Origin of the sequence: Pseudomonas citronellolis (assembly GCF_900112375.1) — a bacterium.
Lineage (GTDB): Bacteria > Pseudomonadota > Gammaproteobacteria > Pseudomonadales > Pseudomonadaceae > Pseudomonas > Pseudomonas citronellolis.
Genome location: NZ_FOLS01000019.1, coordinates 41675 through 145670, shown reverse-complemented (window position 1 = coordinate 145670; position 103996 = coordinate 41675). Strand labels below are relative to the sequence as shown.

The 103996-nt window shown below is 68.2% G+C and carries 93 protein-coding genes; 54 read left to right on the top strand and 39 right to left on the bottom strand.

Annotated elements, in window-relative coordinates:
* The first annotated feature begins 107 nt into the window (after positions 1-107).
* Genes BM060_RS18830 through BM060_RS18810 form a run of 5 tightly spaced genes read left to right on the top strand, consistent with a single transcriptional unit; the run spans position 108 to position 4718 of the window.
* Positions 108-2297 carry a bacteriophage T4 gp5 trimerization domain-containing protein gene (locus tag BM060_RS18830; protein WP_074981840.1) on the top strand — a complete coding sequence of 730 codons (2190 nt, stop codon included), beginning with the start codon at positions 108-110 and terminating at the stop codon, positions 2295-2297.
* Positions 2294-2923 (top strand): DUF2931 family protein, encoded by a 630-nt coding sequence (locus BM060_RS18825; protein ID WP_074981837.1) that lies wholly within the window; start codon positions 2294-2296, stop codon positions 2921-2923. Before BM060_RS18830 ends, BM060_RS18825 begins: the two co-directional genes overlap by 4 nt.
* Positions 2924-2935: 12 nt before the next feature.
* The gene (locus BM060_RS18820) at positions 2936-3568 is read left to right on the top strand and encodes a DUF2931 family protein (RefSeq protein WP_074981835.1); all 633 of its coding nucleotides are present in this window, start codon (positions 2936-2938) and stop codon (positions 3566-3568) included.
* 26 nt (positions 3569-3594) lie between these two features.
* Positions 3595-3954: a hypothetical protein gene (locus tag BM060_RS18815; protein ID WP_074981833.1), complete on the top strand. Its 360-nt coding sequence runs from the start codon at positions 3595-3597 to the stop codon at positions 3952-3954.
* Positions 3955-3980: 26 nt separating this feature from the next.
* The gene (locus tag BM060_RS18810) at positions 3981-4718 is read left to right on the top strand and encodes a hypothetical protein (protein WP_074981831.1); all 738 of its coding nucleotides are present in this window, start codon (positions 3981-3983) and stop codon (positions 4716-4718) included.
* An 883-nt stretch (positions 4719-5601) separates the two neighbouring features.
* On the opposite strand, the gene flgN is transcribed toward BM060_RS18810, so the two are convergent.
* The 9 genes from flgN to BM060_RS18765 all read right to left on the bottom strand — a co-directional run bounded on the left by flgN (position 5602) and on the right by BM060_RS18765 (position 13303).
* Positions 5602-6042 carry a flagellar protein FlgN gene (gene flgN / locus BM060_RS18805; RefSeq protein ID WP_074981828.1) on the bottom strand — a complete coding sequence of 147 codons (441 nt, stop codon included), beginning with the start codon at positions 6040-6042 and terminating at the stop codon, positions 5602-5604.
* The gene (gene flgM / locus BM060_RS18800; RefSeq protein WP_074981825.1) at positions 6039-6320 is read right to left on the bottom strand and encodes a flagellar biosynthesis anti-sigma factor FlgM; all 282 of its coding nucleotides are present in this window, start codon (positions 6318-6320) and stop codon (positions 6039-6041) included. Before flgM ends, flgN begins: the two co-directional genes overlap by 4 nt.
* A 71-nt stretch (positions 6321-6391) precedes the next feature.
* The gene (locus tag BM060_RS18795; protein WP_009622775.1) at positions 6392-6817 is read right to left on the bottom strand and encodes a flagellar FliJ family protein; all 426 of its coding nucleotides are present in this window, start codon (positions 6815-6817) and stop codon (positions 6392-6394) included.
* The gene (gene fliI, locus BM060_RS18790) at positions 6814-8148 is read right to left on the bottom strand and encodes a flagellar protein export ATPase FliI (protein WP_043271849.1); all 1335 of its coding nucleotides are present in this window, start codon (positions 8146-8148) and stop codon (positions 6814-6816) included. Before fliI ends, BM060_RS18795 begins: the two co-directional genes overlap by 4 nt.
* A gap of 2 nt (positions 8149-8150) precedes the next feature.
* Positions 8151-8846 carry a flagellar assembly protein FliH gene (gene fliH, locus BM060_RS18785; protein WP_009622779.1) on the bottom strand — a complete coding sequence of 232 codons (696 nt, stop codon included), beginning with the start codon at positions 8844-8846 and terminating at the stop codon, positions 8151-8153.
* Positions 8847-8853: 7 nt separating this feature from the next.
* Positions 8854-9897 (bottom strand): FliG C-terminal domain-containing protein, encoded by a 1044-nt coding sequence (locus tag BM060_RS18780; RefSeq protein ID WP_009622780.1) that lies wholly within the window; start codon positions 9895-9897, stop codon positions 8854-8856.
* Entirely contained in the window at positions 9869-11551 is a 1683-nt protein-coding gene (gene fliF / locus BM060_RS18775; RefSeq protein WP_074981823.1) for a flagellar basal-body MS-ring/collar protein FliF, read from the bottom strand. The genes BM060_RS18780 and fliF overlap by 29 nt, the downstream gene beginning before the upstream one ends.
* 20 nt (positions 11552-11571) lie before the next feature.
* Positions 11572-11898, bottom strand: coding sequence for a flagellar hook-basal body complex protein FliE (gene fliE / locus BM060_RS18770; RefSeq protein ID WP_064582861.1), 327 nt, complete (start codon positions 11896-11898; stop codon positions 11572-11574).
* 13 nt (positions 11899-11911) lie between these two features.
* Complete coding sequence (locus BM060_RS18765; RefSeq protein ID WP_074981821.1) at positions 11912-13303, bottom strand: sigma-54 dependent transcriptional regulator; 1392 nt, start codon at positions 13301-13303, stop codon at positions 11912-11914.
* A 503-nt stretch (positions 13304-13806) separates the two neighbouring features.
* Between BM060_RS18765 and BM060_RS18760 the strand changes: the two genes are divergently transcribed.
* The 7 genes from BM060_RS18760 to BM060_RS18730 are packed head-to-tail and all read left to right on the top strand — an operon-like array spanning position 13807 to position 20065.
* Entirely contained in the window at positions 13807-14646 is an 840-nt protein-coding gene (locus tag BM060_RS18760; protein WP_074981819.1) for a FliM/FliN family flagellar motor switch protein, read from the top strand.
* Positions 14643-15002, top strand: coding sequence for a flagellar motor switch protein FliN (locus BM060_RS18755; RefSeq protein ID WP_074981817.1), 360 nt, complete (start codon positions 14643-14645; stop codon positions 15000-15002). The genes BM060_RS18760 and BM060_RS18755 overlap by 4 nt, the downstream gene beginning before the upstream one ends.
* Entirely contained in the window at positions 14999-15754 is a 756-nt protein-coding gene (fliP, locus tag BM060_RS18750; RefSeq protein WP_074981815.1) for a flagellar type III secretion system pore protein FliP, read from the top strand. Before BM060_RS18755 ends, fliP begins: the two co-directional genes overlap by 4 nt.
* 7 nt (positions 15755-15761) lie before the next feature.
* Positions 15762-16034, top strand: a complete 273-nt coding sequence (locus tag BM060_RS18745; protein WP_009622793.1) for a flagellar biosynthetic protein FliQ — start codon at positions 15762-15764, stop codon at positions 16032-16034.
* Between the two features lie 2 nt (positions 16035-16036).
* A complete protein-coding gene (fliR, locus tag BM060_RS18740) occupies positions 16037-16837 on the top strand; it encodes a flagellar biosynthetic protein FliR (RefSeq protein ID WP_074981812.1) in 801 nt (266 codons plus the stop codon).
* The gene (locus BM060_RS18735) at positions 16830-17972 is read left to right on the top strand and encodes an EscU/YscU/HrcU family type III secretion system export apparatus switch protein (RefSeq protein ID WP_074981810.1); all 1143 of its coding nucleotides are present in this window, start codon (positions 16830-16832) and stop codon (positions 17970-17972) included. Before fliR ends, BM060_RS18735 begins: the two co-directional genes overlap by 8 nt.
* Complete coding sequence (locus BM060_RS18730; RefSeq protein ID WP_074981808.1) at positions 17969-20065, top strand: flagellar biosynthesis protein FlhA; 2097 nt, start codon at positions 17969-17971, stop codon at positions 20063-20065. The genes BM060_RS18735 and BM060_RS18730 overlap by 4 nt, the downstream gene beginning before the upstream one ends.
* Here BM060_RS18730 and BM060_RS18725 read toward each other — a convergent pair whose 3' ends face one another.
* Positions 20066-20410 carry a PilZ domain-containing protein gene (locus BM060_RS18725; protein WP_074981806.1) on the bottom strand — a complete coding sequence of 115 codons (345 nt, stop codon included), beginning with the start codon at positions 20408-20410 and terminating at the stop codon, positions 20066-20068.
* Between the two features lie 342 nt (positions 20411-20752).
* Here BM060_RS18725 and BM060_RS18720 point away from each other — a divergent pair, with 342 nt between their 5' ends.
* The 3 genes from BM060_RS18720 (at position 20753) to BM060_RS18710 (ending at position 25455) form a co-directional block, all read left to right on the top strand.
* Positions 20753-22402 (top strand): VRR-NUC domain-containing protein, encoded by a 1650-nt coding sequence (locus tag BM060_RS18720; protein ID WP_074981803.1) that lies wholly within the window; start codon positions 20753-20755, stop codon positions 22400-22402.
* The gene (locus BM060_RS18715; protein WP_074981801.1) at positions 22399-24795 is read left to right on the top strand and encodes an ATP-dependent DNA helicase; all 2397 of its coding nucleotides are present in this window, start codon (positions 22399-22401) and stop codon (positions 24793-24795) included. Before BM060_RS18720 ends, BM060_RS18715 begins: the two co-directional genes overlap by 4 nt.
* Before the next feature lie 90 nt (positions 24796-24885).
* Entirely contained in the window at positions 24886-25455 is a 570-nt protein-coding gene (locus BM060_RS18710; protein WP_074981799.1) for a DUF4865 family protein, read from the top strand.
* Positions 25456-25817: 362 nt separating this feature from the next.
* On the opposite strand, the gene BM060_RS18705 is transcribed toward BM060_RS18710, so the two are convergent.
* Positions 25818-26681, bottom strand: coding sequence for a LysR substrate-binding domain-containing protein (locus BM060_RS18705; protein ID WP_245322953.1), 864 nt, complete (start codon positions 26679-26681; stop codon positions 25818-25820).
* Between the two features lie 274 nt (positions 26682-26955).
* Positions 26956-27195 carry a sulfurtransferase TusA gene (tusA, locus tag BM060_RS18700; RefSeq protein ID WP_009622807.1) on the bottom strand — a complete coding sequence of 80 codons (240 nt, stop codon included), beginning with the start codon at positions 27193-27195 and terminating at the stop codon, positions 26956-26958.
* Between the two features lie 157 nt (positions 27196-27352).
* Here tusA and BM060_RS18695 point away from each other — a divergent pair, with 157 nt between their 5' ends.
* Complete coding sequence (locus BM060_RS18695; RefSeq protein WP_074981797.1) at positions 27353-28912, top strand: alpha/beta fold hydrolase; 1560 nt, start codon at positions 27353-27355, stop codon at positions 28910-28912.
* Position 28913: 1 nt separating this feature from the next.
* Here BM060_RS18695 and BM060_RS18690 read toward each other — a convergent pair whose 3' ends face one another.
* The 3 genes from BM060_RS18690 to BM060_RS32530 all read right to left on the bottom strand — a co-directional run bounded on the left by BM060_RS18690 (position 28914) and on the right by BM060_RS32530 (position 31240).
* Complete coding sequence (locus tag BM060_RS18690; protein WP_074981795.1) at positions 28914-29792, bottom strand: MaoC family dehydratase; 879 nt, start codon at positions 29790-29792, stop codon at positions 28914-28916.
* A gap of 86 nt (positions 29793-29878) precedes the next feature.
* A complete protein-coding gene (gene rlmM / locus BM060_RS18685) occupies positions 29879-30931 on the bottom strand; it encodes a 23S rRNA (cytidine(2498)-2'-O)-methyltransferase RlmM (RefSeq protein ID WP_074981794.1) in 1053 nt (350 codons plus the stop codon).
* A 129-nt stretch (positions 30932-31060) separates the two neighbouring features.
* Positions 31061-31240: a hypothetical protein gene (locus tag BM060_RS32530; protein ID WP_135499842.1), complete on the bottom strand. Its 180-nt coding sequence runs from the start codon at positions 31238-31240 to the stop codon at positions 31061-31063.
* Positions 31241-31268: 28 nt separating this feature from the next.
* Between BM060_RS32530 and acnA the strand changes: the two genes are divergently transcribed.
* The gene (acnA, locus tag BM060_RS18680) at positions 31269-34001 is read left to right on the top strand and encodes an aconitate hydratase AcnA (RefSeq protein WP_074981792.1); all 2733 of its coding nucleotides are present in this window, start codon (positions 31269-31271) and stop codon (positions 33999-34001) included.
* A 462-nt stretch (positions 34002-34463) separates the two neighbouring features.
* Entirely contained in the window at positions 34464-36029 is a 1566-nt protein-coding gene (locus BM060_RS18675) for a methyl-accepting chemotaxis protein (protein WP_074981790.1), read from the top strand.
* A gap of 469 nt (positions 36030-36498) precedes the next feature.
* Here the strand turns inward: BM060_RS18675 and BM060_RS18670 are convergent, their stop codons facing one another.
* Positions 36499-37203 carry an alpha/beta family hydrolase gene (locus tag BM060_RS18670; RefSeq protein WP_342590299.1) on the bottom strand — a complete coding sequence of 235 codons (705 nt, stop codon included), beginning with the start codon at positions 37201-37203 and terminating at the stop codon, positions 36499-36501.
* 115 nt (positions 37204-37318) lie between these two features.
* Between BM060_RS18670 and ccoN (BM060_RS18665) the strand changes: the two genes are divergently transcribed.
* The 16 genes from ccoN (BM060_RS18665) (at position 37319) to BM060_RS18590 (ending at position 53080) form a co-directional block, all read left to right on the top strand.
* Positions 37319-38761, top strand: a complete 1443-nt coding sequence (ccoN, locus tag BM060_RS18665) for a cytochrome-c oxidase, cbb3-type subunit I (RefSeq protein ID WP_074981785.1) — start codon at positions 37319-37321, stop codon at positions 38759-38761.
* Positions 38761-39369, top strand: a complete 609-nt coding sequence (ccoO, locus tag BM060_RS18660; protein WP_069864510.1) for a cytochrome-c oxidase, cbb3-type subunit II — start codon at positions 38761-38763, stop codon at positions 39367-39369. The genes ccoN (BM060_RS18665) and ccoO (BM060_RS18660) overlap by 1 nt, the downstream gene beginning before the upstream one ends.
* A 5-nt stretch (positions 39370-39374) precedes the next feature.
* Positions 39375-39566 (top strand): CcoQ/FixQ family Cbb3-type cytochrome c oxidase assembly chaperone, encoded by a 192-nt coding sequence (locus tag BM060_RS18655; protein WP_024128706.1) that lies wholly within the window; start codon positions 39375-39377, stop codon positions 39564-39566.
* Positions 39563-40492: a cytochrome-c oxidase, cbb3-type subunit III gene (gene ccoP / locus BM060_RS18650; RefSeq protein ID WP_074981783.1), complete on the top strand. Its 930-nt coding sequence runs from the start codon at positions 39563-39565 to the stop codon at positions 40490-40492. Before BM060_RS18655 ends, ccoP (BM060_RS18650) begins: the two co-directional genes overlap by 4 nt.
* Positions 40493-40824: 332 nt before the next feature.
* Positions 40825-42267 (top strand): cytochrome-c oxidase, cbb3-type subunit I, encoded by a 1443-nt coding sequence (gene ccoN / locus BM060_RS18645; RefSeq protein WP_074981781.1) that lies wholly within the window; start codon positions 40825-40827, stop codon positions 42265-42267.
* Positions 42267-42875, top strand: coding sequence for a cytochrome-c oxidase, cbb3-type subunit II (gene ccoO / locus BM060_RS18640; protein ID WP_074981779.1), 609 nt, complete (start codon positions 42267-42269; stop codon positions 42873-42875). Before ccoN (BM060_RS18645) ends, ccoO (BM060_RS18640) begins: the two co-directional genes overlap by 1 nt.
* Positions 42876-42881: 6 nt before the next feature.
* On the top strand, positions 42882-43073 hold the full coding sequence (locus tag BM060_RS18635) for a CcoQ/FixQ family Cbb3-type cytochrome c oxidase assembly chaperone (protein ID WP_009622822.1): 192 nt from the start codon (positions 42882-42884) through the stop codon (positions 43071-43073).
* Complete coding sequence (ccoP, locus tag BM060_RS18630) at positions 43070-44041, top strand: cytochrome-c oxidase, cbb3-type subunit III (RefSeq protein WP_074981777.1); 972 nt, start codon at positions 43070-43072, stop codon at positions 44039-44041. The genes BM060_RS18635 and ccoP (BM060_RS18630) overlap by 4 nt, the downstream gene beginning before the upstream one ends.
* A gap of 216 nt (positions 44042-44257) precedes the next feature.
* Complete coding sequence (ccoG, locus tag BM060_RS18625) at positions 44258-45673, top strand: cytochrome c oxidase accessory protein CcoG (protein ID WP_074981774.1); 1416 nt, start codon at positions 44258-44260, stop codon at positions 45671-45673.
* Between the two features lie 143 nt (positions 45674-45816).
* On the top strand, positions 45817-46353 hold the full coding sequence (locus BM060_RS18620; protein WP_074981772.1) for a FixH family protein: 537 nt from the start codon (positions 45817-45819) through the stop codon (positions 46351-46353).
* The gene (locus BM060_RS18615) at positions 46350-48806 is read left to right on the top strand and encodes a heavy metal translocating P-type ATPase (RefSeq protein ID WP_074981770.1); all 2457 of its coding nucleotides are present in this window, start codon (positions 46350-46352) and stop codon (positions 48804-48806) included. Before BM060_RS18620 ends, BM060_RS18615 begins: the two co-directional genes overlap by 4 nt.
* Before the next feature lie 30 nt (positions 48807-48836).
* Positions 48837-49064, top strand: a complete 228-nt coding sequence (gene ccoS / locus BM060_RS18610; protein WP_074981768.1) for a cbb3-type cytochrome oxidase assembly protein CcoS — start codon at positions 48837-48839, stop codon at positions 49062-49064.
* Positions 49057-49749 (top strand): sulfite exporter TauE/SafE family protein, encoded by a 693-nt coding sequence (locus tag BM060_RS18605; protein ID WP_074981765.1) that lies wholly within the window; start codon positions 49057-49059, stop codon positions 49747-49749. Before ccoS ends, BM060_RS18605 begins: the two co-directional genes overlap by 8 nt.
* Before the next feature lie 408 nt (positions 49750-50157).
* Positions 50158-51540 carry an oxygen-independent coproporphyrinogen III oxidase gene (gene hemN / locus BM060_RS18600; RefSeq protein WP_074981762.1) on the top strand — a complete coding sequence of 461 codons (1383 nt, stop codon included), beginning with the start codon at positions 50158-50160 and terminating at the stop codon, positions 51538-51540.
* A 157-nt stretch (positions 51541-51697) separates the two neighbouring features.
* Positions 51698-52432 carry a transcriptional regulator Anr gene (anr, locus tag BM060_RS18595; RefSeq protein ID WP_009622830.1) on the top strand — a complete coding sequence of 245 codons (735 nt, stop codon included), beginning with the start codon at positions 51698-51700 and terminating at the stop codon, positions 52430-52432.
* A 99-nt stretch (positions 52433-52531) separates the two neighbouring features.
* Complete coding sequence (locus BM060_RS18590) at positions 52532-53080, top strand: adenine phosphoribosyltransferase (protein WP_074981760.1); 549 nt, start codon at positions 52532-52534, stop codon at positions 53078-53080.
* Between the two features lie 313 nt (positions 53081-53393).
* Here the strand turns inward: BM060_RS18590 and BM060_RS18585 are convergent, their stop codons facing one another.
* A complete protein-coding gene (locus tag BM060_RS18585; RefSeq protein ID WP_074981758.1) occupies positions 53394-53855 on the bottom strand; it encodes an Lrp/AsnC family transcriptional regulator in 462 nt (153 codons plus the stop codon).
* Between the two features lie 272 nt (positions 53856-54127).
* Here BM060_RS18585 and BM060_RS18580 point away from each other — a divergent pair, with 272 nt between their 5' ends.
* The 4 genes from BM060_RS18580 to lpdA are packed head-to-tail and all read left to right on the top strand — an operon-like array spanning position 54128 to position 59093.
* A complete protein-coding gene (locus BM060_RS18580) occupies positions 54128-55360 on the top strand; it encodes a 3-methyl-2-oxobutanoate dehydrogenase (2-methylpropanoyl-transferring) subunit alpha (RefSeq protein WP_074981755.1) in 1233 nt (410 codons plus the stop codon).
* Positions 55357-56409 (top strand): alpha-ketoacid dehydrogenase subunit beta, encoded by a 1053-nt coding sequence (locus BM060_RS18575; RefSeq protein ID WP_009622837.1) that lies wholly within the window; start codon positions 55357-55359, stop codon positions 56407-56409. The genes BM060_RS18580 and BM060_RS18575 overlap by 4 nt, the downstream gene beginning before the upstream one ends.
* The gene (locus tag BM060_RS18570; protein WP_074981751.1) at positions 56410-57681 is read left to right on the top strand and encodes a dihydrolipoamide acetyltransferase family protein; all 1272 of its coding nucleotides are present in this window, start codon (positions 56410-56412) and stop codon (positions 57679-57681) included.
* Positions 57682-57686: 5 nt separating this feature from the next.
* On the top strand, positions 57687-59093 hold the full coding sequence (gene lpdA, locus BM060_RS18565; protein WP_074981749.1) for a dihydrolipoyl dehydrogenase: 1407 nt from the start codon (positions 57687-57689) through the stop codon (positions 59091-59093).
* 113 nt (positions 59094-59206) lie between these two features.
* Here the strand turns inward: lpdA and BM060_RS18560 are convergent, their stop codons facing one another.
* Complete coding sequence (locus BM060_RS18560; protein ID WP_169720929.1) at positions 59207-59515, bottom strand: LasR-specific antiactivator QslA; 309 nt, start codon at positions 59513-59515, stop codon at positions 59207-59209.
* A gap of 770 nt (positions 59516-60285) precedes the next feature.
* Here BM060_RS18560 and BM060_RS18555 point away from each other — a divergent pair.
* The 4 genes from BM060_RS18555 (at position 60286) to BM060_RS18540 (ending at position 64351) form a co-directional block, all read left to right on the top strand.
* Positions 60286-62055 carry an FAD-dependent oxidoreductase gene (locus BM060_RS18555; RefSeq protein WP_074981746.1) on the top strand — a complete coding sequence of 590 codons (1770 nt, stop codon included), beginning with the start codon at positions 60286-60288 and terminating at the stop codon, positions 62053-62055.
* Positions 62022-62861, top strand: coding sequence for an aldo/keto reductase (locus tag BM060_RS18550; RefSeq protein ID WP_074981744.1), 840 nt, complete (start codon positions 62022-62024; stop codon positions 62859-62861). The genes BM060_RS18555 and BM060_RS18550 overlap by 34 nt, the downstream gene beginning before the upstream one ends.
* Positions 62862-63054: 193 nt before the next feature.
* A complete protein-coding gene (gene aroQ, locus BM060_RS18545; protein WP_009622845.1) occupies positions 63055-63495 on the top strand; it encodes a type II 3-dehydroquinate dehydratase in 441 nt (146 codons plus the stop codon).
* A gap of 4 nt (positions 63496-63499) precedes the next feature.
* Entirely contained in the window at positions 63500-64351 is an 852-nt protein-coding gene (locus tag BM060_RS18540; RefSeq protein WP_074981743.1) for a shikimate dehydrogenase, read from the top strand.
* A gap of 447 nt (positions 64352-64798) precedes the next feature.
* Here the strand turns inward: BM060_RS18540 and BM060_RS18535 are convergent, their stop codons facing one another.
* On the bottom strand, positions 64799-65542 hold the full coding sequence (locus tag BM060_RS18535; protein WP_074981741.1) for a sulfite exporter TauE/SafE family protein: 744 nt from the start codon (positions 65540-65542) through the stop codon (positions 64799-64801).
* Positions 65543-65625: 83 nt separating this feature from the next.
* A complete protein-coding gene (locus BM060_RS18530; protein ID WP_074981739.1) occupies positions 65626-66396 on the bottom strand; it encodes an IclR family transcriptional regulator domain-containing protein in 771 nt (256 codons plus the stop codon).
* 151 nt (positions 66397-66547) lie between these two features.
* Between BM060_RS18530 and BM060_RS18525 the strand changes: the two genes are divergently transcribed.
* The 4 genes from BM060_RS18525 to BM060_RS18510 all read left to right on the top strand — a co-directional run bounded on the left by BM060_RS18525 (position 66548) and on the right by BM060_RS18510 (position 71205).
* On the top strand, positions 66548-67363 hold the full coding sequence (locus tag BM060_RS18525; protein WP_074981737.1) for a shikimate dehydrogenase family protein: 816 nt from the start codon (positions 66548-66550) through the stop codon (positions 67361-67363).
* Positions 67360-69090: an FAD-dependent oxidoreductase gene (locus BM060_RS18520; RefSeq protein WP_074981735.1), complete on the top strand. Its 1731-nt coding sequence runs from the start codon at positions 67360-67362 to the stop codon at positions 69088-69090. Before BM060_RS18525 ends, BM060_RS18520 begins: the two co-directional genes overlap by 4 nt.
* 2 nt (positions 69091-69092) lie before the next feature.
* Complete coding sequence (locus BM060_RS18515) at positions 69093-69413, top strand: NIPSNAP family protein (protein WP_009622855.1); 321 nt, start codon at positions 69093-69095, stop codon at positions 69411-69413.
* A 64-nt stretch (positions 69414-69477) separates the two neighbouring features.
* Positions 69478-71205, top strand: coding sequence for an FAD-dependent oxidoreductase (locus BM060_RS18510; RefSeq protein ID WP_135499844.1), 1728 nt, complete (start codon positions 69478-69480; stop codon positions 71203-71205).
* On the opposite strand, the gene BM060_RS18505 is transcribed toward BM060_RS18510, so the two are convergent.
* The gene (locus tag BM060_RS18505) at positions 71147-71812 is read right to left on the bottom strand and encodes a TetR/AcrR family transcriptional regulator (protein WP_069864485.1); all 666 of its coding nucleotides are present in this window, start codon (positions 71810-71812) and stop codon (positions 71147-71149) included. The genes BM060_RS18510 and BM060_RS18505 overlap by 59 nt on opposite strands.
* Positions 71813-71905: 93 nt before the next feature.
* The gene (gene quiC / locus BM060_RS18500; RefSeq protein WP_074981731.1) at positions 71906-73816 is read right to left on the bottom strand and encodes a 3-dehydroshikimate dehydratase QuiC; all 1911 of its coding nucleotides are present in this window, start codon (positions 73814-73816) and stop codon (positions 71906-71908) included.
* Positions 73817-74345: 529 nt separating this feature from the next.
* Between quiC and BM060_RS18495 the strand changes: the two genes are divergently transcribed.
* On the top strand, positions 74346-75722 hold the full coding sequence (locus BM060_RS18495) for an MFS transporter (RefSeq protein ID WP_074981728.1): 1377 nt from the start codon (positions 74346-74348) through the stop codon (positions 75720-75722).
* A gap of 60 nt (positions 75723-75782) precedes the next feature.
* On the opposite strand, the gene BM060_RS18490 is transcribed toward BM060_RS18495, so the two are convergent.
* From BM060_RS18490 to BM060_RS18465, 6 genes are all read right to left on the bottom strand, one after another.
* On the bottom strand, positions 75783-76106 hold the full coding sequence (locus BM060_RS18490) for a helix-turn-helix domain-containing transcriptional regulator (RefSeq protein ID WP_009622874.1): 324 nt from the start codon (positions 76104-76106) through the stop codon (positions 75783-75785).
* 5 nt (positions 76107-76111) lie between these two features.
* Positions 76112-76450: a type II toxin-antitoxin system RelE/ParE family toxin gene (locus BM060_RS18485; RefSeq protein ID WP_074981726.1), complete on the bottom strand. Its 339-nt coding sequence runs from the start codon at positions 76448-76450 to the stop codon at positions 76112-76114.
* A 513-nt stretch (positions 76451-76963) separates the two neighbouring features.
* Positions 76964-77842, bottom strand: a complete 879-nt coding sequence (locus BM060_RS18480) for a DMT family transporter (RefSeq protein ID WP_058490047.1) — start codon at positions 77840-77842, stop codon at positions 76964-76966.
* 82 nt (positions 77843-77924) lie between these two features.
* Positions 77925-78740: a sugar phosphate isomerase/epimerase family protein gene (locus tag BM060_RS18475; protein WP_043271890.1), complete on the bottom strand. Its 816-nt coding sequence runs from the start codon at positions 78738-78740 to the stop codon at positions 77925-77927.
* Positions 78741-79119: 379 nt separating this feature from the next.
* Positions 79120-80172 (bottom strand): Gfo/Idh/MocA family protein, encoded by a 1053-nt coding sequence (locus tag BM060_RS18470; protein WP_074981724.1) that lies wholly within the window; start codon positions 80170-80172, stop codon positions 79120-79122.
* Positions 80173-80371: 199 nt separating this feature from the next.
* The gene (locus BM060_RS18465) at positions 80372-81148 is read right to left on the bottom strand and encodes an IclR family transcriptional regulator (RefSeq protein ID WP_074981722.1); all 777 of its coding nucleotides are present in this window, start codon (positions 81146-81148) and stop codon (positions 80372-80374) included.
* 382 nt (positions 81149-81530) lie between these two features.
* On the opposite strand from BM060_RS18465, the gene BM060_RS18460 reads away from it, so the two are divergent.
* A complete protein-coding gene (locus BM060_RS18460) occupies positions 81531-82787 on the top strand; it encodes an OprD family porin (RefSeq protein ID WP_074981719.1) in 1257 nt (418 codons plus the stop codon).
* 639 nt (positions 82788-83426) lie between these two features.
* On the opposite strand, the gene BM060_RS18455 is transcribed toward BM060_RS18460, so the two are convergent.
* Both BM060_RS18455 and BM060_RS18450 read right to left on the bottom strand, forming a co-directional pair.
* Positions 83427-84095: a response regulator gene (locus BM060_RS18455; RefSeq protein ID WP_074981716.1), complete on the bottom strand. Its 669-nt coding sequence runs from the start codon at positions 84093-84095 to the stop codon at positions 83427-83429.
* Positions 84092-85486 carry an ATP-binding protein gene (locus BM060_RS18450; protein WP_074981713.1) on the bottom strand — a complete coding sequence of 465 codons (1395 nt, stop codon included), beginning with the start codon at positions 85484-85486 and terminating at the stop codon, positions 84092-84094. The genes BM060_RS18455 and BM060_RS18450 overlap by 4 nt, the downstream gene beginning before the upstream one ends.
* A 152-nt stretch (positions 85487-85638) precedes the next feature.
* Here BM060_RS18450 and BM060_RS18445 point away from each other — a divergent pair, with 152 nt between their 5' ends.
* From BM060_RS18445 to BM060_RS18435, 3 genes are read left to right on the top strand one after another with little or no spacing between them, the layout of a single operon-like run.
* Positions 85639-86814 carry an efflux RND transporter periplasmic adaptor subunit gene (locus BM060_RS18445; RefSeq protein ID WP_074981711.1) on the top strand — a complete coding sequence of 392 codons (1176 nt, stop codon included), beginning with the start codon at positions 85639-85641 and terminating at the stop codon, positions 86812-86814.
* Between the two features lie 9 nt (positions 86815-86823).
* Positions 86824-89943: an efflux RND transporter permease subunit gene (locus tag BM060_RS18440; protein ID WP_074981709.1), complete on the top strand. Its 3120-nt coding sequence runs from the start codon at positions 86824-86826 to the stop codon at positions 89941-89943.
* A complete protein-coding gene (locus BM060_RS18435) occupies positions 89943-91322 on the top strand; it encodes an efflux transporter outer membrane subunit (RefSeq protein ID WP_074981706.1) in 1380 nt (459 codons plus the stop codon). The genes BM060_RS18440 and BM060_RS18435 overlap by 1 nt, the downstream gene beginning before the upstream one ends.
* 3 nt (positions 91323-91325) lie before the next feature.
* Here BM060_RS18435 and BM060_RS18430 read toward each other — a convergent pair whose 3' ends face one another.
* Positions 91326-92585: a HAMP domain-containing sensor histidine kinase gene (locus BM060_RS18430; RefSeq protein WP_074981704.1), complete on the bottom strand. Its 1260-nt coding sequence runs from the start codon at positions 92583-92585 to the stop codon at positions 91326-91328.
* The gene (locus tag BM060_RS18425) at positions 92582-93271 is read right to left on the bottom strand and encodes a response regulator transcription factor (RefSeq protein WP_074981846.1); all 690 of its coding nucleotides are present in this window, start codon (positions 93269-93271) and stop codon (positions 92582-92584) included. Before BM060_RS18425 ends, BM060_RS18430 begins: the two co-directional genes overlap by 4 nt.
* Before the next feature lie 225 nt (positions 93272-93496).
* On the opposite strand from BM060_RS18425, the gene bamA reads away from it, so the two are divergent.
* Together bamA and BM060_RS18415 are read left to right on the top strand one after the other, a co-directional pair.
* Positions 93497-95866 (top strand): outer membrane protein assembly factor BamA, encoded by a 2370-nt coding sequence (bamA, locus tag BM060_RS18420; protein WP_074981702.1) that lies wholly within the window; start codon positions 93497-93499, stop codon positions 95864-95866.
* A 124-nt stretch (positions 95867-95990) separates the two neighbouring features.
* Positions 95991-96395, top strand: coding sequence for a hypothetical protein (locus tag BM060_RS18415; RefSeq protein ID WP_058490058.1), 405 nt, complete (start codon positions 95991-95993; stop codon positions 96393-96395).
* 486 nt (positions 96396-96881) lie between these two features.
* Here BM060_RS18415 and BM060_RS18410 read toward each other — a convergent pair whose 3' ends face one another.
* From BM060_RS18410 to BM060_RS18380, 7 genes are all read right to left on the bottom strand, one after another.
* The gene (locus BM060_RS18410) at positions 96882-97325 is read right to left on the bottom strand and encodes a nuclear transport factor 2 family protein (RefSeq protein ID WP_074981700.1); all 444 of its coding nucleotides are present in this window, start codon (positions 97323-97325) and stop codon (positions 96882-96884) included.
* A complete protein-coding gene (locus tag BM060_RS18405) occupies positions 97322-97708 on the bottom strand; it encodes a steroid Delta-isomerase (protein ID WP_074981844.1) in 387 nt (128 codons plus the stop codon). The genes BM060_RS18410 and BM060_RS18405 overlap by 4 nt, the downstream gene beginning before the upstream one ends.
* Entirely contained in the window at positions 97705-98907 is a 1203-nt protein-coding gene (locus BM060_RS18400) for an acetyl-CoA C-acyltransferase (RefSeq protein WP_074981698.1), read from the bottom strand. Before BM060_RS18400 ends, BM060_RS18405 begins: the two co-directional genes overlap by 4 nt.
* 100 nt (positions 98908-99007) lie before the next feature.
* Positions 99008-99466, bottom strand: coding sequence for a MaoC family dehydratase (locus tag BM060_RS18395; protein WP_074981696.1), 459 nt, complete (start codon positions 99464-99466; stop codon positions 99008-99010).
* A gap of 1 nt (position 99467) precedes the next feature.
* Positions 99468-100250, bottom strand: coding sequence for an SDR family oxidoreductase (locus tag BM060_RS18390; RefSeq protein ID WP_074981694.1), 783 nt, complete (start codon positions 100248-100250; stop codon positions 99468-99470).
* Positions 100251-100255: 5 nt separating this feature from the next.
* On the bottom strand, positions 100256-101455 hold the full coding sequence (locus BM060_RS18385) for an acyl-CoA dehydrogenase family protein (protein ID WP_074981693.1): 1200 nt from the start codon (positions 101453-101455) through the stop codon (positions 100256-100258).
* Positions 101452-102615 (bottom strand): acyl-CoA dehydrogenase family protein, encoded by a 1164-nt coding sequence (locus BM060_RS18380; RefSeq protein ID WP_074981691.1) that lies wholly within the window; start codon positions 102613-102615, stop codon positions 101452-101454. Before BM060_RS18380 ends, BM060_RS18385 begins: the two co-directional genes overlap by 4 nt.
* A gap of 417 nt (positions 102616-103032) precedes the next feature.
* Here BM060_RS18380 and BM060_RS18375 point away from each other — a divergent pair, with 417 nt between their 5' ends.
* Positions 103033-103578, top strand: a complete 546-nt coding sequence (locus BM060_RS18375; protein WP_074981689.1) for an REP-associated tyrosine transposase — start codon at positions 103033-103035, stop codon at positions 103576-103578.
* Positions 103579-103996: the final 418 nt, after the last annotated feature.

Here is a 103996-nt window from a genome sequence, read left to right as displayed (position 1 = left end):
GCATAGACTAGGTGCTGTCGCAGGTAATGAGGGTGAAAGTCGAGACGATTTTTTAACGCTCATTCCTCTCGCTATCTTGAGTTATTGCCACAGAAACTACATTCGGCATGGAAGTGCTGGTGGACTTCCTCGAAGGCGACCCGGACCAGCCGCTGGTCAGCGGTTGCCTGTACCACGCCGAGCACCTGCCGCCCTACGAACTGCCGGCCCACAAGACCCGCACCCTGTTCAAGAGCAACAGCTCGCCGGGCGGCAGCGGCTACAACGAACTGCGCATCGAGGACCGCAAGGGCCAGGAACAGATCTTCATCCATGCCCAGCGCGACTGGGACGAAAACATCGAGCACGACCAGAAGGTCCGCGTCGGCCACGAACGCCACGACACCGTGGAAGCCAACGCCTACAGCGAGTTCAAGGCCGAGGAGCACCAGACCATCCACCTCGACCGCAAGGTGGAAGCCAAGCTCGACGACCACCTCGCGGTGGCCAACAACCAGCACATCCGCCTGGGCAACGCCCAACTGACCCGCGCCGGCCGGGAAATCCACCTCAAGGCCGGGCAGAAACTGGTGATCGAGGCCGGCCAGGAACTGACCCTCAAGGCCGGCGGCAGCTTCATCAAGCTCGACCCCAGCGGCGTCACCGTGTTCGGTCCGCTGGCGAAGATCAACGCCGGCGGCTCGCCGGGCAGCGGTTCGGGCCTGCGTCTTCGCGGCCCCTGGCTACCTGCCGCAGCGGCCAGCGCATTGGCAGGCCAACTGCTGGCCCGCGCCCAGCCATCCGCCCTGGCCCAGGCATTGGAAGAGGCGGAACTCCAGGAAGAGGAGGAAGAAGAGGAACTGGAGGAAGCCAAGGAGGAAACCGGCATCACCCTGCGGATCGGCGTGTTCTTCGATGGCACCGGCAACAACCAGGCGAACGCCGCGCTGACCGCCCAATGCCGCCGAGACGACCGCGAACTCTACAGCGACGAAACCCTGCAAAGCGTCGCCCAGCACTGCGCCCGATATGGCTTCAAGGACATGAACGAGGCAGGCGTATTCAGCACCACGCCCAATAACAGCTATGGCAATGCGCCGAGCAATGTGGCGTTGCTCTTCGATCTGTATACGGACAATGCAACCGACGCACTGACACCTGATGCACGACTGGGGTATGTGAAGACATATATGGAAGGAATAGGTACCAGCAGCGAAGGTGATGATTCATTGTTCAGCCAAGCCAGCGGCCAAGGCGACTCGGGGGTGATAAGTCGAGTAAGGCAAAGCCTGGACAAAATTCGGCGTCAAATTGATTTTTTCCTACAAGTCAATCCTGGCACCCTAGTACGTAAACTGGAGTTCGATATCTTTGGTTTCAGCCGAGGGGCGGCAGCAGCACGGCACTTCGCCAATGAAATACTCAAGCCCCAGGGCGGGGTTTTGGCAGAAGCATTGAAACCCGGGCAATTCGGTCTGCCTGATAGCTTCGACTGGGAAACCGATGTACAGACCAACTTCATAGGCCTGTTCGATACCGTCGCCGCCATAGTCGCGCCTTGGCGCGGCGATTTCAGCCCAGCCAACCATCTCAACCCTGGCGTCAACCTCTACCTGCCACCAGGTTGCGCCCGCAAGGTGCTGCAGCTCAGCGCCCGCGACGAACGCCGCTGGAACTTCGCCCTGAACAGCGTGGCGCCCCATCACCAGGAAATCGAACTGCCTGGCGCGCATTCCGATATCGGCGGCGGCTACCTCCCGCAGGTGGAGGAAAAGGCGCTGCTGAGCAAGCCACAGGTCTTAGTGCTGACACCCAATCGCCCCCTGGAGCGGACTTCGGCCTGGCAACGCCTGGAGGCGGAAGCCTACAAATGGGAGACAGGGCGAATTTCCACCAGCGTGCAGGTAGCCCCTATTTACTGGAAAATCCCGGAGTCGCCAGGCGACAGATACAGCCAGACCGAAAAGGTAATGGTCGCTCTGGCAATTCAGCGCAAGGTATACGGGGACCTATCCAAGGTAGCCTTGCGGGTAATGCATAAGTTGGCAACTCACCACCAGGTACCTTTCGACGAAATCAGCGAGAAAACTCCCCATTTCAAACTACCAACGGATCTACAGCCCATCTCGGAGAAGATTCTGGCCTATGCCCTGGGCGGAACGAATACCTTAACCCTGGAAGAGAACCAACTGCTTTGGAGTCGCTTCATCCACCTTTCTGCCCACTGGACGCCTAACTCAGGGTTGCTGCTGAGCAAACCAGCACCCAACAAACGGCTGATATTCAATAACAAACCGCAGGAGGACTACCCGGAATGAAACCTCTCTGGGTAGGTCTACTCATCCTGACGCTGACCGGCTGTGCGAACGGTTATGGCCGCCCCAAGCTACCCTACGATGCCTGGTACATAGGCATAGCCGCTCCCCGCTATATGGAAGTCTGGGTGGAAAGCGTAGATGTGGTGGATCAACGAGGGCTGGCATTTGAACGTGTGCATGCTGGAGTAGCCGGCTACACCCGAAAGCCGGAGGGCTGGCATAACGGCGGAGGTTCGATGAAATCCATCGGTAATGTTGACCTCCCGGAAATCATCTTCGTGCGCTGGCAGTCGTTGGTAGAACCCCAGACCTACAACGTGCGCATCAACATCCCGCAATGGGTTCGCGATGAGATGGTCAAGCCGCAGCAGGCCTACTGCATAGGACGCAAGGTCTGGGAAACAGGCTACCGCGACAGTATTTCCATCGGCATGGCTCCCGGCGGCATCGCCAAAATATGGGTCGGTGGCCCCTGCCTGGCGTTCAAGGAGATCGGGCGCTTCCAGGCCAAGATCGATAAGCGTGGCCCTAATGAAGGACTGTCCGATGGAGAGTACTACCGGCCACCTACCGAAGCCGCTCGCAAGTATATCCAAGAACATGGCATTCCCTATGGATCATGGTGAAGGGAATCCCGCATGAAGAACTTCTACTTCTGTTTTCTCGTCCTGCTCCTTAGCGGATGCACGTCTTCTCAAGGCCGCCCCAAACTGCCCTACGATGCCTGGTACATTGCCATAGCTGCACCCCGCTTCATGGAAGTCTGGGTAGAAAGCGTGGATGTGGTGGATCAGCGAGGACTAGCGTTTGAGCGCGTACATGCAGGCGTAGTCAGCTATACCAGCAAACCGGAAGGCTGGCACAAGGGCGGAGGAAAAATGAAGCCCATCGGCAATGTCGACCTGCCGGAAATCATCTTCGTACGCTGGCAGTCGTTGGTAGAACCCCAGACCTACAACGTACGCATCAATATCCCGCAATGGGTTCGCGATGAGATGGTCAAGCCGCAGCAAGCCTACTGCGTAGCGGCCCGAAAAGTGGAACCCGACTTCGCCAAGATAATTTCCATCGGCATGGCTCCTGGCGGCATCGCCAAAGTCTGGCTTGGCGGCCCCTGCCTGGCGTTCAAGGAGATCGGGCGCTTCCAGGCCAAGATCGACAAGCGCGGCCCTGATGAAGGCAAGTCTGGCGGACGTTACGCATGGCCGGAGTTGGAGCCTGAATCCCGCGCCTATGTCGATAAGCACGGCATCCCCTACGGCTCATGGTGAAGCCACAACTCCACGGAAAAGGAATCATGAAAAAGTCACTGCTATTCGCCCTGGCGCTCCCTCTTCTATCCGCGTGCACTACGGACAAGCCCGACCGGGAAACACAAGCGCTCGCCGGCCTGTATACGCTGCAAGGCGTGATGGAAATGGGCTCGCTGCTGCGGCTGCGCGCAGACGGCAGTTTCGAAGGCAATGTCGCCTATGGCGCCGCCGATGGATACGCCAAGGGCACTTGGCGGCGCGTCGGTGGCAAGGTGGTGCTGAAGCCCAAGGCAGTCATCGGCCTGGGTGAACTGTTCCGCGACCGCGCCCTGCGCGTGGACGGGCTCTGCCTGCGCATCGCTGCCGAGGAAGGTGGCGGCTGTTACCTCCGCTCCCCCCATTGAATCCCCACGATACAAGGAGTCACGAATTGACCGCCATGGAAAAGAACGAAGCCCGGGAACAGGCACAGAAACCGAAGCCGTCCGCCAGGATGCTGTCCTTGCTGGGCCCCCTCGTCACCGCGGCGAGCCTGCCGATCCTGTACCTCAACGGCAAGGCCTATCACGATGCCTACCTGGGCTATTTCAAGCTCGAGCCCTCGATGTTTCCCCAGGACACCGCCTCGACGCTGATAAGCGCAGTCATCGGCTGGTTCCATGCAATGCTCGCCGGCCTGAAAGGGGTCCTCGGGCTGCTGGAGCAGCACTACGGCCTGGTCCTGGGCATGGCTCTTGTGATCGTGCTCATCATGGCGCCGATGAGCGTGATGCTGACCCGGCTGGGCAAGAGGCTGGACAGCCGCCGCAGCGCGTCAAGGCAGAACCGGCTGCTCTCGGAGTACGTCAAGGAGGCCGGTCTCTACCTGTTCTGGCTATTCACCGTCAGCTACAGCGTATTCGCGCTGATGTTCATGATCGCCCTGCTGCTGTCGCTTTCCATCTCCCCTTTCTACGCCATTGGCAAGAAGGTCGCGGCGGAGGACCTGAAGGCCGGCTTCGTCAATGCCCCGAGGGTCGAGCTGAGCGACCCGAAAGGCCGAAGCGGAGACTTCAGGATCATCGAGTGCTCGTCGATGTTCTGTGCGCTCTATGCCTCCGGGCGCGCCGTGGCCGTACCGGTTTCGGCGATCGACTGGGCCGAGTCCGACCTGTCCGACCGTCAGTGATACGGCCGTCGGGGCGCTGGCCAGCCACCTTGCCGTAGGCAAGCGCTGGGGGAAAACCAGGCGCGGTGCCTCCCTGGTGGCCAGGTAAAAACCGTTTTCAACGACGGATGATCGAGAGTCCGCGTTGCAGGCGAGCATGGCTTCTCGTAGGAGCGAGCTTGCTCGCGAAGGGTGTTGTCCGGTGGCTTCAGAGCGCCCTCTCCCCAACCCTCTCCCTGAAGGGAGAGGGGGCTGTCCTCTGCGCGCTGCAGGTTCGGCGTGATCCTGTGACTGCAGTTTGCTCGCGAACCTTGCAGTCACTGGGTTATTCCCCTTCGAGCCAGCGCAAGCGCTGTTCGCGATGGAGCCGCGTCCCGCGTTCGCGGGAATGACGAGGTGAAAGGACGGTGCCAGACCTACAAACCGCTCAGGACAGCCCCCTCTCCCGCTTGCGGGAGAGGGTTGGGGTGAGGGCGCTCTTGGGCCCAACACTGAAGCCACCGGGCAACACCCTTCGCGAGCAAGCTCGCTCCTACGAGAAGCCGTGCCCACCCGCAACGTAAGCGGACTCTGTCCACGATTGGATCAGGATGACTCCGGACTCTCCGGCAACTCAGGACGGCCCCCTCTCCCTCTGGGAGAGGGGGCCGTTCGGAGCAAGTTGGAAGCCCGGCCCACTCCTGATACCTCGAGCCACTTCAGCTGCAATCACAGGATTACGCCGAACCCACAGCGCGCAGCGGACAGCCCCCTCTCCCGCTTGCGGGAGAGGGTTGGGGAGAGGGCGCTCTTGGGCCCAACACTGGAGCCACCGGGCAACACCCTTCGCGAGCAAGCTCGCTCCTACGAAAAGCCAAAGCCCAGGCAAAAAAACGGCGCCCGAAGGCGCCGCGAAAGGCAAGCCTCAATACTCCGGCGAATACACCCCGTGCCCACCCTGCCCCGCCAGCAGTTGGCCGATGATCTCGTTGTGCATCGCCAGCAGGCGGCCGTTGCGTTCGTTGAGCAGGCGGCACTCTTCCACCTGCTCAGCCAATGCCTGCCAGTCGCGCTGCAGGGGCTGGCGGCCGGCGCCGGGGAAGTGTTCGAGCAGGCGCTGCATGCCGGCGCGGCCGATGTCCAGGCCGAAGGCCTGGAGCACCTTGGCGCGGCGGTCGGCGCGTTGGCGCACGGCTTCCACCAGTTCGCCTATACGGGTGTTGCTGCGGGCGATGGCTTCGCTGTCGCGGGCCAGCAGTTGGTCGTGCAGGTCCAGCAGCGCGCTGCGCAGGTACAGGTAGTCCGCGCGGTCGAGGCGGATGTCGGCCTCGATCAGTTGCAGCAGGCGGGCGCGTCTTTCGCTCATGCACCGCCGCCGTGGAAGTCGAGCATGCTGCGCGACAGCGCCCCGGGGTCGAGGGAGACTTCGCCGCGGGCCAGGGCGTCGCGGATCGCGGCGACCTTGTCCAGGTCCACTTCCGGCAGCGCGCCCAGGGCTTCCTGGACCTGCTCCAGCGGCAGCGCGCCGCTGCCGGCCGGCGCCTGGGCGGCGGGGCGGGCCGCTTCCTCGCGCTGGCTGCGCTGGGGTGCGGCGCTCTGCGCGGGGGCGCCGATGACGGGCTTGAGTTGCCGGGTGATTTCCATGTTCGCGTCCAGAAAAAAGGGGTTCTACCGACCGACAGGCGACCGGCTCGGCGAAGAACTTAAATGCTGCCTCATGCGCCCTGGCTCCGCCACCAGCTCTGCGCCGCCAGGCCGTCCTGGATCTTCTGCTCCTGGCGCGCCAGTTGCGTCTGCCATTGCTCCAGGCGCGATTCGATGACCTGCTCCAGCACCTTCTCGCCGCGCATGGCCTGCAGCAGCTCGCCCTGGATGCGCTCCAGCGTCTGCTCGGCCACTTCCAGCTCGCGCTTCTGCAGGGCCAGCATCCTGAACAGCGTGGCCTTGTACTGCTGCTGGTTGCCGCGCTGCAGCTCGGTGCTGGTGGGCACCACGAAGCCGCACAGGCGCGTCAGGCCGGTGATGTTGTTGCGGTAGCGCTGGCACAGGCCGCGCTGGTAGTTCACCCGGCCGAGCATCTCGCGCACGCGGTTGCTCCGCACGCTGGCCAAGCGGCGCAGGGTGTCGATCTGTTCCTTCATAGCCGCAGGGCCTGTTGCAGGTGTTCGAGGCTGGCGGCCAGGTCGGCGCCTTCGTTGACTTCCTGGCGCAGGAAGCGCTCCAGCGCCGGGGCCAGTTGCACGGCGCGGTCAGTGCGGGCGTCCAGGCCGGCGGTGTAGCCGCCCAGGGGAATGAGTTCGCGGATTTTCTCGTAGCTGCCATGCAGTTCCTTGAACTGCCGCGCCGCGCGCAGGTGCGCCGGCTCGCCGACCTGGGCCATGCAGCGGCTGACCGAGGCGCCGATGTCGATCGCCGGGTAGTGGCCGACGTCGGCCAGCCGGCGCGACAGCACGATGTGGCCGTCGAGGATGGCGCGGGCGCTGTCGGCGATCGGGTCCTGCTGGTCGTCGCCCTCGGCCAGCACCGTGTACAGCGCGCTCAGGCTGCCGCTGCCGGCCACGCCGTTGCCGGCGCTTTCCACCAGTTCGGGGAGCATGCCGAACACCGACGGCGGGTAGCCCTTGGTGGCCGGCGGCTCGCCCAGGGCCAGGGCGATCTCGCGCTGGGCCATGGCGTAGCGCGTCAGCGAATCCACCAGCAGCAGCACGTCGCGGCCCTGGTCGCGGAAGTAGGCGGCGATGCTGTGGCACAGCTCGGTGGCCTTCAGGCGCATCAGCGGCGACTCGTTGGCCGGCGCCACCACCACCACGGCCTTGCGTCGGCCCTCCTCGCCAAGGGAGTGCTGGATGAACTCCTGCACCTCGCGGCCGCGCTCGCCGATCAGCCCGACCACCACCACTTCGGCCTTGGTCTGCCGGGTGATCATGCCCAGCAGCACGCTCTTGCCCACCCCGCTGCCGGCGAACAGGCCGACGCGCTGGCCCTTGCCGAGGGTCAGCAGGGCGTTGATGGCGCGCACGCCGACGTCCAGCGCCTCGGTCACCGGGCGGCGCTTGAGCGGGTTGACCGTGGGCAGCTGCGCCGAGAGCGCGTCGCGCCCGCCCAGGCGGCCGCGTTCGTCCAGGGGTTCGCCGAGGCCGTTGACCACCCGCCCCAGCCAGGATTCGTCGATGCGCAGCGCGGCCTGTTCCTCGGCCGGGAACACCCGCGAGCCGGCGGCCAGGCCCACCGGCTTCTTGAACGGCATCAGGTAGGTGGTGTCGCGGTTGAAGCCGACCACCTGGGCGTCCAGCAGGCTGCCGTCGGCCTGTTCCACCAGGCAGCGCTGGCCGGTGGCGCGGCGGCAGCCGAGGCTTTCCAGCAGCAGCCCGGAGACGCGCACCAGGCGCCCGCTGACCTTGGCCAGCTGCACCGAGTCCAGCGAGCGCAGGGCCTGGTCGACGTCGAGGCTGAAGCTTTCGCCCAGGGCCATCGTCAGTCGTCGCCCAGCAGGTGTTCGCCGAGCACCTGCATGCAACTGTCCAGGCGTTGCTGGCAGCCGATGTCGGTTTCTTCCTCGGCGGTGAGCAGGCGGCATTCGCCCAGGGCCAGGCGCTCGTCGGGCACCAGGCGCCAGGCGGCGGCGCGTTCCGGCGCCAGCTCGCGGATGCGCGCGCATTCCTCGGGGTTGAGCAGCAGCTGCACGCTGTCCGGCTGTTCCGGCATGGCCGCCAGGGCCTCGTCGGCCAGGCTCAGCAGTTGCGTGGGGTGCAGCGTCAGCTCGCAGCGGATGACCTGCCGCGCCACCTTCTGCACCAGTTCCAGCAGTTGCTCGCGGCGCTGCGCCTCGAAGGCCTCGGCGAAGCGGCGGAATTCCTCGCACAGCCGGTCCAGCGGCTGGGCGGCGGTCTCGAAGACGCGGCGGCCCTCTTCGCGGCCTTCCTCGCGCCCCTGGCGCAGGCCTTCCTGGCGGCCCAGGCGCAAGCCTTCTTCATGGCCGGCCTCGCGGCCCTGCTCCAGGCCTTCGCGGTAGCCCTTGTCGCTGCCCTGCTGGTAGCCGTCGGCCACCGCCTTCTGCAGCTCGGCCGGGTCGCCGCCCTGCCATTGTTCCTGCAACGCCCCGCTGCAGCGCGGCGGGAAGCGGTACGGCCGCCAGTCGCGGGCGCCGCCGCGGATCACCTTGACCGTCATGGGCGCCTCACTCCACCGTCTGTTCGCGGAACAGCTGCAGCTGGATCTCGCCTTCGGCGGCCAGCTCGCGGACCATCGCCATGATGTCGCGGCGCACCTGCTCGACGCGGCTCAGCGGCACCGGGCCCTGGCGGCGCTTGATGGCGTCCATCTGTTGCGCCTGGCGCTTGGGCATGGCGCCCTGGATGGCCTTGACCAGCGCCGGCTCCGCGCCCTTGAGCGCCACCACCCACTCTTCCAGGGGAATGGCTTCGAGCAGCGCCTGCAGGGTGTCCTGGCTCTGCCGGGAGAGGATGAAGAAGTCGTACATCTCTTCCTCGATACGCTCCACCAGGCCGGAATCATGGCTGCGCAGCAGCTCGAACATCTGGTTCCGGTCGCCCTTGAAGCGGTTCATGATGTCCGCCGCCTGCTTGATGCCGCGCACCTGCGAGCCCTGGGTGGAGAGCACCGCCAGGCTGCGGTCGATCAGTTGCTCCAGCTCGGCGATGACCTCGCCGCTGACCTCGCTGAGGTTGGCGATGCGGTACAGCAGCTCGTCCTGGCGCTCGGCCGGCAGGCATTCGAGCACCTGGCTGGCCATCGACGGCGGCAGGAAGGCGAGGAACACCGCCTGCATCTGCGCGTGCTCGTTGGCGATGAGGGCGGCGAACTGCTTGGGGTCCAGCCATTCCAGGCGGGCCATGCGGGCGCGGATTTCCTCGCCGTAGATGCTGTCCAGCAGGCTGCGGGTGATGTCGCTGCCCAGGGCCTTGCCGAGCATGCCGGCGAGGTAGCCGCGGGAGGCGCCCTTGATGCTGCTCTGCTCCTTGTAGTCCTCGAAGAAGCGGCCGATCACGTCCGACACCATGGGCAGCTTGACGTTGTTCAGCCGCGCCATGGCCTGGCTGATGCTGATGATTTCCTCGCGGGAGAAGTGCCGCAGCACCCCGGCCGAGGTCTCGTCGCCCATGCTCAGCATGAGGATCGCCGCCTGCTCCATGGAGCTCATGGCGCGCCGGCGCACCGGCACGCGCGCTTCGTCAGCCGACGGGGTTGAGGTCTCGCTCATTGCGCCCTATCCATTGCTTGATCACTTCGGAGACCCGCTCGGGATCGTTCTTGGCGAGCATCTGCAGGTGCTCGATCTGGTGTTCCAGGCCCGAGCCCGGCGCCGGCAGGCGGATTTCCGAGAGCGGGTTGAGTTCGCTGAACACGCCCAGGGCGCGCGGCGCATCACCCACCCGCGCCAGCAGGCGTTCGCCGTGCTCGTTGCCCAGCAGCGTGCCCATGCCCTCCTCGCCCGCGGCCGGCGCCGGCTTGCGCTGGGTCAGGCTGCGCACCGCGGGGCGCACCACCAGCAGCAGCAACAACAGGCTGACCAGGCCGAACACGCCCAGGCGCACCCAGCCCTGCAGCTGGGCGTCGTCCCACCAGCGCACAGGTTCGTCCAGCGGCGCGGCGGCGACGAAGGGCAGCACCGAGAGCGACAGGCTGTCGCCGCGCGCGGCGTTGAAGCCCACGGCGTTCTTCACCGCCAGCTCCAGCTGCTTGCGGGTTTCCTCGCTCCAGCCACCCTCGGGGGCCGCGGCGGCGTTGATCATCACCGCCACGCTCTGCTGGCGCAGGTTGAAGGGCGCGTGCTTGACGTGGGTGATGTTCTGGTCGTAGTCGAGCTGACGGTTGGATTCCTTGCGCTGCGAGGTGGCCGCCTTGTCCTGGGTGTTGCTGGCCTGGGCGGCGCCGGCCTGGGCGTTGCCCTGGCCCTGCTGCGGCTCCGGCGGCTTGACCGGCGCGCGGTTGCTCAGCGAGCCGGGCACGCCCAGGGCCAGTTCGTCCAGGGTGCTGTCGTCGCGCAGGGTCTCGCGGCGCAGGCGCGGCGTGTCGCCGTAGCTCTGCAGCGTCTCTTCCTTCTGGCTGAAGTCGATGTCGGCGGCCACGCTGACGCGGTAGTTGCCCGGCCCGACGATGGGTGCCAGCACCTGCTCGACGTTGGCCACCGCCTTCTGCTGGAAGTCGTCCACCAGCTGGCCGTTCTGCTGCACCCCGCCCCAGGCGGCTAGCCCGCGGGAGAGCAGCACGCCGTGCTGGTCGACCACGCTGACGTTCTCCGGCTGCAGCTGCGGCACGCTGTTGGCCACCAGGTTGACCACCGCCGCCACCTGCTCCGGCTTGGGCCGGAAGCCCGGGGCCAGCTGCAGCATCACCGAGGCCTTGGCCGGCTCGCGCTGGCTGACCACGAAGGAGCTCTGCTGGTCGATGGCCAGGTGCACGCGGGCCTGCTGCACCCCTTCCATGGCCATCACGGTGCGCGCCAGCTCGCCCTCCAGGCTGCGCTTCAGGCGCACGTCCTGGACGAACTGGCTGGTGCCCAGCGGCTCGTCCTTGTCGAACAGTTCGTAGCCGGCCGGCACCGCGACCTTCACGCCCTTGGCCGCCAGCAACATGCGCGCCCGCGCCAGCTGGTCGTCGCGCACCAGCACCTGGCCGCTCTGCGGGTGCAGGCGGTAGGCGATGCTGTCGGCGTCCAGCACCTGCATCACCTCGGCCGCCGGGTAGGCTTCGCCGGCGCCGTACAGCGGGTGGAAGGCGCCCTGGTCGCGCCACAGGTACCAGGTGCTGCCCAGGGCCAGCAGCGCGGCGCCGCCGGCCAGGCCCAGCAGGCTCAGGCGCGGGTCCAGGCGCAGCTTGTCCAGGGGCAGGCGGTCTTTGATCTTCTGCAGCACGGTTCAGCCCTTGTGCGCCGTCACAGCGGCATGTTCATGACTTGGTCGAAGGCGGTGGTGAGCTTGTTGCGCACCTGCAGCAAGGCGCTGAAGGACACGCTGGCCTGCTGGCCCTGGACCATGGCGCCGGCGAGGTCGTCGCTGCGCCCGGCGTCCACCGCGGCCATGGCCTCGCTGGCCTGGTGCTGCTGGGCGTCGACGGCGCGCAGGGCGTCCTCGAAGGCGTTGCCGAAGCCCGGCTCGGCGCCGGGGGCCTCGCTGGCCGGGCGGATGGGCGCCGCCGACAGCGCGCGCAATTGCTGCATCTGCCCGAGCATCTCGCTGCGGGCCTGCTCGATGGGGTTCATGGCGACTCTCGTTTCAGAAGGACAGGTTCACGCCCTGCTCGCGCATGGCGTTGAGGCGGTAGCGCAGGGCCCGCGGCGTCATGCCGAGGCTTTCCGCGGCCTTGGTCTTGTGCCCGCCGAAGCGGCGGATGGTATCGATCACGTGCTGGTACTCGGCCCACTTGCCGCTGGCGCGCAGGGCCGCCTTGCCGCCCTCGCCCGGCAGCGGCACCGCCGCGGCCACGCTGGCCAGCTGCTCGGCCGGCGGCGCGAGCCCCAGGTCGCGCGGCTGGATGAACAGCCCGGCGCGCAGCACCAGGGCGCGCTGGATGACGTTCTCCAGCTCGCGCACGTTGCCCGGCCAGTCGTGGGCCAGCAGGGCCTGCCGCGCCGCTTCGGTGAGCAGCTCGGCGTGGCGCTCCTGGGGCGCGTACTGCTGGATGAAGCGCTGCGCCAGGGGCAGGATGTCGTCCTTGCGCTCGCGCAGCGGGCTGATGTGCAGCGGCAGCACGTCGAGGCGGAACATCAGGTCGGCGCGGAAGCGCCCGGCGCTGACTTCTTCCTGCAGGTCGCGGTTGGTGGCGGCGATGACGCGCACGTTCAGGCGGATTTCGCGCTGCCCGCCCAGGCGCTCCACGCGCTGCTCCTGCAGCACGCGCAGCAGCTTGGCCTGCAGGCCCAGGGGCAGTTCGCCGATCTCGTCCAGCAGCAGGGTGCCGCCGTTGGCCTGCTCGAACTTGCCCGGCTGGGCGCTGACCGCGCCGGTGAAGGCGCCGCGCTCGTGGCCGAAGAGGATGGATTCGAGCATCTGCTCAGGGATGGCGGCGCAGTTCACCGCCACGAAGGGCGCCTGCGGCTCGGCGGAGAAGCGGTGGATGTAGCGCGCCATCAGCTCCTTGCCGGTGCCGGTCTCGCCAGTGATCAGGATCGGCGCGCGGGTCTGCGCCACGCGCTGGGCCAGCGCCAGCAGGCGGCGCCCGGCGCGCGACTGCGAGACGAAGCCCTCGCCGGCCACCGCCGCCTGTTCCTGGCGGTGCAGCAGCGCGGCCAACTGGCTCTCGCTGAAGGGCGCCAGCAGGTAGTCGATGCAGCCCATCTCCAGCAGCTGGGCGGCCATTTCCTGGTCGGCGTATTCCACCACCGGCACCAGGCTCAGCTGCGGCACGCGCTGCAGCAGTTCGCCGATCTGCGGGAAGCTGCGCTGCGGGCGGCGCTCGGCGAAGACGAAGACCGGGCCACAGGCTGCGAGGTCGACGGCGTCCAGCCCGGCCGCGCTCTTCACCCGCAGCACGCGCCGGCCCAGGCGCGCCAAGCCGTCATTGAGCAGGTCCAGGCCGATCTCGCCGGCGCCGCCGACGATCACCACCTGTTGCGCCGCCAGGCTGGCTTCTTCATTGCAACTGGCCAATTGACTGAACTGTTTCAATGCAACTTTCCTGCGTCTGGACCGCCCTCGGGACGGCACTCGGTTATTCCATCGAAGCCATGGCGGCGATGAACTTTCATTTGCCGGCAGGCAGTGGCCGAATGAACTTCCGGCCGCTATAGGAAGGAATTACCGAACGCCTTCCCTTTTATTACGAAGGGGGCCTTAAGGAATGACTTTTTCCTGTCGCCCTTCAACTGTGCGAGGGAACTTTTCCAGCAGAACCTCGTCACAGGCGCAACGTTAACCAGCGCACACGGCGACCGCCGAGTCAGTTGTCGTCAAATCCGCTCAGGCGCGCGGGAATGACGATCAAAAACCTCATTTGATATCTATTGATTTAACCGCCAGGGCCCGCCTGCCTAGACTTCCGCCCCATCCGCAGGCTCTGCCGCGCGCCGAACCGGTGCCCGCGGCGAGCACCCAAGGTTCGCCCCGCGCAGCCCCCGGCCACGCACCGGCGAACACCTGCGCAGCCCCACTTCCGGAAGTCGACCCAACCCATGACTGGCCAATCCAAAGTCCACCACGGCGTGCCCTCGGAAAGACTCGTGCGCCTGCAGCCGCACAAGTTGGGCCGGCATTACCACAAGGTTCCGCAATATATTCGCGAGATCGCCCACAAGCATCCGCGCATCATCAGCGATTATTTCCTGCGTAGTTACCGCATCAACCTGGAACTGCAGAAAGTCGACGTCCAGGAAAGTGCGCCGCGGCCGGCCGAATGCATCTTCCGCTGCCCTTCCGGCAAGGTCGGTTTCGCCATCGACCGCCCGCTGCTGACCGAAGCCCTGGAGTGCTACTACGGCGGCACCTCGCTGCCCAGCCACGACACCCCGCCGATCAGCACCTCCGAGCAGCGCATGCGCAAGCGCCTGGGGGTGGACGTGACCCAGCTGTTCGCCCGCTCGCTGCTGCTGGGCGACACCTTCGGCGAGCTGACACCCCACGACAACGACTACGAGCTGGCGAGCTGGGAGTACGTGGCCGAGTTCCACTTCCTCAGCCACATCACCGGCAGCCAGGCCTCGCTGTTCATCTACCTGGACGCCGAGCTGGCCGACGCGCTCACCACCCGCCTGGCCGGCCCGCCGCCGGCGCGCCTGGGCGGCAGCCCGGCGCAGCACCTGCTGCACCTGCCGGTGCGCCTGGACTGCGTCATCGCCGCGCTGCAGATGCCGCTGGCCCAGGCCCTGCAGCTGCGCCCCGGGGACATCCTGCCGGTGCGCCTGCTGGAGCGCTGCGAGGTGCAGGTGAACCAGCAGAAACTCTTCCGCGGCACCCTCTTCGAAGAAGACGGCGGCCTCTTCCTGACCTCCCTTGAGAGCGTGAAAAGCCCATGAGCCAAGTCACCGACAGCGAACTGGACAACCTCCTCAACGACGCCGGCCTGGCCCTGGACGAGGCGCCGGCGGCCAGCCCCGAGGCGCTGGCCGCGCCGCGCCAGGACCTGAGCTTCTTCGGCAAGATCCCGGTGAACCTCACCCTGGAGGTGGCCTCCACCGAGATTTCCCTGAAGGAGCTGATGGAAGTCGACGCCTCCAGCGTCATCGTCCTCGACAAGCTGGCCGGCGAGCCGCTGGACCTGAAGGTCAACGGCGCGCTGTTCGCCAAGGCCGAGGTGGTGGTGATGAACGGCAACTACGGCCTGCGCGTGCTGGAACTGTGCGGCGCCGGCCTGGACGACCTGGCCCGATGAAGCGCGCGCGGCACTGGCTGGCCCTGGGCCTGGCGCTGGCCGGCATGCTGCCCGGCGTGGTGCTGGCCGCCGGCGGCGAGATTTCCCTGCTGAGCCTGAACGACACCGGCCACGGCCAGGAACTGAGCGTGAAGCTGCAGATCCTGGTGGTGATGACGCTGCTCGGGCTGCTGCCGGCCATGCTGCTGATGATGACCAGCTTCACCCGCTTCATCATCGTGCTGGCCATCCTGCGCCAGGCCATGGGCCTGCAGCAGAGCCCGCCGAACAACGTGCTGGTGGGCATCGCCCTGTGCATGACGCTGCTGGTCATGCGCCCGGTGTGGAAGGAGGTGTACACCGAGGCCTACGAGCCCTTCCAGGCCGATGCCATCACCCTGGAGGAAGGCCTGGGCAAGGCCAAGGCCAGCCTCAGCCGCTTCATGCTCGCGCAGACCGGCAAGACCTCGCTGGATACCCTGCTGGCCCTGGCCGGTGAGAAGATGCCGGCGGACAAGGCCGACCTGGACTTCTCCCTGCTGCTGCCGGCCTACGTGCTCAGCGAGCTGAAGACCGCCTTCCAGCTCGGCTTCATGATCTTCGTGCCCTTCCTGGTCATCGACCTGGTGGTGGCCAGCGTGCTCATGGCCATGGGCATGATGATGCTCTCGCCGATGATGATCTCGCTGCCGTTCAAGCTCATGGTGTTCGTCCTGGTCGACGGCTGGGCGCTGCTGATGGGCACCCTCACCTCCAGCATCCAGCCGTTCTGAGGCCGCCATGCTCACCCCGGAATACGCCGTCGAGATCATCGCCAACGCCGTGCACATCACCGCCATCGTGGTCTGCGTGCTGGTCCTGCCGAGCCTGCTCGGCGGCCTGCTGGTGAGCATCTTCCAGGCCGCCACGCAGATCAACGAGCAGATGCTCAGCTTCCTCCCGCGGCTGCTGATCACCCTGGGCATGCTGGTGTTCGCCGGGCACTGGATACTGCGCACCCTCAGCGACCTGTTCATCGAGACCTTCAAGCAGGCCGGGCACCTGGTCGGCTAGCCATGCACGCCAACGAGTCGCTGCTGCAGGCCAGCCAGTACCTGCAGGAACTGCAGCGCTACTGGTGGCCGTTCTGCCGGATCATGGCCATGCTCGCCATGGCGCCGCTGCTCAACCACCGCTCGCTGCCGCGCCAGGTGCGTATCCTCCTGGCCATCGGCCTGACCCTCGCGCTGGCCGGCGCCCTGCCCCGCCCGCCGGCCATCGAGGCGCTGTCGGCCGAAGGCCTGCTGGCGGCGCTGGAGCAGATCGCCGTGGGCGCCGTACTGGGCCTTGCGCTGCAGCTGGTGTTCGTGATCTTCAGCCTGGTCGGCGAGGTGGTGTCCACCCAGATGGGCATGGCCATGGCGCGTTACAACGACCCGGTGAACGGCGTGTCCTCGTCCTCGGTGGTCGGCCAGCTGTACTTCCTGCTGCTGGCCCTGCTGTTCCTCGCCAGCGACGGCCACCTGCTGGTGGTCAGCGTGCTCTACCAGAGCTTCCACTACTGGCCGGTGGGCGGCGGCCTGGCCTACGCCGGCTTCGCCACCCTGGCCTACGCCCTGGCCTGGGTGTTCTCCGCGGCCACCCTGATCAGCCTGCCGCTGGCGTTCTGCATGTTCCTCGTGCAGTTCTGCTTCGGCCTGCTCAACCGCATCTCGGCGGCGATGAACCTGTTCTCCCTGGGCTTCCCCATGGCCATCCTCACCGGTCTCGCGTGCATCCGCCTGACCCTGCCGGGCCTGCCCGACACCTACCTGCAGCTCACCCGCACGCTGCTCGACAACCTCGGCCAGCTGCTGCGAGGCACCGGCCATGGCTGAACAGGGCGGCTCCCAGGAAAAGACCGAAGAGGCCAGCGAGCACAAGCTGCGCCAGAGCCGGCAGAAGGGCCAGGTGCCGCGTTCCAAGGACCTGGCCGGCACCGTGGCGCTGCTCTGCACCCTGCTGGTGCTCAAGGCCTGCGTCGGGCGCTTCTTCGACGGCCTGGCCGACAGCTTCCGCTTCGCCTACCTGGACCTGAACCGCAGCGAGGTGGGCCTGGACGACCTGGCGCTGATCCTCGGCCAGCACATCTGGCTGATGGTCCAGCTGCTGCTGCCGCTGCTGCTCACCCCGCTGCTGGTGGTGGCCTTCGGCATGGTCCCCGGCGGCTGGATATTCGCCTCGGCCAACCTGGCGTTCAAGGCCAGCAAGCTCAACCCCATCACGGGCCTGGCGCGGATGTTCTCGCTGCAGAACCTCACCGAGCTGCTCAAGTCGCTGCTGAAGATGGCGGTGCTGCTGGGCGTGGCCTGGTACCTGCTGCTAGATGCCCTGCCGCAGCTCATCGCCCTGCAGCGCAGCGACATCCGCAGCGCCATCGGCGGCGCCCTGGGCCTGCTGTTCGACACCCTGATCGGCCTGCTGGCGGTGTTCGTGTTCTTCGCCCTGCTGGACATCCCGCTGCAGCGCTTCCTGTTCCGCAAGCGCATGCGCATGACCAAGCAAGAGCGCCGCGAGGAGCACAAGACCCAGGAAGGCCGCCCGGAAGTGAAGGCGCGCATCCGCCAGGTGCAGCGCCAGCTGCTGCAACGCCAGATCAACCGCGTGCTGCCCAAGGCCGACGTGGTGCTGACCAACCCGACGCACTTCGCCGTGGCCCTCAAGTACGACCCGCAGAAGGCCCAAGCGCCCTACGTGCTGGCCCGCGGCATGGACGACATGGCCCTGTACATCCGCCAGATGGCCGCCAAGCACAATCTTGAAGTGCTGGAGGTGCCGCCGCTGACCCGCGCCATCTACTTCAGCACCCAGGTCAACCAGCAGATTCCGGCCGGGCTGTACACCGCCGTGGCCCACGTCCTCACCTACATCCTGCAGCTGCGCGCCTACCGCCAGGGGCGAAGACAGCGCAAGCCGGAACTGGCCAAGAACCTCCCCATCCCCGACAGCCTGGCAAGCAGAGGCCAACCATGAACTTCCTCGAGCAGCTCCTGCCGACATTGCGCAGCGGGCGGATCGGCATCCCGCTGGTCATCCTCTCCATCCTCGCGATGATCATCCTGCCGCTGCCGCCGCTGCTGCTGGACGTGCTCTTCACCTTCAACATCGGCATCGCCCTGCTGGTGCTGATGGTCAGCGTGTCCTCGCGCAGCCCGCTGGACTTCTCGCTGCTGCCCACGGTGGTGCTGGTCACCACCCTGCTGCGGCTGTCGCTGAACGTGGCCTCCTCGCGGGTGGTGCTGCTCGACGGGCACACCGGCTCGGCGGCCGCCGGCAAGGTGATCGAGGCCTTCGGCCACGTGGTCATCGGCGGCAACTTCATTGTCGGCCTGATCGTCTTCGTGATCCTCACCATCATCAACTTCATGGTCATCACCAAGGGCGGCGAGCGCATCTCCGAAGTCACCGCGCGCTTCACCCTGGACGCCCTGCCGGGCAAGCAGATGTCCATCGACGCCGACCTCAACGCCGGCCTGATCGACCAGGCCGAGGCCAAGAAGCGCCGCGCCGAGGTGTCCAAGGAAGCCGACTTCTACGGGGCCATGGACGGCGCCAGCAAGTTCGTCCGCGGCGACGCCATCGCCGGCATCCTGATCCTGCTGATCAACCTGTTCGGCGGCGTGGCCATCGGCGTGTTCGTCTACGCCATGGCCGGCGCCGACGCCTTCCGCCAGTACGCCCTGCTGACCATCGGCGACGGCCTGGCGGCGCAGATCCCGGCGCTGCTGCTGTCCACCGCGGCGGCGATCATCATCACGCGGGTCAACGAGTCGGCGGAGATCACCGCGCTGGTGCGCCGGCAGATGCTCGCCTCGCCCTCGCTTCTGTACACGGTGGCGGGCATCGTCACGGTGCTGGCGATAGTCCCCGGCATGCCGCACCTGGCGTTCTTCGGCTTCGCCGCGCTGATCGCCTTCGTCGCCTGGCGCGTGTCCCTGGCCGAGCCGCCGGGCGAGGCGCAGAGCCTGGAGCAGGTCGAGGCCATCGGCAAGGCCATGGACCAGGAGCGCGCCCAGCAGCTGGGCTGGGAAGACATCCCGCTGGTGGAGCGGCTGTCCATCTCCCTGGGCTACAAGCTGGTCGGGCTGGTCAACGAGGCCGGCGGCGCGCCCCTGGTGCAGCGCGTGCGCGGGGTGCGCCAGACGCTGTCGGAGAGCCTGGGCTTCCTGCTGCCGGAAATCCACATCCGCGACAGCCTGCGGCTGAAGGCCTCGCAGTACGCCATCCACATCAGCGGCGAGCGCATCGACGGCGCCGAGCTGCACGCCGACCGCCTGATGGCCATTCCCTCGGCGGAAACCTACGGCGAGGTCGACGGCATCCTCGGCCACGACCCGGCCTACCTGATGCCGGTGGTGTGGATCCGCCCGGAGGACAAGCCGCGCGCGCTCAACCTCGGCTACCAGGTGATCGACTGCGCCAGCGTCATCGCCACCCACCTGAACAAGGTGATCCGCGAGCACCTGCCGGACATCTTCAAGCACGACGACGTCGAGCACCTGATGCAGCGCCTGGCGGCCCAGGCGCCGAAGCTCGCCGAGCACCTGCGCGCGCAGCTGAGCTTCAGTCTGCAGCACCGGGTGTACCGCCAGCTGCTGCAGGAACAGGTGCCGCTGCGCGACCTGGTGAGCATCGCCACCACCCTGGTGGAAGCCGCCGAGACCACCAAGGACCCGGTGCTGCTGGCTTCCGACGTGCGCTACGCGCTGCGCCGCAGCATCGTCTCGGGCATCGCCGGGGAGCGCGGCGAGCTGTCGGTGTTCATCCTCGACAACAACCTGGAGAACACCCTGCTCAGCGCCCTGGCCATCGCCCAGCAGGCCGGCCCGGTGAGCCTGGACAACATTCCGGTGGAGCCGAACCTGCTCAACCAGTTGCAGAACACCATGCCGGTGGTGAAGGAGAAGCTGCGCAAGGAAGGCCACCCGCCGATCCTCACCGTGATGCCACAGCTGCGCCCGCTGCTGGCGCGTTATGCAAGAGTCTTCAGCCCGGGGCTGCACGTGCTGTCGCAGAACGAGATACCCGAGCGGGTGGCGGTGAACGTCCTCGGCACCCTCGGCTGATCAGTTGGGCGTCGGGCTGCGACGCCCGGCGCGCAGCTCGGTCATCAGCTCGTTGAAGGAAACCGAAGGCTGCTCCAGCGCAAGGCCGGCCTCGTACTGGCCGGTCTGGGCGTTCTCCCCCGACCACACGCAGCGCACCTTCACCTGCGCCTCGCGCATGCGCTCCTCGCGGTCACGCATGCGCAGGCGCAGCTCCAGCTGGCTGTCCGGCGCCAGCAGCACGTCGCAGCGGATCTTCAGGCCGCTTTCGGAAAGGTCGGCGACATAGCCGAGCAGCTCGCCGCCGGCGTCGAGCACGCGGATGCGGAACATGGAGCGAAATACGATACGGTTGTGCTGGCGCATACCCGACCTCGTCGTGCGGGGGATTTGAAATGCAGGGCGACCGGGGGCGGGAGAATTTAAGCCGCGTTTTGCGATACCGGGCGAAACCGGCGCGGGGCTGGGCCCATCGCGGACGGAGTCCGCTCCTACGGCCGTGCTTCCCTGCGGACCGCACCGAGGCGCTCTTCGTAGGATGGGTATCGCTTCGCTCAACACCACCCTACGAAAAGCCATGCTCGCTCATGGAGTAGGAGCGGACTCCGTCCGCGATCCGCCTTGGCGCCGCCCCCGCCCATCCCCCACCGATTGCCAATCCCCATCCCACCTGATATCTGTATAAAGATACAGCCCCTGCCCTCGCCCATGCCCTTCCAGACCGACCCGCGCTTCTACTACCTGGCCAACTTCCACCGCGCCCTCGCCTGGCTGGAAGAACGCTACGACGACCTCTTCGACACCGCCGAGCGCGCCTTCCTCCGCGACTTCCAGGCCATGCCGCTGGAGGCCCGCGCCCTGCTGGTGCGGCTGATCATGCGCAAGGGCCCGCACTTTCGCGCCAGCAAGCTGGACTACGCCGAGATCGGCTGCCCGCGCCGGGCCGCCGCGCCGCTGCTGGAGGCCGGCTGGCTGGATGGCGCCGCCGCGCTGGGCCTGGAGGAGCTCTTCGGCCTGCTGCGCAAGGACGAAATCCTCGACTGCTTCGGCGCCCAGCTGTCCAGCCGCCAGCTGCGCAAGCCGGAGCTGCTGGCCGAACTGGCCGAGGCCGAACCCGCACCGCGGACCTTCGCTGACTGGTGCCCGCAGCTGGACGAGGCGGTCTACAGCCTGGCCATCGCGCCCCAGGTGGAGCGCCTGCGCCTGATGTTCTTCGGCAACCTGTACCAGGACTGGACCGAATTCGTCCTCACCGACCTGGGCATCCTGCGCTACGAGACGGTGCCGCTGACCCGCGAGTCCCGCGGCTTCGCCAGCCGCGAGGAAATCGACGCGCACCTGTTCCTGCAACGCTGCCGCGAAGCCTTCGACCTGGGCGCCGCCGCCCAGGAACTGCTGCCGCTGATCGCCAGCGTCGACTGCGGCACCGCCCAGTTGCAGCGCCGCCGCGGACGCGTGCTGTTCCACATTGGCCAGCAACTGGAGCGCGAGGCCGACTGGGAAGGCGCCTTGCAGGTCTATGCCGCCAGCGAGCACGCCAGCGCCCGCCAGCGTCAGGTGCGGGTGCTGGAGCGCCTGGAGCGCCATGCCGAAGCCTACGACCTGGCCCTGCAGGCCGCGGCCCAACCCCAGGACGCCGCCGAGGCGCAGCTGATCGAGCGCGCCCTGGTGCGCCTGCGCCGCCAGCTCGGCCACGCCCAGCCGGCGAAGGCCAAGGCCGCGCCGCCGCCACGCATCGACCTGGAACTGGAGCCGCAGCCCGGCCTGAGCGTCGAGCAGTGCGTGCAACTGCACCTGGCCCGCCCCGAAGCGCCGGTGCACTACGTGGAGAACACCCTGGTCCTCGGCCTGTTCGGCCTGCTCTGCTGGGAAGCCGTCTTCGCCCCGCTGCCCGGCGCCTTCTTCCACCCCTTCCACGCCGGCCCCGCGGACCTCTACGACAGCCGGTTCCGCGCCCGCCGCGCCGAGCTGTTCGCAGCACGCCTGGCACTGCTCGACAGCGGCGCCTACGCCGACGAAATGCGCCGCATCCACCGCGAGAAGCAGGGCCTGCAATCGCCCTTCGTGTTCTGGGAGCTACTGGACGAGAACCTGCTGGAACAGGCCCTGGCCTGCCTGCCGGCGGCGCACCTGAAGGCCTGGTTCGGCCGCCTGCTGCAGGACCTGCAGGCCAACCGCGCCGGCATGCCCGACCTGATCCAGTTCTACCCCGCCGAGCGTGGCTACCGGATGATCGAGGTGAAGGGCCCCGGCGACCGCCTGCAGGACAACCAGAAGCGCTGGCTGGCCTTCTGCGCCGAGCACGGCATGCCGGTGGAGGTCTGCTACGTGACCTGGGCCGGGGAGCCGGCGGAATGAACTACCAGGTTGCGGTGCGCGCCCTCTGCGAGTTCACCGCCAAGGTCGGCGACCTCGACCTGCGCTTCACCCCCTCGCCCAGCGCCCAGGAAGGCATGGCCGGCCACGCCACCGTGGTCGGCCGCCGCGGCCCCGGCTACCTCGCCGAGCTGCCGCTGGCCGGCGCCTACCGCAACCTGCTGGTGCGCGGCCGCGCCGACGGCTACGACCCGGCGCGCAACTGCCTGGAAGAGATCAAGACGCACCGCGGCGACATCTCGCGCATCCCCGACAACCACCGCCAGCTGCACTGGGCCCAGGCCAAGGTCTACGGCTGGCTGCTCTGCGCCCTGCAGGACCTGGAGGAAATCGACCTGGCGGTCGTCTACTTCAACGTCATGACGCAGAAGGAAACGGTGTTCCAGGAAAGCTTCAGCGCCGACGAACTGCACGCCTTCTTCGAGGAGCACTGCCAGCGCTTCGTGGTCTGGGCCGAACGCGAGATGGCCCACCGCGCGGCCCGCGATACAGCCCTGGAAGGTCTGCGCTTCCCCTGGCCGCAGTTCCGCCACGGCCAGCGCCAGCTCGCCGAGGCGGTGTACCGCGCCGCCCGCGACGGCCGCCACCTGATGGCCCAGGCCACCACCGGCATCGGCAAGACCCTCGGCACCCTGTTCCCGCAGCTCAAGGCCATGCCCGGCCAGGGCCTGGACCGGTTGTTCTTCCTCAGCGCCAAGACCCCCGGCCGGCGCCTGGCCCTGGAAGCCCTGGCCAGCCTGCGCCAGGACGAGCCCGAGCTGCCGCTGCGGGTGCTGGAGCACGTGGCCCGCGACAAGGCCTGCGAACACCCGGACAAGGCCTGCCACGGCGACTCCTGCCCGCTGGCCAAGGGTTTCTACGACCGCCTGCCGGCCGCGCGCCTGGCCGCCCTTGACGGCGCCTGGCTGGACCAGGCGCGGGTCCGCGAGGTGGCCCGCGAGCACGCCATCTGCCCCTACTACCTGAGCCAGGAACTGAGCCGCTGGGCCGACGTGGTGGTGTGCGACTACAACTACTACTTCGACATGAGCGCCCTGCTCTACGCCCTCACCGCGCTCAACGAATGGAAGGTGGCGCTGCTGGTGGACGAGGCCCACAACCTGGTGGAGCGCGGGCGCAAGATGTACACCGGCGAGCTGGACCAGGCCGACTTCCAGGACCTGCGCCGCGTCGCCCCGGCCAAGCTCAAGGGCGCGCTGGAACGCGTCGGCCGCCACTGGAACCAGCTGCACCGCGACCAGGAGCTGGAATACCAGGTCTACCCGCTGGCCCCGGAGCTGTTCATCCTCGCGCTGCAGAAGGCGGTGACCGCCATCACCGACCACCTCAGCGAGCAGCCCGACGGCAACAGCCTGGAGCTGCTGAGCTTCTACCTCGACGCCATGGCCTTCTGCCGCCTGGCCGAGGCCTTCGGCGAGCACTCGCTGTTCGACATCACCCGCCGCCAGAGCGAAAGCGGCCGCGTCTACTCCACGCTGTGCCTGCGCAACGTCATCCCTGCGCCCTTCCTCGCCCCGCGCTTCGAGGAGGCGCACAGCTGCACGCTGTTCTCCGCCACCCTGACGCCGGCGCACTACTACCGCGACCTGCTGGGCCTGCCCGAGGACACCGCCTGGATCGACGTGGAGTCGCCGTTCCGCGCCGAGCAGCTGGAGGTGCAGGTGGTGCGCAACCTGTCCACCCGCTACCAGCACCGCGCCCAGTCGGTGCGGCCGATCTGCGAGCTGATGGCGCGCCAGTACCACGAACGGCCGGGCAACTACCTGGCCTTCTTCAGCAGCTACGCCTACCTGGAGCAGGTGCGCGAACGCTTCGTCCGCGACGAGCCGGGCGTGCCGGTCTGGGTGCAGGCGCGCAACATGGACGAGACCGCGCGCGAGGGCTTCCTCGAACAGTTCCGCAACGGCGGCCGCGGCATCGGCTTCGCGGTGCTCGGCGGCGCCTTCGGCGAGGGCATCGACCTGCCCGGCGACCGCCTGATCGGCGCCTTCGTCGCCACCCTGGGGCTACCCCAGGTGAACACGGTGAACGAGGAAATCCGCCAGCGCATGCATAACCAGTTCGGCGACGGCTACGACTACACCTACCTCTACCCCGGCCTGCAGAAGGTGGTGCAGGCGGCCGGCCGGGTGATCCGCACCCAGCAGGACGAAGGCGTGGTCTGGCTGATCGACGACCGCTTCGGCCGCAGCGAAGTGCGCCAGCTGCTGCCGCGCTGGTGGACGGTGCGCAGCTGCCGCCTGGCCCTGCCGCCGCCGGAGCCGGAGGCGGAAAACAGCGCGCCACGCAAGACGCCCTTGCCACCGGCCCGCCAGCGCCCGGCGCGGCCGAAGCCGGAGCAGGCCCAGGGCGAGCTGGGCTTCAATGATTTCTAGATCGAATCACTGAAACAACCACTCATATCTGTTTCGCATGATTCAGACCGAGCAGACTCCTTCCAGCCCACGCTGATAAAGGAGCCCGCCATGTTCGCCATGCAATACAGCCACCGCCTGCCGGCGCAGCACGATCTCGACGCCATCCGCCAACGCGCCGCCGCCAAGGGCCCGCAGTGGGACGCCTGGCCGGGCCTGGCGTGCAAGGCCTTCGTCCTCCAGGAAAAGGGCCGCCACGGCGCCGAAGGCCACCTCTACGCCTCGGTCTACCTCTGGCACGAACCGGCCGCCGCCGCGGCCTTCCTGGCCGGCGAAGCCTTCCAGGGGGTGATCGACGCCTTCGGCAGGCCGGCGGTGGAAACCTGGCTGCCCCTGGACGCCCGCCGCGGCCCGGCCTTCGATCGCCCGGCCCGCGCGCTGTACCGCGAAGAACTACCCTTGCCAGATAGAGGCGCCGCCGCCCTGCGCGACGGCGCCCTGGCCGCCGGCGAGGCGCTGCTGGGCCGGGAGGATGTGCTGGCGGTCTGGGTAGTGGCCGACCTGCAACGCTGGAAGCTGCTGCGCTTCAGCGTGAGCGCCGGGGCGCTGGAGCTGCGTGCGGACAGCGTCGGCTACGAAATCCTGTACCTGGCACGGCCAGGGCTGGAGCGACTGCCATGAACGACAGGCAGAAACGGGAACTGGCGGCACAGCTGGCAGGGCTGGCCTTCGGCGCCTTCATGGTGCTGGGCATGGCCTGGGGCGTGGCGCGGGTGGCGCGGGTGCTGGTGGGGTGAGGGAGGACTCTACAACCCTGACAATCCGGTGCGATCGATGAGCCCATCGCGGACGGAGTCCGCTCCTACACCCGTGCTTCCCTGGAGGTGGAGGAGCACCTGTCTTGCGCCGAGGTGCTTTTCGTAGGATGGGTTGAGCCTTGGCGAAACCCATGCGGTCGTGGTGATGGGTATCGCTTCGCTCAACCCATCCTACGGGGTGTCATATTTGCTGGAAGGTGCAGGAGTCCGTCCATGATCGGCTCCCTACCCCACCGTACTCCGCACCGCCGCCGCCAACGTCCGCAACATCCCCCGCGCCTGCGCATCCCGCGGATGGGAAAACAGCAACACATCCCGCCCCGGCAACGCCGGCAGCCCCAGCCGCGCCCCCACGTCCTCGCAGCCCGCCGGCGCCACCCGGCGGCCCAGGGCCGCCACGGCTATCCCGGCGCTGACTGCCGCGCCAATGGTCATCAACCCACCACCGACGAACACCTCGCGCCAGGCCACCCCGGCCTGGTCCAGAGCCTCCACCGCCATGCGCCGCACGCTGCAAGGCTCGGCCTGGGTGGCCAGGGGCAGCGGTTGGCCGGGCAACGGCTGGAAGTCGGCGGCGCCCATCCAGGCGAAGGGTTCCTGCAGCACCACCTCCGCATCCTGGCGCGGCGGGCCCTGTTGCAGCACCAGGGCCACGTCCAGTTCGCCGCGGTCGAAGCGCTCCAGGGTTTCCCGCGAGCTGTCCACCCGCAGTTCCAGCAGCAGGCCCGGCTCGGCGCGGGTGAGCTGGCGCAGCAGGCCCGGCAGTTCGGCGCCGACGATATGGTGGCTGATGCCGACCACCAGCCGCCTGGGTTGGCCGCCGGCGAACGCGCCCAGCGCCTGGCGGTGCGCCGCCACCAGGCCGCGGGCCGCCTCCAGGAACACCCCGCCGTCGGCGGACAGGCGCACCAGGCGCGGCGTGCGCTCCAGCAGGCGGCGGCCGAGGTGGTCTTCCAGGCGCTTGATCTTCAGGCTCACCGCCGACTGGGTGCTGGCCAGGGCCTCGGCGGCGCGGGTGAAGCTCTTCAGCTCGGCGACCAGCACGAAGGCCTGCACGGCCTCGATGTCCAGGGCTTTCATGGCGGGCATGTCCATTTCCAATGATGGAGAACGGACAGCATTCGTTTTCGCCATGGAAAGGTCAAGCGCGCGAAGTGTTTCGTGGTGGCCGACGTAGGGCGGATAACCGTTCGCGGTTATCCGCCGTTACACCTGCCTTGCCGGCCACTCCATGGCTGAACCCGGCGCGGCTTCGAGGGCGGCTCCGTGCCCGGCAACGAGCGGAGTGTGGCCAAGGCCAAACGGCGGATAACGCGGAGCGTTATTCGCCCTACGCCCAGGAAACATAGTCGGCGATGACAGCTCAATCGAGCTTCTTGCGGATCCAGTACAGGTAGGTGCCCGCCTCTTCCTGCTGCTCCACCAGTTCGTGGCCGAGGAAGATGCAGAACTTGGGGATGTCGCGGCGGGTGGAGGGGTCGGTGGCGATGACCTTGAGCAGGCCGCCGGCCGGCAGGTCGCGCACCTTGTTGTGCAGCATCATGACCGGTTCGGGGCAGTTCAGGCCGGTGGCGTCGAGAATGGCGTCGACAGGTTGGGACATGGAAAGGCTCCGCAAAACGAATGGCGCATTGTCGCCCAAAGCGCGGGCAGGGTCACGCCTGGCGGGCGAACGGCGGCGGGCCAATCTTTCGTCGGGCCCGTGGCCTGGCCCGCTGGGCTAAGCTCGGCGCCTTCCCCGACAGCGGATGTCCCCGCCCATGCGCCTGCCCGCCCTGCTCTGCCTCGCCTTGCTGCTCGCCGGCTGCGCCGCCCGCGACAACCTCCCCGACTATTCCGCCAGCGCCGGCCAGGACCTGCCCGCCACCTGGTACGACGCGGTGATCAGCGCCCGCGACGGCACGCGGCTGTCCGCCACCGTGTTCCAGCCAGCGCTCAAGGCCGGCGAGACGGCGCCGCTGATCGTCCACACCCACGGCTGGGGCGGCTGGCGGGTGACCGGGCCGGAGGGTTTCTACGGCAAGAACATGATGTCCGGCCGCGCCGCGCTCAAGGCCTGGAAGGCCGGCTACTGGGTGCTCAGCTACGACCAGCGCGGCTGGGGCGGCAGCGACGGGCGCATCGAGATGATGGACCCGCGCTTCGAGGTGAGCGACGCCAGCGCGGTGATCGACTGGGCCGCCGCGCACCTGCCGCGGCTGCGCATGGACGGCCCGGGCGACCCGCGCGTGGGCATGCTCGGCGAGAGCTACGGCGGCGCCGTGCAACTACTGGCGGCCAGCGAGGACCCGCGCATCGACGCCATAGTGCCCATCGCCACCTGGTACGACCTGAGCGACGCCCTGGCCCCGGGCGGCCAGTTGAAGATGGGCTGGGGCGGCGTGCTGCTGGGCCTGGGCATCGCCACCGGCTACGACCTGGGCAAGTTCGCCCAGGCCGACTACCTGCACAGCGCCAGCGGGCGCATGGCCGAACCGGTGCGCGCCGAACTGGCCGCCCACAGCCTGGCGCGCTACTGCGCCGAGGGCCGCCGGCCCCACGCCGACGCCCTGCTGATCCAGGGCCTGCGCGATACCCTGTTCCCCCTCGACCAGGGCCTGCAGATCCGCCAGTGCCTGCGCCAGGGCAGCGCCGACGTGCGCCTGCTGGGCATGCAGGGCGGGCACATCCTGCCGCCGCCGCTGCAGGCCTGGAGCGGCCTGCCGCCATTCAACAACGAGCCGGTGATCCACTGCGGCGGGCGCGCCATCGACCTCTACCAGGGCATCCTCGCCTGGTACGAGGAGAAGCTGCGCCAACGCCCCGGCGCCGCCGACAGCGTGCCGTCGCTATGCGTCAGCCTGGACCTGGACCAGGGCCTGGCGCTGGACGAGCTGCCCGCCCCCGGCCCCGTCGTGGCCTTGCCGCCAACGCCGGTGAGGCCGGTCAGCAGCGGGCTGTTGCAGCCCCGCACCTTCATCCCGCTGCAGCAGGTCGCCGAACCCAGCGCCCTGCTCGGCAGCGCGGAGATTCGCCTGGCCCGGCCGCTCGGCCCGGGCGACCAGGCGCTGCTGTTCGCCTCGCTGGCGATCCGTGGCGCGGACGGCCGCACGCGGGTGTTGGACGAGCAGGTCAAGCCGCTGCTCAACCAGGGCGCCACGCGGCTCAACGCGGTCAGCGCCAGCCTGGCGGCGGGGGACGAGATCGGCCTGCTGGTCAGCGGTTTCAGCGGCCAGTACCTGTTCAACGGTTCCTGGAAGTTCGCCGCGGTGGACCTGCAGGGCGAAGTGCAGCTGCCCGCCCTGCTGCCGCTGCAGCCGCGCCTGGCGGCCGGCCGCTGAATCAGCGCAACGGCCCGGCGGGCGCCTCGTCCAGCTGGGCCAGCAGCATCGGCTCGTCGCCGCCGTCCACCGGCAGCAGCGCCCACTGTTCCTTGTGGCCCAGGCGGCGGTGGCTCTGGCGCACCTGGCTGCCCAGCGGCAGCGGCGCCTTGAAGTGCACGTCCAGGCGCACCTGCTCGGTCAGGCGCCGGCCGGTGAGGCTGCGCGCCAGGCTCCACATGCCGTGGGCGAAGGGTTTGCCGAAGCCGTAGCGCGAGGCCATCAGGCGCGACAGGTGCAGCGGGTTGAAGTCGCCGCTCAGGCCGGCATAGCGCCAGCCGGCGATCTTCGGCACGCGCCACTGCACGCCGGGGTGCGCGGGCACGTCGAGGGTGTGCCACTGGGCGCGCTCGGGCAGCACGTCGGGCTCGGCGTGGTCGTCGAGGAAGTCGCCGCGGCGCAGGTAGGTGGTGATCGACTGCCAGTAGAGCATGTCGTGGTGCCAGACCTCGGTCGCCACGTCCACCTCCAGCCCCAGCGGGCTGCGCCGGCTGGTGAGGATGCGGCAGTCCAGCTGCAGTTGGGCGTGCTCGTCGAGCATGCGGTAGCGCTGGATGTGGCTGCGCAGGTGGATCAGCCCGAGGATCGACAACGGCATGCGCGAACGGCTGAGCAGGCGCAGGTGCAGCGGCAGGCTGATCACCTGCGGGTAGAGCAGCGGCACGCCCAGCGCCGGGTCCAGGCCGAAGTGCTGGCGGTAGGCGCGCAGGTGGCGGGCGTCGAAGCGCAGGCTGCGGCTGTCCATGGCCAGGTTCGGCAGGCGCTCGCCGCGGCCCAGGCCACGGCGCGGCAACAACATGCGGCTGTAACTGCCCAGCAGCGAGGGCAACTTTCGCTTCACGAGCGGCTCCGGGAGGGGGTGCGCCGCACAGCATGGTCGCTGCGCGGCGCAACGGCAAGTCGCCGAAGGTCGCGGGTCGCAGGCGCCTACAGGCGTCGCAGGTGCACCGTGACTTCCTCGCGGTCGTGGTACAGCTGCTTGCAGCCGATGGCCACGCGCAGGCCGCGCTCGCGGAAACTCTCGCGCAGGCGTTCGAGGATCTTGCGCACCTCGGCGTAGCGCTGCTTCATCGGCAACTTCAGGTTGACCACCGCCTCGCGGCACAGGCCCTCGCCGATCCAGGTGTCGATCAGCCAGCCGGTGCGCGCCGGCTTCTCGACGATGTCGCAGACCATCCAGTCCACCGTCTGCCGCGGGCGGAACACATAGCCGTCGGCGCGCTGGTGGTCCACCAGGCCGGAGTAGATCAGGTTCTCGGCCATGGGCCCGTTGTCCACGGCGATCACCCGCATCTCGCGGTTGACCAGTTGCCAGGTCCAGCCGCCGGGCGCCGCGCCCAGGTCGACGGCGAGCATGCCCGGCGCCAGGCGCTTGTCCCATTCGCCGCGGGGGATGAAGTGATGCCAGGCCTCTTCCAGCTTGAGGGTGGAGCGGCTGGGCGCCTCGCGGGGGAACCTCAGGCGCGGGATGCCCATCGGCCACATGGCGCTGTTGCGCGGCTCGGCGAGGCCGGCGAAGACCTCGCGGCCGGAGCGGAAGGTCAGCAGCAGGCGCGGCAGGCTCGGGTCCTCGCGCAGCTTGCCGGCCTTGACCAGAGCGGCGCGCAGGGGCTTCTCGAACTTGCGGCAGAAGGTCGACAGTTCCTTGCCTTCGTTGCTGTCGAAGACTTCCAGCCACAGGCTGCCGCACAGCGGGTACGGGCCCAGCTCCTCCAGCAGCGCGCCGATGCGGTCCTGCTCGGGCAATTGGACGAAGCCGGTGCCGCGGGCCCACTGGCGCGGGAAGATCAGCTCGGCGAAGCGCAGGTGGCGCATCAGCCGGTCGGCGCCGTCGGCCTCCTGGCAGACGAACTCGGCATAGGCGGTGGCGGGCTTGGCGCGGGCGTAACCGGCCACGTCGAGGCCGGCGGCCAGGTCGGAAATCTCCGCGCAGACCTCGTTCTCGAAGCCCGGGCGGCAATGCAGTAGCAGGGTGTTCATCGGGGTGTCTCCTTGGCCGCGCACTATAGTCGCTGCGCGGCCGGCTTTCACCCGGATTCGCCGCATGCCAGGGGAACCCCCGGCTGCGGCAAAAGGTCCAGAACCCATGGCAGGACCGCGCGCAGCGGTCTAGTTTGAGAGTTCCGAAGTCGCGATCCAGGGCTTGCCGTGCCCCGGGGAGCGCTTGCCGGAAATCGCCAGGATGCCGCCCGATATGCAGAAGATGACTGCCAATCCGCATTCCTTTTGCGCCAAGCCAGGAAGTCCGCCCGGACTTTCCGCCAGTATCGCAGCGGTGCCGTCGATCACCGGCAGAATCCAGCCTGAGGAGAACGTCATGCCCGCAGTGGACAGCCTGAACAGCCTGCGCACCCTGGAGGTGGGCGGCAAGACCTACCACTATTACAGCCTTCCGGAAGCCGCGAAGCAGCTCGGCGACCTGGACAAGCTGCCGAAGTCGCTCAAGGTGCTTCTGGAAAACCTCCTGCGCTGGGAGGACAACCATACGGTCAACACCGACGACCTGCGGGCCCTGGCCGGCTGGCTGAAGGAGCGCCGTTCCGACCGCGAGATCCAGTACCGCCCGGCGCGGGTGCTGATGCAGGACTTCACCGGGGTGCCGGCGGTGGTCGACCTGGCCGCCATGCGCGACGCCATGGCCAAGGCCGGCGGCGATCCGCAGAAGATCAACCCGTTGTCGCCGGTGGACCTGGTCATCGACCACTCGGTGATGGTCGACCGCTACGCCAGCCACGCCGCCTTCGCCGAGAACGTCGAGATCGAGATGCAGCGCAACGGCGAACGCTACGCCTTCCTGCGCTGGGGCCAGAACGCCTTCGACAACTTCCGCGTGGTGCCGCCGGGCACCGGCATCTGCCACCAGGTCAACCTGGAATACCTGGGCCGCACCGTATGGACCAAGGACGAGGACGGGCGCACCTACGCCTTCCCCGACACCCTGGTCGGCACCGACTCGCACACCACCATGATCAACGGCCTGGGCGTGCTCGGCTGGGGCGTCGGCGGCATTGAGGCCGAGGCGGCGATGCTCGGCCAGCCGGTGTCGATGCTGATTCCCGAGGTGATCGGCTTCAAGCTCACCGGCAAGCTCAGGGAAGGCATCACCGCCACCGACCTGGTGCTCACCGTCACCCAGATGCTGCGGCAGAAGGGCGTGGTGGGGAAATTCGTCGAGTTCTACGGCGACGGCCTGGCCGACCTGCCCCTGGCCGACCGCGCCACCATCGCCAACATGGCTCCGGAATACGGCGCCACCTGCGGCTTCTTCCCGGTGGACGAGATCACCCTGGGCTACCTGCGCCTGTCCGGCCGCCCGGAAGAGACGGTCAAGCTGGTGGAGGCCTACTGCAAGGCCCAGGGCCTGTGGCGCGAAAAGGGCCACGAGCCGGTGTTCACCGACGCCCTGCAACTGGACATGGGCGAGGTCGAGGCCAGCCTGGCCGGGCCCAAGCGCCCGCAGGACCGCGTGCCGCTGGGCCAGGTGGGCAAGGCCTTCGCCGACTTCCTCGCACTGCAGCCCAAGGCCGCGCGCAGCCCGGAGGTCTCACGCCTGCTCAATGAAGGCGGTGGCGGCGCCGCGGTGGGCAGCGCCGAGAGCCAGGGCGTCGAGTACCAGCACGAAGGCAAGAGCTACCACCTGCAGGACGGCGCGGTGGTCATCGCCGCCATCACCTCCTGCACCAACACCTCCAACCCCAGCGTGATGATGGCCGCCGGGCTGCTGGCGAAGAAGGCGCTGGAGAAAGGCCTGCAGCGCAAGCCCTGGGTGAAGAGTTCGCTGGCCCCCGGCTCCAAGGTGGTCACCGACTACTTCAAGGCCGCCGGCCTGACGAAGTACCTGGACGAGCTGGGCTTCGACCTGGTGGGCTACGGCTGCACCACCTGCATCGGCAACTCCGGGCCACTGCTGGAGCCCATCGAGAAGGCCATCCAGCAGGCCGACCTGACGGTGGCCTCGGTGCTCTCCGGCAACCGCAACTTCGAAGGCCGCGTGCACCCGCTGGTGAAGACCAACTGGCTGGCCTCGCCGCCCCTGGTGGTGGCCTACGCCCTGGCCGGCAGCGTGCGCCTGGACCTGTCGAAGGACGCCCTCGGCACCGGCAAGGACGGCCAGCCGGTGTACCTGAAGGACATCTGGCCGAGCCAGCAGGAAATCGCCGAGGCCATCCAGAAGGTGGACACGGCGATGTTCCACAAGGAGTACGCCGAAGTGTTCCAGGGCGACGAGAAGTGGCGCGCCATCCAGGTACCGCAGGCACAGACCTACACCTGGCAGGCCGACTCCACCTACATTCAGCACCCGCCGTTCTTCGAGCACATCGCCGACGCCCCGCCGAAGGTGGCCGACATCGAGAAGGCCCGGGTGCTGGCGGTGCTGGGCGACTCGGTGACCACCGACCACATCTCCCCCGCCGGCAACATCAAGAAGGACAGCCCCGCCGGGCGCTACCTCAGCGAGCACGGCGTGGCCTACGCCGACTTCAACTCCTACGGCTCGCGGCGCGGCAACCACGAGGTGATGATGCGCGGCACCTTCGCCAACATCCGCATCAAGAACGAGATGCTCGGCGGCGAGGAAGGCGGCAACACCCTGCACGTGCCCAGCGGCGAGAAGCTGGCGATCTACGACGCGGCCATGCGCTACCAGGCCGAGGGCACGCCGCTGCTGATCATCGCCGGCAAGGAGTACGGCACCGGCTCGTCCCGCGATTGGGCGGCCAAGGGCACCAACCTGCTGGGGGTGAAGGCGGTGATCGCCGAGAGTTTCGAGCGCATCCACCGCTCCAATCTGGTGGGCATGGGCGTGCTGCCGCTGCAGTTCACCGGCGGCCAGGAGCGCAAGGCGCTGAACCTCACCGGCAAGGAAGTGCTGAACATCCGCGGCCTGGACGGCGAGCTGAAGCCGCACATGACGCTGAAGGTGGAAGTCACCCGCGAGGACGGCAAGCAGGACAGCTTCGAGGTGCTGTGCCGCATCGACACCCTCAACGAGGTGGAGTACTTCAAGGCCGGGGGGATCCTGCACTACGTGCTGCGCAGCTTGATCTGAGGACTGCGCGAGGACGCTTTCGTAGGATGGGTTGAGCTTGCGAAACCCATGCGGTTGCAGTGATGGGTATCGCTTCGCTCAACCCATCCTACGGAGCGCGGTGTTTGTAGGAGCGCGCCCTGCGCGCGATTCGCGGGCAGGGCCCGCTCCTACGGTTTCCCCTTTCGCACGATACCCCCCTGTAGGAGCGAGCTTGCTCGCGAATGAGCCCCGCAGAGGAGTTTGTTCGCGAGCAAGCTCGCTCCTACGAGAAGCCGTGCCCGCGCCTTTCATTCGGGCCAGGTCCGACGGACAAAACCTATGAGCTCATAGGAAAATCTCTTACGACTATGTGACAAGTAGCATTTTGATATCGTCCACTGCCAATATTCCCACGCCAAATATCGAACAAGGCTTCAACTTCCGTTGATTCCGGCCGATAACAAAACCGTCACATTGCCTTCTTCGTGGACCTTGCCCTGAATGCGCAACAACCAGCCCATCACCCAGCGTGAACGCACCTACCCGGCGGAACAACGCCTGATCTCCACCACCAACAGCCGTGGCGTGATCACCTATGCCAACGATGCCTTCATCGACATCAGCGGCTTCGCGCGGGACGAGCTGGTGGGCTCGCCGCACAACCTGGTGCGCCATCCGGACGTGCCGCCCGCGGTGTTCGCCCACATGTGGGCCACGCTGAAGAACGGCAAGCCGTGGATGGGCATCGTCAAGAACCGCTGCAAGAACGGCGACCACTACTGGGTCAGCGCCTACGTCACGCCCATCTTCGAGCGCGACGAGATCGTCGGCTACGAGTCGGTGCGCGTGCGCCCCACCGCCGAGCAGGTGGAGCGCGCCCAGGCCCTGTACCAGCGGATCAACACCGGCAAGCCGGCGATCCCGCGCCGCGACCTGTGGCTGCCGGTGCTGCTGGACTGGCTGCCGTTCATCCTGATCAGCCAGGTGGCCTTCCTCATCGGCGTCTGGCTCGACTCGCACTGGGGCTTCGCCCTCGCCGCCCTGCTCGCCGTCCCCCTCGGCCTGGCCGGCCTGGGCTGGCAGCAGCGCGGCCTCAAGCGCCTGCTGCGCCTGGCCGAGCAGACCACCTCGGACCCGCTGATCGCCCAGATGTACACCGACAGCCGCGGCGCCCAGGCGCGCCTGGAAATGTCCATCCTCAGCCAGGAAGCGCGCCTGAAGACCTGCCTGACGCGCCTGCAGGACACCGCCGAGCAGCTCACCGCCCAGGCCCGCCAGGCCGATACCCTGGCCCACCACAGCTCCTCCGGCCTGGAACGCCAGCGCGTGGAGACCGAGCAGGTGGCCACCGCGGTCAACCAGATGGCCGCCACCACCCAGGAAGTGGCGAACAACGTGCAGCGCACCGCCGACGCCACGCGCCAGGCCAACGAGCTGACGCGCCGCGGCCGCAGCGTGGCCAGCGAGACCCGCGAGGCCATCCAGCGCCTGTCCGCCTCGGTGGGCGAGACGGGCCTGGCGGTGAGCCAACTGGCCCAGGACAGCAACGAGATCGGCGGCGTGGTCGACGTGATCAAGGGCATCGCCGACCAGACCAACCTGCTGGCGCTCAACGCCGCCATCGAAGCGGCCCGCGCCGGCGAGATGGGCCGCGGCTTCGCCGTGGTGGCCGACGAGGTGCGCTCGCTGGCCCAGCGCACCGCCGAATCCACCGAGCAGATCCACGGCCTGATCGCCAAGCTGCAGCAAACCGCCGAGGGCGCGGTGAGCGCCATGGAAGTCGGCCGCCGCCAGGCCGACGAAGGCGTGGAGCGGGTGCTGCTGGCCGACCAGGCGCTGTCGGGCATCAGCGACTCGGTAGCCAACATCGCCGACATGGCCAACCAGATCGCCGCGGCGGCCGAGGAACAGAGCGCGGTGGCCGAGGAGATCAACCGCAACATCGCCACCATCGCTCAACTGGCCGACCAGACCTCCGACGAGGCCCAGCGCACCGCGCTGCTGAGCGAGGAGCTGACGGGGACGGCGCAGAGCCAGTATTCGCTGGTGGAGCGGTTCAACCGCTGAGTGTTGGCGTAGGGCGTACAACCGTTCGCGGTTGTACGCCGATACACCCCTCATCTATCCGGCTCCGTGGCCGGGAGCGGAGCGCCCTCAAGCAGGTGCTTCGGGTTCAAGTCCGCAGTGTTTGGATGCCAAGGTCAGGCGGCGGATAACCGCGAACGGTTATTCGCCCTACGCTCCATGGAAGGAGCGAGCTTGCTCGCGAACAGAGCGTCGCCTGGTTCAGCTTCGGAGCTACGCTGAAGTCCGTAACCCTCTCCCCAGCCCTCTCCCTGAAGGGAGAGGGGGCTTGTCCGTGCCGAGAGGAGGAATGGTTTCAGCCGGTAATTTCTGTGCTAGCCGGCTAACGCCGAAACATCAGCATCTGCCCAACGGTCCCCTCTCCCTTCAGGGAGAGGGTTAGGGAGAGGGCGCGCGGTCAAGCCGGGTACCGAAACCACCGGCAGAACGCCATTCGCAAGCAAGCTCGCCCCTACGAAAGCCCCTCCAGAAACCCCGCCACCACCTCCGCCGCGCTCTCCAGATGCTGCTCATGAGTCAGCCCTGACGCCTTCAACGGCTTCAGATCATGGTCCGCCGCCGCCAGCCACTCGACACGGATCGCCGGCGACAACACGTACTCCGCCACATCCGCCCGGTCGCCCAGGGCATCGCGTTCGCCCTGGACGATCAGCGTCGGCGTGCGCAGTTCGGCCAGGTGGGCCACCCGCGGCTTCTCCGGCTTGCCTACGGCGTAGAAGGGGTAGCCCAGGCACACCAGGGCGTCGGCGCCCAGTTCGTCGGCCAGCAGGCTGGCCATGCGCCCGCCCATGGACTTGCCGCCGATGGCCAGCGGGCCCTGCACCTGCCCGCGCACCTGCTCGAACACCTGGCGCCAGCACTCCAGCAGTTGCTTCTGCGGGTTCGGCGGGCGCCGGCGGCCATCCTCGCGGCGGGCGGCCATGTAGGGGAACTCGAAACGCGCCACCGCCACGCCGCGGGCGGCCAGGCGCCGGGCCATTTCGTCCATGAACGGGCTGTCCATGGGCGCGCCGGCGCCGTGGGCCAGGACGAGGGTTGCCGACAACGCACCGACCGGCCGGTTCCACAGCAGCGACAAAGCGCCACACTCCCCCGCCGGGCCGGCCGCCGGCGGCGATTGATCAAAATCAATATTCGGTTTCCGGGGTTTATCCATTCTTCGCTCCGCTAGTTGCGTAATTAGTACCTGTCCCTGGGGGAGGGGCGGCGTTCGCCGTAAGGAACCCGCCGGGATGGGCTAGCCCATAACCGTGGATGGAAGCCCATATACCATGAGCACAACCAATCAGACCGCTTATAACTACAAGGTGGTCCGCCAGTTCGCCGTGATGACGGTGATCTGGGGAATCGTCGGCATGCTGGTCGGCGTCGTCATCGCCGCCCAGCTGGTGTGGCCGGAACTCAACCTCGGCTTGCCGTGGACGAGCTTCGGACGCCTGCGCCCGCTGCACACCAATGCCGTGATCTTCGCCTTCGGTGGCTGCGCGCTGTTCGCCACCAGCTACTACGCGGTGCAGCGTACCTGCCAGGTACGCCTGTTCTCCGACACCCTGGCCTCCTTCACCTTCTGGGGCTGGCAGTTGGTGATCCTGCTGGCCGCCATCAGCCTGCCGCTGGGCTACACCTCCTCCAAGGAGTACGCCGAGCTGGAATGGCCGATCGACATCCTCATCACCATCGTCTGGGTCGCTTACGCCGTGGTGTTCTTCGGCACCCTGGTGAAGCGCAAGACCAAGCACATCTATGTGGGCAACTGGTTCTTCGGCGGCTTCATCCTGACCGTGGCGCTGCTGCACGTGGTCAACAACCTGGAGCTGCCGGTCGGCTTCATGAAGTCGTACTCCATCTACTCCGGCGCCACCGACGCCATGGTGCAGTGGTGGTACGGCCACAACGCCGTGGGCTTCTTCCTCACCGCCGGCTTCCTGGGGATGATGTACTACTTCGTGCCCAAGCAGGCCGAGCGTCCGGTCTACTCCTATCGCCTGTCGATCGTGCACTTCTGGGCACTGATCGCCGTGTACATCTGGGCCGGCCCGCACCACCTGCACTACACCGCCCTGCCGGACTGGGCGCAGTCCCTCGGCATGGTGATGTCGCTGATCCTCCTGGCCCCCTCCTGGGGCGGCATGATCAACGGCATGATGACCCTCTCCGGGGCCTGGCATAAGCTGCGCAGCGACCCCATCCTGCGCTTCCTGGTGGTATCCCTGGCCTTCTACGGCATGTCCACCTTCGAAGGCCCGATGATGGCCATCAAGACCGTCAACGCCCTCTCCCACTACACCGACTGGACCATCGGCCACGTGCATGCCGGCGCCCTTGGCTGGGTCGCCATGGTCTCCATCGGCTCGCTGTACCACATGATCCCGAAAGTGTTCGGCCGCGAGCAGATGCACAGCGTGGGCCTGATCAACACGCACTTCTGGCTGGCCACCATCGGTACCGTGCTCTACATCGCCTCGATGTGGGTCAACGGCATCACCCAGGGCCTGATGTGGCGTGCAGTCAACGCCGACGGCACCCTCACCTACTCCTTCGTCGAAGCGCTCGCCGCCGGCCACCCCGGCTACGTGGTGCGCATGATCGGCGGCGCCGTGTTCCTCAGCGGCATGCTGATCATGGCCTACAACACCTGGCGCACCATCGCCTCCTCCAAAGCCGAGGAAGCTGAAGCGGCCGCCCGGATTCCCGCCGTCGTAGGAGCCCACTGATGAAACACGAAGTACTCGAGAAGAACGTCGGCCTGCTGGCCCTGTGCATGGCCGTGGCCGTGAGCATCGGCGGCCTGACGCAGATCGTCCCGCTGTTCTTCCAGGACGTGACCAACACCCCGGTGGAAGGCATGAAGCCCTACACCGCCCTGCAACTGGAAGGCCGTGACATCTACATCCGCGAGGGCTGCGTCGGCTGCCACTCGCAGATGATCCGTCCGTTCCGCGCCGAGACCGAGCGCTACGGCCACTACTCCGTGGCCGGCGAGAGCGTCTGGGACCACCCCTTCCTGTGGGGCTCCAAGCGTACCGGTCCGGACCTGGCCCGCGTCGGCGGCCGCTACTCCGACGACTGGCACCGCGCGCACCTGTACAACCCGCGCAACGTGGTGCCCGAGTCGAAGATGCCGGCCTACCCCTGGCTGGTCGAGAACAAGCTCGACGGCAAGGACATCGAAGGCAAGCTCAAGGCCATGCGCACCCTCGGCGTGCCCTACACCGACGAGGACATCGCCGGCGCCCGCGAGAGCATCCAGGGCAAGACCGAGATGGACGCCGTGGTGGCCTACCTGCAAGGCCTGGGCACAGCGATCAAGAACAAGCGGTGATGGCCATGGACATCGGAACCATCCGCGGCCTCGGCACCGTCGTGGTGATGCTCGCCTTCATCGGCGTCACCCTCTGGGCCTACAGCGGCAAGCGCAAGCAACGCTTCGACGCCGACGCCCTGCTGCCCTTCGCCGACGATCCGCAGGCTCTGCGCCACGCCGAGCATGAACAAGCTTCTGGGAGCAACAAAGCATGACTACCTTCTGGAGTCTGTACATCACCGTACTGACCGTCGGATCGCTGATCGCCCTGCTATGGCTGGTCTTCGCCACCCGCAGCGGCGAGACCAAGGGCGCCACCGACCAGACCATGGGGCACTCCTTCGACGGTATCGAGGAATACGACAACCCGCTGCCGCGCTGGTGGTTCCTGCTGTTCGTGGGCACCATCGTCTTCGCCGTCGGCTACCTGGCCCTGTACCCGGGCCTGGGCAACTGGAAAGGCGTGCTGCCCGGCTACGACGGCGGCTGGACCCAGGTCAAGCAGCTGGAACGCGAGCAGGCCCTGGCCGACGAGAAATACGCGCCGATCTTCGCCAAGTACTCGGCCATGTCCGTCGAAGACGTGGCCAAGGACGCGCAGGCCATGAAGACCGGCGAACGCCTGTTCGCCACCTACTGCTCGATCTGCCACGGCTCCGACGCCAAGGGCGCCATGGGCTTCCCCAACCTGACCGACCAGGACTGGCGCTGGGGCGGCGACGCGCAAACCATCCAGACCACCATCCTCGGCGGCCGCCACGCGGTGATGCCGGCCTGGGGCGAGGTGCTGGGCGACCAGGGCGTGCATGACGTGGCCGCGTTCGTCACCACCAAGCTGGACGGCCGCAAGCTGCCCGAAGGCGTGACCGATGCCCAGGTGGCCAATGGCGAGAAACTCTTCGCCACCACCTGCGTCGCCTGCCACGGCCCGGAAGGCAAGGGCACCGCCGCCCTGGGCGCGCCGGACCTGACCCATCCGGGTGCGTTCATCTACGGCTCGGGCTTCGCCCAGCTGCAGCAGACCATCCGCCATGGCCGCCAGGGCCAGATGCCGGCGCAGGAAGCCTACCTGGGCAAGGACAAGGTCCACGTCCTGGCCGCCTACATCTACAACATTTCCCGTCCGGAAAACGCCAACTGATCCACCCTCCGCTCGCGCCCGCCCGGGCGCGAGCAACTTCCGCGCAGTTACGCGACCAAGTGTCGCACCTCGCGCGCGCCATTCCTTCACACTGCTCTAGATCAAGACTAAGCTCATTCCATCCGTGAGTCGGCAGTAATTGGGGGAATCCCTACGCTTATCAGGGTTTCCACGCCGATAGAAAGCCAGAAAAACATTGGCAGAAATGCCTTCAAAGCAGCATGCGCAGCGGCTCCGGGGCTTATTCCGGCGCGTTGCATTGCCTACTGGCTTTCTACATACTTGCCGCCGTTTTTTGTCCCTAAATAGCAAAAAAACCGTGGAACCTTAGAATGAGCACAGCAATCAGTCCGACTGCTTATAACTATAAGGTAATCCGCCAGTTCGCCATCATGACGGTGGTCTGGGGGATACTAGGAATGGGGATGGGGGTTTTCATCGCCTCACAGTTGGTATGGCCCGAGTTGAACTTCGGCCTGCCGTGGACGAGTTTCGGGCGACTTCGCCCGTTGCACACCAACCTGGTGATCTTCGCCTTCGGCGGCTGTGCTCTGTTCGCAACCTCCTACTACGTGGTGCAACGCACCTGCCAGACCCGCCTGATCTCCGATAGCCTCGCCGCCTTCACCTTCTGGGGCTGGCAGGCAGTGATCGTGCTGGCCGGCATCACCCTGCCGCTGGGCTACACCTCCTCCAAGGAGTACGCCGAGCTGGAATGGCCGATCGACATCCTGATCGCCATCGTCTGGGTCACCTACGCCGTGGTGTTCTTCGGCACCATCGTCAAGCGCCAGACCAAGCACATCTACGTGGGCAACTGGTTCTACGGCGGCTTCATCCTGGTGACCGCGATGCTGCACATCGTCAACAACCTGGAGATCCCGGTCGGCTGGTTCAAGTCCTACTCCATCTACGCCGGCGCCACCGACGCCATGGTCCAGTGGTGGTACGGCCACAACGCCGTGGGCTTCTTCCTGACCACCGGCTTCCTCGGCATGATGTACTACTTCGTGCCCAAGCAGGCCGAGCGCCCGGTCTACTCCTACCGCCTGTCCATCGTCCACTTCTGGGCGCTGATCACCCTGTACATCTGGGCCGGTCCGCACCACCTGCACTACACCGCGCTGCCGGACTGGGCGCAGTCCCTGGGCATGGTGATGTCGCTGATCCTCCTGGCCCCGAGCTGGGGCGGCATGATCAACGGCATGATGACCCTCTCCGGCGCCTGGCATAAGCTGCGCACCGACCCCATCCTGCGCTTCCTGGTGGTGTCCCTGGCCTTCTACGGCATGTCCACCTTCGAAGGCCCGATGATGGCCATCAAGACGGTGAACTCGCTGTCCCACTACACCGACTGGACCATCGGCCACGTGCACGCCGGCGCCCTCGGCTGGGTGGCGATGATCTCCATCGGCTCGCTGTACCACATGATCCCGAAAGTGTTCGGCCGCGAGCAGATGCACAGCACCGGCCTGATCAACGCGCACTTCTGGCTCGCCACCATCGGCACCGTGCTCTACATCGCCTCGATGTGGGTCAACGGCATCACCCAGGGCCTGATGTGGCGCGCGGTGAACACCGACGGCACCCTCACCTACTCCTTCGTGGAAGCGCTGCAGGCCAGCCACCCGGGCTTCATGGTCCGTGCGCTGGGCGGCTTCTTCTTCGCCTTCGGCATGCTGCTGATGGCCTACAACACCTTCCGTACCGTGCGTGGCTACAACGCTGCTGAAGTCGATGCCGCTGCCCGCATTCCCGCCGTAGGAGCTCATTGATGAAGCACGAAGCAGTCGAGAAGAACATCGGCCTGCTGGCCTTCTTCATGGTCATCGCCGTGAGCATCGGCGGCCTGACGCAGATCGTCCCGCTGTTCTTCCAGGACGTGACCAACAAGCCGGTGGAAGGCATGAAGCCTCGCACCGCGCTGGAGCTCGAAGGCCGTGACATCTATATCCGCGAAGGCTGCGTCGGCTGCCACTCGCAGATGATCCGCCCGTTCCGCGCCGAGACCGAGCGCTACGGCCACTACTCCGTCGCCGGCGAGAGCGTCTGGGATCACCCCTTCCTGTGGGGCTCCAAGCGTACCGGCCCGGACCTGGCCCGCGTCGGCGGCCGCTACTCCGACGACTGGCACCGCGCGCACCTGTACAACCCGCGCAACGTGGTGCCGGAGTCGAAAATGCCGGCCTACCCCTGGCTGGTCGAGAACAAGCTCGACGGCAAGGACATCGAAGGCAAGCTGCAGGCCATGCGCACCCTCGGCGTGCCCTACACCGACGAAGACATCGCCGGTGCTCGCGATGCCGTGAAAGGCAAGACCGAGATGGACGCCCTGGTGGCCTACCTGCAGGGCCTGGGCACCATCATCAAGAGCAAACGGTGACAGCAGATGGATATCGGGACGATTCGCGGCCTCGGCACCGTCGTAGTGATGGTCGCCTTCATCGGCGTACTGCTCTGGGCCTACAGCGGCAAGCGCAAGCAGCGCTTCGACGACGACGCCCTGCTGCCCTTCGCGGACGACCCGGCAGCCATGAAGCACGTCGAGAAAGAACAAGCTTCTAGGAGCAACAAAGAATGACAACCTTCTGGAGTCTGTACGTCACCGTACTTACCCTGGGCACCATCTTCGCCCTGGCCTGGCTGCTGTTCGCCACCCGCCGCGGCCAGCGCAGCGAAGCCACCGACGAAACCGTCGGCCACTCCTTCGACGGCATCGAGGAGTACGACAACCCGCTGCCGAAGTGGTGGTTCATGCTGTTCGTCGCCACCTTCATCTTCGCCCTGGGCTACCTGGTCCTGTACCCGGGCCTGGGCAACTGGAAAGGCCTGCTGCCGGGCTACCAGGAAGTCAGCGACGGCAAGCCCTTCGCCAATGGTCAGCCGGGTTGGACCGGCGTGCACCAGTGGGAGAAGGAAATGGCCAAGGCCGACGAGAAATATGGGCCGATCTTCGCCAAATTCGCCGCCATGCCCATCGAAGATGTGGCCAAGGACCCGCTGGCGCTGAAGATGGGCGGCCGCCTGTTCGCCTCCAACTGCTCGGTCTGCCACGGCTCCGACGCCAAGGGCGCCTACGGCTTCCCCAACCTGACCGACCAGGACTGGCGCTGGGGCGGTGCCACCGCGGACATCGAGACCACCATCAAGGGTGGCCGTCACGCCGCCATGCCGGCCTGGGGCGAAGTCCTGGGCGACCAGGGCGTGCATGACGTGGCCGCCTTCGTCACCAGCAAGCTGGACGGCCGCAAGCTGCCCGAAGGCGTGACCGACGAGCAGGTCGCCAACGGCGGCAATATCTTCGCCACCACCTGCGTCGCCTGCCACGGTCCGGAAGGCAAGGGCACCGCCGCCATGGGCGCGCCCAACCTGACGCACCCGGCCGCCTTCATCTACGGCTCGAGCTTCTCCCAGCTGCAGCAGACCATCCGCTACGGCCGCCAGGGCCAGATGCCGGCCCAGCTGGAGCGCCTCGGCGGCGACCAGGTGCACCTGCTGGCCGCCTACGTGTACAGCCTGTCCCAGGGTGATGCGCAGAAGAGCGAATAAGCGCTTCCGCCCTCCCCTCGCAACACCCAGCGGCGCCGGTTCCTACCGGCGCCGCTCTATTTCGGGGGACGAAAAATCTTCCGAATATTCTGACGCGACCAACGGTCGCACCGTTGCACACCGGGCCAAGTCGTATCATGTTTAGGCGTGCAGCCATATCCTGACCCTTTCGGCATGTATCGACAGGGCGCCCTCCCACTGCCGTGGTACGCACTGATGAGCAAACAGATTCCCGTGCAAGACGTCACACCGCCCGCGAAGAAGGGTGGAGAGAACGTCGACTTATATGCCTCCCGCGAGAAGATCTACACCCGGGCCTTCACCGGGTTCTTCCGCAACCTGCGCCGTGTCGGCGGCGCTTTCCTGTTCCTTCTCTACTTCGGCACCGTGTGGCTGACCTGGAACGGTCGGCAGGCGGTGTGGTGGGACCTGCCCGAGCGCAAGTTCTACATCTTCGGCGCCACCTTCTGGCCGCAGGACTTCATCCTCCTCTCCGGGTTGCTGATCATCAGCGCCTTCGGGCTGTTCTTCATCACGGTGTTCGCCGGCCGCGTCTGGTGCGGCTACACCTGCCCGCAGAGCGTGTGGACCTGGATCTTCATGTGGTGCGAGAAGGTCACCGAAGGCGACCGCAACCAGCGCATGAAGCTGGACAGGGCGCCGATGAGCGGCAACAAGCTGCTGCGCAAGACCGCCAAGCACACGCTGTGGCTGCTGATCGGCCTGGTCACCGGCCTGACCTTCGTCGGCTACTTCGCCCCCATCCGCGAACTGCTGATGGACCTGGTCACCGGCGAGGCCGACGGCTGGGCCTACTTCTGGGTCGGCTTCTTCACCCTGGCCACCTACGGCAACGCCGGCTGGCTGCGCGAGCAGGTGTGCATCTACATGTGCCCCTACGCGCGCTTCCAGAGCGTGATGTTCGACAAGGACACCCTGATCGTCTCCTACGACCCGCGCCGCGGCGAGAAGCGCGGCCCGCGCAAGAAAACCCTGGACTACAAGGCCCAGGGCCTGGGCGACTGCATCGACTGCACCATGTGCGTACAGGTCTGCCCCACCGGCATCGACATCCGCGACGGCCTGCAGATCGAATGCATCGGCTGCGCCGCGTGCATCGACGCCTGCGACAGCATCATGGACAAGATGGGCTACCCGCGCGGGCTGATCAGCTACACCACCGAGCACAACCTGTCCGGGCAGAAGACGCACCTGGTGCGCCCGCGCCTGATCGGCTACGCCATCGCCCTGTGCGTGATGATGAGCCTGCTGGCCACCGCCATCGTGATCCGCCCGCTGGTGGGCTTCGACGTCAGCAAGGACCGCGTGCTCTACCGCGAGAACGCCGAAGGCCGGATCGAGAACGTCTACAGCCTGAAGATCATGAACAAGGACCAGCGCGACCACACCTACGTGCTCGGCGCCAAGGGCCTGGAAGGCCTGACCCTGGAAGGCCGCAAGGAAGTCCAGGTGGCCGCCGGCGACATCCTCGCCATGCCGGTGGAACTGGCGGTGGACCCGGACAAGCTGCCGTCCAGCACCAACAAGATCACCTTCACCATCCAGTCGGTGGACGAGCCGTCCATCAGCAAGGAAGCCGACAGCCGCTTCATCGGCCCGGTCGTACGCTGAACCCCGGCTGAACCGCAACGCATCCCGCCCCCGCGGCGGGATGCCAGCGGCACGCGGAGCACGTAGAATCCGCCCCACCCAGGCGCGCCGCCCACCCCTCGGGCAGGCCGCTTCCGCCCCGCGGACCACGAGAGAGAAAACCCATGCAGTCGGCGCCCGCCCAACAACCCTGGTACAAGCACCTCTGGCCCTGGATCCTCATCGGCATGCTCGCCACATCGGTGTTCCTCAGCCTGACGATGGTGCGTATCGCCGTGGAGAACCAGGACACCCTGGTCAACGACAACTACTACGAGGCCGGCAAGGGCATCAACCGCTCGCTGGACCGCGAGCACCTGGCCCAGCAACTGCACATGCAGGCCCAGGTGCGCCTGGACAAGCTCACCGGCGAGGTCGAGGTACGCCTGAAGGGCGACAGCCAGCCGGCGCAGCTGACCCTCAACCTGATCTCCCCCACCCTGGAATCCCAGGACCGCCACGTCGCCCTGCTGCCGGCCAACGAACCGGGCCGCTACACCGGCCGCCTGGACAGCGCCGTCGAAGGGCGCCGCTTCGTCGAACTGCTCGGCGAACAGGACGGCAAGGCCTGGCGCCTGTTCGAAGAAGAGAAGCTCATCGCCGACGGCGAGATCCTCCTCGGCGACGAACCCCTCAAGGGGGATGAAGTCCAGCGCCCATGAGCGCCCCCCTGCCCTGCTACCACTGCGCGCTGCCGGTCCCGTCCGGCAGCCGCTTCACCGCCCGGGTCCTCGGCGAGACCCGCGAATTCTGCTGCCCCGGCTGCCAGGCCGTGGCCGAGGCCATAGTCGCCGGCGGCCTGGAAGGCTATTACCGGCACCGCACCGAGACAGCCGCCAACCCCGAGGCGCTGCCGGCGCAACTGGGTGACGAACTGGCCCTGCTCGACCGCCCCGACGTGCAGCAGCCCTTCGTCCAGCACCAGGGCGAACTGGCCGAGACCACCCTGATCCTCGAAGGCATCAGCTGCGCCGCCTGCGGCTGGCTGATCGAAAAACACCTGCGCCGGCTGCCGGCGGTGGTCGAGGCCGGGCTCAACCTGTCCAACCACCGCCTGCACGTGCGCTGGGCCGACGGCCAGCTGCCACTCAGCGGCCTGCTCGCCGAGCTGCGCAGGATCGGCTACGCCGCCCACCCCTACCAGCCGGACAAGGCCGCCGAGCAGCTCGCCGAAGAGAACCGCCGCTCCCTGCGCCAGCTGGGCGTGGCCGGCATGCTGTGGTTCCAGGCGATGATGGCGACCATGGCCACCTGGCCGGAATTCAACATCGACCTCAGCGCCGAGATGCACGAAATCCTGCGCTGGGTAGCGATGTTCCTCACCACGCCGATCGTCTTCTACTCCTGCCAGCCGTTCTTCCGCGGCGCCCTGCGCGACCTGCGCACGCGCCACCTGACCATGGACGTCTCGGTGTCCCTGGCCATCGGCGGCGCCTACCTGGCCGGCATCTGGACCGCCATCACCGGCAAGGGCGACCTGTACTTCGACGCGGTGGGCATGTTCGCCCTGTTCCTGCTCGCCGGCCGCTATCTCGAACGCCGCGCCCGCGAGCGCACGGCGGCGGCCACCGCGCAACTGGTCAACCTGCTGCCGGCCTCCTGCCTGCGCCTGGACGAGGCCGGCAACAGCCAGCGCATCCTGCTCAGCGAACTGCGCATCGGCGACCGCGTGCTGGTGCCGCCAGGCGCTGTGCTGCCGGCCGACGGCCTGATCCTCGCCGGGCAGTCCAGCGTCGACGAATCCCTGCTCACCGGCGAATACCTGCCACAGCCGCGCCAGGCCGGCGACAGCGTCACCGGCGGCACCCTCAACGTCGAGGGCCCGCTGACCCTGCAGGTGCAGGCCCTGGGCGACGACAGCCGGCTGTCGGCCATCGTCCGCCTGCTGGAGCGCGCCCAGGCTGACAAGCCGCGCCTGGCGCAGCTCGCCGACAGCGCCGCGCAATGGTTCCTGCTGGTGCTGCTGGCGCTGGCCGCGGTGGTCGGCCTGTTCTGGTGGCAGCACGACGCCTCGCGGGCCTTCTGGGTGGTCCTGTCGATGCTGGTCGCCACCTGCCCCTGCGCCCTTTCCCTGGCCACGCCCACCGCCCTCACCGCGGCCACCGGCAGCCTGCACAAGCTCGGCCTGCTGCTCACCCGAGGCCACGTGCTGGAAGGCCTGAAACGCATCGACACGGTGATCTTCGACAAGACCGGCACCCTCACCGAGGGCCGCCTGACCCTGCGCGCCGTACAGCCCCTGGGCGAACTCGGCGGCGAACGCTGCCTGGCCCTGGCTGCGGCCCTGGAGAACCGTTCCGAACACCCCATCGCCCGTGCCTTCGGCCGCGCCCCGCAACCCGCCGAGGCGGTGGAAAGCCACCCCGGCCTGGGCCTGGAAGGCGTGGTCGACGGCCAGCGCCTGCGCATCGGCCAGGCCGCCTTCGTCTGCGCCCTGAGCGGCCAGCCCGCGCCGACCATGCCCAATGAGCACGGCCAGTGGCTACTGCTGGGCGATGCGCGCGGCCCGCTGGCCTGGCTGGTGCTCGACGACCGCCTGCGCGACGACGCCCCGGCCCTGCTGCAGGCCTGCCGCGAGCGCGGCTGGCGCACCCTGCTGCTGTCCGGCGACAGCTCGCCGATGGTGCAGAGCGTGGCCGCCGAACTGGGCATCGACGAAGTCCACGGCGGCCTGCGCCCGGACGACAAGCTGGCGATTCTCAAGCAGTTGCACGGCGAAGGCCGCCACGTGCTGATGCTCGGCGACGGCGTCAACGACGTGCCGGTGCTGGCCGCCGCCGACATCAGCGTGGCCATGGGCAGCGCCACCGACCTGGCCAAGACCAGCGCCGACGCGGTGCTGCTGTCCAACCGCCTGGACAGCCTGGTGCAGGCCTTCGTCCTGGCCCGCCGCACCCGCCGGGTGATCGTCGAGAATCTGGTCTGGGCAGGGTTGTACAATGGCCTGATGCTGCCGTTCGCCGCCCTCGGCTGGATCACCCCCGCCTGGGCCGCCATCGGCATGTCGGTCAGCTCGCTGACCGTGGTGCTCAACGCCCTGCGCCTGACCCGCGTGCGCGCCCTGCCGGCGGCCCCCGAAGCCGCGCCGCTGGCCATCCCGCTCGCCGCCCACTGAAGGCGCGCAGGCCTTTTCAACGGAGTCGATATGCCCGCTCTCTACGTAATGATCCCGGTGGCGCTGATCATCGTCGCCATCGCCGTCTGGATCTTTTTCTGGGCGGTGAACAGCGGCCAGTACGACGACATGGACGGCCCGGCCCACAGCATCCTGTTCGACGACGAGGACCCCAAGCACCAGGCCGGCATCGACGAGGCCGAAGGCGCCAGGGACACGCAGGCCGAAGCCCGGGACAAGGACTCGCGCGATGCTTGAGCTGGCGCCCATGCTGGCGTCCGCGCTGATCCTCGGCCTGCTCGGCGGCGGCCACTGCCTGGGCATGTGCGGCGGCCTGATGGGCGCGCTGACCCTGGCCATTCCAGCGGAACAGCGCGGGCGCCGCCTGCAGCTGCTGCTGGCCTACAACCTCGGGCGCATCCTCAGCTACGCCGCCGCCGGCCTGCTGCTGGGCCTGGCCGGCTGGGCCATCGCCAGCACCCCTTTCGCCTCGGTGCTGCGCGTGGTCGCCGGGTTGCTGCTGGTCGCCATGGGCTTGTACCTGGCCGGCTGGTGGAGCGGCCTGACGCGCATCGAGGCCCTCGGCCGCGGCCTGTGGAAATACATCCAGCCCTTCGCCAGCCGCCTGCTGCCGGTGGCCAGCGTGCCGCGCGCGCTGCTGCTCGGCGCGCTCTGGGGCTGGCTGCCCTGCGGCCTGGTCTACAGCACCCTGCTGTGGACCAGCAGCCAGGGCTCGGCGCTGGAAAGCGCGCTGCTGATGCTGGCCTTCGGCCTGGGCACCTGGCCGGTGCTGCTGGCCACCGGGCTGGCCGCCGAACGCATCACGGCGCTGCTGCGCAAGCGCAGCGTGCGCATGGCCGGCGGCCTGCTGGTGATCCTCTTCGGCCTGTGGACCCTGCCCGGCCCGCACCAGGCGTGGCTGATGGGCCACGCGATGCACTGAAGCCCCGCGCTTTTCGTAGGAGCGAGCTTGCTCGCGAACGGGCTTCACCTTGGTGCCTCGCCCGAAGAGCGCCCTCTCCCTAACCCTCTCCCTGAAGGGAGAGGGGACCGTTGGGCAGGGTTTGATGTTATGGCGTTAGCCGGCTAGCGCAGTGGCTGCCGGTGGAAACCATCACCTTTCTCGGCACGGACAAGCCCCCCTCTCCCTTCAGGGCGGGGCGCGCAGCCGAGGGCTGGGGAGAGGGTCACGGACTCCACCCCAACTCCAGAACCAACCCCGACACCACCTCCCACCAGCAAGCCCCCTCCAACGAGGTACCCCCTGCGACCGCTTGATGCAGGTCAAGAGGCTTTTCCCACAGTCTCCCTAGACTGCGCCGAAAAGCTCGCCTGATTCGGGGACTGCGGCATGCTCGACAATATCCGCTGGGACACAGATCTGATCCGTCGCTACGATCTGTCCGGCCCGCGCTATACCTCCTATCCCACCGCCGTGCAGTTCCACGAAGGCGTGGGCCCCTTCGACATGCTGCATGCCCTGCGCAACAGCCAGAAGGCCGATCGGCCGCTGTCGCTCTACGTGCACATCCCGTTCTGCGCCAACATCTGCTACTACTGCGCCTGCAACAAGGTCATCACCAAGGACCGCGGGCGCAGCGCGCCCTACCTCGCCCGGCTGATCCACGAAATCGAGATCGTCAGCCGCCACCTGGGCAAGGACCAGTGCGTGGAACAGCTGCACTTCGGCGGCGGCACCCCCACCTTCCTCAGCCCCGGCCAGCTGCGCGAACTCATGGGCCAGCTGCGCGCCAACCTGAACCTGATGGAGGACGACTCCGGCGACTACGGCATCGAGATCGACCCGCGCGAGGCCGACTGGTCGACCATGGGCCTGCTCCGCGAGCTGGGCTTCAACCGCGTCAGCGTCGGCGTGCAGGACTTCGACCTGGAAGTGCAGCAGGCGGTGAACCGCCTGCAGAGCTTCGACGAGACCCGCGCCATCATGGACGCGGCGCGCACCCTGCAGTACCGCTCGATCAACATCGACCTGATCTACGGCCTACCCAAGCAGAACCCCGACAGCTTCGCCCGCACCGTCGAGCAGGTCATCGGCCTGCAGCCCAACCGCCTCTCGGTGTTCAACTACGCGCACCTGCCCGAGCGCTTCATGCCGCAGCGGCGCATCAACGTCCAGGACCTGCCCTCCCCCGCGCAGAAACTGGAAATGCTCCAGCGCACCATCGAGCAACTGAGCGCCGCCGGCTACCGCTACATCGGCATGGACCACTTCGCCCTGCCCGACGACGAACTGGCCAGCGCCCAGGAAGACGGCACCCTGCAACGCAACTTCCAGGGCTACACCACCCACGGCCATTGCGACCTGGTGGGCCTGGGCGTCTCGGCGATCAGCCAGATCGGCGACCTCTACTGCCAGAACAGCGCCGACATCAACGACTACCAGAACAGCCTGGACAACGGCCAGTTGGCCACCCGCCGCGGCCTCTACTGCAATGCCGACGACCGCGTGCGCCGCGCGGTGATCCAGCAGCTGATCTGCCACTTCCAGCTGGACTTCGAAAGCATCGAGGAACGCTTCAACATCGAATTCCACGGCTACTTCGCCGACATCTGGGACGAGCTGGAGCGCTTCGCCAAGGACGGCCTGATCGAGCTGAGCCCGCGCGGCATCGACGTCACCGCCGCCGGCCGGCTGCTGGTGCGCAGCCTGTGCATGCTCTTCGACCATTACCTGCCGCACCAGAACCTGCAGCGGTTCTCGCGGGTTATCTGAAGGAATATGCTTAGAGATTAAGTGCGAATCTGGACTTTTTACATAAGGTTTCGGAATAAACGCCGGAATGTTCTGAAATCCATCCGGCAAGCTGGCAGCCGAACCCTTGGGTGCGTTACCCTTGCGTTTCTTGTGCCTTTCCACCCAAGGATCAACCATGGCCGAAACCATCAAGGTGCGCGCCCTGCCGCAAGCGCATTGCAAGGATTGCAGCCTGGCGCCGCTGTGCCTGCCCCTGTCGCTGAACAACGACGACATGGACGCCCTCGACGAAATCGTCAAGCGCGGCCGGCCACTGAAGAAGGGCGAGTTCCTGTTCCGCCAGGGCGACGCCTTCGGTTCCGTGTTCGCGGTGCGTTCCGGCGCGCTGAAGACCTTCAGCATCACCGACGGCGGTGAAGAGCAGATCACCGGCTTCCACCTGCCCAGCGAGCTGGTTGGCCTGTCCGGCATGGACACCGAGGCCTACCCGGTGTCGGCCCAGGCCCTGGAGACCACCTCGGTCTGCGAGATTCCCTTCGAGCGCCTGGACGAGCTGTCCGAGCAACTGCCGCAGCTGCGCCGCCAGCTGATGCGGGTGATGAGCCGCGAGATCCGCGACGACCAGCAGATGATGATGCTGCTGTCGAAGAAGACCGCCGACGAGCGCATCGCCACCTTCCTGGTCAACCTCTCGGCGCGCTTCCGCGCCCGCGGCTTCTCCGCCCAGCAGTTCCGCCTGGCGATGTCGCGCAACGAGATCGGCAACTACCTGGGCCTGGCGGTGGAAACCGTGTCGCGGGTGTTCACCCGCTTCCAGCAGAACGGCCTGATCGCCGCCGAAGGCAAGGAAGTGCGCATCCTCGACTCCATCGAGCTGTGCGCCCTGGCCGGCGGCCAGATGGAAAGCTGAAGGCGCGACCTTCCGGTCATCGCGCAAAACGGGCTCGCCTTGTGGCGGGCCCGTTATACTTTGGGGCTTCGCAAAGCAGTCACCAGGTACCTTGCCAGCATGATCCTCAACCAGCTCGACCTGAAATCCGTGATCCGCGCGGTCCCCGACTTCCCCAAGGCCGGCGTGGTGTTCCGTGACATCACCCCGCTGTTCCAGTCGCCGCGCGCGCTGCGCTTCGTCGCCGACAGCTTCATCCAGCGCTACGTCGAGGCGGATTTCAGCCACATCGGCGCCATGGACGCGCGCGGCTTCCTGATCGGCTCGATCATCGCCTACGAACTGAACAAGCCGCTGGTGCTGTTCCGCAAGCAGGGCAAGCTGCCCGCCGACGTGCTGGCCCAGGCCTACCAGACCGAATACGGCGAAGCCCTGCTGGAAGTGCACGCCGACAGCCTGTGCGAAGGCGACAGCGTGCTGATCTTCGACGACCTGATCGCCACCGGCGGCACCCTGCTGGCCGCCGCGCAACTGGTACGGCGCATGGGCGCCAAGGTCCTGGAAGCCGCCGCCATCATCGACCTGCCGGAACTCGGCGGCTCGGCCAAACTGGCCGACGCCGGCATCCCCACCTACAGCCTCACCGCCTTCGCCCTCGACGAGCAGTGAGGAGCATGTAGGAGCGCGCCCTGCGCGCGAATCGCGGGCAGGGCCCGCTCCTACAGGTTGCCGGGAAGCACGGCGCTTTCCCGTAGGATGGGTTGAGCGAAGCGATACCCATCACCACGACCGCAAAGGCTGTCTCGAAGACGGGCATGACGCGTAGGAGCGGACTCCGTCCGCGATGGCATATGCGCCGGCCCTGCCGGCGCAATCGCGGATAAATCCGCTCCTACAGGCAAGCACGGCTTTTCGTGGGAGCGAGCTTGCTCGCGAACAGACTCCGCCGCGGGCATTCGCGAGCAAGCTCGCTCCTACATCCTCAAATCGGCGGCGCCGAGCGCTTGAGCACCGACTTCAAGGCGAACGCCGACTTGATCCCGGCCACCCCGGGAATCTGCGTCAGGGTGGTGGTGAGGAAGGCCTGGTAGGCCGCCAGGTCCTTGACCACCACGCGCAGCATGTAGTCCGCGTCGCCGGTCATCTGGAAGCAGCTCATCACCTGCGGCGCCTGGACGATGCTTTCCTCGAACCGCGCCAGGTAGTCGCCGGTCTGTTTTTCCAGGGTGACCGAAACGAACACGCTCATGGCCCCGGACAGGCGCTCCTCGTCGAGCTGGGCGAAATAGCCCTGGATGTACCGCTCTTCCTCCAGGCGCCGCACCCGGCGCAGCGTCGGCGTCAGCGACAGGCCGATCTTCTGCGCCAGGTCGCGCCAGCTCAGGCGGCCGTCGTCGGCCAGGGCGCGGAGGATCTTGAGGTCGGTGCGGTCGATGTCGGCCATGGCGCTCACTTCTACGGAAGAGGGTTTTTGTAGTTCAAATACACTAAATCTTCTGTCCAAAGCTAGTCAAATTGGAGCAAAAAACCAGCCGGTCACACCTATACTGAAATCACAAGAACAACGAACGAGGACCTCACCATGAGTGATGTCAGCACCCGCCGCGCTACCGCGCGCGGCACCCGCACCGTCGCCCAACCAGGCCAGTCGCACCCGCCCGGTCCGGCGTCTTCCGTCTGCTGATCCCCACCCCCGATCACAACTGGAGACCCACCATGACCGACTACGCTCCCCTCCGCCTGCACGTCCCCGAACCCACCGGGCGCCCGGGCTGCAAGACCGACTTCTCCTACCTGCACCTGTCCCCCGCCGGGGAAGTGCGCAAGCCCGACGTCGACGTCGAGCCGGCGCAGACCGCCGACCTCGCCTACAGCCTCGTGCGCGTGCTCGACGACCAGGGCAACGCCCTCGGCCCCTGGGACCCGCAGCTCAGCCACGAACAGCTGCTGCGCGGCCTGCGCCTGATGCTCAAGACGCGCATCTTCGACGCCCGCATGCTCACCGCGCAGCGTCAGAAGAAAATGTCCTTCTACATGCAGTGCCTGGGCGAGGAAGCCATCGCCACCGCCCACACCATGGCCCTGCGCGACGGCGACATGTGCTTCCCCACCTATCGCCAGCAGGGCATCCTGATCACCCGCGACTACCCGCTCAAGGACATGATCTGCCAGTTGCTCTCCAACGAGCAGGACCCGCTCAAGGGCCGCCAGCTGCCGATCATGTACTCCAGCCGCGAGAAGGGCTTCTTCTCCATCTCCGGCAACCTCGCCACCCAGTTCATCCAGGCGGTTGGCTGGGGCATGGCCTCGGCGATCAAGGGCGATACCAAGATCGCCTCGGCCTGGATCGGCGACGGCGCCACCGCCGAGTCGGACTTCCACACCGCCCTGACCTTCGCCCACGTCTACCGCGCCCCGGTGATCCTCAACGTGGTCAATAACCAGTGGGCGATCTCCACCTTCCAGGCCATCGCCGGCGGTGAAGGCACCACCTTCGCCAACCGCGGCGTAGGTTGCGGCATCGCCTCGCTGCGGGTGGACGGCAACGACTTCCTCGCCGTGTACGCCGCCTCGCAGTGGGCCGCCGAGCGCGCCCGCCGTGGCCATGGGCCGAGCCTTATCGAGTGGGTCACCTACCGCGCCGGCCCGCACTCCACCTCGGACGATCCGTCCAAGTACCGCCCGGCCGACGACTGGACCAGCTTCCCCCTCGGCGACCCCATCGCCCGCCTGAAGCAGCACCTGCTGGCCCTGGGCATCTGGAGCGAGGAACAGCACGAGGCGCTGCACAAGGAACTGGAAGCCGAAGTGATGGCCGCGCAGAAAGAGGCCGAACGCCACGGCTCGCTGGTGGACGGCCACGTCTTCAGCGCCGCCAGCCTGTTCGACGACGTCTACAAGGACCTGCCGGAACACCTGCGCCGGCAGCGCCAGGAGCTCGGGGTATGAACGCCATGAATCCGCAACACGAGAACGCCCAGGCGCTCACCAGCATGAGCATGATCCAGGCGCTGCGCTCGGCGATGGACGTGATGCTCGAACGCGACGACGACGTGGTGGTGTTCGGCCAGGACGTGGGCTACTTCGGCGGCGTGTTCCGCTGCACCGAAGGCCTGCAGAAGAAGTACGGCACCTCGCGGGTGTTCGACGCGCCCATCTCCGAGAGCGGCATCGTCGGCGCCGCGGTGGGCATGTGCGCCTACGGCCTGCGCCCGGTGGTGGAAATCCAGTTCGCCGACTACGTCTACCCGGCCACCGACCAGTTGGTGTCCGAGGCGGCGCGCATCCGCTACCGCTCGGTGGGCGACTTCGTCGTGCCCATGGTGGTGCGCATGCCCTGCGGCGGCGGCATCTACGGCGGACAGACGCACAGCCAGAGCCCGGAGGCGATGTTCACCCAGGTCTGCGGCCTGCGCACGGTGATGCCGTCCAACCCCTACGACGCCAAGGGCCTGCTGATCGCCTGCATCGAGAACGACGACCCGGTGATCTTCCTCGAGCCCAAGCGCCTGTACAACGGCCCCTTCGACGGCCACCACGATCGCCCGGTGACGCCCTGGTCCAAGCACCCGCAGAGCCAGGTGCCCGAAGGCTACTACCGGGTGCCGCTGGACAAGGCGGCCATCGCCCGCCCGGGCAGCGAGCTGACCGTGCTCACCTACGGCACCACCGTCTACGTGGCGCAGACCGCCGCCGAGGAAACCGGCATCGACGCCGAGATCATCGACCTGCGCAGCCTCTGGCCGCTGGACCTGGACACCATAGTCGAATCGGTGAAGAAGACCGGCCGCTGCGTCATCGTCCACGAGGCCACCCGCACCTGCGGCTACGGCGCCGAACTGATGTCGCTGGTGCAGGAAAACTGCTTCCACCACCTGGAAGCCCCCATCGCCCGCGTGACCGGCTGGGACACCCCCTACCCGCACGCCCAGGAATGGGACTACTTCCCCGGCCCGGCCCGCGTCGGCGCCGCCTTCAAGCGTGCCATGGAGGTCTGAATGGGCATTCACGTGATCAAGATGCCGGACATCGGGGAAGGCATCGCCGAAGTGGAACTGGTGGAATGGCACATCAAGGTCGGCGACGAGGTCCATGAGGACCAGGTGCTGGCCGAAGTGATGACCGACAAGGCCACCGTGGAAATCCCCTCGCCGGTCTCCGGCAGGATTCTCGCCCTGGGCGGCGAGCCCGGCCAGGTGATGGCCGTGGGCGGCGAACTGGTGCGCCTGGAAGTGGAAGGCGCCGGCAACCACCGCGAAGCCGCGGCCAGGCCCCATGAAAGCGCGCCCGCCGCGGAAGCCGAAGCGAAAGCCCAGCCGCTCAGGGAAGCCCCGCGCGCCGAAGCGAAACCGGCCCCCGCGCCGCGCCCGGCAGCCGCCGCGCCGGCCCCGCGCCGCGCCCCCGGCGAGAAGCCGCTGGCCTCCCCGGCGGTGCGCCAGCGCGCCCGCGACCTGGGCGTGGAACTGCAATTCGTGCAGGGCTCCGGCCCCGCCGGGCGCATCCTCCACGACGACCTCGACCAGTACCTGGCCCACGGCGGCGCGGTGGTCGCCTCCGGCTACGCCGCGCGCCACGACGAGCAGCAGATCCAGGTCATCGGCCTGCGCCGCAAGATCGCCCAGAAGATGGCCGAGGCCAAGCGGCGCATCCCGCACTTCAGCTACGTCGAGGAAATCGACGTCACCGACCTGGAGGACCTGCGCCAGCACCTCAACGCCAAGTACGGCGCCAGCCGCGGCAAGCTCACCCTGCTGCCCTTCATCGCCCGCGCGATGGTGGTGGCCCTGCGCGAGTTCCCGCAGCTCAACGCCCGCTATGACGACGAAGCCGAAGTCATCACCCGCTACGGCGCGGTGCACCTGGGCGTGGCCACCCAGAGCGACAGCGGCCTGATGGTGCCGGTGCTGCGCAACGCCGAATCCCGCGACCTGTGGGGCAACGCCGCGGAAGTGGCGCGCCTGGCCGAGGCCGCGCGCCACGGCAAGGCCAGCCGCGAGGAACTCTCCGGCTCGACCATCACCCTCAGCAGCCTGGGTGCACTGGGCGGCATCGTCAGCACGCCGGTGATCAACCACCCGGAAGTGGCCATCGTCGGCGTCAACCGCATGGTCGAGCGGCCCATGGTGCTCAACGGCCAGATCGTGGTGCGCAAGATGATGAACCTGTCCTCGTCCTTCGATCACCGGGTGGTCGACGGCATGGACGCGGCGGCCTTCATCCAGGCCGTGCGCGCCCTGCTCGAACACCCCGCCACCCTGTTCCTGGAGTGACCGCCGTGAAGCAGAACCAGACACTGGAAACCACCCTGCTGATCATCGGCGGCGGCCCCGGCGGCTACGTCGCCGCCATCCGCGCCGGGCAGCTGGGCATCCGCACCCTGCTGGTGGAAGGCGCGGCCCTGGGCGGCACCTGCCTGAACATCGGCTGCATCCCCTCCAAGGCGCTGATCCACGCCGCCGAGGAATACCTCAAGGCCCGCGAGTACGCCGGCAAGTCCGCACTGGGCATCAGCGTGCAGGCGCCGAGCATCGACATCCAGCGCACCGTGGAATGGAAGGACGGCATCGTCGACCGCCTGACCACCGGCGTCGCCGCGCTGCTGAAAAAGCACGGCGTGGGCGTGGTGCACGGCTGGGCGCAGGTCGTCGACGGCAAGACCGTCGAAGTCGCCCTGGCCGACGGCGGCACCCAGCGCATCCACACCGAGCACCTGCTGCTGGCGGCCGGTTCGCGCTCGGTGGAACTGCCCTTCCTGCCAGTGGGCGGCAAGGTCATCTCCTCCACCGAAGCCCTGGCGCCCAAGGCCCTGCCCAAGCGCCTGGCGGTGATCGGCGGCGGCTACATCGGCCTGGAACTGGGCACCGCCTACCGCAAGCTGGGGGTGGAAGTAACTGTGGTGGAAGCCCAGCCGCACATCCTGCCGAGCTACGACGAAGAACTGACCAAGCCGGTGACGGCGGCCCTGCGCAAGCTCGGCGTGGAACTCTACCTGGGCCACAGCGTGGTCGGCCTGGAGCCCGACGGCAAGGGCCTGCGCCTGCGCGACGGCCAGGGCCAGCAACGGGTGATCGAGACCGACCAGGTGCTGGTCGCCGTCGGCCGCCGACCCAACACCGAAGGCTGGAACCTGGAGAGCCTGCACCTGGACCTGGACGGCCGCGCGGTGAAGATCGACGAGCAGTGCCGTACCTCGATGCGCAACGTCTGGGCCATCGGCGACATCGCCGGCGAACCTATGCTGGCGCACCGCGCCATGGCCCAGGGCGAGATGGTCGCCGAACTCATCGCCGGCAAACGCCGCGCCTTCACCCCCGCGGCCATCCCGGCGGTGTGCTTCACCGACCCGGAAGTGGTGGTGGTCGGCCTCACCCCGGACCAGGCCCGCGCCAGCGGGCATGAAGTGCTGACAGCGAACTTCCCCTTCGCCGCCAACGGCCGCGCCATGACCCTGGAAGCCCACGACGGCTTCGTCCGCGTGGTGGCCCGCGCCGACAACCACCTCATCCTCGGCTGGCAGGCGGTGGGCAAGGCGGTGTCGGAACTCTCCACGGCCTTCGTCCAGTCCATCGAAATGGGCGCACGCCTGGAAGATATAGCCGGCACCATCCACGCCCACCCGACCCTCGGCGAAGCGGTACAGGAAACCGCCCTGCGCGCCCTGGGGCACGCGTTGCATATCTGAGCCCCCTGCGATACCCGCCGATGGGTATCGCTGCGCTCAACCCATCCTACGTCGCACACACCTGGCACCCGTAGGATGGGTTGAGCCTGCGAAACCCATCGACACCCACGCCGCTAGCTGGCCGCCTCCTGCGCCAACAAACGCTGCTGCAAGCGCGCCAGGAAAGCTACCTCGTACGCCGTGCGTTGCCCCTCCGGAACCTGCCCTTCGCGGCCAACCAGCAGGACCGCCCAGAGGCTGGCCGGCTCCTTTTCCATCAACCAGCGCTCGGCGCGTCGCTGCCCGGCATCGATGGCGGCCTGGCAGTCCTGCAGCCAGAACAGCTCCAGCGCCGGCTGGCCGTCAGCGGCGGGGATGTGGGTGGTGAAGAGTTTTTCAGTCGGGTGGTGCGCGCGGGTAAAAGCTGGGCGGTGCATATCCATCACTCCTGCATAGATAGGTTCGGAAGCCACCACCCAAACTTTCCACAGTTGGGGTGGCAGGCCGTGCAAGGGTGGAAATACCGGCTATGCAGGACCCGGCCGGGCCGAAGCCCGCCTTGCACGGCCCGCCATAGAACGACGTACAGCGGGCACAAAAAAGCGCCAGCTGAACAGCTATGGCGCTACCGCGCCTGCATAGTTGGTCCGGGTTTCCACACCCGGTCACGACAATCGCCGTGACGGACGAACCCTAGCGAGCCCCACTCAGGCGCAACAAGGCGAAGTATCGCAGGCTTGTGCGTGAGCTTTCCCAATTTTCAGGGAGGACCGGAAATATCTGTAGGAGCGAGCTTGCTCGCGAACAATGGCGTCAGGTTTGACTCTGGAGCTGGGTTGGCGTCCGTACCCCTCTCCCCAGCCCTCTCCCTGAAGGGAGAGGGGGCTTGTCCGTGCCGGCTGAAAGCATGGCTTCAGCCGGACGCCGTAATATCCGGCTAACTCCAAAATACCCGAGCACACCGAACGGTCCCCTCTCCCTTCAGGGAGAGGGTTAGGGAGAGGGGCGAGGCCCAGCCCACCACCAAGCCTTGCATGGAAATGATCAGCCCAGCGCCCCGATGAATGATGGGTATCGCTTCGCTCAACCCATCCTACGTCCACCCTCCGACCGATTATCGACCAGTAGTTGTGCCCGGCAGCTTGCCTTCTCTCCGCCCCAAACAAGATTATGGAACCAAGTTCCAAAAACAATCCCGCGGAGTCCCCTGCCCATGTCCCCTGCCCCGAACCTGCCGCCCACCGACTGCGACCTGCTGGTGGTCGGCTCCGGCGCCGCCGGCCTGGCCGCTGCCGTCACTGCCGCCTGGCACGGCCAGAAGGTCATCCTGGTGGAGAAGGAAGCGGTGTTCGGCGGCGCCACCGCCTGGTCCGGCGGCTGGGCCTGGGTGCCGCGCAACCCGCTGGCGCGCCGTGCCGGCATCGAGGAGGACATCGAGCAGCCGCGCACCTACCTGCGCAACGAGCTGGGCGACTACTACGACGCCGCACGGGTGGACGCCTTCCTCGAAGCCGCGCCGCACATGGTGGCCTTCTTCGAGCAGCACACCTGCCTGCAGTTCGCCGACGGCAACGGCATCCCCGACATGCATGGCGACACCCCCGGCGCCGCCAGCGGCGGCCATCAGGTGATAGCCGCGCCCTACGATGCCCGCGAGGTCGGCGACCTGCTGCCGCGCCTGCGCAGGACCATGCGCGAAACCTCCTTCCTCGGCATGCCGATCATGGCCGGCGCCGACCTGGCCGCCTTCCTCAACATGACCCGCTCGCCACGCGCGTTCGTCCACGTGGCCAAGCGCGTACTAACCCACTTCTACCACCTCGCTCGCTACGGCCGCGCCATGCACCTGGTCAACGGCGTGGCGCTGGTGGCGCGCCTGGCCAAGTCGGCGCAAGACCTGGGCGTGCGCCTGATGGAGTCCTGCCCGGCGCAGCGCCTGCTGCTGGAGGATGGCACCGTGCGCGGTGCCGTGGTGAAGACGCCGCGCGGCGAACTGGAAATCCGCGCCAAGGCCGTGGTCCTCGCAGCCGGCGGCTTCCCCAACGACCCCGAGCGCCGCCGCCAGCTGTTCCCCCGCGACGCCAGCGGCCACGACAATCTCGCCCTGCCGCCGGAGTCCTGCTCCGGCGATGGCCTGCGCCTGGGCGAAGCCGCCGGCGGCAGCGTCGAGACGAACCTGCGCTCGCCCGTGGCCTGGGCCCCGGTGTCGAAGGTGGCGCACCGCGACGGCAGCGTCGGCCACTTCCCGCACATCATCGAGCGCGGCAAGCCCGGCATCATCGGCGTGCTGGCCAACGGCGAGCGCTTCGTCAACGAGGCCCACGGCTATTACGACTACGTCAGCGCGATGCTCGCCGCCCTGCCCGAGGACCAGGAGCCCTGCTCCTGGCTGGTCTGCGACCACCGCTTCCTGCGCCGCTACGGCCTGGGCTACGTGCGCCCGGCACCGCTGCCCATCGGCGCGCACCTGCGCAGCGGCTACCTCAAGCGCGGCGCCAGCATCGAGCAACTGGCGCAGCTCTGCGGCATCGACCCGCAGGGCCTGGCGCGGACCGTCGCCGACTTCAACCGCCACGCCCGCAACGGCGAGGACCCGGCCTTCGGCCGCGGCAGCACCGCCTTCAACCGCAAGCAGGGCGATGCGGCCAACCCCGGCCCCAACCCGTGCGTCGCGCCCATCGAGCACGGCCCGTTCTATGCGGTCAAAGTGCAGCCGGGCTGCTTCGGCACCTTCGCCGGGCTGAAGAGCGACGGCCAGGCCCGCGTGCTCGGCGCCGACGGCCAGCCGATCCCCGGCCTGTACGCCGCCGGCACCGACATGGCCAGCGTGTTCGGCGGCCACTACCCCTCCGGCGGCATCAACCTCGGCCCGGCGCTGACCTTCGGCTACGTCGCCGGCCGCCACGCCGCCGGCGCCCACGACTACGAACCCCAAGCAGGAGCCACCCCATGCAAGCACGCATCCGCAACCGCCACGGCCTGAACATGCCCAAGCTCGGCCTGGGCACCTGGCCGCTGACCGGCGCCGAGTGCAGCGCCGCCGTGCGCCAGGCCCTGGAGCTGGGCTACCGGCACATCGACACCGCCGCCGGCTACCACAACGAGGACGCCGTGGGCCAGGCGCTGGCCGACGGCCCGGTGCCCCGCGAAGACGTCCACGTCACCAGCAAGGTCTGGTGGGATCGCCTGGCCCCGGCCGACCTCGCCCAGTCCCTGGACGACAGCCTGCGCGCGCTGCGCAGCGACTATCTGGACCTGTTCATGATCCACTGGCCGGGCCAGAACGGCAGCCTGGTCGGCGACGACCTCAAGCGCAGCGTCGAGGCCCTGGTGGCCGCCCGCGACAGCGGCAAGGCACGCGCCATCGGCGTGGCCAACTTCCCCCTGGCGCTGCTGCGCGAGACCATGGAAACCCTGGGCGCACCCCTGGCGGCCGTCCAGGTCGAATACCACCTGATGCTGAACCAGCAACCGCTGCTGGACTACGCCCGCGCCCACGACATGGCCCTCACCGCCTACACCCCGCTGGGCCGCGGGCGCATGCTGGAGGAACCGGCGATCCAGGCCATCGCCCGGCGCCACGGCGTGCTGCCTAGCCAGGTGGCCCTGGCCTGGCTGCTGGAGCAGGACGGCGTGGCCGCCATTCCCAAGGCCGCCAGCCTGGCCAACCAGCGCTCCAACCTCGCCGCCCTCGACCTGCGCCTGGACGACGAGGACCGCGCGCAGATCGCCGCCCTGCCGAAGAACGTCCGCCTGGTCAGCCCGGAATTCGCCCCGAAGTGGGACTGACCGTCCGCTGATCGCACACTTCCGCGTTTCCCTCCTTCCACCCGGCCCGGCCAGAAACCGCGCCGGGCCTTGCCACGCCTGGCTTGCAGCGCTTTCTCCCAGAGTCCGGCGAGCCAATTGACGAAAGTAACCATTTAGTACATTTTCTGATGACCGCACTCCAGCGGCGACAAGACCTACAAGAGACACCCGCATGCCCCTCCCGATCCTGATCCTCAACGGCCCCAACCTGAACCTGCTCGGCACCCGCGAACCGGCCACCTACGGCCATGAGACGCTGGCCGACGTCGAAGCCCTCTGCCAGGCGCGCGCCGACGAACTGGGCCTGCAGGTGGCGTTCAAGCAGACCAACCACGAGGGCCAGTTGATCGACTGGATCCACGAAGCGCGCGGCCGTTGCGCCGGCATCGTGATCAACCCGGCGGCCTGGACGCACACCTCGGTGGCCATCCGCGACGCCCTGGCGGCGGTGGAGCTGCCGGTGATCGAGGTGCACCTGTCCAACGTGCACAAGCGCGAGGAGTTCCGTCACCACTCCTTCGTCTCGGGCATCGCCGTGGGCGTGCTGGCCGGCTTCGGCAGCAACGGCTACCGCCTGGCCCTCGACCACTTCGCCCACCTGCTGCGGGGCTGATGCCATGAGCCAGAAGACTTCCATCCTCGCCGGCCTGATCGGCGCCGGCATCCAGGCCTCGCGCACCCCCGCCCTGCACGAGCACGAAGGCGACGCCCAGGGCCTGCGCTACCTGTACCGGCTGATCGACCTGGACCAGCTGAAGCTGAACCTCGACGCCCTGCCCGAACTGCTCGACGGCGCCCAGCGCCTGGGCTTCACCGGGCTGAACATCACCTTCCCGTGCAAGCAGGCGATCATCCCGCTGCTGGACGAACTCTCCGAGGAAGCGCGCGGCATAGGCGCGGTGAACACCGTGGTGCTGAAGGACGGCAAGCGCGTCGGCCACAACACCGACTGCCTGGGCTTCGCCGAAGGCTTCCGCCGCGGCCTGGCCGACGTGAAGCGCAACCGCGTGGTGCAACTGGGCGCCGGCGGCGCGGGCGCGGCGGTGGCCCACGCGCTGCTCAGCGAAGGCGTGGAGCAACTGAGCGTCTACGAAGTGGACCCGGCCCGCGCCGAGGCCCTGGTGAACAACCTCAACCAGCATTTCGGCCATGGCCGGGCGCTGCTCTGCACCGACCTGCCGGCCGCCATGGCGGTGGCCGACGGCCTGGTCAACACCACCCCGGTGGGCATGGCCAAGCTGCCCGGCACGCCGCTGCCGGTGGAGCTGCTGCGCGCCGAGCAGTGGGTGGCGGAGATCATCTACTTCCCGCTGGAAACCGAACTGCTGCGCCACGCCCGCAGCCTCGGCTGCCGCACGCTGGACGGCGGCACCATGGCGGTGTTCCAGGCGGTGAAGGCTTTTGAGCTGTTCAGCGGCCGGCCGGCTGATGCGCAGCGGATGCAAGCCCACTTCCGCAGCTTGGATTGAGCGTAGGGCGTATAACCGTTCACGGTTATACGCCGATACACCTGGCCCCCTGCCCGGCCGCGAGGTTCTGCTGGACGCCTCATCGGCCACCAAAGCGGAGCCCCGTTCTACAACCAGCGGGCGCTCGACCACGGTCAGGCGGCGGATAACGCGGAGCGTTATTCGCCCTACGCTCCTTGGGTCCATGGTGTTTGCGTTGAAGAGCGCCCTCTCCCTAACCCTCTCCCTGAAGGGAGAGGGGACCGTTCGGTGTGCGTTGGTGTTTCGGCGTTAGCCGGCTAGTACGGAGATTGCCGGTTGAAACCAGGCCTTCTCTCGGCACGAACTAGCCCCCTCTCCCTTCAGGGAGAGGGCTGGGGAGAGGGTTGCGGACTCCACCCCAGCTCCGAAGTCAAACCTGACGCCATTGTTCGCGAGCAAGCTCGCTCCTACGAAAAGCCCTGCGCCCTATCCCCGACAATTCTCCCAAACCAACTGCACCCCGGTCGCCAGCAACCCCAGCCGCGCAATGCGGTAGAACCACACATGGTTGACCTTGTCCTGCAACCAGATCCCCAGCCACACCCCCAGCACTACGATGGGCGCCAGCAGCAGGCTGGTCCCCAGGTTGCTCCAGGTGAACTGGCCGAGCAGCGCGTAGGGCACCAGCTTGATGGCATTGGTCAGCAGGAAGAAGCAGTTCACCGTGGCGATGTAGCGCACCTTCTCCAGTTGCTGCGGCAGCAGGTACATCATCACCGGCGGGCCGCCGGCGTGGGCGACGAAGCTGGTGAAGCCGGCGATGCCCGAGAGCACCACGCCCTTGCCCACCGCCGCCGGTTTCGGCTGGGCGGCGGCGCGGGCCACCAGGGTGTTGAGCAGCACGAAGGCGATGGCGATGCCGCCGATCAGCAGGGCGATGAAGCGCTCGCTGAGCAGGCCGAAGCTCAGCGCGCCCGCCGCCACGCCGAGCAGCGCGCCGGGCAGCATGATCTTCAGGTTGCGCAGGTCCCACTTGCCGTAGAAGCGCCGCAGGCCGGTGAAATCGGCCATGCAGAGGATCGGCAGCATCAGCGCGGCGGCCTGGGTCGGCGGCATGGCCAGGGCCATCAGCGGCACGGCGATACCGCCCAGGGCGCCGCCGAAGCCGCCCTTGGAGACGCCGGTGAGCAGCACGGCGGGGATCGCCACCAGGAGGAATTCGAGGGTCATCACGCAACTCGTCGGCACACGGAGCCGCCGATTATGCCGCGTCGACGCGTCTGCGCCAGGCCCCGCGGGCGATCAGCGCCCGCTCAGTCCACCACCGGGCGCAACAGTGCCTGGGCCTCGTACAGCGCCGGCAGGTAGCGCAGGCGCATCTCGTCCAGGCCCAGGCGCGAGGCGTGGGTGGTGATGGCCAGGCTCGCGCGCATGCGCCCGCTGCGGTCCAGCAGCGGCACGCCGATCACGCGCATGCCGATCTCGTATTCCTGGTCCACCACGCAGTAGCCCTGCCGAGCGACCTTGGCGATCTCGGCGTGCAAGGCGTCCATGTCCGTCAGCGTGTAGGGCGTCAGCGGCCGTGGCGGATTGCGTTCGAAATAGGCCGCCAGCTCAGCCTCGCCCAGCGCCGCCAGCCACAGGCGGCCGCTGGCGGTGCAGTACATGGGCACCCGCGAGCCGGGGCGGATCGACAGCGAGGTGATGTGGCTGTAGCGGCTGCGCACCACGTGGACGATCTCGTCGCCGTCGCGGGTGCCCACCGAGACGTGCTCCTGGGTCTGCCGCGCCACCTGCTCGACGATAGGCCGCAGCATGCGCGGCAACTGCGCCGAATCCACGTAGGCCTGGCCGATGCGCAGCGCCTTGGGCGTCAGCCAGTAGTGGCGACTGTCGGTCTCGGCGAAGCCTTCGTGCACCAGGGTCAGCAGGAAGCGCCGCGCGGCGCTGGGGGTGAGGCCGGACAGCCGCGCCGCCTCGGGCACGCTCAGGCGCGGGCGCTCGGCGCTGAACAGCTGCATCAGCGCCAGGCCCTTCTGCAGGCCGGCGATCAGGTCGCGGGGATGGATGCTGGGGGTTTCCAAGGCACGGGCTCCGGGTAATTCGGCCGAATACTGCGATTATCGCAGCATCAATGCGAATAACGCACTAAAGCGCCGTCAATCGCATTGAGCGCAACAGCCCGCCGCCGCACCCTGGCCAGCAGAACAACGCCAAGAACCCCTGGAGGTCAGCATGATTCGCGGTTCCACCGAACTGGTCGCCATCGTCGGCACACCCATCGCGCAGGTGAAGTCGCCGGAGAACTTCAACACCTGGTTCGCCCACAACGGCCACGACCTGGCGATGATCGCCATCGACCTGGGCGCCGACGCCCTCGATGCCTTCGTCGCCACCCTGCGCGGCTGGCACAACCTGCGCGGCTGCGTGGTCACCGTGCCCTACAAGCAGGCCCTGGCGCCGCGCCTGGACGGCCTGAGCGCCCGCGCCGAGGCGCTGGGCTCGGTCAACGTGATCCGCCGCGAGGCCGACGGCCGCCTGCTGGGCGACAACGTCGATGGCGCCGGCTTCCTCAACGCCGCCCGGCGCCATGGCCTGCAACCGGCCGGCAAGCGCGCGCTGGTGGTCGGCTCCGGCGGCGTCGGCAGCGCCATCGCCTATGCGCTGTGCGAAGCCGGCATCGGCGAGCTGCGCCTGCGCGACCTCGACCAGGTGCGCGCCGCCGCCCTGGTCGAGCGCCTGGGCGCCCTCTTCCCCCAGGTGCGCATCGGCGTGGGCTGCGACGACCTGGCCGGCCTCGACCTGCTGGTCAACGCCTCGCCGGTGGGCATGGGCGGCACCGGCGAGTTGCCGCTGCCGGGCATGCTGCTCGACGGCCTGCAGACGCACACCCTGGTGGCCGACGTGGTCACCAAGCCGGAGATCACCCCGCTGCTGGAGCGCGCCCGCGAGGCTGGCTGCCGCATCCAGACCGGCGCCGAAATGGCCTTCGCGCAGCTGGGCAACCTGGGCGCCTTCATGGGCGTCACGCCGCTGGAGATCCAGCCATGACCAGCCTCAACGCCCCGGCCTGGAGCCGAGAGTGCGACCTGCTGGTGCTGGGAAGCGGCGCCGCCGGTTTCGCCGCCGCGGCCACTGCCGCCTGCCAGGGCCTGCGCGTGCTGATGCTGGAGAAGGCCGATAGCTTCGGCGGCACCTCGGCCATCTCCGGCGGCGCGGTGTGGATCTACGGCACCGACCAGGCCCGCGCCGCCGGGGCGAAGGACTCCGAAGAAGCCATGCGCACCTACCTGCAGCGCACCATCGGCCCGGGCTACAAGCCTGAGCTGGTGGACAGCTTCATCCGCAACGGCCACCAGGCCCTGCGCTGGCTGGAGGCCAACACCGAGCTGCGCTACGCGCTGCGCCCGCACTCGCCGGACTACTACCCCGACGAGGAAGGCGGCACCGAATTCGGCCGCGCCCTGGAGATGGTCGAGTACGACGGCCGCCACCTCGGCGAGCGTTTCCGCGACCTGCGCATGCCGCCGCCGGGCATGCTGCTGTTCGGCGGCATGATGGTGAACCGCGTGGACATCCAGCATTTCCTCAGCTTCCGCCGTTCGCCGAAGTCGTTGTGGCACTGCCTGAAGCTGCTGGCCCACTACGGCGTCGACCGCCTCAGCCACCACCGCGGCACGCGCCTGACCACCGGCAACGCCCTGATCGCGCGCCTGGCCACCACAGCCTTCGCCAAGGGCATGGAGCTGTGGCTGAACAGCGAGGCACAGCAGTTGCTGGTCGAGAACGGCGCCGTGGTAGGCGCGCAGGTGCTGCACGAAGGCCGCATCGAGCGCATCCGCGTGCACGGCGGCGTGGTCTGCGCCATGGGCGGCTTCGCCGCCGGCAAGCTGGCCGAGCGCTTCCGCCCGGCGAGCGACGACGAACACCTGAGCATGTCGCCGGAATGCAACGACGGCGCCGCCCTGCGCCTGGGCGAGGCCGTCGGTGCCGCCGCCGGCGAGGGCCTGGCGGCGAACTTCTTCTGGGCGCCGGTCTCCGAGCTGCGCCACGCAGACGGCGGCCGCGAGCGCTTCCCGCACCTGGTCACCGACCGCGCCAAGCCCGGGGTGATCGCGGTGAACCGCAGCGGCCGGCGCTTCGTCAACGAGTCCAACTCCTACCACCACTTCGTGCAGAGCATGTTCGCCAGCGGCAACACCGAGTGCTGGCTGATCTGCGACGCCAGCGCCATGAACCGCTACGGCCTGGGCCTGGCGCGACCGAAGCCGGTCGACAACAGCGCGCTGGTGCAAGCCGGCTACCTGTACCAGGCCGATTCGCCGGACGCCCTGGCCCGCGCCCTCGGCATCGACGCCGAGGGCCTGCGCCAGACGCTGGAGCGCTTCAACGCCAACGCGCGCAACGGCGTCGACGCGGACTTCGCCAAGGGCGGCAACAGCTACAACCGCTACATGGGCGACCCGGACCACCGCCCCAACCCCTGCCTGGCGCCGCTGGAGAAGGCGCCCTACTACGCCGTCCGCCTGCACACCGGCGACCTCGGCTCGGCCCGCGGCCTGGTCACCGACGGCCAGGCCCGCGTGCTCGGCCGCGACGGCCAGCCGATCCCCGGCCTCTACGCCGCCGGCAACGACATGAACTCGCTGATGGACGGCACCTATCCCGGCCCCGGCATCACCCTCGGCCCCGGCCTGACCTTCGCCTGGCTGGCGGCCAACCACATAGCCGCGCGCCTCGCCGCGCCGGCCTCGCAACAAGCAACCCTGGAGCACTGACGATGTACTACGAACTGCGCACCTACAGCATCGACCCGCTGAAACTCGCCGACTGGCTGGCCCTGTACCGCAGCCACGCCTACGAGGTGCAGACCGAGCACCTGGGCAGGCTGGTGGGCTTCTTCACCACCGAGTTCGGCGAATGCAGCCAGGTGGTGCACCTGTGGGCCTACGAGAGCCTGGACGAGCGCATGCAGCGCCGCGCCAGCATGGCCGCCGACCCGCGCTGGGCCGAGTTCGGCAAGCTGAACCGGGAACTGGGCGCCGTGCTCAAGCTGGAATCGCGGCTGATGAAACCCACCGGCTTCTCCCCGCTGCAGTGATGGCCCCGGCGCGCGGAGCCCTTCCGCGCGCCCCGATAACGACAAGAGAAAGCCCATGCCCACCTTGCAAACCCTCGACTGCGACGTCCTGGTGATCGGCTCCGGCGCCGCCGGCCTGGCCGCCGCGGTCAGCGCCGCGCACCACGGCCTGCGCGTGGTCGTCGCGGAAAAGGCCGCGCAGCTCGGCGGCACCAGCGCCTGGTCCGGCGGCTGGCTGTGGATTCCGCGCAACCCGCTGGCCCTCGCCGAGGGCCGCGTCGAGCCGGACGACGCGCCAGAGCGCTACCTCAAGGCGCAGGTCCATACCGAGCAACTGGACGAGCGCCAGGCCGCCTTCCTCCGCCATGGCCCGGAGATGGTCGAGTTCTTCCAGCGTCACAGCGCCGTGCAGTTCTTCAGCGGCACGCGCATGCCGGACATGCGCGATGGCGAGGGCTCCGCCGCCGGCGGCCGCTCGCTGTGCGCCCAGCCCTACGACGGCCGCGAACTCGGCCCCTGGCTGCGCCACCTGCGCGAGCCGCTGGACCTCGTCAGCCTGGCCGGCATGGGCATCGCCGGCGGCGCCGACCTGGCCAACTTCCTCGACGCCACACGCTCGCCGAAAGCCGCGCTCTACGCGCTCAAGCGCATCGCCCGGCACTGGTATGGGCGCCTGCGCTACGGGCGCGGCACGCAGTTGGTCAACGGCAACGCCCTGGTGGCGCGGCTGCTGCGCAGCGCCCTGGACCTGAAGGTGCAGTTGCTGACGCAAACGCCGATCCACGAACTGCTCCGCGAAGGCGGCAAGGTGACCGGTGCGCGTAGCGACACCCTGGAGTTCCGCGCCCGCCGCGGCGTGGTCCTGGCCTGTGGTGGCTTCCCCCATGACCGCGAGCGCATCGCCCGACTGATGCCCCACGCCCCGGACGGCTGGCAGCACCATTCCGCCGCGCCGCCGCAGAACAGCGGCGACGGCCTGCGCCTGGGCGAGTCGGTAGGCGCGCAGGTCCGCGACGACCTGGCCCACGCCGGCGCCTGGGTGCCGGTATCGCTGGTGCCGCGCCGCGACGGCAGCGTCGGCCACTTCCCGCACCTGATCGAACGGGCCAAGCCCGGCTTCCTCTGCGTGCGCCGCGACGGCCGGCGCTTCGCCAACGAGGCCGACTGCTACCACGACTTCATGAACGCCCTGTTCGCCGCCACGCCGCCGGGCGAGCCTCACGAGGCCTGGCTGATCGCCGACGCCCGGGCGCGGCGGCGCTACGGCATCGGCTGGGTGAAGCCATTCCCCTTCCCGGACCTGCCCTACGAGCGCCGCGGCTACCTGGTCAAGGCCCGCAGCCTGGCGCAATTGGCGGCGCGCTGCGGCATCGACGCCGAGCAACTGCAGGCGACGGTGGAGCGCTTCAACGAACACGCGGCGCTGGGCGAGGACGCGGATTTCCAGCGCGGCCGCTCGGCCTACAACAAGGCCCAGGGCGAGGCGCGGCAGCGCCCCAACCCGTCGCTGCGGCCCCTGGAAAAAGGTCCGTTCTACGCGGTGAAGCTGCTGCCCGGCAGCCTCGGCACCTTCGCCGGCCTGCGCACCGACGCCCACGCGCGGGTGCTGGACGGCAGCGGCGCGGCCATCGAGGGGCTGTACGCGGTGGGCAACGACATGGCCAGCGTGATGGCCGGCCACTACCCCAGCGGCGGCATCACCCTGGGGCCGGGCATGACCTTCGGCTACCTCGCCGGCCTGGAGCTGGCCGGGCTCAGCGCTGGATGTAGCGCTGCACCGCCTCGCAGATCATCTGCTTGTGGCGTTGCTTGACCTGCTCGTCGGCCAGGTCGATCTGGAAGATTTCGCCGAAGGTGTTGCGGTTGGATACGCGGTAGAAGCAGAACGAGCTGATGAACAGGTGCAGGTCCAGCGGGTCGATGCCCTCGCGGAACAGGCCCTGCTCGGCGCCACGGCGAAGAATCTCGGCCAGCGACAGCAGCATGTTGTTGCTCATCGAGCGGATCGCCGTGGACTTCTTCACGTACTCGCCGTGGTGGATGTTCTCGATGGAGACGATGCGCACGAAGTCGACGTTGCGGTCGTGGTGGTCGAAGGCGAACTCCACGGTGCGGCGGATCGCCTCCAGCGGCTCCAGTTCCGCCAGGTGCAGCTTGTCCTCGGTGTGGCGGATGTCGCCGTAGAGCTTCTCCAGCACTTCGACGTAGAGCTGCTCCTTGCTGCCGAAGTAGTAGTAGATCATCCGCTTGGAGGTGTGCGTGCGCTCGGCGATGGCGTCCACCCGGGCGCCGGACAGGCCCTGCTGGACGAACTCGGCGATGGCCGCCTGGAGGATGCCCTCGCGGGTTTTCTCGGGGTTGTTCTTGCGGCCCTTGCCACGCACTTCGGCGGGGTCCAGGGGTTCGACGACATTCGGCATGGTTGGCTCGCAGCCTCACGGAGAGCGCCGATTATGGGCCTCGCCACCCCGCCAAGGGAAGCGGCGCGGGGCTTGCCGCGCCGCCCCCGGGCACTACAGCTTGGGCTTGCGCGCGGCGCCGCTGCGCGCCTGGGCCATGGCCGCCAGGCGCACGGCGACGTTGGCCGCGCCGTAGCCGGCATAGCCGTTCCTGCGCTGGAGGATTTCGAAGAAGAAGCGCCCCTCGAACGGCTCGGTGTAGACGTGGAACAGCTCGCCGCCCTGGGCGTCGCGGTCGTAGAGCACGTTGAAGTAGGCCAGTTCGCTGAGGAACTCGTCGTCGAAGTCGAAGCGCGCCGCCAGGTCGTCGTAGTAGTTCAGCGGGATGTCCAGCAGCGGCACCCCGGCCTGCTTGGCGCGGGTGACCTCGGCAAAGATGTCCTCGCAGGCGAAGGCGATGTGGTGCACGCCCGAGCCGCGGTAGCTGGACAGCGCGTGGGAAATGGCGGTGTTGCGGTTCTCCGAGATGTTCAGCGGCAGGCGCAGGCTGCCGCAGCGGCTGCGGATGGCGCGGCTTTTCACCAGGCCGTAGGGGTCGGGCAGGACCACCTCGTCGTCGGCCTCGAAGTCGAACAGCGCCTTGTAGAACAGCACCCAGCTGTCCAGGCTGTCGGCCGGCAGGGCCATGGCCATGTGGTCGATGCGCTGCAGGTTGCCGCTGGCGCGGGCCTGGGCGTCGAGGCGGAAGTCGCTGTCGTAGATGGTCTGCCCCGGCGCGCCCGGCTCCACCAGGTAGATCAGGCTGCCATCGGGGGCGCGCACCGCGGGCACCTCGCGCTCGTTGGGGCCGACCAGGCCGCGGAACGGCTGGCCACGGAAGGCCTGGGCGCGCTCCAGGGCCTGGGCGCCGTCGCGCACCCGCAGGGCGGTGGCGCACAGCGAGGGGCCGTGGGCCTCGAAGAAGTTGTGGGCGAAGGAGTACGGCTCGGCGTTGAGCACGATGTTGATGTCGCCCTGGCGCAGCAGGCTCACCGCCTTGGAGCGGTGTTCGCCGGCGCGGGCGAAGCCGAGCTTCTCCAGCCAGTTGCCCAGGCGCGCGCCCAGGTTTTCGTCCACGGCGAACTCGAGGAATTCCACGCCGTCGTAGCGGCTGGCCGGCGGCGGCGCGAAGAGGATGCCGGGGTCGCCGGCGGGCGCGGCGTCCTGCTCCAGCAGGCGGCGCGTCTTCTCCTCCAGGTAGAGCAGCGAGCGCAGGCCGTCGGCGGCGTTGGAGCGGGTCGGCGCGGCGCGGAAGCCGTCGTTGAAGATTTCCAGCGACAGCGGGCCCTTGTAGCCGCTGCGCAGGATGGGCGCGAGGAAGCCCGCCAGGTCGAACTCGCCCTGGCCGGGGAAGCAGCGGAAATGCCGGCTCCACTCCAGCACGTCCATGGCCAGCACGGGCGCGTCGGCCATCTGCACGAAGAAGATCTTCTCGCCGGGGATGTCGGCGATGCCGCTGGGGTCGCCCTTGATCGACAGGGTGTGGAAGCTGTCCAGCAGCACGCCCAGGGCCGGGTGGTCGGCGGCTTTCACCAGGTCCCAGACCTGCTGCCAGGTGTTGACGTGGCGGCCCCAGGCCAGGGCCTCGTAGCCGATGCGCAGGCCGCGCTTGCCGGCGCGCTCGGCCAGCTCGCGGAGGTCGTCGACGAGAATGTCGCGCTCGCCCAGGGAATCGGCGACGGTGTTGCTGCACACCAGCACCAGGTCGGTGCCCAGTTCCTGCATCAGGTCGAACTTGCGCTCGGCGCGCTCCAGGTTGCGCGCCAGGCGCTCGCGGCGGCAGCCCTCGAAGTCGCGGAAGGGCTGGAACAGGGTGATAGCCAGATTCAGGTCGGCGCACATCTGGCGCACGTCGCGCGGGCTGCCGTCGTAGTACAGGAGGTCGTTTTCGAATATCTCCACGCCGTCGAAGCCGGCGGCGGCGATGGCTTCGAGTTTCTCGGGCAGGGTACCGCTCAGGGAGACGGTGGCGATCGAGCGCTGCATGCTGGGGCTCCTGTGCTGCTGGCTTCTGCGAGCCATGGCCTGGCCGCCGGCTGTCGGCGACCTTCGGAAATATCGCCAGCCGTAGGACGCACGGCTGGTCATTGGATTATTCGCAGGGTATTTTCCAGCGGCAAGGCAAATTGTACGAACCAGTTAGTTTTGTGTTCGATCAGCGAACAAAAGGCCGATCAGCGAATTGACGGTTTTTCGTCCAGTGGCCGACCATGGATTCACCGCGACACACCAGGGCCATGCCTCCCCTGGCCCGCGAGACGCCTTGCCCTATAACAATTTCAACAAGAGTCCCTGCCCATGTTGACTGCACGCCTCCTCACCGCCGCCGTCTCCAGCCCAACACGAACGCCGGCTCGCCCCCAGCCCTGAGCCGCGCCGCCCGGCGCATTTCCGACACGGGCCCCGGCCAGGGGCCTTAGCGACGACCTCAGTGCCCCTGTTCGATCAGCGCACACGCCCCCGAAGGGCGCGGTGCCCGGGCAGGCACCGACAACAACAAGAACCGGAGACAACGATGGCGACTTCCTCCAGCTCCCAAGCCAAGAAAGCCACCGCCAGTGGCTGGATCGGCTCGGCTCTCGAGTACTACGACTTCTTCATCTACGCCCAGGCCGCTGCGCTGATCTTCCCGCAGCTGTTCTTCCCCTCCTCCGACCCGAAGATGGCCATCGTCGCCTCGCTGGCGACCTACGGCGTGGGCTACCTGGCCCGCCCGATCGGCGCCTTCTTCCTCGGCCACTGGGGTGATACCCGCGGGCGCAAGAACGTGCTGCTGCTGTGCATGTTCATGATGGGCCTGTCGACCATGGCCGTGGGCCTGCTGCCGACCTACCACGACGTCGGCTTCCTCGCCCCGGCGCTGCTGGTGGTGCTGCGCCTGGTGCAGGGCTTCGCCGTGGCCGGGGAAATCTCCGGGGCCAGCTCGATGATCCTCGAGCACGCGCCCTTCGGCCGCCGCGGCTACTTCGCCAGCTACACCCTGCAAGGCGTGCAGGCCGGCCAGGTGATGGCCGCCGCGGTGTTCCTGCCGCTGGCCTACTTCATGCCCAACGACGCCTTCAACGCCTGGGGCTGGCGGATTCCCTTCCTGCTCAGCGCCGTGGTGCTGATCGCCGGCCTGATCATCCGCCGCGAAGTCCACGAGACCCCGGCCTTCGTCAACGAAGAAGCCAAGCAGCAGGTGGCCAAGTCGCCGATCTCCGAGGCCTTCCGCAACAGCTGGAAGCAGATGCTGCTGGTGATGGTCATGTCGCTGATGAACGTGATCCCGGTGGTGGCCACCATCTTCGGCGCGGCCTACGCGGTGCAGCCGGCCTACGGCATCGGCTTCGACAAGAGCGTGTACCTGTGGATCCCGGTGGTGGGCAATATTGTCGCGGTGCTGGCCATTCCCTTCGTCGGCAACCTCTCCGACCGCATCGGCCGCCGCCCGACGCTGATCTTTGGCGCCCTGGGTTCGGGCCTGCTCGCCTTCGGCTACCTGTACGCCATCAGCATCCAGAACGTGCCGCTGGCCTTCGTCATGTCGCTGCTGATGTGGGGCCTGGTGTACCAGGGCTACAACGCGGTGTTCCCGTCCTTCTACCCGGAGCTGTTCCAGACCCGCTACCGCGTCTCGGCCATGGCCATCGCGCAGAACATCGGCACCATGCTCACCGCCATGCTGCCGGCGCTGTTCGCCGCCGTCGCCCCGCCCGGCTCGGACAACGTCCCGATGCTGATCGGCAGCCTGGCCTTCCTCATCACCTGCCTGTGCGCCTTCGCCGCCTACCTGGCCCCGGAAACCCACCGCCTGCCGATGGAAGACCTGGGAAAGCCTGACGCCAAGCCGCTGGAAAAAGCCGCCTACGACAGCGCGCGGCAGAACAGCCTGCGGGTGGCGAGCCACTGAACAGGTAATGCCCGAGAATGAAAAAAGGCCCCAGCAGGGGCCTTTTTTCTTGGGGCGGCGTCAGGCGACATGCACCGCCCGCACCTGGATTTCCACCCCCAGGGTGCGGCGCAGGGCATCGAAGATCGCCGCCAGGTTGTCCATGCCCGGGTTGCCCGAGGCCGACAGCATGCGGTGCAGGCTTTTGCTCGGCCGTTCCGTCTCCAGCGCCAGGCGCTCGAAGCCCAGGGTGGCGTTGACCAGATCGCGGAGGATCAGGCGCGCGGCGTCCGGCTCGCCGTTGAGGAACAGCGAAGCGGCCTCGTCGAGCAGCGCGGTGGCAAATGCCGGTTCGCGCTGCACCCGCGCGACGACGGTCTGTTTGAAATCCCTGGTCAGTGCCATTGGAATCACCCTCTCATCTGCGGCCCGAACCGGGCCTTCTTCCGTTGCTTGTACTCGGCATGCAGCGCCTTCGCCTTGCGGATATCCGCTGCCTGGCCGGCCTTGCTGCCACCACCGAACAGCACGATGAGCGCCTCGCCGTCCCTCGCCAGGTAGATCCGGTAGCCCGGCCCCCAGTCGATGCGGTATTCGCCGATGCCAACGTTGGAGGTGTTGCCCACCGCCATGCGCACCTTGGCGGTGGCAACCTTGGCCGCCGCCTGGAAATGCAGGGAGTCGAACCACTCCTGATAGGGGCAGGACGCGTCTTCCCGGACATACTCGACCACCTCTATGGCCGCCATAGTAACCTCCTCGTTACCATTTACCAATAGGTCTCAGACGAGGCGAGTGCTGCTTCGGGAATGGAATCCCCCTCACCGGCGTCTGTGCGAGGGGGAGAAAGTACGGTTGCCGGGCGCCTGCCCGGGGTGCGCTGCTGCACACCTGGCTATCACCCTGGAGAAGAAACGGAAGCTGCCTACATCGCGAGAGCCCAGGTCCGACGCCCCGCAGCGGAAAATCGCGGACAGAGTCCGCTCCTACGGTTCCAGGAAGCACGGACGTAGGAGCGGACTCCGTCCGCGATTGGATTCACCGGCCCCGCCGGACGCATCGGTGGCACGGACGGAGGCGGATAACCGCGAACGGTTATGCACCCTACGCTCCAGGAATATCAGGATGACTCCAGACTTCCCGGCGGCTCAGGACAGCCCCCTCTCCCTCTGGGAGAGGGTTGGGGTGAGGGGCTCTTGAACCCAGCACCGACGCCACCGGAAAACTCCCTTCGCGAGCAAGCTCGCTCCTACACGGCCCCCTCACCCCCGCCGCTGCATCCAGGCCGCCGCCAACCCGCTCAGGCAGATCACTGCAATCCCCACCAGGGCACTGGCGCTCGGCACGTGGCTGAAGACCAGCCAGCCGATCACCCCGGCGAAGACGATCTGGCAGTAACCGAAGGGCGCCAACAGCGCCGGCGCGGCGTGGCGGAAGGCCTGGGTGAGGAACAGGTGGGCGGACATGCCGCAGGTGCCCAGGGCAAGCATCAGCAGCGCATGGCCAAGGCTCGGGGTGTGCCAGACGAAGGGCACCATCGCCGTGGTCAGCGCGGTGTTCAGCAGGCCGGCGAAGAAGTTGCTGGTGGTCGGGCTGTCCACCGCCGCCAGCTTGCGCGTCAGCAGCTGATAGAAGCAGAAGCACAGCGCCGAACCCAGCGGCAGCAACACCGCCGGGGTGAACAACTCACCGCCGGGATGGACGATCGCCAGCACCCCGGCGAAGCCCAGGCTCACCGCGGCCCATTGCCCGGCGCTGACCTTCTCGTGCAGCAGCGGCACCGACAGCGCGGTGACCATCAGTGGGGCGAGGAAGTTGACCGCCGTGGCCTCGGCCAGGGGGATGTACTGCAGGCCGGTGGTGAACAGCAGGCTGGTGCCCAGCAGACACAACGCGCGCAAAGTCTGCAGCCCCGGCCGGCGGGTACGCAGCACGCGCAGGCCCGACTGCGGCAGGAAGATGCCGGCCATCAGCAGCGTGTGCACCACGTAACGGGCCCAGACCACCAGCAGGATCGGGTAGAAACCGGAGAGGTACTTGGACAGGGCGTCGTGGGTGGAGAACAGCGAGGTGGCCAGCACCACCAGAAGGATGCCCTTCAGGGGCTGGCTGCTGCCGGACAACGCGGAGGCGGCGGTCATCGGGTTTCCCGTGGTTTACAAAGCAAGGCGCCCGGCAGTGTGCCGGGCGAACGGGTGGATGGGAATGGCGCAGTTGCCGGCATCAGAGCCGGGCGAGCACCGTGCGTGCCTTGTCCAGCGCCAGGCTGGCCCGCTCCAGGGCGCTGACGCCCTGCTCCAGCAGCTGCCGGGTGGGGATCTCCAGGCTCAGTGGCACGCTCGCCGGCAAGGTCCGCAACAGGCCCGCCAGGTCGCAGTCGCCATCGCCGGGGAAGCGCCGCTCGTTGCGCGCCTGACGGAGGATTTCCTGCATGTCGTCCGGGCGCGGGCCGGCCACGTCACACAACTGGGCATAGCGCATGCGCGAGGCCGGCAACTGTGCCAGGTCCTGTAGCGAGGAGCCGGAACGGTCGAAGTGGAAGGCGTCGACCAGCACGCAGCCGTTGTCGCGCCCGGCGTTGCGCACCACGCGCCAGGCCGTGGCCAGGTCGGGGGCGTCGGTCCAGGGCATGAACTCCAGGTGCGGGTGGATGCCGTAGCCCTCGGCCAATTCGCACAGCTCGGCGAAGCGTTCGGTCATGCGCGCCTCGTCCGCATCGTTGCCGGCCACCAGCAGCTCCGTGCCGCCGAACTCGGCGCCGACGGCGAGGATGGGCTCGAAGTCGGCCACGCGGGTCTCCGGCTTCAGGCGCAGGATTTCCAGGTCCAGCACGCGGATGCCGGTGTCGCGCAGGCGCGCCTGGGTCTGCCGGCGCAGTTCGGCATCGGCCACCAGCGGGAAGTGGTGCTCCTCGGCGGTGGCCGGCACCAGGCGCAGGCCGACGTGGCTGTAGCCGGCGCGGGCGGCGACCTCGACCATGTCCGGCGGCGACAGTTCGAGGACAGTCAGGGCGGCGAGGGAGAAGATTCGGTCGGTCATGGGATCGGTATCCGGTTCACAGGTGAATTGTAGGAGCGCCCCCTGGGCGCGAATCGCGTGGCTTGCAGGCCGCGCCGAGGCGCTTTCCTTTTCGTAGGAGCGAGCTTGCTCGCGAACGGTGTTTGCGGCCCTGGTGTCAGGTTCAAGAGCACCCTCTCCCCAACCCTCTCCCTGAAGGGAGAGGGGGCTGTCCGGCATGGGCGGGAAGCTCGGCGTCAACCTGTAGGAGCGGACTTTGTCCGCGATAACCGAAGGTGCCGATGTGGATCGCGGACGAAGTCGTAGGATGGGTTGAGCTTGCGATACCCATGCGGTCGTGGTGATGGGTATCGCTCCGCTCCACCCATCCTACGGTGGCCCCTCTCCCGTACGGGCTCATTCACCCAACCCGCGCCGGCGCACACGCCCGGCCGCTGGCGGCGGCCTCGCGGATGGCCTCGATCAGCGCCAGGGTACGGCCGCCGTCCACGGCGTCGGTCAACGGCTGCTCCTCGCCTCGCACCACGCGCACGAAATGCTCCAGCTGCCGGCGCAGCGCCTCGCCCGGGGTGAAGGGCTCGCTACTGCGCAGCAACGGCTGGTGCCAGCCGGCGCCCGGCTGCGCGTAGTGCCAGCGCTGCAGTTGCGGAATGCTCAGCGCGCCCTCGGTGCCGGCCAACAGGTAGCAAGGCTGATCGACCTGACGCGGGTAGATGGGGCTTTCACCGGAATCCAGCTCCCAGCTCCAGGGCGCGGCCACGCCGTCGGAGCCGGTCAGGCTGCCGAGGGCGCCGTTCTCGAACTGCAGGAGGATGGCCGCGCTGTCCTCGTTGACCAGGCCGCGCACCGCGTTGCCGGTGAAGGCCTGCACCTGCGCCACCTCGCCGCACAGGTAGCGCAGCAGGTCGAGGTCGTGGATCAGGTTGGTGAGCAGGAAGCCGGCGCCCGGCTCGCGGCGCCAGGGCACTTCGAAATAGCTGTCGGGCTTCTGCAGCTGCCACAGCGCGGTGACGTTGACCAGACGGCCCAGGGCGCCCGCGGCCAGGATTTCCCGCGCCTTGCCGATCAGCGGGTTGTGCCGGCGGTGATGGCCGACCAGCACCGGCACGCCGCTGCCCCGGCTCGCCTCCACCAGCTCGCGCACTTCGTCCAGGTGCACGCCCACCGGCTTCTCCAGCAGCACCGGCACGCCGGCGGCCAGGCAGTCCAGGGCGGTAGCCACGTGCAGGTTGTTGGGGTTGGCGATGATCGCCGCCTGCGGCTGCGCCTCTTCCAGCATGCGCCGGTAGTCGGCGTAGTACGGCACCCCGCACTCGGCGGCGAACCCGGCCGCGCCGGGGCCCGGGTCGGCCACCGCGCAGAGTTGCAGGGCAGGCACCTGGAGCAGGTGCTGGTGATGCTGGCGGCCCATGATGCCGGCGCCGATCAGGGCAATGCGCAAGGGAGCGGTCACGCGGGATTCCTCTTCTGCTTGTTGTGCTGGAGCCCCGATGCACAGGGCTCCATGGAATGGCATGAGCAAATTTAGAACTCGGTTCCATTTTTACTCAAGCGCAATGCGACAAGCAGCGGGCGATTATCGACCGCCATTGCGCCCGGGCAGGCGCAAGAGGCCCTCCTCCGTGGGAGGAAGGCCAGCAAGCAAGGGGGAATCAGGCGAAGAGGTCGGAAGCCTGGCTGGCGGCGGACAGCTCGGCGCTGGCGGCCAGCAGCAGCGGCGCCAGTTCGTGCAGGCGCGCTTCCGGCAGGCGCGCGCTGGGCCCGGCGATGCTCAGCACGCCGATCGCCCGGCGGTCTACCGGGCTGTGCACCACGGCAGCCAGGGCCGAGGTGCCGAGTGCCGAGGTTTCTTCGACCCAGGCGTAGCCACGCTCGCGGGCACGGCGCAGGTAGCCGAGCAGCTCGTCCTCGCTGCGCGGCGCGCGCGGGCCGAAGTTGGCGGGGTCGCCCACGCCCTGCCGGCGCACCAGCTCCAGGGCCTGGGTGTCGTCCAGGCTGGCCAGCCAGGCGTGCCCGGAGGCGGTGTAGAACAGCGGCGCGTCGCGGCCCATGTCCGGGTCGTAGCGCAGCCCCGAGCGGGCGCCCTGGGACTTGGCGATCCAGGTCTGGCGGCTGCCGTCGATCACCCCCAGGCGCACCAGTTCGCCGCTGTCCTGGGCCAGGCGGTCGAGGATCGGCTGGACGATGTCGGCGCCGCTGCAGGACAGGTAGCGGAAGCCCAGCGCCACCAGCTTGGTGGACAGCTGGTAGCGGGCGTTCTCCGGGTTCTGCCGCACGTAGCCCAGGCGGATCAGCTCGGCGAGCATGCGGTGGGTGGCGCTCTTGGGTATCTCCAGGCGCTCGGCGAGGGTCTGCATCGGCAGGCCGCGGGGTTCGCTGGTGAGGCTTTCGAGAAGGCTGAAGGCGCGTTCGATCTGGCTACCGGCCATGGGCGTCGTCCACTACGAGGATCGGCGGATTCTAATGAGATCGACCGGGCCGGGGAACCGCCGGGCTGGATCGGATAGCCTCTCTAAATGTTCGAACCAGTTAATTAATGTTCGCTATTCGCACAAGAAGCGTTTTCGCCGATTGTCCGCCGCCCGCCGCCCTTCCACTATCGAACCGTACCGAAACACCCGGCAGCGCCTGCTGCCCTCGGACGCGAATACCCTCGAACAATTACAAGAAGGTCCAGAGCAATGCCACACAGCACACGCCCCTCTCTCGATCCGCGAACGCCGGGCCACCCAGCCGCCTAGCGCCGCGTTTCCCGGCGCCCCGCCGCGCCGCACAAGCCTCTCCCACAACAATGACTCCAGAGAGATCGTCATGGGCTATCCCTGCATCCGTCGTTTTCCCCGCTACCTGCCCGCCGCCCTGGCCCTGGCCGGTACCACCCTGCCCGCCTTCGCCGACGGCTTCCTCGAAGACGCCAAGTCGAGCCTGACGCTGCGCAACTTCTACATGAACCGCAACTACCTGGGCGACACCGCCCAGGGCAAGGCCGAGGAGTGGACGCAGAACTTCATCCTCGACTTCAAGTCCGGCTTCACCCAGGGCACCGTCGGCTTGGGCCTGGACGTGCTCGGCCTGTACAGCGTCAAGCTCGATGGCGGCAAGGGCACCGCCGGCACCCAGTTGCTGCCGGTGCACGACGATGGCCGCCCGGCCGACGACTTCGGCCGCCTGGCGGTGGCCGGCAAGGCGCGCATTTCCAAGACCGAGCTGAAGGTCGGCGAATGGGCGCCGGCACTGCCGATCCTGCGCTCCGACGACGGCCGTTCGCTGACGCAGACCTTCCAGGGCGCGCAGGTGACCTCGAAGGAACTCGCCGGGCTGACTATCTACGGCGGCCAGTTCCGCCAGAACAGCCCGCGCAACGACGCCAGCATGGAGGACATGAGCCTGTTCAACCGCACGGCGTTCAAGTCCGACCGCTTCAACTTCGTCGGCGGCGAATACCGCTTCAACGGCGAGCGCACCCTGGTCGGCCTGTGGAACGCCGAGCTGAAGGACATCTACCAGCAGCAGTACCTGCAGGTGCAACACTTCCAGCCGGTGGGCGACTGGGTGTTGGGTGCCAACTTGGGCTACTTCTGGGGCAAGGAAGACGGCAGCGCCCGCGCCGGCGACCTGGACAACCGCACCGCCTCCGGGTTGTTCTCCGCCAAGTACGGCGCCGGCACCTTCTACCTGGGCCTGCAGAAGGTCATGGGCGACGACGAGTGGTTCCGCGTCAACGGCGCCAGCGGCGGCACCCTGGCCAACGACAGCTACAACTCCAGCTACGAGAACGCCAAGGAGCGTTCCTGGCAGCTGCGCTACGACTACGACTTCGCCGGCCTCGGCGTGCCCGGCCTGACGCTGATGAACCGCTACATCCACGGCAGCAACGTGCACAACGCCAGCACCGATGACGGCAGCGAATGGGGCCGCGAGAGCGAGCTGGCCTACACCGTGCAGTCCGGGCCGCTGAAGACGCTGAACCTGAAGTGGCGCAACTCGACGATGCGCCGCGACTGGGGAAGGACCAACAGCTTCGACGAGAACCGGTTGATCGTGAGTTATCCGCTGGATCTGTTGTAACGCCCGAACCGGGCGCTTTTCGTAGGATCGAGGGGGACGCCTGGTTCTTGCTCGCGAATGAGCCCCGCAGCGGAGTCTGTTCGCGAGCAAGCTCGCTCCTACGATGCGTCCGCCTCCGAGCCCACCTGTAGGAGCGGGCCCTGCCCGCGATTCGCGCGCAGGGCGCGCTCCTACAGGGGCATGGTTGTGCGCCGGAAACCGCGGTTATCGCGGACGGAATCCGCTCCTACGCTGGACCCACTTTCGAACCCACGTTCAAGTAGGAGCAACTGTCTTGCCAACTGCGTCAGGGTGCTTTTCGTAGGATGGGTTGAGCCTTGGCGAAACCCATGCGATGGCGGCGATGGGTATCGCTTCGCTCAACCCATCCTACGGGGCTGCCTTGCCGGCCACGCCGTGGGGCTCTCCGTAGGAGCGGGCCCTGCCCGCGATTCGCGCGCAGGGCGCGCTCCTACATTGGTGCGCCATGGGTGATGCAGCGGTCTATTGGGTTATTCCCCTTCGGGCCAGCGCAAGCGCTGGCCCGAAGGGGAATAACCCAGAAAACCGCGTAGGAGCGGACTCCGTCCGCGATTCGTGCGCAGGGCGCGCTCCTGCAGGGGCATGGTTGTGTGCCCGAGGCGCGGGAGAAACGCCGCCCTACCCGGCCTCCAGGCTGTAGCCCACGCCGTACACCGAGCGGATCGGGTCGTGCCCCGGGGCCACCGCCGCCAGTTTGCGCCGCAGGTTCTTCACGTGGCTGTCGACGGTGCGGTCGGCGACCACGCGGTGGTCCTGGTAGATGTGGTTCATCAGCTGGTCGCGGGACAGCACCTGACCAGGGCGCGCGGCCAGGGCGGCGAGCATGCGGAATTCCACCGGGGTGAGGTCCAGCGCCACGCCCAGGTAGCGCGCCTGGAAGGCCCGCGGGTCCAGTTCCAGGCCCAGGCTCGGCGCCTGGGCGCCGCTGCGGCGCAGCACGGCCTTGACCCGCGCCACCAGCTCGCGGGGGGAGAAGGGTTTGCAGATGTAGTCGTCGGCGCCCAGTTCCAGGCCGAGCAGGCGGTCGATCTCCTCGACCCGCGCGGTCATCATGATCAGCGGCATGCGGCTGAAGCCGCGCAGCTCGCGGCAGATGTCCAGGCCGTCGCGGCCGGGCAGCATCAGGTCGAGCAGCAGCAGGTCGTAGGCCTTGCCGCGCAGCGCCGGGATCACCGCGTTGCCGTCGGCGAGGTGTTCCACCTGGTAGCCGGCGACACGCAGGTAGTCGCCCACCAACGCGGCCAGCTTGGGTTCGTCTTCCACCAGCAGGATGTCGCCCTGGCTCATGGCGCGTCTCCGGCCTGCGGCAGTTCCAGCGTCATCAGCAACCCTCCCATGCTCGATGCCCGGGCGCTCAGGCGGCCGCCGTGCACCTCGGCGATGCCGCGGCAGATCGCCAGGCCCAGGCCGGTGCCGCCGCTGGCGCGGTTGCGCGAGCGCTCGGCGCGGTAGAAGCGCTCGAACAGGCGCTCCAGCGCCGCCGCATCCACGCCCGGCGCGGAATCCTCGCACTGTACCAGCACCCGTTCGCCCTCGCGCAGCGCGCGCAGCACGGTGCGGCCGCCGGGGTCGGTGTAGCGCCGGCTGTTCTCCAGCAGGTTGTGCAGCAGTTGGCCCAGACGCGACTCGTCGCCCAGCACCCACAGCGGCTCGTCGGGCAGCTCCACGTCCAGGGCCAGGCCGCGTTCGGCGAAGCCGGCGCGGAAGGCGTCGGCCACCACCGGCAGCAGCACCCGCAGGTCGATGCGCTCGCGGCGGTAGGTGGGCCCGCCGACCTCGGCCAGGGACAGGTCGAAGAGGTCGTCCACCAGCTTGGCCAGGGCCCCCACCTCGGCCTGCAGCGAGCGCAGGGCGGCGCCGTCCAGGGGGCGGATGCCGTCCTCCATGGCCTCCAGCTCGGCGCGCATCACCGCCAGCGGGGTGCGCAGTTCGTGGGAGATGTCGGCCATGAAGTCGCGGCGCAGGCGTTCGTTGCTGGCCAGGGTGGCGGCCATGCGGTTGAAGTCGGCGGCCAGCTGGCCGGCCTCGTCGGCCGAGCGCACCGGCAGCTGGATGGCGTAGTCGCCAGCGGCCAGGCGATGGGTGGCTCCGGCCACCTGGCGGATCGGCCGCAGCAGGCTGCGGGTGAGCCACCAGGCGATCACCGCCGTGGCCAGCAGGCAGGCCAGGCCGATGAGCAGGCTGGAGCGCAGTTGGTTGAGTTGGAAGCGCCGGTCGCCGACGCTGGTAACCGACTGCAGCGGCGCCAGGGCCATCCAGCCGACCACCTGGCCCTGGTGGCGGATCGGCCGCAGGACCATCTCCCGCGGCGGCGCCTTGTAGCCGATGATCAGGCGCTGCGCCTCGTCCAGCAGGGCGAAGCGGACGAAGGCGCCGGTGAGGTCGGAGACGGTCAGCAGGCTGGGGTCGAAGTCGCGGTCCTGGGTCGCCGCGTCGGGGCGCAGCATGTCGAACCACTGTTCGTGGTCGCGGCGGATGAAGTCCCAGCTGCCGTGGGTGGCGAAGGCCCGCTCGGCGCGCGGGACGATGAGTTCCATGCGCTCCTCGGCCTGCTGGTTGAGGTAGCCGAGGAAGCCGTACCTGAGGCTCAGGTAGGCGGCGAAGACCATGCCCAGCACGGCGAAGGCGCAGACCGCCAGCATGGCCAGGAAGAATTTGCTGGAGAGGCTGATTTTCATGGCACCGCCGGGCTCTGTCGGGATGCCGCCATTGAAGCGCGGCCCCCGCGGCCCTTCAAGGCGCGGCGGGCAATCTCCCAGATTTCTGCACATTGCCTGCACATTCGCCGAGCACCCTTGACGCTGAATCCAACCCAGGATCGGAGTCCCGGATGTCCCCCCTCGCCCCCCCGCTTTCCTCGCTGGCCCGCGCCCTGTTGCTGGGCGCCGGCCTGCTCGCCCTGGGCGGCTGCCTCGACGACGAGGCGGCCGCGCCGCAAGCCGACCTGCAGGAGGTCGGCATCTACCAGGTGCGCAGCGCGCCCCAGGCGCTCAGCCTCACCCTCCCCGGCCGCGCCAGCGCGCACCTGGTGGCGGAGATCCGCCCGCAGGTCGGCGGCATCATCCAGCGGCGGCTGTTCGAGGAAGGCCAGACGGTGAAGGCCGGCCAGGCGCTGTACCAGATCGACGCACAGCCCTACGAGGCCGCCCTGGCCCAGGCCGAGGCCAGCGTCACTTCCGCCCGCGCCACCCTGAAGGCGGCCGAGCTCAAGGCCCGGCGCGATGCCCAGCTGGTGAAGATCGACGCCATCAGCGCGGAGGACAACGAGAGCGCCCAGGCCGCGCTGCTGGAGGCCCGCGCCAGCCTGCAGTCGGCCCAGGCGGCGTTGAAGACGGCACGCATCAACCTGGGCTACACGCGGATCGACGCGCCGATCTCCGGGCGCACGGCCACCTCCTCGGTCACCGCCGGCGCGCTGGTCACCGCCGAGCAGACCACCGCCCTGACCACGGTGCAGCAGCTGGACCCGATCTACGTCGACTTCACCCAGCCCAGCACCACCCTGCTGCGCCTCAAGCGCGAGCTGGCCGAGGGCAAGCTCGCCCCCGCCGAGGCGCAGGACGCCACGCGCATCAGCCTGCAGCTGGAGGACGGCAGCGCCTACGCCCACGACGGCACCCTGACCTTCAACGGCGTGAGCGTCGACGAGAGCACCGGCAGCGTGACCCTGCGCGCCCTGGTGCCCAACCCCGAGGGCCTGCTGCTGCCGGGCATGTACCTGAAGGCGACGCTGCAGGAGGGCGTGCAGCCGGACGCCATCCTGGTGCCGCAGCAGGGCGTGGCCCGCGACGAGCGCGGCCAGGCCAGCGCCCTGGTGGTGGTCGACGGCAAGGTCGAGCAGCGCCAGCTGAGCCTGGCCCGCGCGGTGGGCAACCGCTGGTGGGTCGACAAGGGCCTGGCGGACGGCGACCAGCTGATCGTCCAGGGCGCGCAGAAGGTCCGCGTCGGCCAGCAGGTCAAGACCCTGGACGCGCAGCTGACCGCGCAGAACGACGCGCGCGACTGAGGACCCGCCATGGCACGCTTCTTCATCGACCGGCCCATCTTCGCCTGGGTGCTCGCCATCCTGGTGATGCTCGGCGGCACCCTGGCCATCTTCCAGCTGCCGCTGGCCCAGTACCCCAGCATCGCGCCGCCGCAGATCCGCCTCAGCGCCACCTACACCGGCGCCTCGGCCAAGACCATGGAAGACTCGGTGACCCAGGTCATCGAGCAGCAGATGACCGGCCTGGACGGCCTCACCTACATGTCCTCCAGCAGCAGTTCGGCGGGCAGCGCCAGCATCACCCTGACCTTCGACGCCGGCACCGACATCAACACCGCGCAGATGCAGGTGCAGACCAAGCTGGAGCAGGCCAAGGCGCGGCTGCCCGACGAGGTGCAACAGCAGGGCATCGAGATCCGCAATTCCTCCAGCGACTTCCTGATCATCCTCTCGCTGGTCTCGGACAACCCCGAGGTCGGCGCCACCGACATCAGCGACTTCATCGCCAGCACCCTGTACGACCAGGTCAGCCGCGTCAGCGGCGTCGGCGAGGTGACCACCCTGGGTTCCAGCTACGCCATGCGCATCTGGCTGGACCCGGACAAGCTCAAGCAATACTCGTTGATGCCCTCGGACATCAGCAGCGCCCTGCAGGCGCAGAACGTCGACACCTCCGCCGGCCAGCTCGGCGCCCTGCCGGCGCGCCCGGGGCAGCAGCTCAACGCCAGCATCAACGCGCGCAGCAAGCTCAAGACCGCGGCGCAGTTCCGTGAGGTGGTGCTCAAGTACGCCAGCAACGGCGCCGTGGTGAGCCTCGGCGACGTGGCGCGGGTGGAGCTGGGCAGCGAGAGCTACGACGTGGTCGCCGAGCACGGCGGGCGCCCCTCCGGCGGCCTGGCCATCAGCCTGGCCACCGGCGCCAACGCCCTGGACGTGGCCGAGGCGGTGCAGGCCAAGGTGGCCGAGCTGCAGCAGTTCTTCCCCAGCCGGCTGCAGCTGCGCGCCGAGGTGGCCTACAACACCGCGCCCTTCGTGAAGATTTCCATCGAGGAGGTGGTCAAGACGCTGTTCGAGGCCATCGCCCTGGTGGTGCTGATCATGTACCTGTTCCTGCAGAACCTGCGCGCCACGCTGATCCCGGCGATCGCCGTGCCGGTGGTGCTGCTGGGCACCTTCGGCGTGCTGGCGCTGATGGGCTACTCGATCAACACCCTGACCATGTTCGCCATGGTCCTGGCCATCGGCCTGCTGGTGGACGACGCCATCGTGGTGGTGGAGAACGTCGAGCGGATCATCGCCGAGCGCGGCCTGTCGCCACGGGAGGCCACGCGCGAGTCGATGGGCGAGATCAGCGGCGCGCTGGTGGGCATCGCCGTGGTGCTCTCGGCGGTGTTCGTGCCCATGGCCTTCTTCGGCGGCTCCACCGGGGTGATCTACCGGCAGTTCTCGGTGACCATGGTCGCCGCCATGACGCTGTCGGTGCTGGTGGCCATGACCCTCACCCCGGCGCTGTGCGCCACCCTGCTCAAGCCTGGCCACGGCCAGCCGCGGCACGGCTTCTTCGGCTGGTTCAACCGCAACTTCGAGGCCGGCTCGCGGCGCTACCAGCGCGGCGTCGGCAACCTGCTGGCGCGGCCCGTGCACGCGCTGGCGGTCTACGCGCTGGTACTGGCCGGCGTCGGGCTGATGTTCCACAAGCTGCCCACCGCGTTCCTCCCCGAGGAGGACCAGGGCATGCTGATGATGCAGATGACCCTGCCGGTGGGCGGCACCGACGAGCGCCTGCAGGCGGTCACCCGCCAGGTGACGGACTACCTGCTGCAGCAGCCGGAGGTGGACTCGGTGCTCACCGTGCGCGGCCTGGGCAACGGCGGCAACGCGCAGAACAGCGGCCGCGGCTTCATCAAGCTCAAGGACTGGAGCCAGCGCCAGGGCGAGGCGCACAGCGCGGCGGCGGTGGCGCGGCGGGCCAACCGGGCGCTGGCCGGGATCATCGATGCCGACGTCTTCGTCATCGCCCCGCCGGCCATCCAGGGCCTGGGCGAAAGCTCCGGCTTCGACGTCGAGCTGCAGGACCTCGCCGGCCTCGGCCACGCCGAGCTGCTGGCGGCGCGCAACCGCTTCATCGAACTGGCCCGCCAGGACCCGCGCCTGGCCAACGTGCGCGCCCAGGGCCTGGAAGACACCCCGCAGCTGGACCTGCACATCGACGACCGCAAGGCCGGCGCGCTGGGCGTGGCCGCCAGCGACATCAACGACACCCTGAGCGTGGCCCTGGGCGGCAGCTACGTGAACGACTTCCTCGACGCCGGGCGGGTGAAGAAGGTCTACCTGCAGGGCGACGCCGACAAGCGCATGCAGGCCGAGGACATCGGCGACTGGTACGTGCGCAACGACCAGGATGCCATGGTGCCGCTGGCCACCTTCGTCAGCACCGGCTGGAGCACCGCCTCGCCGCTGCTGGAGCGCTACAACGGCTTCGGCGCCTACGAGATCGTCGGCGAGCCGGCCGCCGGCGTCAGCTCCGGCGACGCCATGGCCGCGGTGCAGGCGATCATGGCGCAGCTGCCCGAGGGCATCGGCTACGCCTGGACCGGGCAGTCCTACCAGGAACGCCTGGCCGGCAACCAGGCGCCGCTGCTCTACGCCATTTCCATCCTCTTCGTGTTCCTTTGCCTGGCGGCGCTCTACGAGAGCTGGTCGGTGCCCTTCGCGGTGATGCTGGTGGTGCCCCTGGGCATCCTCGGCGCCCTGGCCCTGACCGGCCTGCGCGGGCTGTCCAACGACGTCTACTTCCAGGTCGGGCTGCTGACCACCGTGGGGCTGGCGGCGAAGAACGCCATCCTCATCGTCGAGTTCGCCAAGGAAGGCTACGACCGCGGCCAGGACCTGCTCGCCGCGACCCTGGAAGCGGTGCGCATCCGCCTGCGCCCGGTGCTGATGACCTCGCTGGCCTTCATGCTCGGCGTGCTGCCCCTGGCGCTGAGCCAGGGCGCCGGCGCCGGCGGGCGCCAGGCGATCGGCACCGGCGTGCTCGGCGGCATGCTCGCGGCGACCCTGCTGGGCCTGTTCTTCATTCCCCTGTTCTACGTGCTGGTGCAGCGCCTGGTTGCGCGCCGTGCCCCGGCCACCGTCGAAGGAGACGCCTGATGCGCACCTCCCCTCTTCCCTTGCTGCTGGCCCTGCTGCTGGGCGGCTGCGTCAACCTGGCGCCGGACTACCAGCGCCCCGCCGCGCCGGTGGCGGCGCAATGGCCCGGCGCCGCGCCGGCCGGCGCCAGCCAGGCCGACGTCGACTGGCGCGAGTTCTTCGTCGACGCCCGCCTGCGCGACACCGTGGCCCGCGCCCTGGCCAACAACCGCGACCTGCGGGTGGCGGCGCTGAACGTCGAGTACCAGCGCGCGCAGTACCGCATCCAGCGCGCCGAGCTGTTCCCGGCGGTCTCGGCCAGCGCCGAGGGCACCCGCCAGCGCGCGCTCTCCGACGGCACCACGGCGGTCAGCAGCCAGTACAGCGTCGGCCTGGGCGTGAGCAGCTACGAGCTGGACCTGTTCGGCCGCCTGCGCAACCTCAAGGACGCCGCCCTGGAGGACTACCTGGCCCTGGAGCAGACCCGCCGCAGCACGCAGATCAGCCTGGTGGCCGAGGTGGCCAGCGCCTGGATGACCCTGGCCGCCGACCAGCAGTTGCTCAAGCTGGCCAGCGACACCCACGCCAGCCAGCAGAAGACCTACGAGCTGGTGCAGCGCAGTCACGGCCTGGGCGGCGAGTCCGGGCTGAGCCTGGCGCAGGCGCGCAGCACGGTGGAATCGGCGCGCGCCGAGGTGGCCAGCTACGCCAGCCAGGTCGAGCAGGACCGCAACGCCCTGGAACTGCTGGTGGGCGAACGCCTGGACGCCAGCCTGCTGCCGGGCGACACCGGCCTGGACGCCGCGCTGCTGGTGACGGTGCCGGCGGGCCTGCCGTCGAGCCTGCTGCAACGCCGCCCCGACGTGCTCGCCGCCGAGCACACGCTCAAGGCGGCCAACGCCGACATAGGCGCGGCGCGCGCGGCCTTCTTCCCCAGCGTGAGCCTGACCGCCAGCGGCGGCAGCGCCAGCGGCGAGCTGTCCGGGCTGTTCAAGTCCGGCAGCCGCGCCTGGAGCTTCGCCCCCTCGATCAGCCTGCCGATCTTCGACGCCGGCAGCAACCAGGCCGGCCTGGACGCCGCGAAGATCACCCGCGACATCGACGTGGCCAACTACGAGAAGGCCCTGCAGACCGCCTTCAGCGAAGTGGCCGACGCCCTTTCCGTGCGCAGCCACATCAACGAGCGCCTGGACGCCCAGCGCGAACTGACGGCGGCCACCGACAAGAGCTACGACCTGTCGCTGGCGCTGTACAAGCAGGGTTCGGACAGCTTCCTGGAAGTGCTGGACGCACAGCGCTCGCTGTATTCCGCGCAGCAGACGCTGATCAGCCTGGAGCTGGCCGAGCAGGTCAACCGCGTCACCCTCTACAAAGTGCTAGGCGGCGGTTGGCAAGGCTAACGCTTAGAACAGGCGCGGCAACTCGATACGCACCAACAGCCCGCCGCCCTCGGCGGGCTCGGCGCTGATCCGCCCGTGGTGCAGTTGCACCGCGCGGCTGGCGATGGCCAGGCCCAGGCCGAAGCCGTCGGGGCCGGCGTCGGGGCCGCGCTCGAAGGGTTCGAAGATGCGCCCCAGGCGGCTCTCGTCGACGCCCGGGCCGTGGTCGCTGATGCACACCACCAGGCGTTCGCCGCCCTCCACCAGGCTCGCGCCCACGCGCACCTCGGTGCCCGCCGCGGTGTAGCGCACGGCGTTGCGGATGACGTTCTCGAAGGCCCGGTAGAGCAGCTCCTCGTGGGCGCGGCCGAGGAACGGCTGCTCGGCTACAAGGCGCACCTGGCAGCCCTTGCCCGCCGCTTCGAAGCGGGCGTCCTCGACTATCTGCGCCAGCAGCTCGACGACGTCCAGCAGGCGGTATTCGCCGCTGTCCTGGCGCGACTGCGCCCGCGCCAGGGTGAGCAGTTGCTCGATCAGCTCGTCCATGCGCCGCGACTCGCGCTCGATGCGCTCCAGCATGCCGGGCTGCCCCGGTGCCTGCCGCAGCAGGCCGATGGCGGCGCTCATCCGCGTCAGCGGCGAACGCAGCTCGTGGGAGATGTCGTGCAGCAGGTGCTGCTGCGCCTCCACCAGCGCCTTGAGCTGCCCGGCCATGCGGTCGCAGTCCTCGGCCAGGTCGACGATCTCGTCGCGGCGCCGCCCCAGGCGCGGCTTGACGCGCACCTCGAAGCGGCCCTGGGCGACCTGGCCCATGGCCTGGCGCAACCAGGCCAGCGGCCGCGCCAGGTACTGGCTGAGCAGCAGGGCGAAGAGCGCGCTCATCAGCATGCCGGTGAACAATGGGCCCAGGCTGCGCGGCGGCGGCGCCTGGTCGAGGGTGGTGGCGGCCGAGGCGCGCAGCAGCAGGCGATGGCCGTCCTGGCTGGTGACCGCCTGCTCGAAGCGCACCTGGGCCACGGCGCGCCCGGCCAATAGAGCGCCCTGGGTGTCGTAGAGGCCGACCTGGACGTCCGGCTGCTGCGGCGACACCTCCAGCAGCTGGCGCCCCGCCGCTTCGCCGAAGCGCTGCAGCAGGCGCACCTCGGTGGCCAGCAGCGAGCGCAGCGCCGGGGTGTCGCCGCGCAGCTCGTCGAACATGAAGGCGCCGGCGCCCACTAGGAAGGTCAGGCTGTTGGCCAGCCAGAAGGCCAGGAACAGCTTCCAGAACAGCCGCCCGCGCTTCATTCGACGATCAGCAGGTAGCCCATGCCGCGCACGCTCTGGATCCAGCTGCTGCCGTCGGCGCGCGGGCCAAGCTTCTGGCGGATGCTGCTGACGTGCACGTCGATGCGCCGGTCGTAGCGGGTCAGCGGGCGGCCCAGGGCGTCCAGCGACAGGTCCTGCTTGCTGACCAGTTGCCCGGCCCGGCGCACCAGCACCTCCAGCAGGCTGAACTCGGTGCCGGTCAGTTCCAGCGGCTGGCCATGCCACAACGCCTGGCGCTTGCCGGGCCAGAGCGCCAGGGCGCCGCTGCCGACGGCCTCCGGCGCGCTGCCGAGCGGCACCTGGGGCTGCACCCGGCGCAGGATGGCGCGCAGCCGCGCGACCAGCTCGCCGGGCGAGCTGGGCTTGGGCACGTAGTCGTCGGCGCCCAGTTCCAGGCCGGCGATGCGGTCGATGTTGTCGCCCCGCGCGGTCAGCAGCAGAACCGGCACCTGGCTGCGCGCGCGGATGCGCCGCAGCACCTCGATGCCGGACAGGCCCGGCAGCATCACGTCCAGCACCACCAGGGCGTAGGCGCCGCCCAGGGCCTCGGCCTCGCCCTCCTCGCCGGTGCCCACGGCGGTGGCCTGGAAACCCTCGCGGGCCAGGTACTGGCTGAGCATCTCGGTGAGTTCGCGGTCGTCATCGACCAGCAGTACGGGAATCATGCAGGGCACGCGGTTCAAGGCCTGGAGGGCGCAATGATCCCTTCCGCGGGGCCGCCCTGTCACCGCCGCGCGGGCAAACTTTACACATCTTTACCCTGGGTTAACCGCGCCGAACACAGCCCACTCTTATCCTCATCGGCCGCCAGCCCGGGCCGGGCGGCAGCGCCCGGACGATCGCCGTGCGAACCGTCCGCGCCCCCTGCCACCGCCTGTCTGGAAGTCACGATGCGCCCTACCCGCCTGCTGTTCCCGATCCTGCTGTTCAACGCCGCCCTGGCCCACGCCGCAGGCTTCAAGATCGCCGACATCCGCGTCAACGGCCTGCAGCGCGTCTCCGCCGGCAGCGTGTTCGCCGCCCTGCCGCTGAACGTCGGCGACCAGGCCGACGACCACGCCCTGGTGGAAGCCTCGCGCTCGCTGTTCCGTACCGGTTTCTTCCAGGACATCCACCTCGGCCGCGACGGCAGCGTGCTGGTCATCGACGTGGTCGAGCGCCCGTCCATCTCCGGCATCGAGATCGAAGGCAACAAGGCCATCAGCACCGAGGACCTGATGAAGGGCCTCAAGCAATCCGGCCTGGCCGAAGGCGAGATCTTCCAGCGCGCCACCCTCGAAGGCGTGCGCAACGAACTGCAGCGCCAGTACGTGGCCCAGGGCCGCTACTCGGCCACCATCGAAACCCAGGTCACTCCGCAGCCGCGCAACCGCGTGGCGCTGAAGATCACCGTCAACGAAGGCACGGTGGCGGCCATCGCCCACGTCAACGTGGTCGGCAACACCGTGTTCTCCGACGAGGACCTGACCGGCCTGTTCGAGCTGAAGGAAAGCAACTGGCTGTCCTTCTTCAAGAACGACGACAAGTATTCCCGCGAGAAGCTCTCCGGCGACCTGGAACGCCTGCGCTCCTACTACCTGGACCGCGGCTACATCCACATGGACATCGCTTCCACCCAGGTGTCCATCACGCCGGACAAGAAGCACGTCTACATCACCGTCAACATCAACGAGGGTGAGAAGTACAAGGTCCGCGAAGTGAAGCTGACCGGCGACCTCAAGGTGCCGGAAGAGGAAATCAGGAAGCTGATGCTGGTCGAGCCGGGCCAGGTGTTCTCGCGCAAGGTGATGACCTCCACCTCCGACCTGATCACCCGCCGCCTGGGTAACGAGGGCTACACCTTCGCCAACGTCAACGGCGTGCCCGAGGCCCATGACGACGACAAGACCGTGTCCATCACCTACGGGGTCGACCCGGGCAAGCGCGCCTACGTCAACCGCATCAACTTCCGCGGCAACACCAAGACCGAAGACCAGGTGCTGCGCCGCGAGATGCGCCAGATGGAAGGCGGCTGGGCCAGCACCTACCTGATCGACCAGTCCAAGCAGCGCCTGGAGCGCCTGGGCTACTTCAAGACGGTCAACGTCGAGACCCCGGCGGTGCCCGGCACCGACGACCAGGTGGACGTCAACTACAGCGTCGAGGAGCAGGCCTCCGGCTCGCTCAGCGCCAGCGTCGGCTTCTCCCAGAGCGCCGGGCTGATCCTCGGCGGCTCCATCAGCCAGAGCAACTTCCTCGGCACCGGCAACTACACCAGCATCGGCCTGACCCGCTCGGAGTACCAGACCAAGTACAACTTCGGCTTCACCAACCCCTACTTCACCACCGACGGCGTGAGCCTGGGCTACAACCTGTTCTACAGCAGCACCGACTACAGCAAGTACTACGACGACGATGACGAGGTGTCGTACTACTCCCTCGACAGCTTCGGCGCCGGCGTCAGCATCGGCTACCCGATCAGCGAGACCTCGCGCCTGACCTACGGCCTGACCCTGCAGCACGACGCCATCAGCCCCGGCACCTACAGCGCCGACGAGATATACGACTTCATCGCGCGCGAGGGCAAGAGCTTCAACAACCTCAAGGCCTCCATCGGCTGGTCCGAATCCACCCTGAACAAGGGCGTGCTGGCCACCCGCGGGCATTCCCAGAGCCTGACGCTGATGGCCACGGTGCCCGGCAGCGACCTGTCGTTCTACAAGCTCGACTACAGCGCCCAGCGCTTCGTCCCGGTCACCGACCGCACTTCGCTGCGCCTGCACACCAGCCTGGGCTACGGCAACGGCTACGGCTCCACCGACGGCCTGCCCTTCTACGAGAACTACACCGCCGGCGGCCTGGGCTCGGTGCGCGGCTTCAAGGACGGCACCCTGGGCCCGCGCAGCACCCCGGCCACCGGCAACTACTCCAGCGCCGGCCAGGCCTACTACTCCGACCGCGACGCCGAGGTGTTCGGCGGCAACATCCTCATCGCCGGCGGCGTCGAGTACCTGTTCCCGCTGCCCTTCGTCAAGGACCAGAGCCAGCTGCGCAGCACGCTGTTCTGGGATGCCGGCAGCGTCTTCGCCGACAAGTGCTACCTGTCCACCACCCAGGGCTGCGGCAACGTCAGCCTCGACCAGATGGCCATGTCCATGGGCGTCGGCCTGACCTGGTACAGCCCGCTGGGCCCGCTGAGCTTCAGCCTGGCGACGCCGCTGAAGAAGCCCGACGGCGCCGAGACCGAGGTGTTCCAGTTCTCCCTCGGGCAGACCTTCTGAGGCGCGCAATTACCCGCCTTTACCCCGGCTTAACCCAAGTTCACAGTCGCCTTCCCTATGCTGGCGGCACCTGTTCCGGCGGCCGCCCCGGCCGCCGCCCTGCCACTCAGAACCCGGGACGACCATGGGCCAGACCGACCCCACCGCGCTGCTGGAAGAAGTGCCGCAGCAACTGCTGCACGACGTGCAGCGGCAACTGGCGCGCATCCTCGGCGCGCACTTCACCGCCACCCTCGCCGGCAGCGGCGGGCGCAACGGCGCCAGCCACTACCACCTGGCCATCCGCCACGCGCCCAGCGGCCTGTCGGTGGAACACCAGGGCACGGTGGCGCCGCCCTTCATCGAGGAGCTGTTCGCCCTCGCCTGGCGCATGAAGGCCATGCTCGAATCCGCCGAACTGCAACGCCTGGACAAACCCGGCCCGGTGCGCCGCCTGGCGTGGATCAGCGAACTGGTCTGCCCGGCGGAACTGCAAAAGGTAGCCGCCAGCCTCTACCCCTCGGCCCGGGTGCTGCTGCCCCAGGGCTGAGCGACAGCGAAACCCATCACCACAACCGCACGAGCGAGCACGGCTCCTCGTAGGAGCGAGCTTGCTCGCGAACGGTGCTTACCGGCGGCAGCTGTGTTTCGGGTTGACCCCGCCCCCTCACCCCAGCCCTCTCCCGGAGGGAGAGGGAGCTGTCCGGCGCGAGGGGGAAGTTTGGAGTCATCCTGATACTCCTCACTCCCCCGTCGTTCCTGCGCGGGAGCGTAGGGCGTATAACCGTTCGCGGTTATACGCCGTTGGTGGGGCACCGATGCCATCGTGACTGTAGGAGCGAGCTTGCTCGCGAACGGAGTTTCCTGGTGGCGTAGGTGCTAGGGTTAAGAGCGCCCTCTCCCCAGCCCTCTCCCTGAAGGGAGAGGGGGCGTTTGGAGTGAAGGGAGAATCCTGAGTCAGCCTGAAACTCCTCCCCCCGTCATTCCCGCGAACGCGGGAACCTAGAGACTGCTATGTTCGCGAGCAAGCTCGCTCCTACGAAGAACCATTCCGGGCGACTTCGAAGTGGGCGCGGAAGACGGTTTCCACGATCAGCCATTGACCATCGATGCGCCGGTAGCGGTCCTGATAGAACCCACCCAACTGCCGCGTAGCGCCGGTCTCGCCGTCGCAGTTCTGATAGTGCAGCGCCCAGCGCGCGCAGGCGTTCTCTTCATCTTCCAGCTCGATTTCCGGATTGGCCGCATGGTGCAAGTCGATCACCCGCGGCACGCAGGCCAGTTCGCGGTACAGCGCCAGGAACGGCTCACGACCATGGAAGGTGCCCAGCGGACCATAGTCGATCAGCACCGCACCGCTGGCGAAGCAGGCGCGGATGGCGTCCACGTCCTTCAGGTCACAGGCGTTGAGGTAGCGGTGCTTCAACAGGCGGATGGCTTCCAGGGCCTCCAGGCGGGCGATGCGCTGTTCCAGGTTCATTCCGGCCTCCGCTCCAGGTTCATCTCGCCCCAGTAGGCCTTCATCGAACGGATGCGGCCCTGGGCGTCGAACTCCATCACGTCGATCGCGTGGATGCTGCAGGGCTCGCCGTTCCAGTTGAGGTCGACGCGGAACGGCATGGCGCCGCAGCCGTTGCCGGTGACGCGCACCGGCCCGGTCAATTGGGCACTGGCCTCGGCGCGGCCCAGGCCCTCGCGGTAGAAGCGGGCGATGGCCTGCAGGCCCTGCAGCGGCGGCGAACCCACCGGGTCCTCCACCACCGCGTCGTCGGCGTACAACGCGAGGATGCCGTCGATGTCGCCGGCGTCCACCAGTTCCACGTAGCGCGCCATGCGCCGGCGGATCAGCTGCGCGTCCATCAGGCCACCTCGAACAGCGCCGCGGCGCCCATGCCGCCGCCGATGCACATGGTCACCACCACGTAGCGCACGCCGCGTCGGCGGCCCTCGATCAGCGCGTGGCCGACCATGCGCGCGCCGGACATGCCGAACGGGTGGCCGATGGCGATGGCGCCGCCGTTGACGTTCAGGCGCTCGTCGGGGATGCCCAGCTTGTCCTGGCAGAACAGCACCTGGCAGGCGAAGGCCTCGTTGAGTTCCCACAGGCCGATGTCGTCCACCTTCAGCCCGTGGCGCTGGAGCAGCCTGGGCACCGCGAACACCGGGCCGATGCCCATCTCGTCGGCGTTGCAGCCGGCCACTGCCAGGCCGCGGTAGATGCCTAATGGGCGCAGGCCGCGGCGCTCGGCCTCGCGGGCTTCCATCAGCAACGACGCCGAGGCGCCATCGGACAGCTGCGAAGCGTTGCCGGCGGTGACGAAACGCCCCGTCCCGCTCCACTGGCCGCCCTGCCATACCGGCTCCAGGGCCGCCAGGCTCTGCAGGCTGGTGTCGGCGCGGTTGCATTCGTCGCGCTCGATCAGCACCGATTCGTGGCGGCTTTCGCCGGTTGCCTTGTCGACCACCAGGCGCTGCACTTGCAGCGGCAGTATCTCGTCGGCGAACAGGCCATTGCGCTGGGCGGCGGCGGTGCGCTGCTGGCTGCGCAGGGCGTAGGCGTCCTGGGCCTCGCGGCTGATGCCGTAGCGCGCAGCGACTATCTCGGCGGTCTCGATCATCGGGATGTAGGCCGCCGGGTCGCGCTCCAGCACCGCGCGGGACTGGTTGCGGTAGGCGTTCTTGTGCTTGTTCTGCACCAGCGAGATGGACTCCAGGCCGCCGGCCACGGCGATGTCCAGCTCGTTGCAGGCGATGGATTTCGCCGCCAGGGCGATGCTCATCAGCCCCGACGCGCACTGGCGCTCCACGGCCATGCCGGCCACGCTCGACGGCAGGCCGCCGGCGATGGCACAGAGGCGCCCGAGGTTGTAGGCCTGGGTACCCTGCTGGGCGGCGGCGCCGATGATCACGTCCTCCACCTCGCCCGGCTCGACGCCGGCGCGGCGCACCGCCTCGGCCACCACCGCGCCGCCCATGAGCGGCGCCTCGGTGTCGTTGAAGGCGCCGCGGAAGGCCTTGCCGATGGCGGTGCGGGCGGTGGAGACGATGACGGCTTCTCTCATGTGCGATTCCTCGGGTTGTTGTAGGAGCGAGCTTGCTCGCGAACCGTTGCTGCTGCGGGGGCCGGGGTTCGCGAGCAAGCTCGCTCCTACGAAGAGCCCCTTACGCGGGGTAGTAGCGGCTGATGGTGTCCACCACGCAGCCGGGGCGGTCTTCGCCGTCGATCTCGACGCTGACGCGGATGGTCGCCTGCACCGCGCCCTTCACCGCCTCGGCGGCGACCAGCTCGGCGCGGCCGCGGACCCGCGCGCCGGCCTTCACCACGTTGGGGAAGCGCACGCGGTCGCAGCCGTAGTTGACGCCCATGGCGATGCCGCGCACTTCGACTATCTGCGGCAGGAACAGGTTGACCAGCGCCAGCGTCAGGTAGCCGTGGGCGATGCAGGCGCCGTAGGGGCCGCTGGCCGCGCGCACGGGGTCGACGTGGATCCACTGGTGGTCGCCGGTGGCCTCGGCGAACCGGTCGATGCGCGACTGTTCGACGCTCAGCCACTCGCTCTCGCCCAGGGTTTCGCCGACGCAGGCCAGCAATTGTTCGGGGTGTTCGAAGACGCGTGGCATGTCAGGCCCTCTGGCTGGAGACCGAGAGCACTTCGCCGGTCATGTAGGAGCTGTAGTCGCTGGCCAGGAACATCATCACGTTGGCGATCTCCCAGACTTCCGCGGCGCGGCCGAAGGCCTCGGTGGAGGCCAGCTTGTCCAGCAGTTCCTGGGGCGCGGATTTGCGCAGGAAGTCGTGCAGGGCGATGCTCGGGCTAACCGCGTTGATGCGGATGCCGTGTTCCGCCGCCTCCAGCGCGGCGCAGCGGGTCAGCGCCATCACTCCGGCCTTGGCGGCGGCGTAGTGGCTCTGCTCCTTCTGCGCGCGCCAGCCGAGCACCGAGGCGTTGTTCACGATGACCCCGGCGCGGCGTTCCATCATGTGCGGGAGCATGGCGCGGGTCATGCGCATGGTGCCGGTGAGTGTCACGTCGAGCACGCGATTCCACTCTTCATCCGTCATCTCCACCAGCATGCGGGAACCGCCGAGGCCGGCGTTGTTGATCAGCACGTCGACGCCGCCCAGGCGCTCTTCGGCGACGGCCACCAGGGCGCGCACCTGGGCCTCGTCGGTGACGTTGCAGACCTGCCCGTACACCGCCTGCAGCCCGCAGGCCTGGCGGATGCGCTGCACCGCCTCGGCCAGGCGGCCTTCGTGGACATCGCTGACCATTAGCGCCCGGCAGCCTTCCTCGGCGGCGCGCAGGGCGGCGGAAAAGCCGATGCCGGCGCCGGCGGCGGCGGTGATCAGCACCGACTTGCCGCGCAGCAGGCCACGGCCGGATACGTATTCGGGTTTGAGCATCGTTGTCACTCCTGGCGGGGCGTCTTGGGTTCGCGGGGCAGGCCGAGGGCGCGCTCGGCGATGAGGTTGCGCTGGATCTCGTTGCTGCCGCCGTAGATCGTGTCCGAGCGACTGAACAGGAACAGGCCCTGCAGGCGGTTCAGCGCGTAGGGCGCGCCGTCGAGGATTTCCGCCTCGGCGCCGAGCACGTCCATGGCCAGCTTGCCCAGGCGCGCGTGCCAGTCGGCCCAGCACAGCTTGTAGATCAGCGCCTCGCGGCGCAGGCTGCCGTCCTGGGCGCCGGAGAGCATGCGCAGCGAGTTGTAGCGCAGCACCTTGAGCCCGCCCCAGGCCTCGGCCAGGCGCTGGCGCAGCAGCGGGTCGCGGGCGGCGCCATTGGCGCGGGCGATGCGGATGACCTCGTCCAGCTCATTCTGGAACTGCATCTGTTGGCCGAGGGTGGACACCCCGCGCTCGAAGCCCAGCAGCGCCATGGCGATCTTCCAGCCGTCGCCCGGCGCGCCGAGCAGGTTGTCGGCGGCGGTCTCGGCGTCGTCGAAGAACACCTCGTTGAACTCCGAGGTGCCGGTCAGTTGCTCGATGGGCCGCACCGTGATGCCCGCCTGGCGCATGGGCACCAGCAGGAAGGCCAGGCCCTGGTGGCCGACGCTGCCCGGCTCGCAGCGGGCGATGACGAAGCACCAGTCGGATTCGTGGGCCAGGGAGGTCCAGACCTTCTGTCCGTTGATCTTCCAGACGTTGCGCTCGGCGTCGAAGGTGGCGCGGGTCTTCACCGCCGCCAGGTCGGAGCCGGCGCCCGGTTCGGAGTAGCCCTGGCACCAGAACTCGCGGCCACTGACGATACCCGGCAGCAAACGGCGCTTCTGCTCGTCGCTGCCGAAGGCGGCGATGGTCGGCCCGGCCAGGCCCTCGCCGATATGGCCCATGCGCCCGGGGCCGCCGGCGCGGGCGTATTCCTCATGGAAGATCACCTGCTGGTTGATCGACAGGCCGCGCCCGCCGTGCTCCTGCGCCCAGCCGACGCAGGTCCAGCCGCCCTCGGCGAGCTTGCGCTCCCAGGCCTTGCGCTCCTCGGGGAAGGAGTGCTCGTCACCGGGGCCGCCACGGAAGCGCAGCGGCTCGAATTCGCCGCGCAGGTTGTCCGCCAGCCAGGCGGCCACTTCGGCGCGGAAGGCTTCGTCGGCGGCATCGAATCCGATCTTCATGGGCGTTCCTCCAGGATGGCCGCGGCGATGCGTTCGCGGTGCCAGGCCGGGCTGCCGAACAGGCCCTCGCCGGCGCGGGCGCGCTTGAAATACAGGTGCGGGTCGTACTCCCAGGTGAAGCCGACGCCGCCGTGCAGCTGGATGGATTCGGCGGCGCAGTGGAAGAAGGCTTCCGAGGCGTGGGACTTGGCCACCGCGGCAGCCAGGGGCAGCTCGGCGGCGAGGCCGGCGTCGCCCTCCCCCAGCGCTTCCTGGGTCACGCAGGCGGCGTAGTAGAGCGCCGAGCGGGCGCATTCCACCTGCAGCATCATGTCGGCCATGCGGTGCTTGAGCGCCTGGAAGCTGCCCACCGGGCGGCCGAACTGGCGGCGCTCCTGGGTATAGGCGACGGTGAGATCGAGGGCCTGCTGGGCGCCGCCGACCTGCTCGGCGGCCAGGGCCACGGCGGCCAGTTGCAGGACCTTTTCCAGCTTCGGCCAGGCGCCGCCGGCGTCGCCCAGCAGGGCGTCGGCGGGCAGGTACAGGCCGTTCAGTTCGATTTCCGCCAGTTGGCGGGTCTGGTCCAGGGTCGGCAAGGCGCGGCGTTGCAGGCCGGCGCTGGCGGCGGGCACGGCGAACAGGCTGACGCCCTCCTCGCCCTGGCTGCCCTGTCGGCGTGCGGGAATCAGCAGCAGGTCGGCGCTGTGGCCGTCGAGCACCGGGCGCAGGCGGCCGTCGAGAACGAAGCCGGCGCCTTCGGCACGCGCCTGCACCTGTATGGCACCGGCCGTGGGCGCGCCTTCGGCGCCCAGGGCCAGGGTGGCGCCCAGGCTGCCTTCGGCCAAGCCGGGCAGCCAGCGTGCCTGTTGCGCATCATTGCCGAGCACGCGCAAGGCGCACACGGCCAGGGCGCAGGCGAAGAACGGCAGCGGCGCCAGGCGCCGGCCCAGTTGTTCCTGGACGATGGCCAGCTCGACGAAGCCCAGCCCCAGGCCGCCATGGGCCTCGGGCACCAGCAGGGCCTGCCAGCCGAGTTCGTCGCGAACGCGCTGCCAGAGCGCCAGGTCATGCCCGCCGGCGGCCATGGCCGCGCGCACGGCGCTGGAGGGTGAAGCATCGGCGAGGAAGCTCTCCGCGCTGTCGCGGATCATCTGCTGCTCGTCGGTGAAGGCGAATTCCATGGGAAGCGGCCCTGTCGTTTCGGATGGCCGCAGTCTGGCGGGAGTCGGTGCGAGAGGAATCGTCCGAATGGACGTGGGGCAAAACACCAATGTCCGATGGAGCGTAGGGCGTATAACCGTTCGCGGTTATACGCCGCCACACCGCAAATGATCCCAAATGTCCCTGTTCAACCCGAAGCCCCCGCAACCAGCGCACCCGAGCCACCCCGGAAACACCCTGCGCCCATTGCCAAACTCTCCCGGAATCCACGCCAAGCTTGAAATTGGCGTTGACGAGGGCATCGGTGAAACGGCGTACAACCGCGAACGGTTGTACGCCCTACGTCCGAATCTGTTGTCAGGGGAATGGTGCCTCGCACTTTCCGCAAATGGATCCGGGTACGCTGGAGCTTCTGTTCGGACACATGGACGGTCCAGATGCCCAACTACCGACGTGCCTGGGTACCCGGCGGCACCTATTTCTTCACCGTCACCCTCGTCGACCGCCACGCCGATCTGCTGGTGCGTGAAATCGATCTGCTGCGCCGCATGATTGTCCAATGCAAGCGCCACCACCCTTTCCAGGTTGATGCCTGGGTGGTACTGCCGGAGCACATGCATTGCCTCTGGACGCTGCCTCCCGGCGACCACGATTTCGCCACACGCTGGAAGGTCATCAAATCGGGATTCTCGCGTCGTCTTGCCGAAGGGGATCCCCTCTCCCTGGCGCAACGCCGACGTGGACAGCGGAGCATCTGGCAGGCCCGCTACTGGGAACACCTGATCCGCAGCGAGCAGGATTACCGACGTCATTTCGATTACATCCACATCAACCCGGTGAAACATGGGCTGGTGAGCACCGTGAAGGACTGGCCGTTCTCGACGTTCCACCGAGCGGTTGCCGAAGGAATCTACCCCGTGGACTGGGCGGGCGATCAGTCCCTGAACCTGAACGCGGCAGAGCGCGATGGAGGGATGGGATGAGCGTAGGGCGTATAACGCTCCGCGTTATACGCCGGTTGGCCTTGGTTGCGGGGCGCTTCGGGTTGAACTGCGGCATTCGTGATCACTGGTGGTGTGGCGGCGTATAACCGCGAACGGTTATACGCCCTACATCTGCCGGGTTTGGTGTAGGGCGTATAACGCTCCGCGTTATACGCCGGTTGGCCTTGGTTGCGGGGCGCTTCGGGTTGAACTGCGGCATTCGTGATCACTGGTGGTGTGGCGGCGTATAACCGCGAACGTTATTTCGCCCTACTTCTCCTGGGTTTGGCGTAGGGCGTATAACGCTCCGCGTTATACGCCGGTTGGCCTTGGTTGCGGGGTGCTTCGGGTTGAACAGCAGCATTCGTGATCGCTGGCGGTGTGGCGGCGTATAACCGCGAACGGTTATACGCCCTAC

Excerpts from the sequence above, each read along its gene's own strand:
- BM060_RS18830 (WP_074981840.1), top strand. The coding sequence starts at position 108 with ATGGAAGTGCTGGTGGACTTCCTCGAAGGCGACCCGGACCAGCCGCTG.
- BM060_RS18825 (WP_074981837.1), top strand. The coding sequence starts at position 2,294 with ATGAAACCTCTCTGGGTAGGTCTACTCATCCTGACGCTGACCGGCTGT.
- BM060_RS18820 (WP_074981835.1), top strand. The coding sequence starts at position 2,936 with ATGAAGAACTTCTACTTCTGTTTTCTCGTCCTGCTCCTTAGCGGATGC.
- BM060_RS18815 (WP_074981833.1), top strand. The coding sequence starts at position 3,595 with ATGAAAAAGTCACTGCTATTCGCCCTGGCGCTCCCTCTTCTATCCGCG.
- flgN (WP_074981828.1), bottom strand. The coding sequence starts at position 6,042 with ATGAGCGAAAGACGCGCCCGCCTGCTGCAACTGATCGAGGCCGACATC.
- flgM (WP_074981825.1), bottom strand. The coding sequence starts at position 6,320 with ATGGAAATCACCCGGCAACTCAAGCCCGTCATCGGCGCCCCCGCGCAG.
- BM060_RS18795 (WP_009622775.1), bottom strand. The coding sequence starts at position 6,817 with ATGAAGGAACAGATCGACACCCTGCGCCGCTTGGCCAGCGTGCGGAGC.
- fliI (WP_043271849.1), bottom strand. The coding sequence starts at position 8,148 with ATGGCCCTGGGCGAAAGCTTCAGCCTCGACGTCGACCAGGCCCTGCGC.
- fliH (WP_009622779.1), bottom strand. The coding sequence starts at position 8,846 with ATGACGGTCAAGGTGATCCGCGGCGGCGCCCGCGACTGGCGGCCGTAC.
- BM060_RS18780 (WP_009622780.1), bottom strand. The coding sequence starts at position 9,897 with ATGAGCGAGACCTCAACCCCGTCGGCTGACGAAGCGCGCGTGCCGGTG.
- fliE (WP_064582861.1), bottom strand. The coding sequence starts at position 11,898 with ATGAACCCCATCGAGCAGGCCCGCAGCGAGATGCTCGGGCAGATGCAG.
- BM060_RS18760 (WP_074981819.1), top strand. The coding sequence starts at position 13,807 with ATGACTGGCCAATCCAAAGTCCACCACGGCGTGCCCTCGGAAAGACTC.
- BM060_RS18755 (WP_074981817.1), top strand. The coding sequence starts at position 14,643 with ATGAGCCAAGTCACCGACAGCGAACTGGACAACCTCCTCAACGACGCC.
- fliP (WP_074981815.1), top strand. The coding sequence starts at position 14,999 with ATGAAGCGCGCGCGGCACTGGCTGGCCCTGGGCCTGGCGCTGGCCGGC.
- BM060_RS18745 (WP_009622793.1), top strand. The coding sequence starts at position 15,762 with ATGCTCACCCCGGAATACGCCGTCGAGATCATCGCCAACGCCGTGCAC.
- fliR (WP_074981812.1), top strand. The coding sequence starts at position 16,037 with ATGCACGCCAACGAGTCGCTGCTGCAGGCCAGCCAGTACCTGCAGGAA.
- BM060_RS18735 (WP_074981810.1), top strand. The coding sequence starts at position 16,830 with ATGGCTGAACAGGGCGGCTCCCAGGAAAAGACCGAAGAGGCCAGCGAG.
- BM060_RS18730 (WP_074981808.1), top strand. The coding sequence starts at position 17,969 with ATGAACTTCCTCGAGCAGCTCCTGCCGACATTGCGCAGCGGGCGGATC.
- BM060_RS18725 (WP_074981806.1), bottom strand. The coding sequence starts at position 20,410 with ATGCGCCAGCACAACCGTATCGTATTTCGCTCCATGTTCCGCATCCGC.
- BM060_RS18720 (WP_074981803.1), top strand. The coding sequence starts at position 20,753 with ATGCCCTTCCAGACCGACCCGCGCTTCTACTACCTGGCCAACTTCCAC.
- BM060_RS18715 (WP_074981801.1), top strand. The coding sequence starts at position 22,399 with ATGAACTACCAGGTTGCGGTGCGCGCCCTCTGCGAGTTCACCGCCAAG.
- BM060_RS18710 (WP_074981799.1), top strand. The coding sequence starts at position 24,886 with ATGTTCGCCATGCAATACAGCCACCGCCTGCCGGCGCAGCACGATCTC.
- BM060_RS18705 (WP_245322953.1), bottom strand. The coding sequence starts at position 26,681 with ATGCCCGCCATGAAAGCCCTGGACATCGAGGCCGTGCAGGCCTTCGTG.
- tusA (WP_009622807.1), bottom strand. The coding sequence starts at position 27,195 with ATGTCCCAACCTGTCGACGCCATTCTCGACGCCACCGGCCTGAACTGC.
- BM060_RS18695 (WP_074981797.1), top strand. The coding sequence starts at position 27,353 with ATGCGCCTGCCCGCCCTGCTCTGCCTCGCCTTGCTGCTCGCCGGCTGC.
- rlmM (WP_074981794.1), bottom strand. The coding sequence starts at position 30,931 with ATGAACACCCTGCTACTGCATTGCCGCCCGGGCTTCGAGAACGAGGTC.
- acnA (WP_074981792.1), top strand. The coding sequence starts at position 31,269 with ATGCCCGCAGTGGACAGCCTGAACAGCCTGCGCACCCTGGAGGTGGGC.
- BM060_RS18675 (WP_074981790.1), top strand. The coding sequence starts at position 34,464 with ATGCGCAACAACCAGCCCATCACCCAGCGTGAACGCACCTACCCGGCG.
- BM060_RS18670 (WP_342590299.1), bottom strand. The coding sequence starts at position 37,203 with ATGGATAAACCCCGGAAACCGAATATTGATTTTGATCAATCGCCGCCG.
- ccoN (WP_074981785.1), top strand. The coding sequence starts at position 37,319 with ATGAGCACAACCAATCAGACCGCTTATAACTACAAGGTGGTCCGCCAG.
- ccoO (WP_069864510.1), top strand. The coding sequence starts at position 38,761 with ATGAAACACGAAGTACTCGAGAAGAACGTCGGCCTGCTGGCCCTGTGC.
- BM060_RS18655 (WP_024128706.1), top strand. The coding sequence starts at position 39,375 with ATGGACATCGGAACCATCCGCGGCCTCGGCACCGTCGTGGTGATGCTC.
- ccoP (WP_074981783.1), top strand. The coding sequence starts at position 39,563 with ATGACTACCTTCTGGAGTCTGTACATCACCGTACTGACCGTCGGATCG.
- ccoN (WP_074981781.1), top strand. The coding sequence starts at position 40,825 with ATGAGCACAGCAATCAGTCCGACTGCTTATAACTATAAGGTAATCCGC.
- ccoO (WP_074981779.1), top strand. The coding sequence starts at position 42,267 with ATGAAGCACGAAGCAGTCGAGAAGAACATCGGCCTGCTGGCCTTCTTC.
- BM060_RS18635 (WP_009622822.1), top strand. The coding sequence starts at position 42,882 with ATGGATATCGGGACGATTCGCGGCCTCGGCACCGTCGTAGTGATGGTC.
- ccoP (WP_074981777.1), top strand. The coding sequence starts at position 43,070 with ATGACAACCTTCTGGAGTCTGTACGTCACCGTACTTACCCTGGGCACC.
- ccoG (WP_074981774.1), top strand. The coding sequence starts at position 44,258 with ATGAGCAAACAGATTCCCGTGCAAGACGTCACACCGCCCGCGAAGAAG.
- BM060_RS18620 (WP_074981772.1), top strand. The coding sequence starts at position 45,817 with ATGCAGTCGGCGCCCGCCCAACAACCCTGGTACAAGCACCTCTGGCCC.
- BM060_RS18615 (WP_074981770.1), top strand. The coding sequence starts at position 46,350 with ATGAGCGCCCCCCTGCCCTGCTACCACTGCGCGCTGCCGGTCCCGTCC.
- ccoS (WP_074981768.1), top strand. The coding sequence starts at position 48,837 with ATGCCCGCTCTCTACGTAATGATCCCGGTGGCGCTGATCATCGTCGCC.
- BM060_RS18605 (WP_074981765.1), top strand. The coding sequence starts at position 49,057 with ATGCTTGAGCTGGCGCCCATGCTGGCGTCCGCGCTGATCCTCGGCCTG.
- hemN (WP_074981762.1), top strand. The coding sequence starts at position 50,158 with ATGCTCGACAATATCCGCTGGGACACAGATCTGATCCGTCGCTACGAT.
- anr (WP_009622830.1), top strand. The coding sequence starts at position 51,698 with ATGGCCGAAACCATCAAGGTGCGCGCCCTGCCGCAAGCGCATTGCAAG.
- BM060_RS18590 (WP_074981760.1), top strand. The coding sequence starts at position 52,532 with ATGATCCTCAACCAGCTCGACCTGAAATCCGTGATCCGCGCGGTCCCC.
- BM060_RS18585 (WP_074981758.1), bottom strand. The coding sequence starts at position 53,855 with ATGGCCGACATCGACCGCACCGACCTCAAGATCCTCCGCGCCCTGGCC.
- BM060_RS18580 (WP_074981755.1), top strand. The coding sequence starts at position 54,128 with ATGACCGACTACGCTCCCCTCCGCCTGCACGTCCCCGAACCCACCGGG.
- BM060_RS18575 (WP_009622837.1), top strand. The coding sequence starts at position 55,357 with ATGAACGCCATGAATCCGCAACACGAGAACGCCCAGGCGCTCACCAGC.
- BM060_RS18570 (WP_074981751.1), top strand. The coding sequence starts at position 56,410 with ATGGGCATTCACGTGATCAAGATGCCGGACATCGGGGAAGGCATCGCC.
- BM060_RS18560 (WP_169720929.1), bottom strand. The coding sequence starts at position 59,515 with ATGGATATGCACCGCCCAGCTTTTACCCGCGCGCACCACCCGACTGAA.
- BM060_RS18555 (WP_074981746.1), top strand. The coding sequence starts at position 60,286 with ATGTCCCCTGCCCCGAACCTGCCGCCCACCGACTGCGACCTGCTGGTG.
- BM060_RS18550 (WP_074981744.1), top strand. The coding sequence starts at position 62,022 with ATGCAAGCACGCATCCGCAACCGCCACGGCCTGAACATGCCCAAGCTC.
- aroQ (WP_009622845.1), top strand. The coding sequence starts at position 63,055 with ATGCCCCTCCCGATCCTGATCCTCAACGGCCCCAACCTGAACCTGCTC.
- BM060_RS18540 (WP_074981743.1), top strand. The coding sequence starts at position 63,500 with ATGAGCCAGAAGACTTCCATCCTCGCCGGCCTGATCGGCGCCGGCATC.
- BM060_RS18535 (WP_074981741.1), bottom strand. The coding sequence starts at position 65,542 with ATGACCCTCGAATTCCTCCTGGTGGCGATCCCCGCCGTGCTGCTCACC.
- BM060_RS18525 (WP_074981737.1), top strand. The coding sequence starts at position 66,548 with ATGATTCGCGGTTCCACCGAACTGGTCGCCATCGTCGGCACACCCATC.
- BM060_RS18520 (WP_074981735.1), top strand. The coding sequence starts at position 67,360 with ATGACCAGCCTCAACGCCCCGGCCTGGAGCCGAGAGTGCGACCTGCTG.
- BM060_RS18515 (WP_009622855.1), top strand. The coding sequence starts at position 69,093 with ATGTACTACGAACTGCGCACCTACAGCATCGACCCGCTGAAACTCGCC.
- BM060_RS18505 (WP_069864485.1), bottom strand. The coding sequence starts at position 71,812 with ATGCCGAATGTCGTCGAACCCCTGGACCCCGCCGAAGTGCGTGGCAAG.
- quiC (WP_074981731.1), bottom strand. The coding sequence starts at position 73,816 with ATGCAGCGCTCGATCGCCACCGTCTCCCTGAGCGGTACCCTGCCCGAG.
- BM060_RS18495 (WP_074981728.1), top strand. The coding sequence starts at position 74,346 with ATGGCGACTTCCTCCAGCTCCCAAGCCAAGAAAGCCACCGCCAGTGGC.
- BM060_RS18490 (WP_009622874.1), bottom strand. The coding sequence starts at position 76,106 with ATGGCACTGACCAGGGATTTCAAACAGACCGTCGTCGCGCGGGTGCAG.
- BM060_RS18485 (WP_074981726.1), bottom strand. The coding sequence starts at position 76,450 with ATGGCGGCCATAGAGGTGGTCGAGTATGTCCGGGAAGACGCGTCCTGC.
- BM060_RS18480 (WP_058490047.1), bottom strand. The coding sequence starts at position 77,842 with ATGACCGCCGCCTCCGCGTTGTCCGGCAGCAGCCAGCCCCTGAAGGGC.
- BM060_RS18475 (WP_043271890.1), bottom strand. The coding sequence starts at position 78,740 with ATGACCGACCGAATCTTCTCCCTCGCCGCCCTGACTGTCCTCGAACTG.
- BM060_RS18465 (WP_074981722.1), bottom strand. The coding sequence starts at position 81,148 with ATGGCCGGTAGCCAGATCGAACGCGCCTTCAGCCTTCTCGAAAGCCTC.
- BM060_RS18460 (WP_074981719.1), top strand. The coding sequence starts at position 81,531 with ATGGGCTATCCCTGCATCCGTCGTTTTCCCCGCTACCTGCCCGCCGCC.
- BM060_RS18455 (WP_074981716.1), bottom strand. The coding sequence starts at position 84,095 with ATGAGCCAGGGCGACATCCTGCTGGTGGAAGACGAACCCAAGCTGGCC.
- BM060_RS18450 (WP_074981713.1), bottom strand. The coding sequence starts at position 85,486 with ATGAAAATCAGCCTCTCCAGCAAATTCTTCCTGGCCATGCTGGCGGTC.
- BM060_RS18445 (WP_074981711.1), top strand. The coding sequence starts at position 85,639 with ATGTCCCCCCTCGCCCCCCCGCTTTCCTCGCTGGCCCGCGCCCTGTTG.
- BM060_RS18440 (WP_074981709.1), top strand. The coding sequence starts at position 86,824 with ATGGCACGCTTCTTCATCGACCGGCCCATCTTCGCCTGGGTGCTCGCC.
- BM060_RS18435 (WP_074981706.1), top strand. The coding sequence starts at position 89,943 with ATGCGCACCTCCCCTCTTCCCTTGCTGCTGGCCCTGCTGCTGGGCGGC.
- BM060_RS18430 (WP_074981704.1), bottom strand. The coding sequence starts at position 92,585 with ATGAAGCGCGGGCGGCTGTTCTGGAAGCTGTTCCTGGCCTTCTGGCTG.
- BM060_RS18425 (WP_074981846.1), bottom strand. The coding sequence starts at position 93,271 with ATGATTCCCGTACTGCTGGTCGATGACGACCGCGAACTCACCGAGATG.
- bamA (WP_074981702.1), top strand. The coding sequence starts at position 93,497 with ATGCGCCCTACCCGCCTGCTGTTCCCGATCCTGCTGTTCAACGCCGCC.
- BM060_RS18415 (WP_058490058.1), top strand. The coding sequence starts at position 95,991 with ATGGGCCAGACCGACCCCACCGCGCTGCTGGAAGAAGTGCCGCAGCAA.
- BM060_RS18410 (WP_074981700.1), bottom strand. The coding sequence starts at position 97,325 with ATGAACCTGGAACAGCGCATCGCCCGCCTGGAGGCCCTGGAAGCCATC.
- BM060_RS18400 (WP_074981698.1), bottom strand. The coding sequence starts at position 98,907 with ATGAGAGAAGCCGTCATCGTCTCCACCGCCCGCACCGCCATCGGCAAG.
- BM060_RS18395 (WP_074981696.1), bottom strand. The coding sequence starts at position 99,466 with ATGCCACGCGTCTTCGAACACCCCGAACAATTGCTGGCCTGCGTCGGC.
- BM060_RS18390 (WP_074981694.1), bottom strand. The coding sequence starts at position 100,250 with ATGCTCAAACCCGAATACGTATCCGGCCGTGGCCTGCTGCGCGGCAAG.
- BM060_RS18385 (WP_074981693.1), bottom strand. The coding sequence starts at position 101,455 with ATGAAGATCGGATTCGATGCCGCCGACGAAGCCTTCCGCGCCGAAGTG.
- BM060_RS18380 (WP_074981691.1), bottom strand. The coding sequence starts at position 102,615 with ATGGAATTCGCCTTCACCGACGAGCAGCAGATGATCCGCGACAGCGCG.
- BM060_RS18375 (WP_074981689.1), top strand. The coding sequence starts at position 103,033 with ATGCCCAACTACCGACGTGCCTGGGTACCCGGCGGCACCTATTTCTTC.